Here is a 115,343-nt window from a genome sequence, read left to right on the forward strand (position 1 = left end):
ACCGAGGAATTCGCCCAGCACGGGATCGCCGGCGCACGTGTCGATCGAATCGTGTCGGCCGCACGGACGAACAAGGCTCAGCTCTACTCCTACTTCGGCGACAAGGGGCAACTCTTCGACGCGATCTTCCTCGACTCGCTCGACAGCATCACCAATACTGTGCCCATCGATGCCGAAGATCTTGCCGATTGGGCCGTGCGACTCTACGACGAGTACCTCCGCCGCCCTGACCTCATCCGCCTGGCAACATGGACACGGCTGGAGCGTCGGCCCACGGGCCACCTCACCGAAGTCCACGATGATTACGATGACCACAAGCTGTCGGCCATCACCGCTGCTCAGAAGGCCGGGCAGGTCCGGGATGGCGATCCGTTCGACATCATGGCAATGGTCATCGCGATGTCCATGGCGTGGTCACCGGTGAGCAACGTCTACGCCGCCGACAGCAGTGAACCCGCGGAGGTGCACTCCTCCCGTCGGAGGCTGCTGCGCGAGTGCGTTACCCAGGCCGTGCAACCCCACTGACGCATGGTCAGACGTGGGCGGCAGTCCCCGTCGGTGCCGACTGCGCCAGCATGCGCGTCCGATACCTGTGCGGAGATTCTCCGACGCTGCGCTTGAACGCGGAGCTGAATGAGCTCCCCGAAGAGTACCCGAGCTTGAGGGCGAGCAATCGCATTCGCGAGTCGGCCGAGCGCAGTTCGCGCTTGGCCAAGAGCATCCGCCACCGCACGAGGTATGTCAGCGGCGGCATGCCGGCGACCTCGCGGAAGCGAACGGCGAACGCAGTGCGCGACATCGCCGAGGCTCGGGCGAGGTCATTGAGCCCCCAGGCCACCTCGGGTCGTTCGTGGATGAGGTCGAGAGCAGGCTTGAGCCGTTCGTCGCCCAGCAGCCTCAGCCACCCCGACGGGACGACGGCCTGATCGGAAAACGCCCGCAATACGTCAAGGATGAGCAGTTGGCTGTACTCACGCACAGCGAAGTCCGCGCCGGGTCTCGCCGAGGTGATTTCGTCGAAGAGGCGATCGACGGTGCTCCGTACGCGGACCGAGGACGACGACGAAGCACGAATGTGGGCCACCTTAGGCAGTGCATCGAGCAGAAGTTCGTGTCCCGCGGCATCGAGGTCGATGCGGCCGCCGATGAAGATATCCGAGTTCTCAGGATCAGAGGCGTCGAGGCGAGTGGTCTCGCCGTTTGCGGGCTGCTGCACATCCGTCAACACCCCTTCGCCGACGCCCCCCTGCAGGGACAGCCATGACCGAGCATTGAGAATCGCCACCTCGCCCTCGACCAATGTGATCGGATCCTCGATGCCGTCGGTCATCAGCCTGGCTTGGCCGCGGACGATCGCGCAGAATTTCAGCTCCTCGTCGACGGGCGACTCGGCCGACCACCGTCCGCTGACGACAGCACCGCCGGAGACGACACCGCGCACCGAGATGAGGTCAAGCACTTCTGAGAGATGATCGAGGGTCATGCTTGAACTATAGAGCATGGTTTAAGGACTCTGCATTATTCTTCGTACGGACTGAAGGCGGCAGAGTAGAAGACATGAATAAAGAGACCACTGACACATCACCGACCCAATCCACTCCAGTTGCCCTCATCAGCGGTGCGAACAGAGGAATCGGCCTCCAGGTCGCCAAGGACCTGGCCGCCGCTGGCTTCACCGTCCTCCTCGGGTCCCGTAATGAGGCGAGCGGGCGCGAGGCCGCTGCTGAGATCGGCGCCGGCACCATCGCCCTGCAGCTCAATGTCACCGACGATGCTTCCATCGCTGCGGCCGCAGCTGCCATCCAGGAGAAGTTCGGCCGCCTCGATCTGCTGGTCAACAATGCTGGAGTGTCGTTCCTCGGAGATCGCAGCACACCGCTGCCTGAGAGAGCCCGCTCCGGACTTCTGACCAATGCGCCGCTTGAGACAGTGCGGGACATGTACGAGATCAATGTCTTCGGAGTCATCGCGCTGACACAAGCTCTTCTTCCACTGCTGCGCGCCACACCTGGGGCGCGTGTGGTCAACGTCGGAAGCGGCGGTGGCTCGCTGGCGGCGAATGCCGATCCGGAGAACCCGCATCGGCGGATGTTCGGCCTCTACTCCGTAACCAAGGCCGCCCTACACGCGGTATCCCTGGCCTTCGCCACAGCACTCGAACCCGAGGGAATTCCGGTCAACACCGTCGATCCGGGAATGACGTCGACGGCACTCAATGATTTCCAGGGAACGAAGACCGTCGAACAGGGTGCGGCCCATATCGTCACCGTGGCGCTGCATGGGCCCGAGGGCCCGACGGGAACCTTCACCAGCGACGAAGGAACAGTGCCGTGGTGAATGGCAGCCGAACGCCTGCCATCACTCCTGATACAGGGCTGAAGCAGAGCCCGAGTGACTGGTGAGAACTGTCATCATATGTGACCGTGCACGCTCGATGCCCTGCAAAGCGGTATCGCGGATGACGTCGGGATCACGGCCTTCGATGGCGTCGACCAAGCGGCCGTGATTGACCGCTTTGTAGGGTCGCCCCAGCTCCTTGCGCAGGTTGAGACAGCGTTCGATCTCCTCATGGATCGAGCGCACGGTTTTCGCAAGCACAGGAACACCGGACAGTTCGGCGATCCGGACGTGGAGCTGCCCGTTGCGCTCGTTGAGGACGTGCTTCTCGACGGAAGGATCGGTGCTCAGATCGCTCAACTCCGCCAGATGTTCGAGTTCTGCCGACGAGGCACGCTCTGCAGCAAGAACGGCCGCTTCCGGTTCGACCATCTTGCGCAGGGCGTAGAGATCCTGAATCTCGCTGAAATCGATCGGCTTGACGAACGTGCCCCGTCGAGGCATGACCACGACTAGACCCTCGCGACGCAGGCTGTTGATCGCTTCCCGAACCGGGGTGCGACTCATCTCGTATTCTTCGGCGATCGCCGAATCCGAGATCATGGTGCCAGGACGCAGTGTCGTTTTCACGATGTCTCTCTTCAACTGCGCGTAGGCCTGGTCGGCCATTGAAGTCTTTGTCACCGCCGAACAACCTTTCAGATCACTGTGCTGAGCCAAGCCTCAGTCGAAGAACGAGTTGACTTCCGATCGGTGCCACTCTAGCATCCTTGTTATATATCAGTCGGATACTTTACGGATACACGGTACTGATATTGCGCCTGAGAGGGCCTCACACAATGAAGTGCACATCGCCTCACCTGAAAGGCATCGAATGACAACCACCACGGAAGACCACGCGGTTGCCAACCCAGACAATCGCTTCTATCGCGTTCTGACTTCGATCGAGCGGGCAGGAAACAAGCTTCCACATCCGTTCTGGCTGTTCGTCATTCTCTGCCTGGTGCTCGGAACGACGAGTGCGATCCTGGCAGGACTCGGAGTGTCGGTGACTCTGCCCGCTGACGGAGCGACAGTCGCGGTCAACAACCTCTTCTCAATCGATGGAGCACTCTTCGCCATCGAGAACGCCCTGACGAACTACGCGACGTTCCCGCCCTTGGCCATGATCGTCGTCGTGTTGCTCGGCGTCAGCGTTGCAGAGCGCAGCGGCTTGCTGACTGCTCTGCTGCGGGTGACAGTGGGCAGGCTTCCGAAAGCTTGGCTGACCTTCTCGATCGCCTTCGCCTCGATGATTGCGCACGTCATGTCGGATTCTGCGTACCTCGTGATGATCCCATTGGGTGCCCTGGCCTTCCGTGCTGCCGGACGGAGTCCGTTGCTCGGTCTCATGGTCGCCTATGCGGCAACAGCCGTCGGATTCAATGCGAGTCCGCTCGTCACACCCTCAGACGCCATTCGCGCTTCACTGTCGATGGCGGCGTCCCACATCGTCGACAAGGACTATGTCGTCACGCCGTTCGCCACCTACTTCTTCACGGCCGCGTCGTCAGTGGTGCTGTCGATCACCATCGCGGTGGTCGTCGACAAAGTGCTCAGTCGCCGTCCTGAATTCTCACCCGAACGTCTCTCAACTGACTTCCGGGTCTCGGACAGACTGTTCAATACAGAGTCCACGAACCATCAGTCCGTCGAGCTGAGTACCGAGGAACGTCGCGGCCTCATCGTGTCCGCTGTCGTCTTCGTCGTCGCAGCGGCCGGGATCGCGCTGATGCTCATGCCGGGCTCACCGTTTCGCGGAGAAGGCGGGAGCATCATTCAGTCGCCCGTACTCAAGAACATCGCCATCTTCATTTCGCTGGTCTTCGCCCTGCTCGGCATCGTGTACGGGCGAATCACACGATCGATCCCCAACCTCGGCGATGTTCCTCCGGCAATGGCCGAAGGCATCCGAACCTTAGCACCGGTACTCGTGCTGTTCTTCGTCGTCTCTCAATTCCTTGCGTATTTCGAGTGGACGAACATCGGGTCGGTCATCAGCGTCAACGGTGCCGCGCTGTTCAAACAGCTCAACGCTCCGCATCTGGTTCTGCTGCTCATCATCGTTCTCGCCATCTGCGTGCTCAACATGCTGATCACCAGCGGCTCCGCAATGTGGTCGATCCTCGCTCCCGTCGTAGTTCCGCTCGTCATGTACATCGGAATGCGGCCGGAATCGGCAATGGTCGCGTTCATGATCGGCGATTCGGTCACCAACTGCCTGACACCGCTCAACGGCTACTTCGTCCTCGCTCTCGGCTATGTCCAGCACTTCCGCAAGGGCGCCGGAGTCGGGACCATGCTCTCCTTCACCCTGCCCCTGGCGTTGGCAGTGCTCATCGTCTGGTCCACCTTCTTCGTCATCTGGTATCTCATCGGAATCCCACTGGGGCCAGGAGTGCCGGTTCGATGACGGATGCGTTCAATCGCGACAACTGAGACTCACGAAAGGAAACACATATGGGAACAATCACCGTCATCGGTGCGGGCAACGTTGGGCAGACGGTCGCCGGGCATATGGCATTGCTGGGACATTCTGTGCGAATGTTCTCGCGCTGGGACAAAGAGTTTCAGCCGATCAGGGATCGAGGAGGAATCGAACTCTTCGGCGAAATCAACGGGATCGGCCTACCGGACCTGCTCACCACTGACATAGGCATAGCCACGGAGAGCGCAGATGTGGTTGTGGTCGCGGCACCCGCGTTCGCACACCCGAGTCTCTCCGAGTCGCTCGCTTCCACCCTGGAACCCGATCAACTCGTCGTCTTCCAGCCCACAGTTCTGGGCAGCGGCGTGGAGCTGTCCCGTCACTTCGCGCTGCTCGACCGGCAACCATGCCTCATTGCGGAGAGCGCGACCAGCCTATACACGTGCCGACTCAAGGAGCCCGCTAAGGTCTACGTCGGCGCGGTGAAGGACTCGATCGGCATTTCGAGCATTCCCAACAGCAGGACACAGCAGGTCATCAGTCGCCTCGTCCCCTTCTTCGGCGAGCACTACAGCCCGGCAGCCGACAGCTTGGCGGTCGGTCTGAGCAATTCGAATCCGATCTATCACGTTCCACCGGCAGTCCTGAACTTCAAGACTGTCGAAGACGCCGACCGTCTGCCACAGCATGAGCTCGTGACCCCGAGGATCGCCGAAGCCATCGATGCTCTCGATCAGGAACGACTTTCGCTGTCGACAGTGCTGCAGACCCAGACAACGGGATTCTGGCAGTTCCTGGACGATGCCTATGGAGTCAGCGAAGGCTCGTTCGTCGACAGAGTCGTACAGGGATACGGTCGACAGGCGTTTCCAGAGCCGGACTCCCTGACACATCGGTACTTCACGGAAGATATTCCCTTCGGCCTGGTCATCTGGAGTTCTATTGCCCGACAGATCGGTGTGCCCATGCCGCTGACCGATGGCTTCATCTCCATCAGCAGTGTGCTGTGCGGGGTCGATTTCTCTGCAACCGGCCGCACTGCAGCGTCCCTCGGCCTCGCAGACGCCGAGGTGGACGACATACTCGATGTCTTCCGTAATGGAGTGCGCTGACCCTTTCGGGCCAAAAACGTGGACGGGGCTGGGCTGACGCAGAGTCGCCTGGCCCTGCACACGTTTGTCAGTTGACAGCGGCACTGCAAGCCAGAACGGCACCGGCAGGGTCAGCAATGACGACATTCCGGTGGCTCTCTGTGTCGAAGGGCTCCAGTACGACCGTGCCGCCCAGCGACTCAACGAGCGCCGCGGTGGTGTCTGCATCACTGATGGCGATGTTGACGGCCCAATGCGGCGGAGCGTCTCCAGCGTCGGAGAGCAGACCGATGGTGTGCCCGTCGAGACTCCACCGTGAGAACGGTGCTCCCGCCACCTCGTGGAGCTCCCACCCGAGGAGCGCGCCGTAGAAGTCCTGCGATGACCGGCTGTCAGAAGTGTGCAGCGAGGCCATCGACCAGGTATTGGTTTCGTCGGCAACCTCGACCCCCTCGGTGCTCTGGCCATCATTGATGCAGAAGGGGATTCCACTTGGATCGGCGAGGATCGCGACTCGTCCGCCCGAACGTTGCTCCAGAGACGGCAGGAGACAGCTGCCGCCCGCAGCTTCAGCCTCGGCGATCGATCTGTCGATGTCATCGACGCGGACGTGGAGCAGCCACCCGGCAGGAACTGCCTCTGGTGCCTGAACGATACCGGCGACTCTCTGCCCGTCTAGCCGCGCCACGTGGACATTGTCATCCTCGCCGAGGCCCTCGACAGTCCATCCGAAAAGCTGACTGTAGAACTCGACCGCCTCCGACACATCGGGTTGGAGTGTTTCGATCCAGAACGGAGTTCCGATTCCGTGGGTGCTGTCGTGGGGCATCATTGCTTCCCGATCTCCAATTTTTCCTGTCCCTGCGCGGAAGGCGTGAGGACGACCTCCTGGACAGCCTCGAGCTTCTCGATCTCCACTTCGGTCCTGCGCAGACGGTCTGCCAACTGACTCTCCCGATCGTCACCGGTGAGGTCGACGGCGGCGACGAGGTAGACGCTCCCTGGGCCGACGTATTCGATGTGGAGGTAGCTGACGCTGTCGATGGAGGGGACTTCGAGCATTGCTGTCAGGAAGTCATCGAGGATCTCCGGGGTGACGGTCTCACCCACGAGGAAACGACGATTGCGGTCGATGAGGACGATCGCGACGATGCCGAGGAGGATGCCGACGAGGATTGATCCGATGGCATCGAATGCGGCGATTCCAGTGAGCTGGTGGGTGAGCATGGCGGCGAACGCGATGACGATGCCGATGAGGGCCGAGGCATCCTCGGCGAAGACGGCGCGCAGAGTCGGGTTCGGACCGTTCATCACGTATTCGACCGTATTTCGATCCAGTTTGTCGGCGCGAGCTCGGCCCTGTCGGAGTGACTGAATGAATGAGGTGCCTTCGAAGAGGAAGGAGACCCCGAGCACGATGTATCCGACGAGGTAGCTGCTCTCAGCCTCTTCGGCGAAGAGCGATGAGATGCCATGCCAGATTGAGACGGCCGAGCCGACCGAGAAGAGTCCGAACGCGGCGAACATGGACCACACGTAGGCTTCCCGCCCAGGGCCGGTCGGGTGCTTGGCATCGGCCGGTTTCTTCCCTCGCCGTTCGGCGATGAGAAGGAAGATCTGGTTGCCGGTATCGGCCCAGGAGTGGGCCGACTCGGCCACAAGGGAAGCCGATCCGGTGAGAACCGCAGCAACCGTCTTGGCGATGGCAACGGCAAGGTTCGCGCAGAAGGCAATGATGACGGTGAGCATGCTGCCGCCGTTGTCCTTCTTCTCGTTCGAGTCGTCGCTCATCGTCGATGTCCAAACGGGGTGGTGGCCATGGCTGGTCCTTCTTCCTCGACTGCGTGGCGGGTCATCAGAATCCAGCTTACGGCCGACGATCGCTCCCGCTGTTAGTCCGATCCCTCGCCGAGGCGGTCGACGAGTCGCGCAATGATCCGGGCCTTGGCCTGATCGCTGCGGGCGGTGAGGATCGGAAGCATCACCGTAAACCGCTGTGAGCGGGTGAACTGCTCGAATGCTGCCTGGGCCGCCGGCACCCGGGCGAGGGCGTCTCGGAGGTCATCGGGGACTGTCATCTCTGACTGTCGTGGGTACGCGCTCTCCCAGCGTCCGTCCGCCTTGGCAGCTGCCACCTCGGCGGCGCCGCGCTCGCGCAGCCTGCCCTCGGCGACGAGTCCCTCGACGATGTCGACATTGCGCTTCGACCAATTCGACCGCGGCCGGCGGGGAGTGAACCGTTGGATGAATGTCGTCTCGTCGAAGCTGCGTCGCTGTCCGTCGATCCATCCGCTGCACAACGCTTCTGCCAAGGCATCCTGGTAGTTCAGTGATGTCGGAGTGGTGACGTTCTTCTTGGCAAGCAGCACCCATGCGCCGTTCGAGGAGTCCTCGTTGGCCAGAAGCCAGGCGTTCCACGCGTCGAGGTCCGTGAGAACGAGCGGCGATTGCTGCGAGTAGTCGTTCATGGTCATTGCCTTTCCTCGGCTTCTGCGGCGCCTTGTCGGGCCGCGAGAAGTCTCTGCTCTTGGACACTCGCCTCTGCGAGGAGCTCACCTGGTCCGATGAGGCGAAACGGTGCATCGAACCGGAGGACCCAGGCCAGCAGTCCGGCCCATGACCATGAGCCGACGGTGATACGACACGTCTGCTCACTCAGCTCCTGAAGTTGCCCGTCACCGATCCAGGGGAGGATCTCGCGTGCGGGCAGATCGACGTCGACGACTCCGGTGCAGGGCCATGCGTTGTCCCCGGACGATCCCTTGAATCGTGCCTCGAGCATCGCCAGAAGACCCGCGTCCGGAGGCTGGCGAGGAGAAAATCGTGGACCGGTCGGCGTACGCGGCGACATCCGATCGGCGCGGAATATGCGCCAGTCGTCGACGTCGAGGTCCCATGCGATGAGGTACCAGTGTCGACGCCGCGCAACGATCTCGTAGGGCTCGACCTTCCGGGACGCAGCCGACGAGGGCTCGCTGTTGTCTCCGTAGTCGAAGCGAAGAATCATCCTGTCCCTGACGGCGGCGCTGATCGTCTCGAGGACTTCGGGGACGACCCGCTCACTGCCGGCGACGGTCGAGAACCTCATGGCATCGATTCTGTTCCGCAGCCGGGAGGGCAACAGCTGCCGAATCGTCGCCAGGGCTCGGTCGGAGGCTTCGACGTTGTCGACTCCGGCCAACGGCGCGTTCTGAAGTGCCACGGTGATGGCCACAGCCTGTTCGTCGTCGAACTTCAGGGGCGGCAGTTCTGAGCCTGCTTCGAGCCGGTATCCGCCGTCGGGGCCCTTGAGTGCGTCGATCCGATACCCGAGTTCCCGCAGCCGGTCGACATCGCGGCGCACGGTCCGCGTCGTCACGCCGAGGCGGTCGGCGAGGACATGCCCCGCCCAGTCACGTCGGACTTGGAGCAGGGACAGCAACGCCAGCATTCGCGAGGAGGATCCCGTCATAGCGTCCATTGTTTCTCAGATAGAGGACCGCAGCTGTCCTGTTCTGCTGTGAAAGTGGGTTCCGGCGGCAGCCCCGTCGCCGATGGAGCGCTGCCGAGGGCAGGCAACCGAAGAAGAGGACCGATCATGACCATCACAACCACCACCCACCTCAATTTCCCCGGCACGGCACGAGCCGCACTCGACTTCTACCAGTCGGTGTTCGGCGGCGACGCCGATGCCACGACCTATGGCCAGCTGGGAATGCCCGAGACCGCACCGGATGCGCAGAAGGTCGTCTTCGGGCGGCTCACCTCACCCGAGGGCTTCGACGTCATGGCCTATGACGTCCCCGGAAGCACTCCCGCCGAGGCGGTGTCGATCTCGGGTACCCGTCGTGAACAAGGGATGACGATCACCGACCAGCCGTTCTTCCTCTCCGTCCGGGGTGAGAATCTCGCCGAGGTGGCCAGATATTGGGAGGGGCTGAGCGAGGGAGCCTCCGTCATCGAACCGCTCGCCGCCTCCGAGTGGAGCCCCGGGTTCGGCATGCTCACCGACCGTTTCGGCATCACCTGGGTTCTCGACGTGCAGGCAACGGCCGAGGGCTGAGATCCTCCAGCGAGGACGCGGTCTCTGTCACCCGGCGAAGTAGTACTCCGAGTGCGCCGCGCACCGCGGGTTGAACGGTGCCGCGCACTCGGGGCACGAGTCGGTGTTCCGGTAGGTCTCGATCCTCAGCTGGGTCCAGCACATTCCGCAGAGGATGGCGGGCTGGTCCCACTTGTCTCGTGGCCACTGCTCAGCAGGATGATCGGCGCATTCGGAGTGGCAGAGATGGCACGGATAGTACCGGCCGCAGCAGGCGAAACGAATGGCGATGACATCGAGCTCGGTCGCATAGTGCTCGCATCGGGTGTGATCGTCGACCGTCTTGCCGAACACCTGAGGGCACTGAGCCATCGCACACCTGCCTTTCGCCGTTGGGGTTCCTGCGTCGTCCAGACTAGCCGGTTGGCCAGGCTAGTCACAGACGAGAATCCTCCGGTCGTGAAAGTATGGTGGGGACCCCGAGCCGAAGAGGATCTATGCCGCAGCCTGACGATTTCGTCCACCCGTTCGCCCAGGTGGCCCTGGCCAACATCACCCGTGACTACCCTTACGCTGCCCATCACGTCGCGCGTTCGGCCGATGACATCGTCGAGCCGCGGGAGAAGAATCCGGCGTTCGCGAACTCCTTCGACTGGCATTCCAGCGTCCACATGCACTTCCTGCTCGTGTCACTGCTGAGCACCGAGACCGCCCGGACCGCGGCCTGGCGCGACGAGGCTCTCGATATCCTGACTGCTCATCTCAGCTCTGAGAAGCTGAGCGCCGAGGCGGCTTTTCTGCGCGAGAATCCCACGTGGGAACGTCCCTATGGGTGGGCATGGGCCGTCGAGCTCGTCCGAGCACTGCTTGCCAGTTCCGAACCGCGGTTGCGGGATCTGGCCCCCGGCGCCGAGGTGCTTGCCGACACCGTCTTCGATCTGACCGTGGCATGGCTGCCGAAGATGGCAGCGCCCGTTCGGCACGGACTGCACTCGAATACGGCGTTCGGTCTGCGCCGAATCCTCCTCGGCGCCCGCAACCTGGGGCGACACGATGTTGTCGATGCCATCACCTCCTCGGCCAGGCGCTGCTTTTCCGACGATCATGCGTGGAACTTCCGTCAGGAGCGCAGCGGCCAGGACTTCCTCTCCCCCGGCCTGTGCGAAGCGGACCTCATGGCAGAGGTCCTGACCGAGGAGGAGCTCGCCGTCTGGTTGCCGGACTTCTTGTCGGAACTGAGGCCGGAATCACCCGCGCTCAAACCTGTCGAGGTCCTCGATCCCACGGACGGATATCAGAGCCATCTCTTTGGCCTGGGGCTGTCAGTCGCCGCCTCGCTGATGCGTCTGGCACCCACGTTGCTCTCATCCGCCGAGTACTCGGGCAATCACGAAGTTGCTGACCATGCGAGGGGATTCCTCACAACGGTCGACCACCTCATGGCCCCCGGTCTCGAAGCTGCCGTCTCCGACGAATATATGGCGTCCCACTGGGTCGCGACGTTTGCGTGGGAGGCACTGGAGCTGCGGGTGAAATGACGAACCCTGAATTCTCTTACCCGCCGATCGACCTTCCAATCCGTGAAGCGATCTGGGCCCAGCCCAGCCCCGTCCCCCAGCAACAGGTAGCGGCCGTGGGAGCATGGTGCTTCCCGGGTGAAGCGTCGGATGATGGCGAAGATCGCTCGATGCTGACGATAGACGCGGACGAGTTCGTCGAGCTGGCAGACGGGTCGCGACTCTCTCTTCGTTGGGACCGAGGGGTCACCATCTCGTGGCATAACGAAGATTCGCTGACTGAGTCCGGTGCCCTTCATAACATCAACATGGCGCTTCTGCCGGATGAGGGCGAAGTCGAAGATGACGGAGAAGAGCGGTCCTGGCACGAATACTCACGCTTGCTCGCGGCCATGGGGCTGACCGCCTCCCCCGGCGCGCTGAAAGCGCTCCCCTTGCTCACCGAGTTCTCGCCCGCTTTGCACGAGCTCCTCTCGAACTAGCGAAGTCGGCTCATCCCGAGGTCTACCTCAACAGGGCAACTCAACTCACTGTGCCGGCGGCACCATCGGAGCCTCCGGCACCACGGGGATCTCCGAGGTCATCTCGTCACGGGGCACCGCCTCGGCGCTATCTGCCGAGTTCTCCACACCATGGTCGGCAGGCAGGCCGGTGAGGCGTTCGGGTTTGAGGATCTCCTCGAGCTGAGTCCTATCGAGGAGCCCCTGGGCCACGACGAGGTCGGAGATCGGCTCGTTCGTCGCCAGCGCCTGCTTGGCCAGCTGCGCGGCAGGGGCATAACCGATGACCGGGGCCAGAGCGGTGATAACGGTGACGGAACGGGCCACGGTGTCCTCGAGGGCCGCCTCGTTGGCAGTGATGCCGTTGACACAGTTGACGCGGAAGGTCTGGCAGGCACGCTCGAGCCAGGTGATCGATTGGAACAGGGAATGGGCGATGACCGGCTCGAACGCGTTGAGCTGGAGCTGGCCGGCCTCGACGGCCATGGACACGGTGACGTCGGCACCGGCAACGGAGTAGGCGACCTGGGAGACGGCTTCGGGGATGACGGGGTTGACCTTGCCGGGCATGATCGATGAGCCGGCCTGACGGGCAGGCAGATTGATCTCACCGAAGCCGGCCTGCGGTCCCGACGACAGCAGACGCAGGTCGTTGGCGATCTTCGACATCTTCAGCGCACTGCGCTTGAGCGCCCCGGAGAAGGTGATGAAGACACCGGTGTCGGAGGTGGATTCGACGAGGTCGCCGGCGGTGACGAGCTCGAGCCCGGTGATGGTGCGCAGGTGCTTGATCACCGCTTCCTTGTACCCGATCGGGGCGTTGATCGCCGTTCCGATCGCCGTGGCGCCCATGTTGACCTCACCGAGGAGTGCCACCGCGTCTTCGAGCCGCTGGACGTCCTCATGCAGAGTGGTGGCGAAGGCGGTGAATTCCTGACCCAGGGTCATCGGCACCGCGTCCTGGAGCTGGGTGCGACCGACCTTGATGATGTGGGAGAACTCGCGCCCCTTCGCGGCGAAGGCATCGGCTAGAAGCGTGAGTTCGCCGAGGAGGTTCTGCAGTGAGAAGGCCAGCGCGATCTTGATCGCCGTCGGGTAGGTGTCGTTCGTCGACTGGCTGTGATTCGTGTGGTCATTGGGGTTGATGAACGAGTAGTCGCCCTTCGCGTGACCGCCGATCTCGAGTGCGCGGTTCGTGATCACCTCGTTGGCGTTCATGTTCGTCGAGGTGCCCGCACCGCCCTGGATCACACCGACGGTGAACTCGTCGTGGAGCCGTCCGCCCTTGATCTCCTCGCAGGCGGCGTCGATGAGGTTGGCGCGCTGTTCGTCGAGGGCACCGATCTCCAGGTTCGCCCGGGCCGCCGCCTGCTTCACACAGGCGAAGGCGCGGACGAAATCGGGATAGACGGAGACCGGTCGGCGGGCGATCGGGAAGTTCTCCATCGCTCGCGCCGTGTGCACACCCCAATACGCCGCGGCGGGGATCTCGAGGCTGCCGATCGAATCGGTTTCGGTGCGGGTGGGTACGGAAACGCTGTCGGTCACCGGTGGTGCCTTCTTTCCTTGTGAGGACGTCAGAATATTCGCCGAGGTTGTCCCTCGGTCATTACGATACTGCGGCCTCGAGGAGGGCGTTATGATCTGGTTCATAGTCGCGGTATTTGCGCTGGATCTCGATCTGGTCGGCGAGGTATTTCGCGTCGTGCCAGACTCCCCAGATGAAGCTCGAGCCGCGACGTGACAGCCATGGGAGACCGAGGAAGTACATGCCGGGAACAGGTGTGACGCCGCGCTGCTGGACTGGGTAGCCGCGCTCGTCGAGGACTCCGCTGACCTGCAGCCAGGAGTAGTCGACTCCGAATCCGGTCGCCCAGATCACGGTCTGCACGTCCGCCTCGGCGAGGTCGAGTTCGAGGATCGGGTCAGTGACCGACTCAGGGTCAGGTCCGAGGATGTGCGCTTCGGGCTCCTGGGGAAGATCGAGACCGTTGCGTTCGATGTACTCATCGGCCTCACGCAGCAGAGACAGGTAGTTGTCGTCGCCGCGGGCGATGTTCTTCCCGAGGTCGGAACCGATCTGCAGCTTGCCGTCGGTGAAGGAGTTCGCGCGTCCCAGCAAAGTGATTCCCGAGGCCGCGAGGTTGCGGAAGTCCACGGTGTGTCCCCCTTCGGCACCGCTGACGGCGATGGTGACGTGGTCGGCGCCCACGGGTGGGGCCGCGAGGTCCCATTTGCCCAGGGCACCGAGCCACCAGCAGAAGTCGCGGTTGCGGTAGGCACGTGGCGGGCGATCGTGCGGTCCCACGGCAAGGTAGACCTTCTTGCCGGACTTCTGGATCTCAGCGGCGATCTGCACGCCCGAGGAACCTGCACCGACGACGAGTACGGCGCCCTCGTCGAGCTGCGCAGGATTCTTGTACGAGTTCGAATGGATCTGGGTGATCCCGGAGCTCTCGGGAATGATCTTCGGGATGATCGGGGTCTGGAATGGTCCGGTCGCGGCGACGACGTAGTCGGCCTCGATGGTGCCCTGATCGGTTTCGACGAGGTAGCCGCGGGCCTTTTCGCGTTCAGTCACAGCAGTCACGGTGACTCCGGTGCGCACGGGAAGATTGTTGTTCTCGACGAGGGTCCGGAAGTAGTCGGCGACCTGGTCCTTGGTCGCGAATCCGTCGGGGTCGACGTCGGCGAATTCCTGTGTCGGGAACCGGTCATGCCAGGCGGGACCGTTGGCGACGAGGGAGTCCCAACGCCTCGACTGCCATGCCTCGGCGATCCGGTTCTTCTCCAGAACGATGTGGGGCACTCCCCTGGACTGCAGGTGCTCGCTCATCGCGATTCCGGCTTGGCCCGCGCCGATGATGACGACTTCGGTGGTCTCAGCTTCTTTGCCCGGCATGGGACACTCCTGTTCTCGAAAACCGCATCTGACCTGCAGATACGGCACTTGCGTCTTTGCTCGTGGGGCGATCATGTTCCTCGCCCTCTCGTGGTCCAGCAAACCGCAGGTGAGAGTGTCAATGCCAATAGTTGTTGACGGTCAATTGCATCTACTGAATAGATGTAGCCGTCTAATGTCAATCATTTCCGGGTATCTCGAAGCTCGGCAGAACGAGCACAGCCCAGCAGAATCTCCCGGGCAACCGGAGCGTGACTGTCAGGAAGAAATCTCACTCGGGGCCGCCTCGGCGAGGATCTCGCGCATCATCGTCGTCACTGCCTTCGCCTTCGCGGTTCCGGCCGCCTGTGCCAGGGCGGAGACGACGAGGTGAAGGCTGGGTGCGGGATCGGAGATCTCGAGAATCGAAGTCTTCGCTCCGGTGTAGGTCTGCTCGATGTCGGGGCGCTGGTTGAGGATCGAGAACCCCAGCCCCATCGCGACCATCGAACGTACGGTCTCGTAGTTCGAGGACTTGTACTTGACCTTGGGCGTGATGCCGGCGTTGCGCAGCATGGTGAGGAAGTATTCGCGACTGTCGGGCAGGTCGAGGAGAACGAGGGGGTCCTCGGCGAGCGCGGACAGCTTGACCTTCTTCTTCCCGGCCAAGCGGTGGTTCGTATCGACGATGACGTGCGGTCGCACTTCACCGACACGATGGGCCTGAATGCCTTCGGCGTCGGTAAGGTCGTAGTTGATGGCGATCTCCGCCCTTCCGCTGCGAAGCGCGGTCATGCACTCCTCGTGGTCACCCTCGACGACCTCGATCGACAGCTCCGGGTGTCGGTCATTCAACCGTCCGATGAGCTGGGGAAGGATGAACGGGGCCAGGGTTTTGAAGCAGGCGAGGACGATCGTGCCACGGACTTCGTTCTGCCCAGCCTGGATCGATTCGACCGCATCGGTGATGAGTCCGAAGATCTGGCGGGTCTCGTGGAGCAATCCTTCGCCGGCAGGAGTGAGGACGAGCCCCTTCGAGTGCTGGCGGACGAAGAGCGGGGCGCCGAGCGCCTTCTCCAGCTGATTGATCGCAGTCGAAACAGCCGACTGCGCGATGTGGAGCTCTTGGCTTGCCGTCGTCATGTTCAACGTCTTCGCGCACTCCGCGAAGTACGAGAGCTGGGTGAGCGTGATCGAGAATCTGTGCACCATGGCGACCTCTTCGTCCTGGGAATCTAATTATCAGATGGAGCCTCTAGATAATAACTATTTCACAGATACCCCGATGTTTCCGAGAATGGAAACACACATGAACGGCTCAGCACACCGTTCGACATGTTCCGATCAGCTCGAAGAGGAGACCGAAGTGGCCGAACCCACGCACACACGTCTGAGAATGTTCAACACCAAAGAGACCTACCCCGAACAGAACCTCGACAATGATCTGTGCCAGGCCGTCGTCGCCGGCGGTGTCGTCTACCTCCGCGGTCAGATCGGCCAGGACCTTGAGACTCGCGAATCCGTGGGCATCGGTGACGTCACCGCGCAGGCGGAGAAGGCGATGTCCAATATCGCCATGCTCCTCGACGAGGCCGGCAGCAGGCTCGAGGACATCGTCAAGGTCACCATCTACATCATCGACCCCCGCTACCGAGAGGACGTCTACCGCACCGTGGGCAAATGGCTCAAGGGCGTCTACCCCGTCTCGACCGGCATCGTCGTTCAGGCCCTGGCTCGCCCGGAATGGCTCGTCGAGATCGACGCCACCGCCGTCATCAGCGAGCCCACCACCGCTGAGGTGGCACAATGACCTTCTCCCTCCTCCTCCACGATCCCGACACCGGTGAATTCGGCTCGGCGATCGCTTCCTCATCACCTGCTGTTGCCGCCCGCTGCCTCAACCTGGCCGATGGGATCGGCGGAGTGAACTCGCAGAACGTCACCGACCCCCGCCTCGGCGGCGCGATCCTCTCTGAGATGTCGGCCGGGAAATCGGCACAGGCCGCACTCGATGCCGTCGTCAACACCCTCGACCCGGCAGCGGCCGCCTACCGACAGCTGCTCGTCATCGATGCTTCCGGACGCACAGCCGTTCATTCAGGCGATGAGGCGCTCGGCATCTTCGGCTCTCGAACAGAGAAGAACGCCGTATCCGGAGGCAATATGCTCGCCTCACTCAGCGTCCTCGACGCCTTCGTCGAAGCATCCTTGAACGCTTCGGGGCGAATCGAAGAACGGCTCTTCGCCGGGTTCACCGCCGCGATGGCCGAAGGCGGAGAGGCCGGACCCGTGCACTCTGCTGGACTCTCCGTCGTCAGCGACGCTGGATGGCGGGTGACGGATCTGCGAGTCGACTGGGCCGATGAGGATCCCATCGCCGAGCTCGGCGAACTCCTCGACATCTGGATGCCGCAGCGCGAGGACTACATCACCCGCGGACTCGACCCCGTGGCCTCACCGTCCTACGGCGTCCCCGGAGACGAGCGATGAGCCAGTCCACGGACGTCGACGTGTCTACAACAGCCGGCTCGTCCTCATCAACGGGCGCCGCATCGGCGACGACCGCAGATCAGTCCGTCAAGGATCGGGTCGCCGCTCGCCTCGCCGAGGTGTCCCCCGCGCTCGTGGACCTGTCGAATTCACTCCACGACGATCCGGAGATCGGGTGGCAGGAGTTCCGGTCCTCCGCCTCGGTGGCTGGCGTTCTGGCAGATCATGACTTCACCGTCGAACAGCCCTATCTGGGGCTCGAGACCGCTTTTCGCGCGACGTTCGGATCGGGCGACTTCACCATCGGATTCCTCGCCGAATATGATGCACTGCCCGGCCTCGGCCATGCCTGCGGGCACAACCTCATCTCCGCAATGAGCGTCGGCGGGGCCATCGGCCTTGCCGCTGCGGCAGAGGACTTAGGACTCAGCGTCGAGGTCATCGGCACTCCCGCCGAGGAAGGTGGCGGCGGCAAGATCGAACTGCTCGAACGTGGAGCGTTTGCGAACCTCGACTTCGCGCTCATGGCCCACCCCGCTCCTGTCGACGTCGCTGAGGCAGAACCGTTCGCAGTCACCCACTGGCACGTCGAATACTCGGGTCGCGCGGCTCATGCGGCCGCCTATCCGGAGCGCGGAATCAACGCCAACGATGCCTTCCTCGTCGCCCAGGTCGCCCTGGGTCTGCTGCGTCAGCAGCTGCCGAAGACCGTGCGCGTCCACGGCGTGATGACCAACGGCGGTGAAGCACCCAACGCCATTCCGGCGAAGACCGAGGGCCGCTGGTATGTCCGTGCGGAGACCACCGAGGAACTCCTCGAGGTGGAGAAGCGAGTCATCGACTGCTTCGAGGCCGGAGCCCTGGCCACCGGTGCCACGCTGACGATCACTCCGGAGAGCAAACGGTATGCGGAGATGCGCACCGATGAGGACGCGCTCGAGGCCTACCGCGCCAATGCCATCACACTCGGCCGCAACTTCGACGTCGATCCGATTGCCGCCACGATGAACCGTGCCTCGACGGATATGGGCAACGTGTCCCAAATGGTCAATGCGATCCATCCCTACATCGGGGTCGGCGGAGAGGCCAGCAATCATCAGGCGGCCTTTGCTGAGTCGTGTGTCGGCCCGGAGGCCGAACGGACTCTGATCGACGGTGCCACGGCACTGGCCTGGACTGCCGCCGACGTCAGCGCCCGACGGACGGGTGCCTGACCAACCGATTCACCGGCTCGGTGAAACGACAACAGCCACCCGCATGTGCCGAGCTGTTGTCGGTTCACCGAGCCGAAGCCGCCGGCACACCGCCGGCGCCTGAGGTTCCAAAGGAGGAACTCGATATGAGCGGTGCACACCCTGCCGACGCGAATGACCTGGCCTATAAGAAGGGCCTGCAGAAGAGCGTCGCCGCCGGATCCATCGGCGTGCTCGTCCACTGGTTCGACTGGGCCGTCTACGCCTATATGGCGACGACGATCGCAGCGATCTTCTTCCCCGAGGGCGACGAAACTGCGGGCCTGCTCGCAACCTTCGCCGTCTTCGCAGTCTCCTTCCTCGTCCGTCCGATCGGTGCGATCATCTTCGGCCGCCTCGGCGACAAGCTCGGACGCAAGGTCACCCTCTCGGTCGTCATCCTTGCCATGGCGGCCTCGACTCTCGTGCTCGGCATCCTGCCGACCTACGAGACGATCGGGATGCTCGCCCCGATCCTCCTCATCGTCACCCGCATCGTCCAGGGCCTGGCCGCTGGCGGCGAGTTCGGCAGTGCGGCGGCGTTCCTCGGCGAGTTCTCACCCCGGAAACGCCGCGGCTTCGGCTGCAGCTGGCTCGAATTCGGCTCCCTGCTCGGGTTCCTCCTCGCCTCTCTCGTCGTCTTCCTGCTCACCCAGGCACTCAGCCCCGAACAGGTGCTGGCCGGCGGTTGGAGAATCCCGTTCCTCATCACCGTTCCGTTGGGCCTCATCGGCCTCTACATTCGTCGCAAGATCGAGGACACCCCTGAGTTTGAGGCGCTGCAGAAGATGGAGACCGTCTCCGAGTCACCACTGCGTGAGGTCTTCAAGCGCAACCCCAAACAGTTCCTGCAGACGTGCGGCATGGAGATCTTCATGAACGTCACGTTCTATGTCGTCCTCGTCTACCTGCTCACCTATCAGGAGACCGAGCTGGGCTTCGATCCCGGCCGGGCGGCCCTTCTCTCGACGCTGGCCTCGGCTCTCGGGCTCATCATTGTTCCGCTGTCGGGCATCGCCTCCGACAAGTTCGGTCGCAAGCCTGTGCTCATGACCGCCGCGGTCTCCCTGACTGTTCTCGCGGTCCCACTGTTCATGCTCATGCAGGTGCAGTCCGACCTGGCCGCGTTCGTCTCGACCTTCGGGCTGGCGTTCATCCTCGCCATCATCCTCGGCACTCACGCCGTGACCGTCGTCGAGCTCTTTCCGACGCGGACCAGGCAGACCGGGCTCTCGATCGCCTATGCACTCACCGCTGCCCTATTCGCCGGCACCGCGCCCTACGCCCTGACCTGGCTGATCGGGAACACCGGCAGCATGCTCAGCCCCGGCTTCTTCCTCGCCGTCGTCGGCGTCATCGGCATCATCACCGTGGTCTCGATTCCCGAGACCAAAGGCATCGACCTCCTCAAGGACGACGACCTCGACGCCCCAACAACCACCGATTCTCTGACCACCTGAGCCATTTCGAACGACTGGAGACTCACTCATGACCGACACCATCTCGGCACCCAGCACTGCCGCCACGACCTGGCATGACAAGGCTGCGAAGCTGAGCATCGACGGGCGCCCGGTGATCAACGGCAAGCGCGTGGACGCGATCTCCGGCCAAACCCAGGCGAAGACTAACCCAGCGAACGGTGAGACGATCTCGCAGCTCCACCTCGGCGGGCCGGACGATGTCGATGCCGCGGTGAGTGCGGCACGCACCGCGTATGAGACCGGTGAGTGGTCACGAGCCTCGGCCACGCATCGCCGTGAGGTGCTGCTGCGTCTGGCAGATCTCATAGAAACACGAGCCGACGAATTCGCACTCCTCGACACCCTCGACATGGGCAAGCCGATCGGGGAATCCTCGACGATCGACGCCCCCGGTTCCGCCGCGCTCTACCGCTTCTACGGTGAGGCGATCGAGAAGACCGCCGACGAAATCCCGGTCACCCCAGTGGGGTCGACGGCGCTGGTGACCCGTGAGCCCCTCGGGGTCATCGGCATCATCGTGCCGTGGAACTACCCGCTGGAGATCGCGACGTGGAAGATCGCTCCGGCCCTGGCAGCGGGCAATGCGCTCGTGGTCAAACCACCGGTCGAGGCTTCGCACTCGATCCTGCTGTTGGCCGAACTCGCCGCCGAGGCGGGGGTTCCGGCGGGCATCCTCAACGTCGTTCCCGGTCGCGGATCGGTCGTCGGCAAGGCTCTGGGCATGCACATGGACGTCGACATGCTCGGCTTCACCGGCTCCACCGAGGTGGCCATGCAGCTCCAGCAGTACGCCGGAACCTCGAACATGAAACGTCTGGCCCTGGAGGCCGGCGGGAAGAGTTCGAACATCATCTTCGCCGACTGCGATGACCTCGAGGCGGCTGCCAGCAAGTCGGCGTTCGGTGCCTTCTACAACCAGGGTGAGGTGTGCTCGGCGAACTCACGCATCTTCGTCGAACGGCCCGTGTACGAGAAGTTCCTCGGACTCTTCACGGCCGCGGCCGATAGCTTCCAGCCCGGCGATCCGCTGGATCCGGACACGGCGATCGGTTCGCTGGTGTCTGAGAAGCACGCCGATCAGGTGTGGGAGTGCGTCGAGGAGGCTCGCGCGGACGGCACCATCGTCAAGGGCGGCAACCGCCCGGAGATCAACGGCTCCAAGGCGTTCATCGATCCCACGATCGTCACCGATCTGCCGGCCGATCACCGTCTCCACCAGCATGAGATCTTCGGACCCGTCGCTCTCGTCACGCCCTTCGACACCGAGGATGAGGCAATTGAGAAGGCCAACGGAACACCCTATGGTCTTGCGGCATCGATGTGGACCGGCAGCATGGCCCGAGCCCATCGAGTTTCGTCCCGCCTGGTCGCCGGCACGGTCTCGGTGAACACCGTTGATGCACTCGGCTTCACGACACCCTTCGGCGGGTTCAAGCAGTCCGGCTTCGGCCGTGATCTCTCGGTCCACGCCCTGGAGAACTACTCGGACTTCAAGACGACTTGGCTGCAGTGGGGGTGAACCCTCTTACGCTCTCCCGCGTCCGGCTTCAGTTGGGCGCGGGAGAGCGCAACAGGCAGTTGTCCCACGAATAGCACCAACAGACACCACAAAGAAGTGAGCTGATAATGAGCGCGAAGTTTCCGGAGCTGAGATCGGTGGAATTCGTTCCGCACAACGAACGGCACGGCCATCCTGCCAGTCAATTCCCCCTATGGTTCAGCGTCAACATGATGGTGTTGACCACTCTGACAGGAGGAATCGGAGTTCTTTCTGGACTCAATATGTTCTGGAGTGTCGTAGCGATCATCTGCGGCAACTTCCTCGGCGCATTCTTCGTGGCTGGCCATTCTGTTCAGGGCCCCGTGCTTGGGATCCCGCAGATGATTCAAAGCCGAGCACAATTCGGAGTCTTCGGCGCAGCGATTCCTTTGGTCGCGGTGCTCGTCATGTACGTCGGCTATTTCGCCAGCAACTCTGTCATTGCCGGAGACGCCATTGATGCTGGCACCCCCATTGGGAAGAATTGGGGCATTGTCATATCGGGCCTCGTCATTTTGGTGATCACCTTCTACGGGCACGACCTCATTCACAAAATCGAACGATGGTTCGCCATCATTCTGGGGGCTGGCTTCCTCGCCGTCACCGTGGTTGTGATTCAGCACGGTCTTCCCGTGGGCTCTTGGAATGTCGGCGATTTCAACGGAACCGCATTCCTCCTGCTCATCGCCGCCACAGCAACATGGCAACTGACGTTTGCCCCATACGTGGCCGACTATTCGCGATACCTGCCCATCAACACCAGCGGCAGACAGACCTTCATTTTCACCTATCTCGGCCTCGTAGTCAGCACCACATGGCTGATGACACTCGGCGCAATGCTGACGACAATCTTTTCCGAGTATGGTTCCCAGCCCAGTCAGACCATTGCCTGGCTCTTTCCCACCGCATTGGCTCCTGCTGTCTACATCTTCATCGTGCTCGGTGTCATCGCCACCAACGTGTTCAACCTATATGGCGCGTTTATGTCACTGACGACAATCGTGGATACGTTCAGACGAGTGAAGACAACTCTGTCTGCGCGAGCGGCGCTCTTCCTCATCGTCTTCGTCGCAGCCACGTTGGTGGCGGTGATGGCCAGCAATGACTTCATGACCTTCTTCGAGAATCTCTTGCTTGTCCTCGGGTACATGCTCTTCCCGTGGACCACCATCAATCTTGTCGACTTCTTCTTCGTCCGTAAGGGCCGATACGTCGTCGGCGATATTTTCGATCCCGATGGGCGTTACGGACGGTTCAACTCGCGTGCTCTTATCGCCTACGCAGCAACAATCCTCGTAGAGATCCCTTTCATGAGCACCGCGTTCTTTACCGGGTTCCTCTTTGAAGCAGTCGGCGGAATCGACTATGCCTGGATCATCGCACTCACACTTCCAGGAATCATCTACTTCGTTCTGATGAAGAAGACACGCCAAGTCAGCGACGAACTCGAGTCAGACACCCATCTGATGACTACCCACTGACCTGAACCAACAAACAAGGAGAACACTATGACCAAGTTCGAAAATAAGACCTTCATCGTCACCGGTGGTGGCTCTGGCCTAGGGAAAGCAACGTGCCACCGCTTGGCAGCCGATGGAGCACAGATCGGTGTACTGGACCTGAAGCGCGAAGCGGCCGAAGCGGTTGCCAATGAGATCAACCAGGGACGATCGACGACGATCGCAATCGCGCTTGAAACCGATGTCACCAACGCAGAAGCCGTAGAGAGCGCTGTTGCCGATACAGTCAAGGAGTTCGGAGCACTTCACGGAGTCGTCAACTGCGCAGGCATTGCCCTCGGCGAGGGAGGCGTAGTGGCCTGCACCGAAAAGGCGTGGGACACAATGATGGCAGTCAACGTCAAGAGCATCTTTTTGACGGGAAAGTATGCAATCCCCGAAATCGCGCGTGCGGGCGGAGGATCAGTCGTGAATATCGCTTCGGTCTTCGGGTTCGTTGTCAACAAAGACGAATGCGCATATGCCGCCTCCAAAGGAGCCGTCATCAATCTCACCCGCCAGATGGCATTGCAGCATGCTGAAGACAAGGTTCGAGTCAATGCGATTTGTCCTGCCGACGCTGACACTCCGCTTATCGAGGGACTCATCGGTAAGTCCGGCGCAGAGCTCGAAGCCGAGAAGGCAGAACTTGCCGCTCCTATTCCGATGGGCCACCTCACTAAGCCCGACGACGTCGCCGCCGGCATCGTGTTCCTTCTGTCCTCTGACTCGGCGTTCATCACAGGCGTTTCTCTGCCAGTCGATGGCGGTTTCCTGATCCAGTAGTTTCGCCCGCAACCACAAGGATTTGTCCTTGACGCTCGGCGTCAGCTCTTCAGTGGGCTGGCGCCGAGTTTGTTATTAGTAGCTGGATAGACCTCAAGGGCCGTAATTCTCTGAGTAAGCCTGTTCGCAAACGTCATTCGAATTGATGCTGCCAGTCCAGCCATCGCTCCCCCGACGCGCGTCCCTCATTGTGCCCTACGTTATTCACGACTACCCACGTGCGGCCCTCAATAAGGCGGCATATCGAGTCTGATCCACGCGAATAGTCTCAGAGACAATCAGCCCAGAAGTCGTGGGCCGCTGAACATACTCGCCCGCAACTGGCAGAACCGTAATGTTTCTCAGCCCACTCGCATATGCTTCCGACAGCGATTCCGTGACCGCGCTTTCTGGACGACTCGACCCGCTGTGTTCGCGCAGTGGCCACGACCAGTGATCGAATGCAGCCAGGTCGATGCCTTCGTCGCTCGGCGTCATGTTTCCCCATTGCGGCATGGGAACATGCGAACGCGGCTGTTCTGCTCCGTACTGTGAATACCACTTAATGCGTGCATCCCACAGCTGAGACCACTCTTGGCTCAGCTCCGACGCACTCACGCCCTCAGGAAGAACAGTCTCGCCGACATCAGGGGCTTGGGAAGGGTCCGGAACATCTGGCCTCACAGCCAGAGCCCAAGCATGCCGAAGGAACAGAAGCTTCAACAGTCCGCTCGGCTTCGAATCGACCGCGATATTCTGTGGAGTCGTCAGTGCATCCGAGGATTCAGTCATCATGGCCCTCCCAACTCGGTATTCGTGTCGGCGGTGGTGGCTATTCCACACTATTGAAACAAACATCGTTGCCGATAGTCACCCAACCGACACCCGCCATGACCTCCGCAATTACACCGGCCCCTGAGAGCCGCCCTTCTCGTCGGCAGCCTGGAAACCCAGACTGATCTGCGGCGGATCCGGCCGCTTATCAATCGCTGCTGAGGTTTTGAGCCTTTAAGGCTTCGATATCGGGTTCGCCCATGCCAATGACGACCGACCGAGACCTTGTGAGCCACCCGGAATTCTCATTGTCATTGTGGGCTTTCGACGATGTCATCTTGATGATTTCAGGCTCGGACGTGGCTGCGGGCCACAGCTGGAGAAGGAGGTGATCCTTTGCTCCGTGATCTTGCTCGATCAGCTCGTCCGTGTCCGAATCATCTCGTCCGCACAGATGGATGCGGATTCGATAGAACTCCCCTTTCTCCAGAGCAGGAGCTCCCGAACCACAGTCGGAGAGTTCACTACTTTCGCTGAATATTCCAACCAACGTCACCGGATCGCCCTCAGCAGCTAACGCACTCAGTTCGACGACATCTTCCCAGTCCTCGGCAGAGCTCTCTGGCGCGTGGTCGAGATGTTCAATCGTGACCTCAACGGGTCCGTACATTGCACCCGTATGCACAGTCATTCCACCCGCACTATCGACCGAGACCGTCCCACCCAGGACGGCATCTGCCAGAGATGGTGCTGTCATAGGTGTGAGGCAGAGCCTCCAGTTTTCGGTCTGTACTACTTGTCTGTGCATGTGTTCCGACCTTTCAAAATTTCGCGCAGTGAGGGAATCGACCGCGAGCATTCGTCACAGGGGGCAGTCTCATCCTTCACCCAACCGGCACCCCGCCATAACCCCGGCGTTGGCGGCGATCATCCGATAGATGTCCTCACCATCAAGCGGCGTCCCGCCCATGAGGTGCAGCCCGTACGCATCCTCCATCGCCACCAGGTTGCTCGCCGCCGTCTCGACTGGCAGCGCCATCGTGAACTCACCCGCCTTAGCACCTTCGCTGAGCACATCGACGTAGAGTGAGACCTCGAGGCGGTAGAGCTCGGCCATCAGCTGCGCATGAAACGTATCCCGGTAGGCGTGGGTGTGCAGCTCGTTGAGCACCTGGAAGTCGATATCGTCTCGCGACTGGGGAATTCCGCTGCGGATGATGCGCCGGAGCCTGACTCGTGGCCCCTCACCCTCAGCCTCCTGTTGTCTGCGGTTCCAATAGAAGCGCGACACGGCATCCTCATGCACCTCGCGCACCAGATCGCCGAGGTCCGGATAGTAGTATGCAACCGACCCGGCACCCAGCTCGGAATACGCCGCAACATCGATCGCGCGTAGGCCGTTGAGGCCGCGCTCGACGATAGCCTGCTTGGCCGAGTGGACCAGCTGTTGCCTACGCGCCTTCTGATTCTTCGGTCTCGCCATACCCTCATCATCTCCTGAAGTGATCTAGATCAACACTGATCGCTATGGCAAAAGCGCCACTTTCCTCTGTTCATCACTTCCCGTCCATGCCATTCTTTTGGGTGTAGCCCAAAGAATCAAATAGACGCCCACTCACAAGGAGGTGGATGGTGTCTTCACATGAACAGACCACCGCATACGCGAACGAACAGAAGCAGCATCTGAAGAAGACGCTCGGCCGTTTCGACATCGTGCTCATCGTCATGTCGGCTGTGCTCAGCATCGAAGTCCTCGCCGAGACGGCTGGCTTCGGCGCCGAGACCTTCACCTGGACCCTCGTCCTCGCCATCTTCTTCCTCGTGCCCTACGCCCTGGTGTTCGCCGAGACCGGCAGCTCATTCGTCGGTGAGGGCGGCGCCTACCTGTGGGTCCGCCAAGCCTTCGGTCGGCCTGCCGGTGCGATCGCGTCGATCCTCAGCTGGGTCACTCAGCCCGTCTGGGTCGGCGGTTCGATGGCATTTTTGGCCACGGGAACCTGGAACCAGTTCATCAGCCCACTCGAGTCAGGGTCCGTCGGCGACTGGATCTTCAAGATCGTCTTCATCTGGATCACCGTCCTCGCCGCGATTCTTTCGTTGGCCAAGGCCAAGTGGCTGCCCACTCTCGGCGGCGCGCTCAAGGTCATCTTCATCGCCTTCTTCCTGCTCACCACGATCATCTATGCCTTCCAGAATGGCGTGCAGCCACTGAACCTCTCAGACTTCAGCCCCAGCCTCGGCGGCTTCCTCGGGCTCGTTCCGCTATTACTCTTCTCCTACCTCGGCTTTGAGGCTTCGAACAGCGCATCGGACGAGATGAAGGACCCGAAGAGGGACATCCCAGCCGCGATCGCACGCTCGGGCTTCATCTCGGCTCTCTGCTATCTCCTGCCAGTCCTCGCCATGCTGCTTGTGCTGCCGACGACGACCATCACCGGCATCGGTGGCCTCCTCGACGCGGTGCAGACCGTGTTCAGCGTCTACGGCCCAGCCGCCGAACCGATGGTCGTCATCGCTGCCTTGCTCTTCGTCATCATCCTCGCTTCACAGGGCGCTGCTTGGATGATCATGAGCGATCGCATGCAGGCACTGACTGCTGCCGACGGTGCTTTCTTCGGAGGGTTCTTCGGAAAGATCTCACGCGGCCTGGGCACTCCGGTCAACGTCAATCTGCTCTCGGGCACTGTGGCTACGGTCTTCCTCATCGCGGCCATGCAGCTCAGCGGTGACGCCGGTGCGCTCTTCGGAGTCGTCCTCTCGATCTCCATCTCGACGTTCCTGCTCAGCTACCTGCTCATCATCCCGGCAGCCATCAAACTGCGGTGGATGCACCCCGACATCGAACGCCCGTTCCGCGTGCCCGTGAGCAATGTCGGCTTCACCATCCTCGGCGGCCTCGCCTTCCTCTGGGTGCTGCTCGGATCCTGGGTCGCCATCTTCCCCGGCACTCTCGATCGGCTCTTCGGCCTCAACTACAACTTCCTCGACGAATGGGGCGTGGACCAAGGACCGTTCACCGCGCTCACCCTCGGCACTCTCATCGTCCTCGCCGCCCTCGCGATCGTCGGCTATGTCCGCGGCGCGAAGATCCGCGCCTACCGCCCCGCCCTTGACCCTGAGACGCTGCAAGCCAGTCTCGACAACAACCTCGACAAGCCACTCACAACCCCGGAAGGTGTCTGAACGAAATGACCACGACCACCTCGACAACATCAACCACCTCGACAACATCAACCGCGTCGACCACTTCACACCCCCTCGACCGCCTGACCGGCGAGGAAATCGAACTCAACCGCGCCATCATCGTCGACGCGGGGCACGTGAGCGAGCAGACACTGTTCGCTCTGGTCAGCCTCGTCGAACCCGATAAGCGTGACGTGATCGCCGGAACGACGGGCCTCGATCGTCGCGTGCGCTCCCTCCTCATCGAACGCGGCAGCGGCGAACAGACCGAAGTCCTCGTGTCCCTGACCGGGCGCAAGGTTCTCCTCGCCAGGGTCCTCGACGTCGCGAACGAGGGCCAGGCGCCGATCACGATGACTGAGTACGAGTCGGCCGAGCAGCTGATCCGCAACGACGCCACCTTCCGCGCCGCAGTCGAAGCTCGCGGCATCACCGACATCGAGACCGTGCGCATCTGCGCCCTGTCTGCTGGTCGCTTCGACATTCCCGGCGAGGAGGGCCGTCGCCTCGTACGCGGGTCGTCATTCATCCAGTCGGATCCGCAGGACAATGCCTGGGCACACCCGCTCGAGGGACTCGTCGCCTACCTCGATTTGAATACCGGTGAGGTCATCGAGGTCGTCGACACCGACATCGTCCCGGTGCCCAAGGAACGCTTCGACTACCACCTCGACTCGTGGCTGCCCGAACCTCGCACGACGCAGAAGCCGATCGAGATCTCACAGCCCGAAGGCGTGAGCTTCTCACTCGACGGCGACGTACTCAGCTGGGAGAAGTGGCAGGTTCGCCTCGGCTTCGATCCGGTCGAGGGTCTCGTCCTCCACCAGATCGGCTTCCACGACCACGGGCAGCAGCGACCCATCGTTTATCGCGCCTCTGTTGCCGAGATGGTCGTTCCCTATGGCGATCCGAGCCCCGTGCGCTTTTGGCAGAACTACTTCGATGCCGGCGAGTACTCGATGGGCAAGAGCGCGAACTCGCTCGAGCTCGGATGCGACTGCCTCGGCGAGATCCAGTACTCCGACGCTGTGCTCGCCGACGAACAGGGCCACGCACACACCATCAAGAACGCCATCTGCATCCACGAAGAGGACGCAGGCATCCTGTTCAAGCACACCGATGAGTTCACCGGAGCCGCCGACGTGCGCCGCAACCGCCGCATCGTCATCTCCTTCTTCATCACCGTCGGCAACTACGACTACGGCTTCTACTGGTACCTCTACCTCGACGGCACGATCGAGCTCGAGTGCAAGGCAACCGGTATCGTCTACACCGCAGCCTACGGAGATGAGACTCAGCGTCAGCGCTGGTCCTCCCCGCTCGGAGACGAAGGCCTCGGCATGCCGTTCCACCAGCACATGTTCTGTGCGCGCCTCGACATGCAGGTCGACGGCATTGAGAACGCGGTGAATGAACAGGAAGTCGTGCGCGTTCCCTTCGGTGACGACAACCCGTATGGCAATGCGTTCACCCGCAAGCAGACACGCTTGACCCAGGAAGGCGGACGGCTTGCCAACGGTGAGACCGGACGCGTCTGGCACGTGATCAACCCGGAGAAACAGAACCGCCACGGCTTCCCGGTCGGCTACCAACTTCACATGCCCGACGAGCCGACGATGATGGCAGCTGAGGGTTCGTCAATCTCGAAGCGTGCAGGATTCGGGTCGAAGCACGTGTGGCTGACAAAGTTCGATGAGAACGAGCGCTTCCCGTCGGGAACCTACCCGAATCAGAACCCGGGACAGGGCACCATCACCCAGTGGGTTGAGCAGCAGCGTCCGGTCGACGGTGATGACATCGTTCTCTGGTGCTCGTTCGCAATGACTCACTTCCCGCGCCCCGAGGACTGGCCGATCATGCCCGTTGACCGTCTTGGGTTCTCGATGAAGCCCTACGGCTTCTTCGACCAGAACCCTGCACTCGATGTGCCCCGCCCGAAGGCCGGACACTGTAGCTCCGAGGGCGGCAGCTCCTGCGAGTGCGGCTGACATTCAAGTAGAGGGCGGTGTTCGAGACTGAATGCCCGAACACCGCCCTTTTCGGTAATCTCGCAAATACCTGGTCGCCTAGAGGCAACAAACACGGACGACCGATGCCCAGGGAGGGCGAACACCACATGAGCCCCATCGCATCCGTTCTCATGGTCGTCGCTGCAGTTCCCTGTGTCGTCGGCGCCGTCAGTGCGAGGAATCGGCTGGCGATTACGGCGTCATCGGTGATGCTGCTTGCCATGGTGGATATGGTGTTCGTCAGTGCTCTGCCACCCGTCCTCTGGTCGGGTCTGCTGCTCCTCGTCGGACTGTGCGTAGCGATGAGGCTCGGGTCGAGGGTCAAGGAGAAATCGACATCGCGAGCAATGACTGCCTTGCCGGAGAAAGTTCTTGTCGGCGCCAATGTCGCTCACTCCCCCGCTCATAATTCCATGGACAGCACCGCCGAGTCATCGTCACTGGAACGCCCGACCGAATGGCACAAGGTCCGCCCGTTCCCTCGTCTGGGGCGAACGTCCGCCATCCTGTCCGGGACCGCCTATCCGATCATGGCCTGGCAGGTTCTCAACCACGGGGCACATGCCGTTGCTTCGGGCGCTGGTGCGCACTCCGCTCATCAGCACCACGGGAGCACTTTCGACGGCTCATTCGTCAGCGGTGTCATCACGTTGAGCGTGATCCTCGTAGCGCTGCTACTCGCTCTCTGCACGGTGCAAGCGCTCGCACACAAACGACCGGGGCTGATGCTCGAAAGCCTCGGAATGGCCACGATGCTCACGGTCATGCAGTTCATGCACTGACTCAAACACAACCTCGCCGAGGTGGTCCGACGATATGTCTCGTCGAACCACCTCGGCGTTCCTCGTTGTATTACTGGGTCACATCGGTTCGACGGTCCCAGAACTTTTCGTGAGCCGCAGCTGCTTCATCTTCGAGCAGTGGGCCGAGAACTTCGATGTTTTGTTGACCGCGTGCGATGACTTCTCGGCAGGGGAGGTCAAAGGTGGGGTTCTCGGGATCGTCGCCGGTCAATTCCAGCAGTCTGCTCTCGGACAGGGCGTAGACGATGCGCCCGATCCCCGTCCAGTAGATGGCGCCGGTGCACATGACGCAGGGTTCGGCGCTCGTGTAGAGAGTCGCCGTTGGCAGCTCCTCGGCCGGAACCTTTCGTGCGGCTTCTGCGGCCACACTCAGCTCAGCATGCTGAGTGGGATCACCCTCGGGCGGCATCGAGTTGTTGCCTGCGGACGCAATGACCGAACCGTCAGCGGAGACAACCATGGAGGCGAACGGATGTCGTCCCCGGTTTCTCGCATCCGTTGCGAGGTCGATGGTCTGGCGAAGAAGCGCCAGGTCTGTGTTCGTAGGTTCGGTGGCGCCCACGGCTTCCACATCAGCTTGTCGCGACGCTGCAGAATCCGACGCTGATCTGGCGGCCCGCTTCTTCGCCTTCAGGTAGCTGAAATACTCCTCCACGGTAAAGACTAGGGCGAGGAGGGAGAGAAGGACGAAAGGCGCTACCGGCGTATCGTCTGAGCCGAGATTCACCAGGAAGAAGAACAGCGCTGCGGCTCCCATAACGCCGATGTTCCAGGCAACCCGCTTGAAGTGTTTCGCTTTGAGGGCCTGCAGAGTCTCCGATTCAACCGTCCCCTCGTTCATCTTCGAAGCCTCCATGCAGTCAGAACAAACCAGCTTGCGACTCGGTGATCGTGAGGATCACGCTACTGCGTACTGTCAGGCGGTGCGATCGACGGATGTGACACTAAAAACGGCTATGCAACGGAGACGGCATCACTCCTTATGGCCCGGAGGCTAAAAACCGCGGTCGCCGTCGAGTACATGGCCTAACATTAAGTCGCAGCGTTTGATTCGAATGCACCGCTTCAAGCCACCTAAAGTCGACGGCGAACTGGCTCAGCTCATTCAGAAGGCATCTACTCCGACCCGCCAGGCTTTGACAATCACGTTCGCAGCGTCACTCGGATGCTCATGTTCCCAGAAACGCAAAACTGTCCACCCTGCATCCGCGAGCATCCGGTCAGTCTCCTTGTCCCTGTCCCGATTCCTCTGAATCTTTTGTCGCCAGTAGTCAGCGTTCGTCTTCGGAGGAATGAAGTGCTCGGGGCATCCATGCCAGAAGCAACCGTCTATAAAAACCGCTACATGCACACGGGTCAGAACGATGTCAGCTCGACGCCGGACGCCTTTCAGCGGTGCAGTGTCGACGCGAAAGCGCAGCCCACGCCGGTGCAGGGCAGAACGAATTCGGAGCTCCGGCTTTGTATCCCGCCGCCTATTCGCCTTCATCGTCCGACGAGCATGGTCGGAGGAAGCCCACGACTCGACCATCGCCAACTCCCACTTCTCCAGACATGCAATTACCGGCAAGAGCTAAAGTCCTACATGCACACCATATTCCGACAGCTACTACGGCAGCTTGCTCCGCCCACATCGCGTCAGTCGCATCTAGCGGAGACCATAAGCTCATCATCACGCATTTCAAGAGTACGTTGATCAGGTCGGCGCCGCCTTCGTCATAGTGCACTTCATCTAGACTTGATCCAGCTCCCGTGCTCACCCTTAAGGTCAACGACGCCGCCTAGCAACTAACATGATCGGCTCGACACACCCCGAAGCCCACCCGGTCGAAATCACACAACGTCGGCTGGCCCGACCCACCATCATGACTCACTTTCGCGCGCCAGGAGCGTTGCTAACCTCAGCGCGCTAACGACCCGAACCTCAAAATCTGACGCGGCTTATCGTGGCGGACAGAGACTCACCGATACTCAGATCGCCAAAACAAACAAGTTCAAAATCCGGGCGTGACCTGGCTCATCAGGCACTACATCAGAGATATGCTGGTTCAGTTGGCACCATCGAAAGCGAACGGAATGATACAGTGACTGACTCCGCACTCGACCAAGACACCTTCAGAATTGCCCTCGGCGCTTACGAAGGGATAAAAGAGGCTTCATCGAGCAAAGAGAACCAGGACTCCGCTCACCGCGAAGCACTATCAATGGTCGAAAAAATGTTCAAGGGATTCATAGAAGCCTATGAAGAATATGAAGAGGATAGCCGCAATGCTACGGAGCGGATCAAAATCGGGCATTTGATTCGTACTGACGGTGGCCTCGCAAGCTGGTATTCCACCCCCAAGCAAACCATCGGCGAATGGCCAAGCTACCGGAACCGTCTCAAAGAAACTGGCCTGCCTCCTGAAGCGATTAAGGCCATCGACGACTCCACAAATCGCATTCTCACTCATTGCGCGAATCCGAAAGCCACAGGAGACAGGCGAAAAGGGCTCGTAATCGGATACGTGCAGTCAGGCAAGACTGCCAACTACACTGGACTGATCGCGAAAGCAGTTGACGCTGGATACCGCATCGTGGTCGTGTTGGCCGGCCTTTACACAAACCTCCGTGTGCAGACTCAGATTCGCCTCCAGCAGGACCTCGGAACCGCTGAGGTCCGCGAGAACCGTGGTCTCGCTTGGATACCGCTAACAAGCGGCTCAGCAGATATCGCCGGCGAGGTCTCCCCCGGCTTTGTTTCAAACCCGGGCAACGTCGCTGTCATGGTGGTCAAAAAGCACGAAAGGAGGCTTGCAAATGTGGCTAAGTTTCTACAGGACATACCTGATGAGACTTTGCGCAGCAGGGGAGTGCTCGTCATCGACGACGAGTCAGACCAGGCCACACCGAATACGCAGGCTGCCAAGGACCTCGTTTCGACGATAAACAAGCGGGTGAAGAGCATCTGGGAGGCAGTCCCCACTGGTTCGTATGTTGCCTATACTGCAACTCCGTTTGCTAATGTCTTTATTGATCCTGCCGACGCCGGAGATCTCTACCCCGATGATTTTGCGATGGTTCTGCCAAAACCAGGCGGTTATATGGGCTCGGATGACTTCTTCGACGTACATCAGACTGCCGACGAAGCCGACGACGAGGCAATACACCAACTTGCTCACGAGGTAGACGATGCAGAAGCGAGCGTCTTGGCCCCCAAAGGCCGCGACCTCTCCTCGTTCGCGCCAACTACAACAGACTCTCTGGAAAAGGCCATTAGGTGGTTCATACTTGCTACCGCTGTTCGGGAGATTCGTACCGGTGCGCGTAAGCACTCTTCAATGCTGGTGCATACATCGCAACGAATTCATGTCCATTCCAGAACCAAAGATGTCATAGCAGACTTCATAAAGGATGTTGCCCTGTCTGTCTTTGAACAGGAAGCAAGATTTCGTTCCGTCTTTGAAGATGAGATCGACAGAGCGGCAACGCTCAGGCACGGCGAGATCCGCCCAGATTGGGCCACTGTTTGGGAGAAAACACAAGAGGTACTCGCGAGAGTGACCGTAAAGATTGACAATGGTGCATCTGACGATCGTCTTGTGTATAGCGAATCCGAGATAGAGACTGTCATTGCTGTCGGTGGCGGTACCCTGTCGCGGGGTCTAACGCTGGAGGGCTTAGTCGTTTCGTACTTCCTCAGATCGAGCAATGCCTATGACACCCTGCTTCAAATGGGTCGATGGTTTGGGTTCCGGCCAAAATATCGTGACCTGGTACGTGTCTGGATGGGACCAGGACTTCTGGACGACTACGCCCACCTCGCCCGGGTCGAGAATGAGCTTCGTGACGAGGTTGCTCTTATGGCCCAAGAGAACAAGACGCCACGAGACTTTGCGGTAAAGGTCCGCAGTCATCCTGGACGCCTAGAGATCACAAGCCCGGGCAAGATGGGATCAGCTGTGCTGGTCCGGGCAGGGCTAGGCGGCACCCGACGTCAGACTATCTACCTCGACCGGTCGTCTAGGGGAATCTCCACCGCCCAAGAGGCCGCACGCAGTCTCGTCAAAGATGCATTGGCGAAAAACTCATCTAAATTGCTACGCCAAAGCAAAGGTAAGAGCAGTCATTCGAGCGTCCTCCTAAAGGGCCTCGCGAATTCCGATATTGTGGATTTTCTAAGATCCTATTGGGTTTCACCGGCTGAGCGTTGGTTGCAGCCAGACGCGATGGAGGACTGGTTGCTGCGCCATGGACACAACACTTCGTGGAATCTTGTCCTAGTGTCAGGACCAGGTGGCGGGACAGATGGATTCAGTTACGCCGACGATGTCACCGTTGGCCTATCAAGCCGTCCTCCGATGGCGTCAAAATATTGGACTCCGGATCGCCTTGGATCAGATTTGCCTGTCGGATCCGACGTAGTGAACATACGCGCACTTATGTCTGGAGACGACTATATTCTTGATCTAAAAATCCTCGCAGACGAAGGACTGCTTTCGGACGATCAGAGCGCAGAAATTGCCCAGATACCTAGAGACGACTTCAATCTAATGAAGTCTGCACGGTCACGGATCAGCCCTGACGAAGGCGTTGTCCTCCTGTACACAATCGATCGCGATTCGCTCCCAAAGAAGGATTCAAAGACGCGAACCAGCATGGATGCAGACGGGAATTTGATTGGACTCGGAGTAGTCTTCCCCAATGCCGAGGCCGAGGATCCAGGAGAATACTGGGCGGTCCCGATCGAAGAGCCAACAACCGATGAAGAACTCGAAGAGCTCTCACATCAAGATAGTGAAGATGACTATGTTGCAACGGAGACGCCATGACTAGTGGCTATGAACGCGTAGAGCAAGCGATTTTACGCTTGCGAGCGGCACCGGTTGCCGAGTTTGACGACGAAGCAGTGCGAGTTCTGATTGGGCCTGCGGGACGCACCGATGATGCGCTCCTAGTACGAGACCACCTCGGACAAATCCATCTCATGACCAGGCTTCCGAAAAATCGAGAGCAGTTCAAAGTGCCTTTGGGACGGACCCTTCGAGCGACGTGGATCGAGGTTAAAGGCAAAAATGAAGATACGCGGCACCTCGATGTCGTGTGCACGGACGCCCGCCTCCTGCGAACTTTCCTCTCCATGATTGGTGAGATGCTGAACAGAGCAGCCGAATCAGGAAAAAGTTGCCTCGACGAGTTGGCTGAAGTTCTTGAATCCTGGCGCGAGGCCTTATCACGTGAGAGCCGGGAAATAGATCGCAAGCGAGCAATTGGCCTGTTCGGAGAGCTCACCATCCTCGAGGCCCTCGCCCGGAAGGACCCATCACGAGCGCTTTCACTTTGGACGGGGCCCAGTGGGAATCGCCACGATTTCTCCAGGAGCAATGCGCTTGAAGTCAAGACTCTCACACAGCCTGGAATACCCGCAGTGACAATCCACGGTGCACGTCAGCTCGATCCTCCGATCGGTGCAAAACTACATCTAGTCGCATTCAGAGTGCTCGAGAATGCAAACGGATCATCTATTGCAGAGTTGAATGACCGACTTATTCAGCTGGGTATTCCTCGCCAGAAACTGGTGGTCACGCTCAACGACGAAGCGCGTCTATTGGAGGACGTGGAGCGGCAGTTCCTAATCGAGGAAACGTATCTATATGAAGTGACAGATGATTTTCCAGGCATCCGGGCCTCTCGGTTGGACGAGAACGCGCTTCGTGGAGTGGACAATATTTCGTACGTCCTTCACCTCGACTCATGCCCCGGCCAACGCGACACGACTATGTTGGACGCAATTCTCGAGGAGCTCTGATTCGTCAGCATGGTAGGTGCATTACATTGGTTCCCGAAACGATTTTCCCCCGGCGACATGGATGCGTCTGGCGGTGACCAGCTCTTAGGAAAGACCGAGCTTTCCCGTCTCGACGTATTGATACGGGAAACTGCCCAAAATAGCTGGGACGCACGCCTTCCGACCTCGAGGCCGTTGTTCGGCGTCTCCCTTCGCAGAACGGACCTGGAGTACAGGCACGACCTAGCTTCCCTACTCTCTGAGGGAAGATCGACCCAGCTGTGGAGTCGGTTGAATCAACCAAATTTTCGCGTTCTCGAAGTGTCTGATCGAGGAACTCACGGGCTAGATGGACCATCCGATTTGTCGCCGGCTCCTGGAAATAGCTCTGCCAGATTCCAAGACCTTATTCTCAAATTCGGCGTCTCCCACAATGACGGCCAAACCGGTGGCACCTACGGATTCGGAAAAACTGCTGCCTTTGCCTATAGCGGCGTCGGCACCATCATCTATTGGACTCGATGCCGCAATCACTCAGGCAATCTGGAAGACAGATTCATCGTTTCCAGTTTCGGCCAGTCGTACCAGCAGAACGGGGTCCAATACACGGGCCGCCACTGGTGGGGGACTAAAGATGGCAGCCAAGATTCAGTTCTCCCTCTAGTCGGAGTCGCTGCCGCTCAACTTGGCGATCGGTTTTTCAAACGAGGATTTGCGAATGGCGAGACGGGGACTTCTCTCCTGATCCTGGATCCACTAGTCACCGATGACAATGTCACCGCGGAAGACGAATCAGTGGAGATGGATCGATTCGAGAGCAGTCCTGCAGATGTGGAGTCTGAGTTCGGACGACGTGCCCGCCGCGCCATTCGCTCAAACCTGTGGCCCAAACTAATACCCGAGCTCGGAACGACACACTGCCCCATGGAGCTTCACCTCGAGGTGAATGACAACGAAATTGCTCTCGGAAGTCAGGACACTGGGGCGCTCGGTTACTGGGGGGCAGGGTTAACAGCAATTCGCCAACACCGCTCCGGTGAAACCGCAGCGGTCCACTCACCAGCGGGCCTGCCAGTAAAGGTAATTGACGTGGCCAGGTATAAGAAGGTGATTGGCCACCTTGCATTGGTCAAAAGAGTGACCGCACTTGAGCAACCTGTCAAGAATGACGACCTTGATCCGTCACAGCCGGGGTCTGAGTTATCGAGAATTGCGCTAATGCGAGGAAAGGCCGAGCTTGTAGTGACCACCGTTGATTGGGTGGATCGCTTGCCTCTGGCCGGATTAGATTGGTTAGCAGTATATAAATCTGCCGATGAGTTTGACGATGCTTACGCACAAGCAGAGCCTCCAGCGCATGACAACTGGGTCTCAGATGGGTCGAGCAACGAGTCCGCCAGAATCGTCAAGCATACTAAGAACCGAGTAAAGCGATTTGTTACTGAGGAGTTCTATCCGGAGCGAGATGGTGCCGACGCTGCGCCCCAGGAACTCACAATCACTGCTGGCATGCTCGCTCGCCGACTTGGCGCAATGCTTCCGAGCGAGATCCAATCGCCGGATCAGGTTGGATCGAGAGAGACCATCAAACGACAGGACTTGAGCACCGGAAATCCCAAGAAATGGTCAGTCGAGGCCGAGCCTCCACGACTGTTGGGCACAGATACCGACGGGCATCAACGCCAAGAAGTTGCGTTCAAAGTATCTGGCCAGTCAGGACTTGGTAGAGTAAAGCTCGCTGTAAGCCTAATTGGTGAAGATGGCCTCCACGAGCCGGTATCCGAAGAAGTACTCGACATCGTCTGGATTGGAAATACTCGCTACAGAGGTCAAACTACTTTATTACGCGCAGGTACTCGCGCAGCTGTGCAATTCAGCGGTGCACCTCGAAGGGCAATGCGGGTAGAGCTTACTGTGGGAGGTATCGATGGCGATTCTTGAGTCACGACCATACCTCACCCCTGAACGCACGGCGGTAAAGGTAGATATTCAAATTGTCGAACCAGCAACAGGAAAAGACTCCTTATCGACTGTGTGGGAACCCGGGCAACAAATCAAGCTTAGGTTTCGAGCAACCTTATCCGAGTCGTTTTGGACCCAGACCCAGATTGAGCCTGACGAACCGGTGCAACTCGTGGGCGTAGCATCATGTCTTCCAGCGAGGGCTACCTGGCGCCAGACGGCGCACTTCGAAAAGGTTGACGGCGAGTGGCGCGCTGAATCAATGCTCGATATAGACGGCTCTGTTATCGCGGTCGAAGTCAAGGTCGACGCATGGGTTGTTGGATCAGGAAGAATAGTAAGCGACAACCCTTTCGCGGCAAACCACACTGGAGCAAAGCTCTGGCAGTTGGTAGCCCCGCTGGTTCTAAAGCTGGAGAATAATCAAGCGGCGTTTCCAACGACTGCAATCTCGTTTGACCGCACCGGACGACTGCAAACACCTTGGATAGTCGAGCTCAACCCCAGTGCGGAGCCCGACTGGAGGATCGACTCGGCAGTAAGACTGTATGTGAACACCGACCTGCCCTCTGCCTCAGCGTTGCTCGACGGTAGTGCACCTGACGACTACTACTCATTGATCCAGTGCGATATCCAATTCGCAATATTGCACCACCTAGCCTCTTGGGCTGATTCAGTACCAGTTTCGCAAATCGCCACTATGGCAGAGGCGGATCACACCACCATGGCAGCGTTCGGCTCACAAATATCCAAGAGCTTAGGACTGCCTCTGGTAGAAGCTTTGAGAATTGTAGTTGAAGAGCCAGTCAAATTGACGTATCGGTCGAGAGAGGCTTTTCGCTTTGGACATAAGGTGACTTCACAAAGATGATACGAATCTATCCGCAGCTCAGCCGCGAGGACGCGTTCGCAGAACTTTTCGACCTCGAGAATATGCTCAAAGCAGGGCAACCATTGATGCCATTCGCGAACGGGACGATCCACCCGAAGTCAATCTTCCGTGGATCCGGAGGAACGCCAGCAGATCTCCACCACCTCCGTGCACTGCACGACGGGCTAGAGACGAAGATCAGTCAAATCGGCGGCTCCGGCCGTGCTTGGGACCGCGCTTTCGACGTTGTGACCGGAAGCTTCCTTATGGACTGGTTTGCTGAAGACAGGAACCAGGCCTCGAACCCTGAGGTCTGGCCCTACCTCACGATTCTGGTATTGCCCGACCTCGCAGTACAACGGTTTGGTCTCAAGCCGGACGGCACCCTACCGAAAGAACGTTATCTGTCAGGGCGCCGAAACGTGTTCTATAGAACATACTTGAGAGCGTCGTCGTTGGGACCACTCCTCGAGGACCCCGATCTTCCACTGTTCGAAGATGATCTGGTCGGGCTCATGGATAGAACTTTGTCCGCCGATCGTCGAATTGCAACGCTTGTAGGTGAGAAAATTCAGTCGATACCACGCGGAGATTCACGCCGCCAGGCAGTGCGCAACGGCTTGAAAGTTCTTCAATACGAGCTTCGAGTCACTGACCTATCGTCCCTGAACGAATCTGATGCCAGACATGCTGTCAACCGTGCATTTTCTGCCGATCGTTGATGAACCTGGTCAACCGGGCCGCAAATACAAACGTCGCAACTGAGACGAAGGGCACCAGTGATCAGTAACACCGTGTTTCATCGATACAATTCATAATCGAACTCATATACTAAACAGGTGAAAAACGCGTTGGACAAGCCATCAGATGCAACGGCCATGGTTGACGATAAGCGGACTTTTCGTCTAGGTGAGCTATTTTCTGGGCCGGGCGGCATAGGTTTGGCGGCCAAGCTGACTGCCAGACCCGACTTTGATATCGATCATCAGTGGGCGACGGACTACGATGCTGACACCTGCCGAACCTACTCCCAGAATGTCTGTGGCAGCCCAGCTGCCGGTTCTGTCATAAATCACGACATCCGGACACTGGATTACTCCCGACTTGAAGACATTGGAGCTATAGACGGTCTTGCCTTCGGCTTTCCGTGCAATGACTTCAGCCAGGTAGGCGAACGAAAAGGCTTCGATGGCAAATTTGGTCCTCTTTATAGATACGGAATCAGAGCCCTTAAGAGGTTCAAACCCGACTGGTTTCTAGCCGAAAACGTCGGAGGAATCCGAGCAAACGGTGGATCAGCACTTAAGCAGATTTTCGCCGAGATGATCGAAGCCGGATACCGAATCTACCCTCATTACTACCGATTCGAACAATACGGGGTTCCTCAAGCCCGGCACCGAATGATTGTCGTCGGCATCAAGAAAGAACTTGGTGTTGAGTTTAGAGTCCCTAGCCCCGAACCTTTCATATACGAGGACGTCAGTGTGCGAACAGCTCTTGCAGACATTCCTCTTTGGGCAAAGAACCAAGAACCAACAATCCATTCCCAACGGGTCATAGACAGGCTGGAATACATTCCTGCCGGCGGCAATGCGTGGCATTCCAACATTCCAGAACCGTTGAAAATCAAGACCAAAACTACGCTCTCGTCGATTTACCGACGTCTGGATCCCGACAAGCCGTCCTATACAGTCACAGGATCCGGTGGAGGGGGAACCCACATCTATCACTGGTCTCAGTCGCGTGCGCTCACCAACCGAGAACGAGCTCGACTTCAGACATTTCCTGATGATTTCGAGTTTTTTGGTTCCAAAGATTCCGTGCGAAAACAAATCGGAATGGCTGTGCCAGTAGACGGCGCAAAAGTAATCTTCAAGGCTCTACTTGACAGCTTTGCTCACGACGAATACCCCTATCTCGCTCCTTCGCTTTCCGGCCTTATCCCCGACCGCGAAGAGATCGAACACTTACTTAATCAAGACCATCTCTCACTCAGATGAGTGAAGACTGAGACTATGTCTTTGCAAATTCTTGGATGGTTCAGCCGAGCACTCCACCGTATTTTAACTAGACGACTTCATTAACACGGATCCCCAGCACATCCGCCAACACACTCGCCGTATCCCCACCCAACTGCGGTGCAGGAACAGCATCAGCCACTGGCGACCCGCCAAACGACAACGGCACCCGAGGAGCTATCACGCGCCCCACACCCGGTTGGTCGATCTCACCGAACAGCGGGTTCTCCAATGAGCACCACGGATCGTTGTTGACGAGTTCTTCAAACGTTTGGAACTCCCCCTGCAGGACACCTGCACCGCTCAACGCATCAGCAGCTTCAGCGGCAGTGTGCACAGCGAACCATGGGCGCACGACAGCGTCGATGGCCTCGCGAGCCTCGAAGCGCCCACCTTCCGTGTTCAGATCAACATCGAGCAGCGGCCCGATCATCTCGAGCTTCTCGCTCAGCCCCGTCGCCTTCCCCAGCCCGCGCCAGTGCTTGTTCGAGATGACGGCAACCATGATCTCGCGACCATCCGACGTCGCAAACGACTGCCCATAGGCACCATAGAGTCCATTGCCCAGCGGCCCACGCGTCTTCCCTGTCGACTGCACCTCGGCGATGTAGCCGAGGTTGCCGACGGTCGCGAGCATGACATCCGAGAGCGCCAAGGTGATCTCCTGGCCCTTGCCTGAGGAACGCCGTTCCAATTCGGCGGCGATGATCCCATTGGAAATGTAGAGTCCCGCAGCGACATCCCAGGCCGGCAGAGCATTATTGACGGGACGCTCGTCATCGCCGGTGATGATGGGGAACCCGCTGGCCGCATTGATCGTGTAGTCCACGGCCGGCTTCCCATCATGGGAGCCGTTGAGCCGCAACATGACCAGATCTTCACGGTGCTGAACGAGGTTCTCATAGCTCAACCATCCACGCGCGGGCAGGTTCGTGACCAGTGTGCCCGCCTCGGCGATGAGGTCGGTCGCGATCTTCTGCCCCTCTTCAGATTTGAGATCGAGGGTGACCGAGCGTTTGCCCTTGTTCAGGCTGGCCCAGTAGATGCTCGTGCCGTCATCACTGATCGGCCACCGGTTGGCGTCGATGTTGCCGCCGATCGGGTCGATGCGGATGACGTCGGCACCCAGCTGCGCCAGGGTCATCGCCCCCAAAGGTGCTGCGACGAAGGCGGAGATCTCAATGACCTTGAGTCCGGCCAGTGGTGCGGGTCGTGTCTCAGACATGGGTGCTCCTCAGCTTTCCGTGGTCGTCACTGTTGCCGCGATCGCGGTCTTGCCATCAGGTCCGATGGCTTCGAGTTCATGGGTGTTCGCTCCGGTGCTGCGACCGACGAGGTGGATCTGCTCGTTCGCGAACAGGGGTGACTTCGCGCGGAAGTCGTACGTCGCGACCGTGGCCTCTGGGTGGTTCTTCATGAATGCGTCGAGCAGGAGCGTGGCGGTCAGCGGGCCGTGGGTGACGAGTCCCGGGTAGCCTTCGACGCCCGTCACATACGGGTGGTCGTAGTGGATGCGGTGGGAGTTGAACGTCAACGCCGAGTAGCGGAAGAGGGTGACCTCGTTTGGTCGCACCGAGCGCACCCAGCCCCATCCCTCCGGTGCAGGTGAATCGGCCCGAGCTGGTGCCGCCGTGGATCCCTCCGGCGCCGAGGTGGCTTCCCGGTAGACGATCGTGTGTCGATCCGTTGTCGCGAGGTTTCCATCGGCGGAGACCTCGTGGCGCAGCACAACGAAGCAGAGGGAACCGCTGCCGCCAGTCTTCTCCGTGATCGATTCGATAGTCGTCGTCCGCGACAGCTTCTGCCCGGCGAGGATCGGTGAATGGAACTGCAGCTTGCTGCCGGCCCACATGCGCCGAGGCAGTCCGACCGGTGGCATGAATCCGCCGAGCTTCACGTGACCATCTGTTCCCAGCTCGCTCATCGGAACGTCGTCTTCGGCGAAGTGCAACCAGTGTCCCACTGGGAAGAGCTTCAGCGGGTCGTTGCCCTGCTGCGGCTCCTGTTCGAGCAGGGTGGCCAAGCGGGCAGCACTGACGCCCGAAGCAATGTCTTCTTCGGTGCTGGATCGGCCGACCCAGTCCTGCAGATTGATCTCAGTCATGTCAACGTCCTAACAGTTCATCGGAGATGATGCGCATCTGGATCTCAGACGAGCCCTCGAAGATCTTCGTCAACCGGGCATCACGCCAGTGACGTTCGACCGCAAAGTCCTTCGTGTACCCGGCACCACCATGGATCTGCACGGCCTCCGAGGTGACCTTCTCCGCCATCTCCGCAGCGAGGTACTTGACCATCGCAGCTTCCTTGTCACAGCGTGCACCAGAATCGATCTGCGTGCACACGTGATACATGAGTGCCCGGGACGCCTCGATCTGGGCGGCCATGTCAGCGACCTTGAATCGCAGATGCTGGAAATCAGCCAAGGGGTGGCCGAACTGGACCCGCTGCTTCAAATACGCAATCGAGTCCTCAAGTGCCGCCTGCGCCAAACCAATCGAGCGGGCCGCCGTATGCGCACGACCGACTTCAAGACCTGAGACGGCCTGGTAGAAGCCACGATCTTCTTCCCCCAGCAGAGCCTCTGCCGGCAGGTGGAAGTCATCGAAGGCCAGATCCCAGGTCTTCCATCCGAAGTACCCGATCTTCTTCACCGCAGTCCCCGACATACCCTCAGGGAAGGAACCGCGTTCCTTTTCCACAAGGAACGCCGAGATTCCACGGTGGCGCTTGGCCTCATCGGTCGAGGTGCGCGCGAAGAGAATGATGTAATCGGCCTGGTCGGCGAACGTGCACCACATCTTCGTGCCGTTGATGACCCAGCCACCGTCCTCGGCACGAGTGGCCTTGCACCGAATATTGGCGACATCCGATCCGGCTTCAGCCTCGGACAGCGCGAAGGCACCCAAATACTCACCGGTGGCGACCTTCGGCAGCAGGCGTGCTTCCTGTTCGGGTGAGAAGCCACCGCCCATCCCGTTGCCGCGGGCCAACAGCCCACCGACGGACATCCAGGCTCTGGAGAGTTCTTCGGCGACGAGGCAGTACTCGAATACACCCAACCCCAGGCCACCGTATTCTTCGGGGATGAGGATGCCGAAGAACCCCATATCGGCCATCTGCTTGATGAACCAATCGGGGAACTGCCCCTCGATCGGGTCGAGCTCATTGGCCAGCGGGAGGACGACGTCGTGGGCGAACTCGCGGGCGAGCGCCTGGATCTCGAGGCGTTCCTCGGTCATGAAGTGCGGGGTGTTCGGCCTGGGCCTGGGTTTGTGCGTCATGGTGAGTCTCCCTCTCAGGCCTTGTTCCGGCCGATGAGCTGCTTTGCGATGACGTTCAACTGAATCTCATTCGTGCCCTCGCCGACGATCATCAGCGGTGCATCACGGTAGTAGCGTTCGACGTCGTATTCGGTGGAGTATCCGTAACCGCCATGGACACGGATAGCGTCGAGGGCCACCTCGGCGGCCATCTCTGAGGCATAGTACTTGGCCATTCCGGCTTCCATATCCACACGCTCACCCGAATCGTAGGTCCGTGCCGCGTGGAGGACGAGCTGCCGGGCGGCCTCGAGCTTCGTGGCCATCTTCGCCAGCTGATTGCCCACGGCCTGGTGACGCCAAATCGGCTTGCCCATGGACTCGCGCTCCTGCGAGTACTTCACCGCGTCGTTCAGCGCAGCCTGGGCCACGCCGAGCGAACGGGAGGCGACCTGGATGCGGCCGATCTCCAGGCCCTTCATCATCTGCTTGAAGCCCACACCTTCGACCGAGCCGAGCAGCTGGGACTGCGGCTGGCGCAGGTTCTCGAACACGAGTTCGCAGGTTTCGACACCCTTGTAGCCCAGCTTCGAGAGGTTCTTCGACACAGTGAAACCCTCGCCTTTCTCGACAAGGATGATCGAAATGCCCTTATGCCTGGGCTCGGCACTCGGGTCGGTCTTGCACAGCAGTGCGATGAGATCGGACTTGCGGGCATTGGTGATCCAGGTCTTCGACCCGTTGATGACGTAGTCCTCACCGTCCTTGGCCGCCGAGGTGCGCATAGCCTGCAGGTCAGAGCCACCACCGGGCTCGGTCAGGGCCATGGTCGCACGCAGCTCACCGGTGGCCATGCGCGGCAGGTACTTGTCCTTCTGCTCGCTTGTGCCGTATTCGGCGATGAGCTTGGCCACGACAGTGTGCCCGCCCATGGCACCGGCTAAGGACATCCACCCGCGGGCCAGTTCCTGCGTGATGAGCGCATACGCCTCGGTCGAGACTTTTCCGTCGCCCCAGGGCTCGTCGATCGCGAGTCCGTAGATGCCCATGTCCTTCATGGTCTGGATCCACTTCTCCGGATATTCGTCGGCATGCTCGACCCGGTTGACGTGGGGTTTGACGTCGTGGTCGATGAACTCGGCGACCGTGTCGATCATCATCTGCTCTTCGCTGCTGACTGCCATCTCGAATTCCTTTTCCTCTGCTGCTGAAGTTGTGATTATCTGCCTCGCCGAGGTGGCCCGACGTGGACGTGCTCGTGGTGGTCCGTGGACGGTTCAGTCCAGCTGGGCGCCGTCCTTGGCCGTTCTGGTTCGTCCGAGACTGATTGTGGTGTCGGGTCTGGTGGTGTCGAAGAAGTCGTGGCCCTTGTCATCGGTGATGATGAAGGCGGGGAAGTCCTCGACCTTGATCCGCCATACCGCTTCCATGCCGAGATCTTCCATGTCGAGGACCTCGACGGAGGTGATGCAGTCCTGGGCCAGACGGGCCGCGGGGCCGCCGATGGAGCCTAAGTAGAAGCCACCGAACTCCGCGCAGGAGTCCTTGACCTGTTTGGAGCGGTTGCCCTTGGCAAGCATGATCATCGATCCCCCGGCTTCCTGGAACTGCCGGACGTAGGTGTCCATCCGTGAAGCGGTGGTCGGTCCGAACGATCCCGAGGGCATTCCTTCGGGCGTCTTCGCCGGTCCCGCGTAGTAGATCGGGTGGTCTTTGAAGTAGTCGGGCAGTTCGCCGCCCTCGTTGAGGCGCTGTCGCAGGTTGGCGTGAACGATGTCGCGGGCGACGATCACGGTGCCGGTCAGCGAGAGTCGGTCGCCGACTGCGAGCCCACTCAGCTGGGACTGGAGCTGCGGCATGGGCCGGTCGAGGTCCACCTCGGTGACGTTGCCGGATTCGATCTCCTCGACCCGGCCCATCGAGGGCAGGAATCGTGCGGGATCGTGTTCGAGCTCTTCGATGAAGACGCCGTCTGAGTTGATGCGGGCGATGATCTGCCGATCGGCTGAGCAGCTGACGGCGATTGCGATCGGCAGGGATCCGTTGTGGCGTGGGAGTCGGACGACGCGCACGTCGTGGCAGAAGTACTTGCCGCCGAACTGGGCGCCGAATCCCAGCGTCTGGGTCAGTTTGAAGACAGTGTCTTCGAAGTCCGTGTCGCGGAACCCATGGCCCAGCCTCGAGTCACCGGTGGTGGGCAGGTCGTCGAGGTAATGGGCGCTGGCGAGCTTCGCGGTCTTGAGCGTGAACTCCGCAGAGGGTCCGCCGATGACGACTGCCAGGTGGTAGGGCGGGCAGGCAGCGGTGCCCAGGGTGGAGATCTTCTCGGCGAGGAATTCGAGCATCGAGTCCTCGTTGAGCACGGCCTTCGTCTCCTGGTAGAGGAAGGACTTGTTCGCACTTCCCCCGCCCTTGGCCATGAACAGCAGTTCGTAGTCATCGGCCGGGCTCAACCCCACTTCGATCTGCGCGGGCAGGTTGGTGCCCGTGTTCTTCTCCTCGAAGAGGCTGGCCGGGGCGAGCTGGGAGTAGCGGAGGTTGAGCTCCTCATAGGCCCGGTGGATGCCGGCCGAGAGATGTTTGGCGTCGTCACCGTCGGTGAGCACATTGGGCCCACGTTTGGCGGAGACGATCGCTGTGCCGGTGTCCTGGCACATCGGCAGGACCTCCCCGGCAGACACCGAGGCGTTCTTCAGCAGGTCGAGGGCCACGAAGACGTCGTTGGCGCTGGCCTCTGGGTCATCGATGATCGCGCGCAGGCTGGCCAGGTGGTCGGTGCGCAGGTAGTGCGAGACCTCTTTGAAGGCCACCTCGGCGAGGTCGGTGAGCGTCGATGGCGCAACCTGCAGGAAGGACCTGGACTGGTCGGCCACCTCGGCGCTGATCTGCTTCACACCGTCGATGTCGAGGCGGCGCATGGCCGGCCCCTCACCGTCTGTGGGAAGCAGCGGCGTATACGCAAAGGCCGGTGTTGTGTCAGGTTGTTCGGCCATGGTGATCAGATGGCTCCTTCGCGATGGAGTTCGGCGACCTTCTCCGGGCTGATTCCGAGATCGCCGAGGATGGACTCCGTATGGTCGCCCACGTCGGGTATCGGGTCCATCCGAGGTTCGACTCCGGACATTTCGACCGGGGGCACGAGCATGGAGATCGGTCCGACCGGGGAGCCGACGTCCTGCCAGCGGTCACGTTCGACCAACTGCGGGTGATCGGCGATCTCGGTCATATCGCGTTGCCTCGAGTGTGCGACCTTGGCGGTTTCGAGGAGCTCATCGCACTGCGCACCGGTGAAGTCGGCGAAGACTTCTTCGATGATGGTCTGGAGTTCGTCCCTGTGGGCGTATCGGTGGGCGGCCCGGTCGAAGCGTTCGTCGGTGACCATGTCATCGCGGCCCAGGACCTGGGTGGCGAAGCTCTTCCATTCGCGTTCGTTCTGGATTGCGAGCATGATCTGGGTTCCGTCGCCGCAGGTGAAGGCACCATAGGGGGCGATGGCCGCATGGGAGGTCCCTGCCCGGGTGGGGCGGGTGCCGCTGCCGTGGGTGAAGTAGAGGGGGTAGCCCATCCATTCGACGAGGGAGTCGAAGAGGCTGATTTGGAGGGTGGCGCCTTCGCCTGTCTTCTCACGGTTGAACAGGGCGGTGAGGATGCCGGAATAGGTGTACATGCCGGCGGAGATGTCCGCCGTTGAGATCCCCGTCTTCGCGGGGTGATCCTCGGTCCCTGTCACGGAGACCAGTCCTGCTTCGGCCTGCACAAGTGCATCGTATGCCTTGGCGTTCTTGTACGGCCCGTCTGGTCCGTATCCGGAGATCGAGGCGTAGATGAGTCGGTCATTGGTCCCGCGCAGGTCATCGGCGCCGAAGCCCAAGCGTTCGGCGGCTCCGGGGGCGAAGTTCTGGATGAACACGTCGGCCTCGGCGACGAGGCTCTTGAGAATCGCTTTGCCCTGCGGGTGCTTGAGGTCGAGGCTCAGGCTCTCCTTGTTGCGGTTGAGCCATACGAAGTGGCTTGCCATGCCGTTGACGGTGGTGTCGTAGCCGCGGGCGAAGTCTCCGGTTCCGGGGCGCTCGATCTTGATCACGCGCGCACCCAGATCGGCGAGCTGCCTGGAGGCGAACGGTGCCGCCACGGCCTGCTCGCAGCTGATGACGGTGATACCGGACAACGGAAGTTCGGCGTGCACGGGGCCTCCACAACGAGATTTCATAAGCTTTCCACGACAGAATACATCATTCTCTGGATCATGCATTATTCACGCTGAAACCTTGCAGCGGGATACACTTCACGAAGCGAAGGCAATTGGCGAGGCACGACGAGCGGCGACGGAAGGCTGTGGAGTGGAGCAGGAATCAGCATCGACGAAGCGGGACAAGATCGTCCTGGGCCTGCGTCGGAAGATCCTCGGCCGCGAGCTCGAACGCGGTGAACGACTGCGTCAGGACGAGGTCGCCGAATGGTTCAAGGCCTCGATCACTCCTGTCCGCGAAGCCTTGCGCATCCTCGAATCCGAAGGCCTCGTATCCTCCGAGGCCCATCGCGGCGTGCGCGTGGCCGGCGTCGACGTCGACCGCCTCAAATCTCTCTTCGTCACACGCAAACTGACCGAGACCTTCGCCATCGCCCGCGCCACGACCCGGATCTCCCGTCACGAGCTGCGCCAGGCCGAGAAGCTCCTCGAGGCACTGGACTCCGCCAGCGAAGAGGGCGATGCCATGGGCCGCAACACCCGCAACGAGGAGTTCCACTTCTTCTTCTACGATCGGTGCGGACTCCCGGCCCTGCGCGATGACATCGCCACCCGGTGGCGGGCCTTTCCCTGGGATCTCACCCTCGACAGTTCGGACCGACTCAATCAGGTCCACAGTGAGCACCAGGCCATCGTCGATGCTGTGAAACGCATCGATCCGGACGCTGCGGCGAAGCACCTCGGCGATCACATCACCAATGGATTCCTGCGCCTGGCCGAGTCCACGGCCGGTGAGCCGATCTCCGACCCCTTCGATTTCGACGCGGACTGAGCAGCCCCACTCCCCCGTTCTCTGTATCCATCGCCCTTGGATTCCCACATCTCAAGAAATAATGCATTCTTTGGTAGATAATATTGGAAATCGACTGATTCTCGTCTAAGCTCAAATCGTTTGACTCCTTGTGTGACTCAGCGCACCGCCAAGGCACGTTGCCGTGCATTGTGCAGCAGACTGCGATGTCTGCACTGGTCACCTCGGAGACTGACATGACACTGGTCTCGATTACTGGAGCTGACGATGACGTCGATACGACGACCCAGGTGGAAACCGCTGGTTGCCTGCCTGTCGATCTGCCTGCTGGCCCTGAGCGGGTGCAATCCCGCGCGCAGCGGCAAGCAGGAGAAGTTCGAACTGCGCTTCGCCCATGTGACTTCGACGAGCACGCCGAAGGGACTCGCCGCCGACTTCTTCGCCAAGCAGATCGAAGAGAAGTCCGATGGCCGCATCCAGGTCGAGGTGTTCCCGAACTCGGAACTCTACGGCGACAAGGACGAGATGCAGGCGCTGCAGTCCAACGCCGTGCAGATGCTCGCCCCGGCGAGCGCGAAGTTCACGACGATCGCGCCGAGCCTGCAGGTTCTCGACTTGCCGTTCATTTTCGATCACCCGGATGAGATCCCGGAGATCGTCAGTCCCGACACCGAGATCGGCAAGGCCATCTACGCTAACCCCGACCTCGAGGCCAATGGACTGAAGGTTCTGGGCCTGTGGGATTCGGGAATGAAGCAGATCCATTCGAACAATGCGACGCTGTCCCCGGATGACATGAAGGGCAAGAAGTATCGCATCCAACCTTCGGACGTGCTGCGCACTCAGTTCGAGACCTGGGGCGGAATCCCGTCGCCCCTGGCCTTCGCCGAGGTCTACAACGGACTTCAGCAGGGACTCATCGACGGTGGTGAGAACACATACTCGAACATCGAGTCGCAGAAGATGCACACCGTCCAGAAGTACGTCACCGAACTCAATCACGGTTACATCGGCTACATCCTCACCGTGAACAAGCGCTGGTATGACGAACTGCCCGATGACCTGCAGGCCGTCGTCGACGAATCTGCCGATGAAGCCTCCGAGTTCAACCGCAAGGAAGCACAGAAGGTCAACGCGGAATCCAAGCGGCTCATCGAGGAGTCCGGGGGCACGAAGATCGTGGTGCCTACGAAGGAAGAACGTCAGTCGTTCAAGGACATGGTCGTGCCATCCGAGTACGAGAAGTACAGCGATGTCATCGGACCTGAGGTCGTCGACGAGCTCCTGCAGCGCGACAAGGAACGTGAGTGACGATGAAGACCTTCGACAAGTATCTGAGCCGGGTCGAGAACTTCCTGGCCGGCGCCAGTCTCATCGGCGCCACAGCACTCGCGGTCTTCGCAGTGCTCCTGCGCAATATCACCGGAGACGTGCTCTTCTGGTCCGAAGAGGCCATCATCTATCTCATCATCTGCTCGACCTTCTTCGGTGCGGTCGTGACCCTGCGCCACAACGAGCACGTGGCCGTGGACATCATGCCGACGCTGCTCAAGGGCAAGAAGAAGAAGTTCTTCGTCGTCCTCGGCGGCCTGATGACTCTCATCTATGCGGGCTTCATCGCCTACCTGTCCTGGGCACTGATCAGCGAACCCTTCTCGCGCACGACGATCACCCCGGCGCTCAAGCTGCCGCTGTGGGTCGTCGAACTCTCACTGGCGATCGGCATGACGCTGTTCTTCATCCGCGCCGCCGAAATGCTCATCCGAGCGATCAAGGCCCCGGCCGAAGAGCTCGACAAGGACGTGTTCGCTGAGGAAGCCGCGGCAGTCGGCATCGACGTGAACGACATCGCCATCGATGACGACGATACGAAGGAAGGGGATCGCTGATGCTCGAAGCAACGTTCGTCCTCATTGCTGTCCTCATCCTGCTGCTCATCACCTCGGCGCCCATCGCGGTGGCCTTGGGCCTGACCAGCCTCGTCTACTTCTACTACTTCACGCTCATTCCGATGACCCAGGTCTCGGAACGGCTCTTCAACGCGCTGAACTCGTTCCCGCTGATGGCGATCCCGTTCTTCATCCTCGCGGCCAACATCATGTCCCGCGGTGGAATCTCGCGGCGCCTGACCGACTTCGGTGCCGCGATGGTCGGGCACCTGCGCGGGGGCATGGCGATCACCACGGTGCTTGCCTGTATGTTCTTCGCAGCGGTCTCCGGTTCATCACCTGCCACGGTCGTGGCCGTCGGGGCGCTGATGATCCCGGCCATGATCAAGAACGGATACCCGAAGGAGTTCTCCACCGGACTCGTGGCCACCTCGGGGTCCTTGGGCATCCTCATTCCACCGTCGATCCCGCTCATCGTCTTCGGCATCGCCACCGAGCAGAACATCGGTGACCTGTTCCTCGCCGGCATTCTGCCGGGAATCCTCGCCGGAGTCATGCTGCTGGGCATGGCCGTGTTCGTGGCCTGGAAGAACGGTTACGGCAACGCCGGGGAAGGCTTCCGGATGTCGAATGTGGACAAGCTCAAGGCATTCCGTGACGCGATCCTGGCCCTGGCGCTGCCGTTCCTGGTTCTGGGCGGAATCTACTCAGGCTGGTTCACCCCCACCGAGGCGGCGGCCGTCGCGGTCGCCTACTCCCTGGTGGTGTCCCTGGTCATCTACCGCGAGATCAAGATCTCGCAGCTGTGGGAAGTCACGCTGTCTTCGGTGAAGACCTCGGCCATGGTCATGTTCATCATCGCCAACGGCATCCTCTTCACCTTCGTCCTCGCCAGTGAGCGGATCCCAGGGTCGATCTCGGAGACGATCACAGCTTGGGACCTGCAGCCCTGGCAGTTCCTCATCCTCGTCAACATCCTGCTGCTGTTCGTGGGCTGTGTGATGGAGACGTCGTCGGCGATCCTCATCCTCGCCCCGATCCTGCTGCCGATCGCCATGGAGCTGGGCATCGACCCGATCCACTTCGGCATCATCGTCGTGATGAACCTGGAGATCGGCATGATCACGCCGCCGCTGGGACTCAACCTGTTCGTGGCTTCCGGCATGTCGGGTATGAGCGTAATGAAGGTCGCCAAGGCAGCCATCCCGAGTGCATTGGTGCTGCTGGCTGCTCTGGCGCTGGTGACGTTCGTTCCGTTCTTCGCCACGGCATTCGTGGGGTCGTAGGGCCCGAGGACGTAGGGCCCGAGGACGTAGGGCCCGAGGACGATCGATCACTTGTGGTGCAGGTGGCCAGTTTGCAAACTGGCCACCTGCACCACAAGTGTTCAGTGGTCATAGAAGCGTGGCGAGAGTCGTCACCTCGTCGCAGCACCCACCCACAGCGCGCTGCCAGCTTTCATCTGGATAATCGTAGTCAGCCGCCTACATGCAGACTTCCGGAAGGAACATGGACGACTATCGAAGTCCCGGCTGGGACATCATTGGCAGTATCAGACCTCAGCAACACCCCGCGCGGGCAGGTGAACTCCGTTGACCTGGCTTCTCTCGCTTCTCATCGGCCTGCTCGTCGTCCTGCTCATCACAGTGGCCACCGGCTACTTCGTGGCCCAGGAATTCGCCTATATGGCCGTCGACCGTTCTCGCCTGGCTGCCCGGTCGGCCGCCGGTGACAAAGCCGCCGAGCGCGCTCAATCGATCACTCGCCGCACCTCGTTTATGCTCTCCGGTGCTCAGCTGGGTATCACTGTCACCGGACTGCTGGTCGGCTATGTCGCCGAACCCCTCATCGGCACTGCCGTCGGTGAGGCCCTCGGCGGGACCGCGATCCCCACCGGCACCGGAGTCGTCATCGGCACTGTGCTCGCCCTGGCCGTGGCGACGATCATCCAGATGGTCTTCGGTGAACTGTTTCCGAAGAACCTCGCGATCGCCCGGCCTGAGCCCCTGGCTATCTGGCTTGCGCGATCGACTGCGATCTATCTCGCCGTATTCGGTTGGCTCATCACGATCTTCGACAAGGCTTCGAACGCCCTGCTCAAGGTCCTCGGGATCGAACCTGTCCACGATGTCGACCACTCCGCGACCCGTCGCGATCTCAAACATATCGTCGCGGACTCACGACAGAGTGGGGATCTCGTCGACGAAGATTCCCTTATCCTCGACCGCATCCTCGACTTCCCACAACAGAGCGTCGACCACGCCACCGTGCCCCGCTCACGGGTCGACGTCATCCGCGAGGACACGCCGCTTCATCAGGTGCGAACCCTCATGCAGACCGGTCATTCCCGGTACCCGGTACTCAACGACGCCGAGGAAGTGGTGGGCACGATCGATCTCCTCGACGTCCTCTCCGCCGCTGACGGAGACGATCTGCGTCCCTTGCTCAAATCGCCGGTCTTCGTTCCCGAGTCCCTGCCCCTGCCCGACGCCGTGCGCACCTTGACTGAGAACCGGGCCCAGATGGGCTGCGTCGTCGATGAGTACGGAGGGTTCTCCGGCATCGTCACGGTCGAGGACCTCGGCGAGGAACTCGTCGGTGACATCGTCGACGAACACGATGAGGCGATCGAGGAGATCGTCGCAGATGATGACGGCACCTGGACGGCTCCGGGGGCGATGCCCCTCGACGAGCTCTCCCGCGCGCTCGAACGCGACCTGCCCGCCACCTCGGCGCAGACGCTTTCAGGCCTTGTCATCGAAGAGGCCAAGGGCTTCCCCGAGGTCGGTGACCGGATCGAGATCACCTTGCCGGTCGACCCAGCCGAGCTCGCCGGCACACGAGCGCCGAGTCCGGTCAGGCTCACCGTCGACGTCCTCGAGGTGTCCTCCCATGTACCCTCCCAGCTGCGGATCGGAATCGAGGTTCAGCGATGAGCAACCCCTGGGGCATCGTCACCCTCACTGTCCTCTTCATCGGCCTCAGCGCGTTCTTCGTCGCCGTGGAATTCGCCCTCATCGCCGCCAAACGCCACCGGCTGGAAGATGCAGCGGCCGACAGCCGCTCGGCCAGAGCGGCGCTGCGCAGCTCCACCGAGCTCTCCGTCCTCCTCGCCGGTTCCCAGCTGGGCATCACGGCGTGCACACTGGCACTGGGTGCGATCACGAAGCCCGCGGTTCATCATTGGATCACGCCGGTCGCCGAGGCTCTGGGTCTGCCGCTGTGGATCGCCGACCTCACCGGATTCATCCTCGCCCTCATCATCGTCACGTTCCTCCATCTCGTCGTCGGTGAGATGGCCCCGAAGTCGTGGGCTGTGGCCCACCCGGAGCGCTCCGCGATCCTACTCGCGCTGCCAATGCGGGCGTTCATGTTCCTCACCCGGCCCCTGCTCCACGTGCTCAACAACGCGGCCAACGCCTGCCTGCGACTCGTCGGCGTCGAACCCGTCGACGAGGTCGATCAGGGCCACACCTCTGATGACCTGCGCGAGCTGCTGCGCCATTCGGCGCAGGCGGGGACTATCGAACGGGAGTCCTCGGATGCACTGCTCGGTGCTCTCGAGCTGACTCAGCTCAGCCTCGGCGAACTGGTGGCGAAGCGCGGGAATCCGACTGCTGTCGGACCGGATGCGACAGTGGCTCAGGTACGAGACGCCGCACAGCGCGATCGCCACCGACGCATCCTCGTGCACACCGTGTCTGAGCAGCCACCGACTCACGTGGTCCATGTCCGCGATGTCCTCGGTCTCGCCGGAGGAGACACCATCACCGAGGTGACCCGCCCGGTCGAAGTCCTGCCAGCAACCATGACCGTCGGCCGCGCCTTCGGAGCAATGAAGGATGCAGGAACACAGCTGGCACTGGTCGAGCGATCTGATGGCAGCCATGCGGTGGTCACGGTCACCGACGTGCTCAGCTATCTGCTCTCGGCAGACGATTCCGGCAGACGTGGTGCCGGATCCTAGGGTTCACCACCTCGGCGATCTTCGAGCCTGGATCGCTCGTCCGCGTCGGCCTTATGGTCAATATGCGACACTGGCCCGTATGGTCCCCGGCACCGTGAACGAACTCTCCGCGCATGACCGTATGATTCTCGATCTGGAGAAGACAAAGCACACGTCAGCTGCTCGCGATGCGCTGTGTCGGCATATCGAGTTGCCACTCGATAAGTACACCGTCGTGCTGGAGGGGCTTGTCGATACGGATGCGGCCTATAGCTACGCCCCAGACGTCGTGAATCGAGTCAGGCATCTGAGGGCGGAGAGGTTTGCTTTCGAACGACGGCACGGGCGGTGGAAGAACCGCGCATTTCAGTGAGTGCGAGGAACTTAGAAGCTAGTAGGCTGATCTGAATCGAGTCTGAGCAGAGTTCCTGCGGGTTCGCGGTCAGGACTGTGAGCGGAATGTTCCGCTCGGATTGGTTGAAGCTTGAGAGAGCTCGCACTCGCCACCACGTACACAATCGAGGTCTGTGATCAGTAAGAATGAGTGAACCCGCTCGTCGTTCGGTCCTGCTCACCGGCTTGAGCTACCCGCTCCTGGTTGCGGGAATCATCCTTCTCTTGACCGGGGTGACCGTAGCTGGCGCCGCTCTGTTGGCATCAGGAGTCTTTCTGATTGGTGTGAACGAGATTTGCCTTTACATCGCCAGAAGCAACGTGGTGCCACAAGACTCCCACTCGCAGCCCATTGCATCACCACTAGAGTCTTTCCCCACTCCGGGAGTGACTTCTCGATCAACGTGATCTACTCGGACGAGTGAGGCGTTGGTCCGCCTAAGACGCGGTAGGTCGTCTGGACCATCCCGCCGCCGAGGACTGTGGTGCGCACGTGCTCGAGATCCACATCTCCGCCAAGTGGCCCGAACAGTGACGGCCCATCGCCGATGAGCACAGGTACCTGGGAGAGCGTGAGCTCGTCGACCAGCTTCGCGGCAAGGAACCACCGAACAGTCGCCCCTCCGTCGACGTAGACGCGCTTGCATCCATCCCTTTGCAGTGCGTCAATGGCCGCCTCGGGCGATCGGTGCACGGTGATGCGAGCGTCGGCGTCTGCGGCAAGGGTCGTACTGATCACATGGATCGGGCGACCGAGGTAGGGCCAGTCTTGGATAGATGCGATGACCTCGTAGGTCTTCCGGCCCATCACCACCGCGTCGACTGACTCGACGAAGGGCGTGAATCCCGCATCCCCGGCTGCTTCGCCGCGGCTGGTCAGCCACTCCAGGTCCCCATCCGGCCGCGCAATGCGGCCATCGACACTCAGCCCAAGAAAGACGACGGCACGGAGTGACTGCTGCGACGCGGACATAGGGTCAAGTATCCCAGAGGCAAGCGAGGACAATCAAGGAAAAGCCGGCGGTACTCAGGCACCGCTATCTGAGGCTCGCGCTGAGTTTCTCCCGTACCCCTTGACTTAGAGTGCACTCACAGTCGTAGGTTTGTTTCCATGACCCAGCACACGGCAGACACCTCACGCCCTGCAGATCTGAGGCAGGCTCTGTCGGTCGATCCCGAGAAGGTTCTCTCGATCTCCGAGGTCAGCGAACTCCTCGGCATCACGGCGCACACCGCCCGCTACTACGAGCGGGCCGGCCTGCTTGAAGTGGCCCGATCCCATTCCGGGCACAGGGTCTACGATTCGGCGACCGTCGAACGCCTGGACTTCCTCGTGCGCATGCGCACCTCCGGCATGGGCATCAGCCAGCTCAAGCGCTATGTTGAACTGGTCCGAGCCGGGGAGGCAACGACACCGCAGCGTCTGCAGATCATGGTCGACCAACGAGAACACATTCTCACCCAGATCCACGAACTGGAGCTGGCCCTGACCACCACGGACTACAAGATCGCCAAATACGCAGGCACAGCCAGCGACGACTCAACAACGGCCACTATCCCATCACGTACAACCGCCTCAGTAGGAGATCCATCATGACCACCACTCACCTCGGCGACCTCACCGTCTCCCCCATCGGCTTCGGCTGCATGGCTTTGTCCCACGTCTACGGCGGCACCACCGATGACGCAGCACGCGACACACTGAGTGCGGCCGTCGACGCTGGCATCACGTTCCTCGACACCTCCGACGTCTACGGCAAACCCCGCGAGGGCGCTTCCGGACCGGCCGGAACGAACGAAGAGATGCTCGCACCGTTCTTGGCCAAGCGCCGCGACGAGGTCCAGTTGGCCACGAAGTTCGGAATCACCGCTCCCAGGGACGGGACGGATACCGCGGCTAAGCGCACCGACGGACGCCCGGAATATGCTCGCTCAGCCTGCGATGCATCGTTGGCCCGCCTCGGCGTGGAGACGATCGACCTCTACTACCACCATCGACCAGATCCCGATGTGCCGATCGAGGACACCGTCGGCGCCATGGCCGAGCTGGTCGAGGCGGGCAAAATCCGCCACATCGGCCTCTCGGAGGTCACCTCCGAGGAGCTGCGGCGAGCGCACGCGGTCCACCCGATCGCCGCTCTCCAGTCCGAGTGGAGCCTATGGTCTCGCGACGTCGAGGACCGTGTCGTTCCTGCCTGTGCCGAGCTCGGGGTCGGCTTCGTGCCCTACAGCCCCCTGGGCCGCGGCTTCCTCACCGGCACGCTGACCAAGGAGCAGGTCGCCGGCGACTTCCGCGGCGGTACTTCCCGCATGGGCGAGGCGTGGGATGCCAATCAGAAGATCGTCGAGATCGTCGCCGAGGTGGCTCGACGTCACGACGCCACCAACGCTCAGGTCGCACTGGCCTGGCTCCTCCACCGCGCCGCCCAGATGGGAGTCTCCGCCGTTCCGATTCCCGGCTCGCGCAAACCCGAGCGTGCGCTGGAGAACCTTGGGGCCGTGGATCTGCGTCTCGACACCGATGACATGACTCAGCTCGATTCCATCCGGTCATTGGTCGAGGGCAGCCGTAACATCGTCAACAATCCGACGTGGATCAGCTCCGGGAGGGAGTAGTGCCAGCCTTCAGCCCACAGGCCCGGGAAGTTCGAGGACGTGGGAGTTGCGCAGCCGCCACCTGAGCACGCTGATGCCCAACCGGGTTCTGTTGTACCCGGTGAGCGGGTCGTAGCCGAGGCAGCGAGCGAGCTGCTCGACTCTGCCCTGCACGGTGCTGTGATGGAGACCGAGGTCTCTGGCCGCCTGCCTGATCGTCGGTGCCTCGAGGACAACACGCACCGTCGACTCCGCCCAGGGTGCTTCCATGATCTCGTCGATGCGGGCGGCATCGGGGTCGACAGCGTCGGGCGATTCGGCGAGCAGTTCGACGAGGCCGCCGAAGTTCTCCGCGCGCACGAGGCCCTCCTCGGGAGGACGGCTGAGACGCAGTGCCACCACGGCGGCGCGCAGCGAACGGGGCAGGTCGCCGATCAAGCCGACGGGGCCAAGGCCAGCCGGTGTCACGGCGATGTTCTCAGCTTGGTCGGCGACGATGAGGACCTGCAGGGCGCCGTACTCGCTGGCGACGACATCGGTGGGACCGGCGGGACGTCTGTCGAAGACGGCAAACAACGGAGCGACGAGCACCCGGTACCCGTGTCCGGTCACGAGTCCGAGCCGAACCGCCGCGGCAACCCGCTCCTCGGTGGGCGCGGTGGTGTCCAATGCGAGCGCCACGTCCCGCGGAGTCTCCAGCTGCTGTCGTTCGAATCCGAACCTCACCCCGATGGCCAGGCCGAACCGTTCGAGGATGAGGTCGTCGTTCGGCAGGGTTTGCCCCTCTCTCTCGAGCCAGACCTCGGAGGCATCCGGCAGGACCAGTGCGCTCACCTCGGCGGGGCGGGCACCCGCGCCCGGGCTCCCTGACGGATCGATGCGCAGCTGTCTGCTCCTGTCGCCGTTGCGAAACCCTGCCGGGCAGCCGGCAAGGGCCGCGGCGGCCGCGGCGAGGGCACGGGAATTGACCTCGCCGACCATGAGTTCGTCGAAGCAGGCGATGACGCGCAGGCCAAGACTCGCCTGGGGGTCCAGGTTGGCTATGCGACCCAACAGTTCCTGCACGTCATCGCCTCCTTGCGGGTGTTCGTCTCATCGCGGAGTCGATTCGCACCGCGATGCGAATCAGCCCTTCAGAGCATCGTAGACCGCTGTCTCCATCTCGAGGTAGCCCCCGACCGATGCCGGGTCCGCGAAGGGGAAGATCTGCGTCGCCCAGTAGCCGCCGATGTTGTTCTCCCGATCGATCCAGTAGAAGAGGTTGGCAAGTCCCGCCCAGGCTACGGCTCCTGCCGGACGCCCGGTCGGCGCGTCCTCCTCGTTGATCATGAACGTGTACCCCCACGACTTCGGCATGCCGGGGAAGAACTCCGCATCGTTGGACAGACTCGGGATGACACCGGGCAGCATCTTCACCTTGAGATCGCCGAGGTGGTTCTTGGTGGCCAGGTCCACCGTTTCGGGGCGTAGAACGACGGTGCCATCGTCTGCCTGACCGTCATTGAGCCACATCCTGATGAACGTGAGGTAGTCGTCGACGGTCGAGAAGAGGCCGTGACCTCCCATCTCCACCTCCGGCTCGGGCAGCATGAAGTCGGTGGCGGCCAGTTGACCGTCGGTGCGCTGGTGCATCGTCGCCTGCCGCTGCCGCATCGACGCCGATGTCCGGAAGCTGCTGTCCTTCATCCCCAGCGGGTCGAGGACCCGAGTCTGCATCGCCTGACCCAGGGTGGTTCCGGTGATGCCTTCGATGACCTGACCGACCCAGTCCATGTTCGATCCGTACTCCCATTGGGTGCCTGGGTCGAAGAGCAGCGGCGTCTGCAGGGCCTGCTTGGTGCTGCTGACGATGCTCGGCTGGCCCTGCTCACGGGCAAGGCGCTCATACTTCTCGTTGAAGAAGTCGTAGCCGAATCCCGCCGTGTGCAGCAGCAGCTGCTTGGTCGTCGGTTCGCTTGCCGGAGCCCGCAGAATCGGGGAGCCATCGACGTCGAAGCCCTCGATGACCTGCACATCGGCCAGGCCGGGGGCATATTCGCGGGCCGGTGCGTCGAGGTCGAGGTCGCCCGACTCCACCAGCTGCAGAGCCACCGTGCCGGTCAGCGCCTTAGTCGTGGAGAAGATCATGAACACCGAATCGGTGGTCATCGGCTGCGGATCGTTAAGCGAGCGGACTCCTGCGGAGGTGAGACTGATCGTCTCCTTGTCGGTGGTGACTCCGGCGACGACGCCGGGGACCCCGCCGCTCTCGACCTTCTCTGAGGCCACACGAGCAACGGCATCATTGACAGCTCGGTTCTGGGACATGGTTGTGCCTTTCGGTCAGTCGGCCAGGACCTTCTCGATCCAGGCCATTCGGGTACTGATCATTCCTTGCGCAAGGTGTGTATGGGCGGCGAAGATGTCGAAGGCGTGGAAGCCTCCGGGCCAGACGTGCAGCTCCGCCTCACTGCCGTCGTTCCACAGCGCCGAGGCGTAGGCAACGGCTTCGTCGCGGAAGATCTCTGCCGAACCGACGTCAATGTAGGCCGGCGGCAGGTCGGAGAGATCGTGGGCGCGTGATGGCGCGATGTAGGGCAAGACGGCTTCTGTGCGATAGTCATCGCCGAGCATCGCCTGCCAGCCGGTCTCGTTGCTCACCCGGTCCCAGACACCGATGCCGTCGAATTGGTTGGTCGAGGCGGTGATCCCGCGATCATCGAGCATCGGGTAGATGAGCAGCTGACCGCGCAGCTTCGGACCCCCGCGGTCGCGGGCGGCGAGCGCCATCCCTGCGGCCAGTCCCCCACCGGCACTGGCGCCGGCGACGATGAGTCGGTCGAGGTCGACCCCGAGACGCTCGGCATTCTCAGCCGTCCACTCCAGGCTGGCGTACATGTCCTCACGGGCGTAGGGATCCTGGAATTCGGGGGCGAGGCGGTATTCGGGACTGATGAGGATGGCCCCGATGCGCTCGACCCAGTCGAGGTTGAGTCCGAGTGCGCTGAAGCGGTCACCGAACATCAGTCCACCGGAATGGGCGTAGACGATCGTGGGGCGGCGCCCCGTGTCACCCGCGCGCCTGAAGACCGACACGGTGATCGCCTCGCCATGGTGTCCGATCACCTGATGTTCTGAATGTTCGACACTGCGCCCCTTGAGAGTCTCCGCGAGAGGCTCGGACGCATAGGAGATGCGCATGAAATCGATGAGAGACGGGGTGATGGTCGGCGGGAAGACCCCACCGACGACGGACAGACTCGCGGCAAGTTCCGCGTCGAATCGTGACCGTCGTCGTGTCATGTCTCTAAGTATGCAGACTCCGACTCGGTGCCGCTACCGCCACGACAACGCGATTACCGATCCTTCACCCGCCAATTGTCGGGTTGGGTTTCCCAGCCTCGCCTCAGCCCAGTAGCCCCATCACCGACTCCTTGACCTGGAGGACGGCGAGGAAGCCGAACAGCAGGAAGCAGATCGTCAGCAGCACATTCGACACCTCCTTGTTCCGCAGCGCCGCCGGCACCGATGAACGGTTGAGGATGACCAACAACGCGGCGGCGAGCACGGGCAGGATGAATGCGCTGATCGCGGCGTAGACGAGGACGAGGGTCACCGGTTTGCCCAGCCCCATGATCACCAGTGTCGCGATGCTGAGGTAGACGATAGCCCCGCGGAACTCGATGGACTTCGCCGACATGTCGAACTCGGACTCGTCCTGATGCGGGTACCGTCGCAGCACGCGAATGCAGTCGGCGGTGACATAGGCGATGCCGGAGAACCCGCCGAGCACGCTCGTGTAGACGACGGCGAGGAAGCTGATGAGGAAGACGATCCGCCCCGGTTCGCCGATGCGTGAGACCAGACTGTCGGCAATGGCGAACAGCGAGTCGTTATCAGAGATCGTGAAGCCCTGGCCATAGAGGATGAACGCTCCCACCGCGCTCATCCCCACGGCGAAGACGAAGACGAGACTGTAGCTGATGAGCAGATCGATGCGCACCACTGGTTTCCAGTCCGCACTGCGCCAGGACTTCTCCCGGATCCAGTAGGAGTAGGCAAGGATTCCGGTGGCTCCGCCGACCCCGCCGATGAGTGACATGACGGTGATGATCGACCCGTTCGGGAACGTCGGGGCCACAGTCTCCACAGCCACCGCCTGAGCTTCCTGCCCCTGGAACACTGAGATCGCCAGCGCAACGATTCCGAAGAACATGATGATGCCGAAGCCGATCATCGCCTTCTCCACCAACCCATAGCGTCCGATGCCGACGAGGATCGCGGCCGAAAGCAGCACGACGACCGCGGTCGGCCAGAACGGCAGCACCGGGAAGAGCGCCTGCAGAATGTTCGTCGTCACCGCGATGACGCCCGCACCGAAGAAGAGACCGACGAGCAGCTCGGCAACGAGGAACAGGGAAGGGAACAGCCGCCCGCCGAATGAGGTCAGGTGCGACTGCAACGATCGGTCGTCGCTCATCTGCAGTCGGGAGACCGCCTCGGAGAGAACGAACTTGAGGATGATGCCGACGGTGAAGACCCAGATGAGTGCGAGCCCGTATTCGGCACCCGAGTTCATCGTCGTGATCATGTCCGAGGCACCGACGCTGGCCAGGGCAAGGACGATGCCGGGGCCGATGAGCCGCAGCCGTCCGGTCAATGTTGCCGGCGCCGAGGTGGCGCCCTTGGTCTGCGGTGTCGTGTCGGCGGACATAGGCGGGGTGAGGCTCCTTCACGTGTGTTCGTCGACGACGGCACTGGCGTCGTTCGTCCGGGCGTCGTCTGCTCAGGTGAGTATGGCCGATCCTGCCTCATGTCGGGATACAAGTCTCAGGAAACGAAACTCCCACAGTCGATACGAAAGTTATCGAACCGTGGCTGAATATGGTCAGACCACCGCAGGTACTACATCTATGATCTAGATATGACTCCGGGTCGGAGCTTCCGAGCTTGAAGGAAAATCTCTTGACGTACTACCAGCCATACCCTGTCCAGCTGCAACCCCAACCGAAGAACGGATTTGGCGTCACTGCGCTGGTCCTCGGCATCATCGCGCTCCTCATGGGATTCATACCATTCGTCTCTTTGTTCACTTCAATACCTTTGGGCCTCCTGGGTGTAATTTTCGGTATCATCGGTCTAGTTCGTGTTTCAAAACGAGTCGCGACCAACAAGGTCATGACCATCTTCGGCCTCGTCGCATCGGCCCTCGCCATTCTTCTTGCTCTGACGTCGAGCATCGCGACCGGCGCCTTCATCGGCTCACTGGGTTCGGAGGACTCCACAACCACTTCCGCCCCCGTCGCCGATGGAGATAGCGCAAGAGCTCAGCAAGAGGAGTCGGAATTCGACGCGTTCCCCGGTCAAACTGAAGACGACGTAGTGGGCAAAGCAGGCGAAGAGCTGGCCATACGAGGAGTGAAGATCACCGCCTCCGAGGTCACGCCCAAGAACGATACGTTCGGCAATCTCGTGTGTTCGAAAGTCGTTCTCAAAAACGACGGAGACTCTGAAGTCAGCTACAACGTCTTCGACTGGAAATTGCAGTATCCGTCGGGAGACATCAAAGACCAAAGCATCTCGGGTGGTGACTCGCTGAACAGCGGTGAGATCGCGCCAGGCGGAACCGCCGAGGGGGATGTCTGCTTCGAAGATAACGGCGAAGACGGCCAGTACATCCTCATCAGCGAGGGGCTTTTCAGCTTCAGTAGTGAACGCGGTGCCTGGATCACTGAGCGATAGCCCAGCTACTTGCCTGAAGGCGATTCTGTCTTTCTGAACCGAGCCCCTTCTGTAGGCTCAGAATGTCGATTCGGCCAATGACCTCCTGACCTCAGGGTCCAATTCGACCTAGCGGCCCGAGGTCGTTGTGAACCACAATTGCTCCACGGCTCTCCCGGTTGGCGCGGGCCTGGCAGCGGAGATCGCCGTCAGACGTCTGCCCCGCTCGGAGTACAGTAGTCCAGCGTGAGTACTGTCGCTGTCCCACCAGGCCCGACGCGGCCTCCGGTGCCCGTCTCCTTAGCCGCGTTCGTCAGCAGCTTCGACCGTTTCGCGATCAGTCCCCTGATCGTTCTCGTCGCGGCCGATCTGGGAGCGACTCTGACTCAGGCACTGACGATCGCCAGCTCCTATTTCCTGGCCTATGGCATCAGCCAACCCGTCTGGGGAGTGCTCTCCGATCGCATCGGGCGCATCCCACTGATGAAAGCGACTCTGATTGCCGCGGCGGCGGCAGGAGTGGTCGCGACCTTCGCGCCGACCCTGACGATCCTCGTCATCGCTCGCGCCTTATCGGGTGCGTTCTACGGAGCAATCGTTCCCACGTCCATGACCTATGTCGGGGACACCGTCGCCGACGCTCATCGCCAGCCGGCGCTGACCGATCTCATGGCCGCGATCGCCCTCGGAACTGCCAGTGCCACAGCGCTGGCCGGGGTCCTCGCGCACTTCGCCGATTGGCGAATCGTCTTCGCCATTCCCGCGGTTCTGGCCGTGAGCTGTGTCTTCGGTCTTCGGCGACTGCGCGAACCCGCCCGCGAGGAGCAGAGCGGAGTCATCTCAACCCTCCAGGCGGCGGTGACCAACCGCTGGGTCCTCATCGTCATCAGTCTGGCGTTCATGGAAGGCGCTGTGGTCCTCGGCGTTCTGACCCTGCTCGCACCAGCACTGCAATCTCAGGGAGTCGGCGCGGCAGTCGCAGGTCTTGCCACTGCGGCCTATGGAGTCGGCGTCATCCTCACCAGCCGCATGGTCAAGGTACTCAGCCGCAGGCTGAGCATGCCCCGGCTCATGGTCATCGGCGGCGCGGCGACCGTGATCGGATTCGCCGTCCTCACCGTTCACCTGTCCACGCTGACAGTCATCATCGCCGCACTCCTGCTCGGAGCAACCTGGTCCTTCCAGCATTCCTCGCTGCAGACCTGGGCCACGGCCGTCCTCCCGCGGGCGCGCGGAACCGTCGTCGCGCTCTTCGCAGGAGGCCTGTTCGCCGGCAGTGCACTGGGCACATCGGTCGGAGGCACTCTCGGCGACAACGACCAGTGGACGCTGCTGTTCGCGATGACCGGCCTCGTGGCACTCGGGCTCACGTTCACCATCGTCATCAGCCGCCGCACCTTCGCCGGACCGCGGAACGGCTGAGCGGTCGAAGAGACTACCGACCGAAGTAGTCCTTGCACGCCCTGCGAACTCGCTCGATCGCTTCATCGTCGATGTCCAGGTGCGTGACCCACCGCGGCTTTCCGTGTCCGGCACCGGTGATGATGCCGCGTTCGGCGAGGAAGGCTGCGAAGGCGGGCATGTCGACGCCGTCGGGGGAGAGGAAGACCATGTTGGTCCGCGCCTCACCGGCACCGAGTTCGGGAAAGTCCTTGAACATTTCGGAGAGACGATCTGCCCGATCGTGATCCTCACGCAGACGGTTCACGTTGTTCTCGAGCGCATAGATCCCGGCTGCAGCGAGCACCCCGGTCTGGCGCATTCCGCCGCCGAGCAGCTTGCGGATGCGCTTGGCTCGATGAACAAGGTCTCTGGGACCGGCGAAGACAGCACCGACGGGTGCGCCGAGGCCCTTCGACAGACACAGAGTGGCCGAGTCGAAGTCACCCGCGACGGATGAAGGTCCGCTGTCCGCGGCCACGGCCGCGTTCATCATTCGCGCCCCGTCGAGGTGGGTCGACAATCCGTGGCTGCGCGCCAGCTCGGTCGCATCCTTCACGTAGTCCTCGGGCAGAAGGCGACCGTTGAAGGTGTTCTCCACCGTCAGCAGCCGGGTGATCGGATTGTGGAAGTCATCGGGCTTGATCGCCGAGGTGATTGCATCCAATTCGATGATGCCGTCGGGTTCGTTGGGCAATGGCTGCGGTTGGATCGATCCCAGGACCGCTGCTCCCCCACCTTCGTCGCGGTAGGCGTGCGCGGTCTGGCCGACGATGTACTCATCGCCGCGTCCGCAGTGGGCCATGATCCCGGCGAGGTTGGCCTGCGTGGCCGATGGGAAGAACAGTCCCGCTTCCTTGCCGAGGATTTCGGCGGTCATGGCCTCGAGCCGGTTGGTCGTCGGATCTTCGTCGTAGACCGCATCGCCCACCTCGGCGTCGGCCATGGCCTTGCGCATTCCGGCGCTGGGTTTGGTCACGGTGTCTGAGCGGAAATCGACCCGCGGACCATCTGTTGCGTTCATGCGCTCAGACCTCCGCCTTCCGGGGGTGGGCGACCGGGTGGTTGCTGGCGATCGAGATGCGGTTGAACGAGTTGATAAGGATCACGGTCCATTCGACCGCGGAAATCTGCTCTGCGGAGAGAAACTCACCAGCCTCGGTGGCGATCGCATCACGATCGGCGGCTTTGTCGATGATGGTCAGTGTCTCAGCCAGAAGCAGTGCGGCCTTCTCCTGATCGTCGAAGATCTCTGCCTCACGCCACGTCGGAAGCACGTCGAGTTTGATCTCGTCGACGCCGGCCTTCCTGGCGGCCGGGGCGTGGATGCTCAAGCACGTGCGGCATCCGTTGATCTGGGAGACCCGCATGTTGACCAGTTCGAGGAGTCCATCGCTCAGGCCCGCGGCTCGCGCGGCCTTCCGCGAGGCGGCCGCGGCCTGGACCATGGATTTGTAGACCTCGGGGTGGGCCTTGTCGATGTAGGGACGATTGACGTTGACTCCTGCCACCGTTCAAGCCTCCCGTTTGACGAGGTCGATGTCTGCTCCGGTGGCCTTGCGGAAACGACCGCCTTCGGCCACGTAGTCGTCGCCGGTCTCATTGAGCTTCTTGACGAACAGGGGGCAGACCGGCACGACCGTCACGCCCTTCTCTCGGCTGTCAGCCAGCGCCTGGGCGAGGAGGACCTTGGAGAGTCCACGTCCGCCGAAGGCTTCGTCGACGACCGTGTGGTAGAAGATCCGCTCGGACTCGGCCTCCGGTCCGGGCAGGAAGTAGGCGTGCCCGGCGACTTTCTCGTCCTCGACGGTGATGACGTAGGACTGGCCCTGTTCGTCGAGGTCCACGCGCACGGGTGCGCCGGTCGAATCCTTGAGTGCTTCGCTCATTGTTCTGTCTCCTTCTTCGCTGTGGTTTCGGGCCCGCCCTGGACCTGCGGCGGCGGATTTCTACGCGCTTTGATGGTCACGTCGGGCAGCCTCGGCGCGGGAAGCCTTCCGAGACCCTCGGCATTGGCTCCGGGCCCGCCTTTGCCGACGTATCCCTCGACTTCGCCGAACCGGTCCCCCTCGTCCTGCCATTCCTGCCGGAACCGGCTGATCTCCTCGTGGGTGCGGCCCACGAAGTTCCACCACATGACGATCTGTTCGGGGAAGGGTTCCCCGCCGAGGAGGACGATCCTGGCCGTAGACTCTCCGCGGTTGCTGATCCGCATTTCTGTGATTCCGACCCCGGTGTAGCCGATTGCATTGACCGGCAGCGGAACGTTCTCGACGGCGATGTCACCGGAGTCGACGAGGACGCCGTGTTCGAAAGTCTCATCGATGGGCAGGTCGATGCTCGCGCCGGGGTCCAGGCGGATCTCCGCGCCGAGGAGTGGCGAATGGGTGCTCACCGGTGAGGACGAACCCCACAGCTCACCGAGGAAGACGAGGAATTCGCCTCCGTCGAAACGAGTGGCCTCGGGCGCGAAGTGCTCGAATTCGCGTGCTTTCTGATGGCGGGAGCTCTCGGGCAGGGCCAGCCACAGCTGCACACCGTGGAGGGTCGAGGTGGACGCCGTCGAGACCTCGGAGTGGCAGATGCCGCGGCCGGCAGTCATGAGGTTGACCTCCCCGGGCAGCACGAGCCCGGTGTGCCCACCGGAGTCGATGTGCTCGATGGCACCGTCGAAGAGCCAGCTCACGGTCTGCAGACCCGTATGCGGGTGAGGGGCGACGTCCATGCCCGAAAGCCCCACGTCGTCGGGACCGTAGTGGTCGACGAAACACCACGGGCCGATGAGCGACCGTTGCCGCTGCGGCAGAGTCCGGCGCACGGTCATCGCCCGGGGCCCGCCGAGGGGGACGTCCCTGGCCGTGATGACCTCGACCGGGGCTCGGCCCTGCACATCGCATTGCGGTCCGGGCAGGCCGCCTGCCCGGCAGACCACTTGGTCCGGTTGAGCTTCGACGTTGCTCATTGCGGTCTCCTTCTCACTGCCGAACCACCTCGGCGGTCACTGCCTGATGTGTCGTCATTGCTCGATGGGCTCTGTCGGTTGCGGATGGATCCTGTCGATCAGTCGGAGAAGCTCGCCGAGGTTGTCCTCCGTGAGTGCGGAAAAGGCGGCCCGGACGACATCGGCATTGGTGCGTGCGGAATCGCGTTTCAGTCTCAGCCCTTCGGGTGTCAGCGCTACGCACACACCGCGCTGATCGGCGGAATCGGCTGACTGGCAGACCAGTCCGCGCGTCTCCAGGCGGCGCAGCAGGCGTGAGAGTGCGCTGCGGCTGAGCACGATCTCATCCAGCAGCTCACGGTGACGGATCGTGGTCGTCGAGGGAATGTTGACGAGGACGTCGAACTCGGTGGCGGTGAGGCCGTGATCGGCTCGGAACCGGGTCTCCAAGGCATCGACGAGGTCCGCTTGCGTCTCCAGCATGCGTCGCCAGACCCCGATGGCGCCAGGCAGCTCCATGGATCGTCCCCTGGTCATCTCGGCACCCCATCATGAATCGCGGTCGAACCGACGGTTCGGCTCGGCGCATCTGCACAATTTGTTGCATCAACAACAATTCCACAGTCGGATGCCGAAGTCCAGGGTCACTCCGGACGCAGCAATGGACGGCGAGGGCCGGGTGTGACCGGGTCAGACGTTCTGCTTCACATACTCCAGGTCAGCCTCGGTGGCCCAGCGGAAACGGCCGCCGATGGCGAGGAAGTCGTTGCCGTGCTCTTTGAGGCGTTCGGCGAACAGCGGACAGACAGGCACCACCGTCTTCATGCTGTCGCTGCTCTCCTTGAGCGTGTGGGAGACGAGGATCTTCGCCAGGCCACGACCGGAGAATTCCTCGCCGACTTCCGTGTGATACATGATCCTCTCGGTCCCCGCTCCGGCTTCGGCACCTGGCCCGGGACCGACGAGGTAATGGGCTCGTCCGGCCACCTCACCTGAGTCGTCTCTGACCACGAACGCCGAGTTCTGCTCATCGTGTTCCACTCTGACCCTGGCTCCGGTGGAATCCTGCACTGTTTCAGACATGTTCCAGCCTCCTCGATCGGCATCACTTCCATTGTGCATGCGTGAGGCGGCCCTGCCCATCCCCCTGCGGGAATCGCTTCGGGCTCGCCTACGCGTCGTCGATCGGAATGCGCTTCCGCCACGGCCACCAGACGCTTCGCCCGATGTCGTGGACGAGTGCCGGGACCACGAGCGAACGCACGAGGATCGCGTCGAGCAGGACTCCGAAGGTGACGATGAAGGCGAGCTGGAACAGGAACATGACCGGGATGACCGCGAGTGCCGCGAAGGTCGCGGCGAGGACAATCCCCGCCGAAGTGATGACCCCGCCGGTCGCGACGAGCCCGGAGAGCACGCCCTTGCGGGTGCCGAATCGCAGCGATTCCTCACGGACCCTGGACATGAGGAAGATGTTGTAATCGATGCCCAGCGCCACGAGGAAGACGAACGCGTACAGCGGCACCGAAGGGTCGGCTCCGGAGAATCCGATGATGTGGTTGAACACCAAGGCGGAGACGCCGAGTGCGGTGCCGAAGGACAGAACCGTCAGCGCCACCAGCAGCAGCGGAGCGAGGAGGGACCTCAGCAGCAGGATGAGGATGACGGTGATGACGAGGAGGATGAGCGGGATCGCCAGGGTCCGGTCCGCCTCGGCGGTGGTGTTCGTGTCGAGGTCGACGGCTGTCTCCCCGCCCACGAGGGCCTGGGCGTCGACATCATGGACGGCGTCGCGGATCGAGGTGACGGTGTCCTCGGCCGCGAGTGAGTCGGCCGCATCGGACAGGGTGACCTCGAGCAGGACCTGCCCGTCGACCTCGGTGGGTGCCGGTGGGGACGACTGCGGCGCCTCGGCCGCGTCCGGTCCTCCCCCGCCCTGGGGTGACTGGAGAGTGCCTTCGTCGTCGATGGCGATGGTCCCGCTCGGGACGTCATTGGCGACGACGGTCATCGATTCGACCCCGCCGAGGCTGCCGACGGCCTGCGCTGCCTCCTTGAGCTGGCCGTCGGCCACGACGATCTGAGTCGGCGAACCGGAACCGCCGGGGAAATGTTCGGCGAGGACGTCCTGGCCATCGCGGGCCTGGGATTCGCCGAGGACGAAGTCACTCTGCGCCACTCCGGAGGCCTTGAACTGCGGGAAGGCCAGCAGCGGCAGTGCGAGGAGGATGACGAGACCGATCCAGATTGCCCGCGGACGCCGGGCGACCACCTCGGCGATGCGGTTCCACACGCCCTTCTTCGGTGCAGCGGTCCTCTCCGTGCGGACCTTCGGGAGGAAGGGCCAGAAGACAGCGCGGCCGATGACGATGAGGGCGGCAGGCAGGAATGTCAGTGCCGCACACATCGCCACGAGGATGCCGATCGCCGCCACGGGGCCAAGAGCTCGGGTCGAGGCCAAGTCGGTCAGCAGGAGGACGAGGAGACCGGCGATGACAGTGCCACCCGATGCTGCGATCGGCTCAAGGACGCCTTTGAGCGCTTTGAGTCCGGCCCGGACGCGGTCGCGTTCGGTCAGCAGCGCATCGCGGAAACGGGCGACGACGAGGAGGGAGTAGTCGGTGGTCGCACCGACGACGAGGATGAAGAGAATGCCCTGGACCTGGCCGTTGATGAGCAGGATCCCGGCATCGGCGAGGTGCCAGATGACGAAGATCGAGGCCGACAGCGCCGCCACCGAGGTGAAGAGCACGATGACCGGAAGCAGCGGTGAACGGTAGACGATGATGAGGATGACGAAGACCGCGATCAGCGCGACGAGCAGAAGGATGCCGTCGATGCCGGCGAACGCCTCAGAGAGATCGGCGGAGAATCCAGCCGGACCCGTGACCTGCACATTCGCCGAGGTGGTGGCGTCGTTGGCCTCGTCGTCGACGGTTGCCGCTTCAGCTGCGATAGGGAATGTCTCGGCGATGATCGAGCGGATCTGCTCGACGTCGTCGGCCGTGGTGTCCGTGGAGACCGGGAGGATGAGCTCAAGGGCATCACCGTCCTCGGAGGGGATGATCGGTGAGGCATCGGCTGCGAGCAGCTCCTTGTCCTCGAGCGTCGCGGTCAGGTCCGCGAGATCGCGACGGTCGCTGTCGCTGACCCCGTCCTTGTTCTCGAGCACGACGATGGCCGGAACATAGTCCAGGTCGCTGAACTGATCGATGAGCGCCTGGGCCTTCGTCGACTCAGCCGATTCGGGCAGGAACGATGAGCGATCGTTCGTGGCCACCTCGGAGATCTTTCCGAAATAGGGACCGCCGACGCCCGCGATGGCCACCCATGCGACGAGGAGGACGGCGAAGAGAGCGATGAGTGAGCGGCGGGCGGGGATTGGTCGGGTGTGGGTTTTGCCTGCACTTGGGGTTGTGTCGGCTGGGGACTGGATCGAGCCTGGGGTCGGCTCCGGAGGGGTGCTGGTAAGCAGGTGGCGGGGCATAGTCTCAGACTACGCCAGTAGACGCTTCACCTCGACGTTCACAGCCCGTGGGCCTGCACGAAGTTCTTGAGGATCTGACGGATCCAATTGTTCTCAATGAGACCGTCCACCTCCGTCTTCCAGATCGCGGAAATCGTGAACCGCGGCATCTTGATGGGCACTTCCGTCACGTGCACATCGAGCATCTTTCCCAGCCACATTGCGACAGGTTCCGGAATCGTGGCAATCACCGGCAGGTCCCGCAGAATGGGGACAAGACCAAGGAAGTGGCTGGTAGTGCACAAGGTATTGCGTTTCTTCCCCATAACGGAGAGGACGTCATCGACCCAGCCGCGCTGTGAGTCATAAGAGACCCGAACATGCCGGGTCTCGATGAACTCTCGCTCAGTCAGAGGCTTGGAGAGCCGAAGTAGGTTCTGGTTGTAGATGCAGCGATAGTCACCCGAAAACAGCGGCTCTGCCTGCACCTCGGTCGAGAGCTGAGCCGGAGTTGTCGTAAGTACGATATCAATGATGGGGGCATCCAAGGTCGAACGCCACAGCTGACTATTCGTCTGGTGGATAGCAAAGTTCACTCCCCAGTTATGATCCAATTTCTGCCGGGCGATCCACGGCCCGAAGAGGACTTCGATGTCGTCAGACATCGCCAGATGAAAGGTTCGCGAACTCTGCCATGGCTCGAACTCCGCCTCCTCGAGGATCACACTGGCAATGTTGCTCAGGCTCGGCCCGAGGCTCACTGACAGCGAAAGGGCCTTCGCCGTCGGAGACATTCCACCGCGGTTTCGTTCAAACAGCGGATCGTCGAAGAGCTTTCGCAATCGCCCCAGGGCTGCACTGACCGCGCTCTGAGAGAGGTTGAGTTTGTACCCCGCTCGGGTGACGCTGCCCTCTTGCATGAGGGCTTGGAACACGACGAGCAGGTTGAGATCGACCTGACTTAAAGCAATTCTGTTAATACTATCGATCATAAACATTTGTTTGACTGTTTTCCACTACCGGTCGAGAGTGAGGTCAACAGCCGAAACCAGATTCGGCATCACGTAATCGACGGAGCTTACACATGGACATCACCTCAGCAGAGAAGCGCAACGAGGCGCCTCTCACCACGCTCAGCAAACTCGACAGAACCCGCCGCATGGTGGCCGTCGGCATCGGCAACTTCATGGAATGGTTCGATTTCGCCATCTACGGATATTTCGCTGCCATCATCGGTGCGCAATTCTTCCCCTCAGGCGACGCGACGGCCGAAATGCTGTCATCGCTGGCCGTCTTTGCGGTGGGCTTCATCTCCCGACCGTTCGGTGCACTCATCCTCGGTCCCATCGGGGACAAATTCGGGCGAAAGACCGTGCTCATGATCACCGTGCTCGGCATGGGCACGATCACGGCACTCATCGGCGTGATCCCCTCCTACGCGACGATCGGCATCGCTGCACCGATCATCATCGTCATCCTGCGACTGGCACAAGGCGCCTTCGCCGGCAGCGAATGGACCAGCGCGGCCGCCTACATCGGAGAGAGTGCGCCCACACACCAACGAGCCATCTATGCCAGCGTAGTCACAGGCACGGCCGGCCTAGCATTCCTCGTCGGAACCGTCACCGCTGCGGTCCTCACGGCCACACTGGACGAATCTGCACTGAACACCTGGGGTTGGCGACTGCCCTTCGTCGCCTCCCTGATCATGGCTGTCGTTGCCATCTACATCCGACGCAAACTCGTCGACACCCCGGTCTTCGAGGAAGTCGAGCGCAAGCGCGCAGCGAACACTCTCGAGGAGACCCCCACCTCGGCGAAAGCAAAGGCCTTCGTCATGACTCTGGCGTTCGCTGGCATCTTCGGCGTCAGCCTGTACTACCTGATCACCTATATGAACAATTTCCTGTCCACCGCAGTGGGGATGAATCGCCTCGACGCATTGATCGTCTGCGGAATCGTTATGGCCATCTACGTTGCATTCAACCCACTGGCTGGGGTGCTCACAGACAGGTTCGGACGACGTCCGGTGCTCTTCACCGGGCTCATCGGTCTCATCGTCTGGAGCATTCCAGCATTCCTGCTCATGGGCACAGGCAGCATGTGGCTCTCCGGGATCGCGCTTACGGTCTTCGCCTTCTTCGTCGCCTGCACCGCGGTCGTCAACAACGTACTTCTCGTCGAAGTCTTCCCGGCTTCCATCCGCTCCACAGGATCAGCAATCGGATACAACGTCGCCTATGCTGCCCTCGCGGGCCCCGGCCCACTCATCGCAGCCGCACTCGTCGCCGGAACAGGCCTTCTCATTTCTCCCGCCTTCTATGTCATCATCATCGCCGTCATCGCACTGGCGATCCTCTTCCCAATGCTCAAAGAGACCAAAGGGATCGACATCTCCCACGGCTGAGCCGAGAAAGGACACACCCTATGTACACAGCAGCAGTCATCCAAGCCGCTTCCGTCCCATTCGACTCCGAGGCATCGACCGACAAGGCCGTTCGGCTGATGGCCGAGGCCGCCGCTCAGGGCGCCGCCCTCGCCGTGTTTCCTGAAGCGTTCATCGGCGGGTACCCGAAGGGCAGCACCTTCGGAGCCCCCGTCGGCATGCGCACCGAGGGCGGCCGGGACGAATTCCAGCGCTACTCACACGGAGCGATCGAACTCGCCGGCCCACAGATCGCACGTCTCGTCGAGGCTTCCCGGGACAACGGGATCTTCGCTGTAGTCGGCATCATCGAGCGCCTCGGTAACACCCTCTATTGCACGGCACTCATGCTCGATCCGGAGACTGGGGTCGCCGGCGCCCACCGCAAACTCATGCCCACCGGCTCAGAGCGCGTCATCTGGGGATTCGGCGACGGTTCGACCCTCGACACGATGGACACGCCTCTGGGACGCGTCGGCTCGGTGATCTGCTGGGAGAACTACATGCCACTGCTTCGTCAGGCCATGTATGCCAAGGGCGTCGAGGTCTACTGCGCGCCTACGGCAGATGACCGACCCACATGGGCCGCGACGATGACGCACATTGCGCTCGAGGGACGCACCCATGTCCTGTCGGCCTGCCAGTACATCACCAAGGACGCCTATCCCGACGACCATCCCTTCGATGAGGAACTTCCACACGGCGACACCGTCATGCGCGGCGGCAGCATGATCATCGCCCCCACCGGTGAGGTGCTGGCCGGACCAGTCTTCGGCGAGGAGACGATTCTCTACGCCGAAATCGACGCCGATCTCAAGACCCGCTCCCACCTCGATTTCGACTCCGTCGGGCACTACTCACGGCCCGATATCTTCGAGCTGACAGTCCACACTGACCCCCAAGCTTCGGTCGTCTTCGACTGATCTCTCAGCCCATCAACGACAGCAGAAACGACGACAACAGAGCGGAAAACATGTCCACAACACTGTTCATCGGCCTCGGGCGCATGGGAGCGCCCATGGCAACTCTTCACGCCCAGGCATTGGCGACAGCAGTCTTCGATCTTTCGTCCGAAGCCGTCGCTTCGGTCAGCGAGGCGGGAGGAGCCACACCGGTTACCGACCTGAAGTCGATTCCCGGCGATGTCGACACCGTCATCCTCATGCTCCCCAGCAGTCGGCAGGTCGAAGAGACGCTCAGCGGTGAGGAGGGCCTGCTGCACCGCCTCGGTGAGGGCGCCCTGATCATCGACATGAGCTCGAGCGAACCCACGAGCACTCGGAGCCTCGCCCAGCGGGCGCAGGAACATGGGATCGACTATGTCGACGCCCCGGTGTCCGGGGGCGTGCCAAAGGCGAAGACCGGTGAGCTGTCGATCCTCGTCGGAGGTAGCGCCGAGGCGGTCGAGCGGGCCATGCCGCACCTCGAGGTGATGGGTTCAACCATCATTCATGTGGGTGACGAGGGCGCCGGCGACGCAGCCAAAGCAATCAACAACCTCGTCAGTGCCAGCAATATCGCCGTTGCCTGCGAGGCTCTCACAGTTGCGCAGAACTTCGGCATCGATCCCGCGAAGATGGCCGAGGTGCTCAACTCGGCGACTGGTCGCAGCCAAGCCTCCGAGCTCAAGATCACGAAGTACATCCTCCCTCACGATTTCACAAGTGGCTTCGCCTATGACCTCATGCTCAAGGACATGACAATCGCCAGGGGCCTGGCTGAGTCACTCGAAACTCCCGTCACCGCCACCGCCTTCGACAAGCTCAGTACCGGTCGCGCGCAACTCGGCGATGCCCCGGATCACACCGAGATCAGTCGTCTCTACGGCCTTGGACAGTGACGACCACTCACCACACCACCACCCGCACCACCAAAAAAACCAACAGGAACGAGGAGACAGCAATGACACACTCAGCTGAGGACGCACAGGCCTACATCGACGATATGGCCACCAAGCGCGGCTATGTCCTGGACTACCACAAGATCATGGCCAAACAGGACTTCCCCGTCTTGCAAGCTGCGAACCATCTCGTCTCGACGGCGTACCTCGACCAGCGCACCCTCGATCGCCGGACCAAAGAGCTCATCTTCATCGTCTCGCTCACGGTCATGCGAGCGTCGAAAGGGCACATCCAGTCCCACATTCGAGTAGCACTCGACATCGGCGTCTCCGCCACTGAGATTCTCGAAGCCATCGAAATCGCCCTGCCCGAAGCGGGCATCGTCGCATTCCAGACCGGCTTCGAAGCGTGGCGGGAAGTGGTCGACGCCGACGGCATCGAACCCACAGTGAAGGCTCATGCAGGCGGATCGGGAGAATAATTCCTCCTCACCTTCGAACGGACATGTGAATATGAACATCACCACCACCTCGGCGCCGGACACGATCGACGATCCTTGGCAGGTAGTCATCGTGCGACACGGCACACGTGAGACAGTGCGATCGGATGCGTTCCTCAACTACTCCTTCTACGACGAGCCCGACGGACCGCATCGCGTTGACTACTATTTCTGGGTGCTTCGCCGAGGTGGTGAAGTGGTGATCGTCGACACTGGCTATTCTGCACACGAAGGCCAGGTGCGCGACCGGACCATCCTCATCGATCCCCTGCGTGCGCTTCATGCTCTAGGGATCGATCCGGCCAACGGTCCCACAGTCATCGTCACGCATGGCCACTACGATCACATCGGAAATATCGGAGCATTTCCACATTCCGAGGTGCTCATCGCTCGCAAGGAGTGGGAATTCTGGACGGGCGCACTCGCCCAGAAGACACAGTTCGCTCATTTCGGTGACCGCACGGCGATTGGTCAGATGGAACAAGCACAAGCCGAGGGGCGGTTGAATCTATTCGAGGAGCATTGTTCGCCTGCTCCCGGGATCGATGTGTCTGTCGTTGGCGGCCATACCCCGGGCCAATCGATCGTGAGTGTCATGACGAGTGAAGGACCCGTCGTCCTTGCCAGTGACGCCGTGCACTTTCACGAAGAGCTTGAACGAGACATGCTCTTCCAGTCCATGACAGACCTTCCCGATTCCTACCGAGCACTCGAGAAGCTGCGAGGGCAGTCGAATCAGCTGCTCGTCAGTGGACATGATGCGGCTGAACTAGACCGGCATACCCCAATGCGCGGCGCACTTTCGGGTCTGGCAGCAACGATCGGAGTGCAGTGAAACCTCGGCTCGAGCGATTGCAGAGGTCCCAAGAGCTACGGGGAATGGCGACAAGCTCAACCGTTTCGTTCACTTTGGTTGCAGACACCTGGCGCAGTAGTCTGCAATTCAACGAGGGCAGGTTGCAATTAGCAGGCGGCATCCCTCAGTTCACTCTCTCCGCGAGCGACAAGACCTGGGACGAGGTGCTGAAGCCGAATCCAGCACCCGGGATGCAGAGCATCGTCCATCTGACACGGACCGGGTCAATCACGCTCACCGGCGCCGCTGTCGAATTCGACCGGCACATTCATCTGGTTCGTGCAGTAGTCGAGGCGCTCCGGGGTCGCACGGCCGAGGCTTTTGCTCCGCGACGACAACTTCGTGCCCGAGGCGAATACCACCGTGTCGAATCCACCGTCGGAACTGCCGACATCCATGTGGAACGATGCGGAACAGGACGGCCGATAGTCGCTCTAGCCACCGCAGGCTCATCCAGCACGCAATGGCACGGTCTCATGACGGAATCAGACATCACGGACCATTTCGAACTCATCACAGTCGATCTGCCTTGGCATGGCAGCTCATCCCCCACATTCGGATCGGCGACCGGGGACTGGAACCTCACTCCCGAGTCGTACTCACGGTTCATCGTCGATGCGACTCGATCGATCGGGCTGCGAGCCCCGATCCTCCTCGGCGCCTCGATGGCCGGGGCTGCAGTGATTCACGCTGTTGCCACCTACCCTGAGGACTTCTCCGGCGCCGTTGCCGCTCAGGCGGGCCCGCGTGTCAGGAATCGAGCAACGCCGCAATTGCGAGCAACCGATATCGACCAGTCGCTCTTTGTGCCGGAATGGACATACGGGCTGATGAATCCGGAGTCGCCTGCAGAATTCAGAAAGCGCGTGTGGTGGGGCTATTCATCCGGCGGGCACGGGCTCTACGCCGCCGACATCAATTCCTATCAACAGTGGGATATTGACTCGGTGGCGGATCTGCTTGGACATGACAGCCCACACATCGCACTTCTCAGTGGCCGTTACGACACCACGGTCACGCCAGAAGCCTCTCAAGCTCTGGCGAAGTCGATTCTCAACTCCTCATTCTGCGAAATGCCGGAGCTCGGCCATTTTCCCCATGCTGAGAACCCGGCACGCTTCGCTGATTACCTCGAATCCGCGGTGGAGAGGGTCCTGGCTCACCGGCCCTGACGGTGAGCGTTCAGTCCCCTGCACCCAGCCGCCGACACTCCAGCGCGATGACGACATCGGCCATGACTCTCGGGTCCCCGAGTCGAGATCCGAGAATGCTTTCGATCTGAGTCAATCGGTACCGGACGGTGTTCTCGTGGACCTGCAGCCGACGAGCCGCCTCGGCGACGTTTGCACCGGAGTCGATGTATGTGGTCAGGGTCATCCAGGAATCAGGATTCCGAGAGATCTTGTCGAGGTAGCGCTGGACGATGAGCTGATCGAAGCGCGAGCTCATCCGCGCCGCCGCCCAGACCACCGGGCGCATGGAGTCGACATAGACGAACTCCCCAGGACCTGTGGCCTCGAGCGCCACATCTGCCGACCTCAACATCTCAGGGACTTGGCTGAGCGCAGTGAACGGCTCGGAGACCCCAGCTCCGATGATTTCCGCGGCGAAGTAGTCCTCGACAGCGAAATCCTCGACACATAATGCGGTATGTTCGACCGCGGAGGTGGTGTAGCCGGTGTCACTGGCGACGATCCCCTGCGTCAAGGTCGGAGATTGCTGAGCAGCGCTCGATGTTCCTGTGTCTGCCCTTGCCCGCACGATGCGCACGGGCTGATAAGGGACGAATCCGAACTTCTCCAGTAACCTCCACCGTGCGGGTTCATTGCCGGGTGACACCCCCGCCTCAAGGTCGCGCATCAGTCGCGCGGATTCCTCTCGGCGCGTGCTGATCGAGAATGATTCGAAGCCTTCGAACGCCTGCAGGATCTTCGTCATTGTGTCGAAGACGAGTGCCACATCGGCTGCAGTGCCACTGCCGGGACGGCCCGACTCACGGGTAGCCCCAACACCCTCGAATTCCTCGTGAACAGCAATGACGATGACATGGTCGCGCTGCCTGATCCGTACCGCACGCGCACGCACAATCCACCGGCCGATCTGAGTCTGCGCAGCATAGGCCAGATCCGCGGAGAGAACCCAATCCGAAATGAGGTGGGTGGGAGCCGACCCGACCGACCGGATGACTTCGCCGAGTTCATTGACGACCAGGCCCGAACCCCTGCAGATTCTCGCCGCTCGCCGGAGCACCGACTCCAGAGGGTCCGCGGTGCCAAGTGATGCCAACAGTTCACCGAAGACCCACTCCCGTGATCTCGCCATCGCTTCTCCTGACCTCTCGGCGCCTACGGTCAGCTCACCAGGCCCGTTGCGCCGCTTTTGTGTTTTCTACAATAACAGCGGATCTATCCTTCGATTCCTCTATTGACCCGGTGTCTGCGACCAGCCCATGATGTTATCCAGATCACAATCAAAGGAGATCCCGTGGCCGACCTGCGAGTCGCCGTCGACGTTGGCGGCACCTTCACCGATATCTGCATATTCGACGAATCTTCCCAGTCCATGCGGGTGACGAAAGTCCCGTCCACCCCGGACAATCCCATGCAAGCTGTTCTCAACGGAGTCAGAAGAGCCAACATCAACCTCGGCGAGGTCGAGCTCTTCTCTCATGGCACCACCGTTGCCACGAACGCTCTCATCACTCGTAAATTCCCCAAAGCTGCGATGGTGACGACCGCGGGCTTTCGCGATGTCATTGAAATCCGCGACGGCACGAAAGATGACCTGTGGAATGCCTATTCCGATGTGTCCGGCCCCTACATCCGGCGTCGGGACCGCTTCGAAGTCACTGAGCGCATCGACTATGCGGGCAATGTCGTCACCACTCTCGACGAGGACGAGGCTCGCCGGCTCGGTCGCCTGCTGAAGAAGCGCGGTGTCGACACCGTGGCGATCTGCTTCATCAATTCCTATGCCAACGCCACACACGAGGCCCGCATGCGTGAGATTCTCACGGAGGAGCTTCCCGGAGCGAACATCTCCACCTCGGCGGAGATCCTGCCGGAGATCTTCGAACACAACCGCTTCAACACCACCGTCGCCAACGCCGTCCTCGGTCCCCTGGTATCCGGATATGTCGAAGAGCTCGACAGCAACCTCACCAAGGACGGCTATTCCGGGGAGCTTCTCCTCCTCCACTCCGGTGGTGGATCGATGACCTCCGCGATGGTCAAGCGCTTCCCAGTCCGGCTGGCCGCCTCCGGCATCGCCGCCGGAGCCATCGCTGCCCAGCACGTGGCTGAACAGTGCGGCTTTGCAAATGCAGTGGGGCTCGACATGGGCGGAACCTCGACCGACATCTCACTCGTCGCCGATGGCGAGCTGCGAGTGACCAACGACTGGGAGGTCGAGTACGGACACCCGATCGTCTTCCCCAGCATCGAGGTCCTCACGATCGGCGCGGGTGGTGGTTCGCTGGCCCACATCGACATCGCTGGATCATTGCGCAACGGGCCGCAATCTGCCGGAGCGGATCCCGGACCGGCCTGCTATCGCCGGGGTGGTGCCGAACCGACGAACACCGACGCAAATTTGTGGATGGGACGCCTGGGCACCGACTTGGCCGATGGCGAAATGACCCTGGACAGAGCTTGCGCCAAAGATGCGATCGAGGCGAAGGTCGCCAGCCCCCTCGGCCTCGACGTCGACGCTGCGGCAGATTCGATCATCAAGGTGGCCAACGCCAATATGGCCGACGCAGTGCGTCTCGTCTCCATCAGGCGCGGACTTGATCCTCGCGACTTCGCCCTCATTGCCTTCGGAGGGGCCGGGGCTCTGCACGGCGTGGACGTGGCGAAGGAGCTGAACATTCCCACGGTCGTTGTGCCCCCGAACCCAGGTGTCACCTCAGCGCTGGGATGCCTCTTGGTCGACATTCAACACGACCTCTCCCAGATGTTCACCGGAGCCGCCGATTCGGCAGATTCCGAGGCGCTCGAACAGCATTTCAAAGAACTCGAACTCGAAGGCCAAGAACGGCTGCGGCACGAAAAGGTCGCCGAATCCGATAGGGTCTTCGAACGCGGAATCTCCATGCGCTACCAGGGGCAATGGCGGTCACTGCAGGTCAAGATGGGCAATGGCCCCAACGCCCTGCGCGAGGCTGTGCAGCTCTTCCATGAAGAGCACGAGAAGCAGTATGCGTTCCGGCAGGACGAGACTCCCGTCGAGATCTACCAGCTCCATCTCAAGGCGTTGGGCAAGACCCCCAAGCCGAGCTTCCGCCCATCGCCCATCGGCACGGGTGATCCAGGTGAGCCGCTCGAGGTTCGTGAGGTGTACTTCGAGGGGAAGTGGCACTCCACCCCTGTTTATCAGCGCGAGAACCTGCCTTCCGGAGCCGCGTTCATCGGGCCGGCGATCCTCAACCAGATCGATTCGACGACAGTCATCCCACCGGATTCCTCCGCAGTGATCGACGAATGGCTCAACATTCGCATCACTGTGGACACCGGCACCAGCGAACCTGCCCAAGCCGCGGCCGCGAACGATTCTTTGCAGCCCGTGAAGTGAGGAGAGAACAATGACCACGATCGCTTCAGCGAAAACAGAAACGTCCACCCTCGACCCAGTCACTTTCGAAGTGCTCAAGAACGCCTTCGCCACCAGCGTCGACCTGATGAGTGAACAGATTCTGCGCACCTGCTACTCCTTCGTCATCTACTCGCGCGACTTCTCATCGGCCCTGTGCGACAAATATGGCAACACAGTGATGCAAGGAAGCGCGGACATCGCAGTCCACGTCGGCACCCTTCACTTCCAGTGCAAAGCAGTGATGGAGGAGTTCGGCGACGACATCAACCCGGGCGATGTCTTCCTCATCAATGACCCCTATCGAGGCGGCACTCACTTCAACGATGTCAGCTTCATCCGTCCCATCTTCGCGGAGGACGAGATCATCGGGTACGCCCAGAACAAAGGTCACTGGGCCGACATCGGAGGATCCGTCCCCGGCTCCTTCGATGTCTCTGCCAGTGAACACTTCGGGGAGGGAATGCGAATTACTCCCCTTCGGGTGTGGCACAAGGGGCGGTTCCTCCATGATGTGGCGCAGCTGCTCGTATCGAACACTCGGGCTCCTGATCAGGCACTCGGCGATCTCAACGCCCAGGCCGAGGCCACTGCGGTGTGCGAACGCGAAGTGCTCCGCCTTGTGGACAAGTACTCGAAGGACACGGTTCTCGATGCGATGCAGGAAACGCAGGACTACGTCTGCCGGACTGTGCTCGCCAGCCTAGGCGACCTTCCACGCGGAGAATGGGAGACGGTCGACTACCTCGATGGCGACCCTGCCAAGGGCGAGGGGCTCATACCGATTCGCGTCAAGCTCACCCTTGATGGCGAAGGCATCCACTACGACCTGACCGGAGCCGCCGAAGCGGTCTCAATCTTCCTCAATTCCGGATACGGAACCACCTATTCGGCAATCTACGCTGGAACGAAGACTTTCTTCCCCGACGTCCCACTCAATTCCGGGTTCTATGAGGCCGTCACGGCAGAAATCGGCGAGGAGGGCACTGTCGTCAACGCTGGTTGGCCGCACGCGGTGACCGGATTCTGTTCGGGCCCCTACGAGAAGGTGATGAACGCTATCTTCGAACTTTGGTCCCACATCATGCCTGAACGGGCCATGGCCTGCGCCTTCAACCTCGAATATCTACTGGTGGGAGGCCATGACAGCCGTACGAAGTCGAATCCGTACTTCATGTGGTACGACTGGATGGCCGGCGGCTGGGGCGGACGGTCGACGAAGGACGGATCTTCGGCAACCTCACCGGTCTTCGGCACAGGGCTCGCAGTTCAGCCGGTGGAAGGGCAGGAACGGCTCACACCTGTCATCACCACCCAGCACTCGATCAACATGGACTCAGGTGGACCTGGAAGGTTCCGCGGCGGCTGCGGCGTCAACAAGGGCGGGATCCTCACCGATGCTGCCGGTGCTGTGATGAGTTACTGCTGCGACCGCGGTCGCTCCACGACTTGGGGCATTAACGGCGGGCTCCCATCGATCCCGCACGGCGTGTGGCTCAATCCCTCTTCGGACGATTCGAAATACCTGGGCGCAACCTTCTCGAACGTCTCTATCAGCCCTGGCGACACGTTCGAGAGGCCGAGCGCCGGTGGCGGCGGGTTCGGGGATCCGCTCGAACGCCCCAGTGCCGAGGTGCTCGAGGACGTCATCGACGGCTACGTCTCCATCGACCGAGCTGGCAAGGACTACGGCGTCGTCATCACCGAGATCGATGCTGAACTCGATGAATACGAGGTCGACGAGGCCGCGACGACGAAGATGCGTGCGCAGATCCGTTCCGAACGCGCGTCTTGGCTCGATGCCGACCCTGCCGAGGTGGCCCACTGTTATCGCAACGGAGACATCACCGTTCACGACGTCGTCCGGAAACACGGGGTCGTTCTCGATTGGGGCACCGGGGAACTGCTGGAGAAGTCGACCGGCCAGTTCCGTGACAGTATGCGGAAACGTTCGGCGGCACATTGGAAGTGAGGCACTCCGGGTCGAACTCACTGGGGCTGTACATCGGAGGCGCCTGAACCTCAGACAAGCATCCCGCGACACTGGGACCTGTCGCGGGATGCGCTCTGGCGTACCGTGGTCGGTTGTGGGACGGCCCTTCCGCCAACAACCCGTGAAGGAATCCCGCTAAGAGTCATCCTCATGTGCAAAGAGCTCACGCCTATTGCGCAGACCCAACTTCTGAAACGCATTGGATACGTGAGACTTCACCGTAGTGACGCTGATATAGAGTTCGCGAGCTATCTCGGCATTGCTGAATCGCTGCAACACGAATCCAACAACTTCCGATTCACGTTTGGTGAGCAATGAAGAATTGATCCGGTCATCGAGGTCACGCGCTGTGGTATCAGAATCCAGTCCAGTGATCCACACCTTTTTGCCTACCGCTGTCGACCTGATGGTCTCCAGCAGGCTTGCTTGGGATTGATTCTTCGTAAGAAAGCTGTCGGCACCGGATAGAAATGCGAGAGTCGCGTCGCTCGGAGACGTGAACGAGGTGTACATCAGCACCTTCGTCGCCCGTGGCATCGCCTTGATCTCACGGCAGATCTCGAGCCCCTTGTTCTCTCCTTCGAAGCGAAGAGGAATAATCACGAGATCAACCGCTAGCGTCGACAACTGATCGAAGACTTCTTCGGTCCGGGCGGCCTGTCCGGCAACACTCATATCTTCTTGTGCCGAAACAACGGTAGTCAGACCAAGGCTGACGATGGGGTGGTCTTCGACAATCAGCACCGCAATGCTCGTCATTCCTGGCTGTCCGTTCTACTCACCCGAATTCCATTGGGCACCACTCCGACGGAATGGTGATGCGTGCAGTGTGAAGTGGATTGACCAGTTGGCTGATTTCGGCGTTGGAGACAATGCTGGTCAAACGATAGGCATCCTCCCATCCCAGGTCATGCCATAGCCGCATGAGGTCAACCGCTTCTTCGAAACCCGCCCGAACGGCTTCGTGTATGTCCTCTGCACTGGAGAGCACACTCATTCCTGCAGAATGGATCACCACAGGCAGATGTCCTTCGTGGTCGACTTTACGGATGCTCAGTTGGATCTCCCCCGAGATCTCGATGCCAGTTCCGCCGAGTTCTCCATCACCTTGTGCTGCATGCAGATCACCGGCAGACACAAGGCCCCCGTCATGCTGCGCCTGAAGCAGAAGCCCGCTGCCGGGCCTCAACGTACGAGTATCGAGATTGCCACCGTGGACTCCAGGCAACTCGGTATTGATCTCTCCGACCCGAGGCGCAACTCCGAGGACGCCGACCATTGGTGCAATTTCCACCGCCAGTGTGTCCGTGATCCACGCCCGCCCATCATCAACAGGCACGATCCGTGAGCTGGCCTGTTCGATCTTGTCGCCCAGAATGCCCAACCCCGGGGACAGAGCCATGACGCCCCATCGACCGACACTCACACGTTCGATTTCGATCAAGATCCAGTCGCCGGCCTGAACTCCCTCAACCGCGACAGGACCTGTCGCGCGATTGAACTTGGCCATGTCGACATCCGGCCGCAGAACCCGCTCCGAATCGATCTGTCCTGCGTAGCAGTCAAATGTCTCCAGGACAAAGGATTGGCCAGTCGCAACCGTTGCCACCACATTGTTGATGCCCGATAACGCCGACGATGATTCTGTGTTTGGAATCCTCAGCATCAGGCCCACCCATCGGGAATCAGACCGACCGCATTCAACAGTGAGTAGATGAATGCCAAACCGAAGACGATGATGAGCAGCGCCTGTATCAGCGGATGTGCGATCCACCCGGCTGTCCATGCGGGCTCCTGGTCACCGAATCTGCGTGCACGATGCAACATGAGCACGGGAACTACGGACATGATGGCTCCGGCGAACCCTCCCGCATAACCAAGCGCCGCAACGAATCCGGTGAGATGGAATACACCGACCAGAAACGGTGGAATCGCGACAAGAGCCAATGCGGCGATGCGGTACCCGTTGGCGTTCTCCGCCGGCCATTTGAAGCGGTCGAAGATGTTCGTCATCAAGGTCAGAGCGATTGCCCAGAATGACGTCATCATCGCCAACAGAGCGAAGACGTTTGAGAGCACATAGGCAACCTGCCCCAGACTCTGGCCCCACCCGATTGTGACCACTTCGGTGATGCTGTCTGGTCCCAGCATTCCCAGTGCCGCCAATGGGACGATCGCCAGAAGGAATCCTGTGATCCCCATGCCGACGATGACTGCTCGTGGAAGACCCTGCGGATTCGTCTCAGCCAAGCCACGCGCCAATTCCGGAACAGTGTACTGAGCGATGAACGAGAACACCGCCAGGTTCACGATCGGAATGATGAAGAAGGGGTGCACATATGTCAGATGCTCGAGGTGGATCCCCGGCCCGATGAACGTCCAGGCACACAAGAAGAGGATCAGCGCTATCATCGCGATCGACAGCCCCTGCTCAGATCGCCCCGTCGCCTTGAGCCCGAACCATACGACAACGAGACCCGGGATGAAGAACAGGAAGCTGCCGACGGTTACCGGTATCCCCAGAAGGTCGGCGAGAACATTGCCGCTGCCCGAGGTATAGGCGATGAGCGCACCCAAACCGTTGATCACGACACCGGCGAAGATCAGCCAGGATCCGGCCTGCCCAAGATACTTCTCTGCCAGCCCTGACAGTTGCAGCGGTTCTTTCGTGCGCAGGGCGATCTCTGCCACGTAGAGCATCGAGGCCGTGGTCAAGAAGCCTGCCACCAGGAGGGCCACAAGAAGGGCGAAGAACCCGCCGTTCTTCGCCCCGTACGGAAGACTGAGAATTCCCGCACCGATATTCGCGCCGACGATGATTGAGACACCCTGCCAAAAGGTGATCGTTTCGCTCTTGCGAATATTCACATTCTGTCTGGGTTGGTCAAACGTCTCACTCATTACCAAGCTCCTCCGGCGGTCCGATTCAGGGCGAGAGATCACGCCGAGGTGACGGTGCTCTCCGCAGCTTTCTGCTCATCAGGGTCAAGCATCGTTGCTTTATCAGTTCTCCACTCTATGTGTTCGACGCCACGTCCTTCTTCCTACCTGAGGGAGGAGATTGAGTTCACGAGCAACTGGGGTGAAGAACCCGCCACCTCCAACTTTTCGTACCCCCTGGTCGAATCCGGACAAATCCTATAGGATCCATGAAATAGGAATCAGTTCGAAGGGGAACTCGTGACCCGATTATTCAATGACCCGAATGACTTCGTCTCCGACATGTCGCGTGGTTTTGCGCTCGCCTCGTCCCGCTGGGTGCGAGCCGTCAACGGCGGAGTCGTGCGTTCCACCGCAGCAAGTGAGCCGACGGTCTCGCTCGTCATCGGAGGCGGCAGCGGCCACTTCCCTGCCTTCTCTGGACTCGTCGGCCCGGGACTGGCCCACGGCACCGCCATGGGCAACGTCTTCGCCTCACCGTCGACGAAGCAGATCATGTCCGTGGCCCGCGCCTGCGACCAAGGGCGGGGCGTCCTCTTCAGCTACGGCAACTACGCCGGAGACGTCCTCAACTTCGACCAGGCCCAGGAACAGCTGCGGGCAGAAGGCATCGATGCGCGCACGGTCGTCGTCACCGACGACATCTTCAGCGCCCCCAGCGGAGAGATCGAGAAACGTCGCGGCATCGCCGGTGACCTCGTCGTCTTCAAGGTCGCCGGAGCCGCCGCCGAGGCGGGCCTCGATATCGCCGACGTCGAACGATTGGCGTCCTCGGCGAACGATCGCACCCGATCGATCGGAGTCGCGTTCTCCGGCTGCACCCTTCCCGGGGCCGATGAGCCTCTGTTCACAGTGCCAGACGGGCAGATGGCCATCGGGTTGGGTATCCATGGAGAACCAGGGATCGACGAGGTCCCCCTCCCCAGCGCAATCCAGCTGGCCGAGCTTCTCGTCTCACGACTCCTCGCCGAGGCACCCGATCGGTCGAAACGAGTGGTTCCCATCCTCAACGGCCTGGGAACGGTCAAATATGAAGAGCTCTACCTTCTCTACGGGCTCATCGACCCCTTGCTGCGCACCGCCGGCTACGAGCTTGTCGATCCGGAGGTCGGAGAATTCTGCACGAGCTTCGACATGGCTGGCCTCTCACTGACTCTCCTGTGGCTTGACGATGAACTCGAACCGCTGTGGGCTGCCTCCTGCTCATCGGCCGCGTTCACCCGCGGGGAGCTCGGGACCGCGCATCTGCCGACAGGCCTCGCCGGACAGGAGCTCCCACAGGAACAGGTGAACACCGCAGCACCGGCTCCCGCTTCGGAGGCTTCACAGCAGCTGGGCAGAGAAGCCTCCGCCGCCTTCACTCGAATCGCCGCCGTCCTCGATGACGCTGCCGGAGAACTCGGTCGCCTGGACAGCGTTGCCGGAGACGGCGACCACGGAATCGGAATGCAGCGCGGATCGAAGGCGGCAGCACGCGCCGCAGCTGACGCAACGGCCGCCGGCCACGGTGCCGAGGCGGTGCTGGCCTCGGCCGGTGAAGCCTGGGCCGACGTCGGCGGAGGCACCTCCGGAGCGATTTGGGGACGGATCATCGGCACACTTGCGGCAGGGTTCGCTGGCGACTCCCGCCCAACTCCCACTTCGATGGCTGCTGCCATCGATGCCGCAGTCGATGAGGTTCGCATGTTCGGCGGAGTCGAGGTCGGCGAGAAGACACTTCTCGATGCACTCGTCCCCTTCGCCACCGAGTTCTCCCGTACCGTCAGCTCCTCGGGCGACGACTCCTCGCCGCTGGTTCTCGCCCGGGCGACCACGTGTGCCGCGCACGCAGCGACTCAAGCGGCCCAATCCACTGCAGACCTCGTCGCGATGCGCGGCCGGGCCCGCTCCCACGGTGATCGCAGTGTGGGCACGCCGGATCCCGGCGCGATCTCCCTGGCGATGATCGCCTCGGCGATCGCTGAACAGTTCACCTCCAACACACCCCTATCTACACCCACCGAGCGAAAGGCAGCGCGATCATGACACTGCGAGTGGTCGTCGGATCCGACGATGCGGGATTCGACTACAAAGAGATCATCAAGTCTGACCTCGGAGATGACGCACGCATCACCTCGGTCGTCGACGTCGGAGTCGACTCCGAGTCGCACACCTTCTATCCCTCCATCGCGACCACCGCGGCTGAGATGGTCGCCCGAGGTGACGCCGATCGCGCGATACTCATCTGCGGCACCGGGCTCGGTGTCGCGATCGCGGCGAACAAGGTCAAGGGCATCCGAGCCGCCACCGCACACGACTCGTTCAGCGTCGAACGCTCGGTCCTGTCCAACGACGCCCAGATCCTCTGCATGGGCCAACGCGTCATCGGCCTCGAACTCGCCCGTCGTCTGGCCCGGGAATGGATCGGCTACACCTTCGATCCGGCGAGCGCCTCAAATGACAAAGTGGCACAGATCAGCGCCTACGAGTCCCGCTGATCCATGCCTGAGACCTACTCGCTCGCACGCTCTTCGCCACCGTCACCCGCTCTCCCGGACCGGCTCATCGGTATCAGCCTGAAGATGTACATGTCACACGCGCAGACAGTGGACTGGGCCCACAGGGTCACCGAACTCACGCACGCCCACCCGGCAGTAACCTCGGGGGCGGCAGGACTGGCCCTCCTCCCCCAGTTTCCGTCGATCCCCGCTTGTCTCGACGTACCCGGGCCGCTGCAGATCGGAGCCCAGAACCTGTCCGCCGAGGATGCCGGTGCATGGACCGGGGAAGTCTCCGGAGCGGTACTTGCCGAACTCGGCTGCCGCTATGTCGAAGTGGGTCATGCCGAACGTCGTCGCCACTTCCATGAGACCGATGACATCGTCCGCGCGAAGATCGCCGCCGCACTGCGCCACCGCTTGGTCCCGGTCCTGTGCGTCGGGGAGGAGACTGCCGGTACACCGGAATCTGCCGCCGCCGAGGTGACCGCCCAGATCCGCTCGGCCCTGCCCACAACGGCTGGTGACCTGCCACCCCAGAGCGGCGTCGTCATCGCCTATGAGCCGATCTGGGCGATCGGTGCGCAGCAGCCAGCCGCCCCGGATTACATCATCGCCGTCTGCGAAGCGGTGCGTGCCCGCACTCGCACCCACTTTCCCAATCTCGACTTCCGCCTCATCTACGGCGGAAGCGCGGGACCCGGCCTCCTCACCCGCCTCGACCCCAGCGTCGACGGACTCTTCCTCGGCCGCTTCGCCCATGACCCCGATTCAGTGCCGAGGATCCTCGATGAACTCGCCGATGTCATTATGCTGAAATCATGAATGCACAGCCTCCGACCCCCCGCGCAGACATCGAACGTCGCGGACTCCGCGACCTCGTCTACGAACACATCCTCGAAATCCTTCTCACCGGAGAGATCTCCCCAGGCGAAAGAGTGTCCATCGACGGATTGGCCAGACAGCTCAATGTCTCTCCCACCCCCGTGCGTGAAGCACTCGTCGACCTCGAACGCACCGGCCTCGTCGTCCGCGAGGCCCTGCGCGGCTACCGCGTCTCACCTCCTCTGGAACGCGGACAGCTGCAAGAACTCTTCATCGCCCGAGAAACGGTGGAAACCGCGGCGACACGACTGGCCACACCGGCCGATGACGAACTGCTCAGAGCACTGGCAGCCGCCCACTCCGAGCATGAGAAGGCCGGTGACCGGGTGCGGGAGACAGCGGAGCAGGGCAACGAGGCGACAGACAGTCCCGAAGAGGCGCGCCGGATCCAGGTGAGCGCAGCTCAGGAGTACTTCGCCCGCGACCGGGACTTCCACGACAGCATCCTCGAGCACTGCGGCAACCGCTACCTCGTCAAGATGTCGCAGGACCTGGGGGCACAGGTCCACCGCCTGCGACAGGCCCTGCCCCACGGCATCACCGACGTCGACGAAGCTCTGGCCGAACATCACGCCATCATCGAGGCCTTCGCCTCACCGGACCCGACTGCACCCGAGGCGGCCATGCGCCACCACATCAGGATGGTCGCTCACCGCGCACTCGTCGAAGACCCTCAAACTCCCACCCAAGAGAACCACGAGGACCCATGAGCCCCACCCATCACACCATCGCCTGCTGCATGCACGGCTTCTCCCCCACCGATTCCGACGGCCGGCCGCTCCAGGAGGCTGCCCCGCAGACGTGGGCCGGAATCTTCTCGACACTGACCGGCCTCGGCTTCACGGCCATCGAGATCGCCGACAGCCATATCCGTCCCGCCGATCTCTCAACTGAACGCCGCGTCCTCCTCAAAGATCTTGCCGCCTCGGCGGGGGTCGAGCTCACCTCCATCCATGTCCAACGCCAGTCGATCATCGACCCCGACCATGGGGAGGCCAACCTCGACTACGCGCACCGAACGATCGATGCGGCCGCAGAACTCGGCTGCCAGGTCTTCTCCACCGGACTCCATCAGCCCTTCTCACAGGCCCAACGCGAGGCCCTGTGGTTCTGGACGGCGAAAGGCTGGACCGACCCCATCGACCCAGAGGTCCGCGCCCTGGCCGTCCGACGACTGCGGGAATTGGGCCGGCACGCCGCCGAGGTGGGCCTGCCCATGTCCTTGGAGATGTACGAGGACACGTATCTGGGCACCGCCGACTCCGCTGTCCGTCTCATTGAGGAGATCGGACTCGACAACGTCGGCCTCAATCCCGACATCGGCAATCTCATCCGCCTGCACCGCCCCATCGATGACTGGCGGGAGATGCACGAACTCACACTGCCCTACGCGAACTACTGGCACATGAAGAACTACCAGCGCGACGAGGCCGCTGACGGCTCCTGGTTCACGTCCCATCCGACGACGATGCGCGACGGACTCATCAACTACCGCGCAATGGTCACCCGCGCCGTGGAGCTCGGCTTCAACGGCCCCTTCCTCATGGAGCAGTACGGGGGCGACAGCCTCGGCGTCTGCGCGGAGAACAGAACCTACCTCGCAGGGCTCCTCTCCACCGCCCCAGCAACGAAAGGCACGACCGGCTCATGACACCGTCTTCTCATAGCTCCCAGTCATCGATCTCCCTGGGACCGGCTTTCCCTGCCGAACGCACCGCGGTCCTCACCGGCGTCGGCAGCAGAAACGGAATTGGCCGCCATACCGCGCACCGCTTGGCACGGACCGGCTGGAACCTCGGACTCATTGCCCGCCGCACCGACGAAGCGCAGGAACTTGCCGCAGAGATCACCGAAGAATATGGAGTGGCCGCCCTCGGCATGGGCGTGGACGTGACTCGATCAGCAGAGATCGCAGAGGCGGCGGCCGCCTTCGAAGCGGGCCTGCCCCAGATCGTTGCGCTGGCGAACTTCGCCGGAGTCTCCTCCTCGACGACCTACTTCGAGATCACCGACGAGGAGTGGGCTCGGGTGATGACGAACAACCTCACCTCGACCCATCTCGTCACTCAGGCCTTCGGACGCATCATGGCGAACAACGGCTTGGGCCGCATCATCGGCCTGTCCTCGGTCACGGCGCAGAAGGGCGGTGGAACATTCTCCAAGACCGCCTACGCCGCGGCCAAAGCCGGGATCGTCGGCCTCATGCGCGGTGTCGCCCTGGAACTCGGCCCCTACGGGGTCACCGCGAACTCGGTGTCCCCTGGCCCCGTCGACACCGACATCATGGGCGGCCCGCTCGATGACGAACGCCGCGAGGCGATGGGTGCCGCGACCGCTCTGGGACGAATCTCTGTGCCCGAAGATGTCTCTGCGACCGTCGAATTCCTCATCAGCGAGGGCGCCGGACACATCACGGGCCAGACCCTGAGCATCAATGGCGGGCTCTACTTCCACTGATTTCCCACGCTCACATCAAACCGATCCAATGGAGGATCCATGACCGTCAGCACAGATCACATCACGTTCGTCGGCATCGGGGCCATCGGCCTGCCCATGGCCCTGCGACTGCAGCAGGCAGGATTCCATGTCACGGGCGTCGACCCGTTCCCGGGGCCCCGGAAACGTGCCGCTGCGGAGGGACTGCCGACCGAGGAGCGACCGCTGTCTGCAGACTCAGCAGGCACGGTCATCGTCATGGTGGCTGACGGCAATCAGCTCAAGCAGGCACTCGATGGGGACGAGCAGACCGGGTCTCCCGGATTGCTCTCACTCATGTCGCCGGAAGCGGTGCTCATCATCATGAGCACCGTGGGCCCCGACGCGGTGCGAGCTGCAGCAGAACGCGCCGAAGAGCGTGGCATCGGCGTCCTCGACGTTCCCGTCACCGGGGGCATTGCCGGTGTTCTGGCGGGGACCCTGCGGATGCTCACCTCCGGCCCACGCGAGGTGCTCGAGTCGCGACGGACAGTCCTCGAATCCCTCGGAACGATCATCGACTGCGGCGAGAGAATCGGAGACGGGCAGTCGTTCAAAACGGTGAATCAGCTGCTGTGCTCAGTCCACGTCGTGGCCGCCGCCGAGGCACTGTCATTGGCCGAACGGCTCGGACTTGACCAGGCAAAGGTCCTCGAGGCTATGACTGCCGGTGCCGCGAACTCGTGGATGCTCGGTGATCGCGGTCCCCGCATGCTCCAAGGTGTTGACGTCAAGGTGGCCAGCGCCGTCGGCATCCTCGTCAAGGACACTGCCATCGTCGCCGAGGTGGCCGAAGATCTCGACATCGATCTCGCCCTGCTTCCTGTGGCAGCCCGGAAATTCGGCGAGGCAGTAGAACTGGGCCACCTCCGCCGCGACGACTCGCAGGTGATGCGGACCTACGAGGTGTGAGCGGCACGCCGCGAGAGCAGCGCGCCCACACCACACCGTTCAAACCTTCCCTGCTGACGTCTCGACATGCGTTCAGATGGGCGCGACAGTCGGCTTCCACGAGTCCGGCTCGATCGGCCGAGTCGCCGGCCGACGATCGGATGGTCGTTTCACAGGGTCTTCTTGAGATTGGGGCATCTTTCTGCGCGTAGCAATGAAGGCCTCGTGAAGATTATCGATTGAGGCAGGTTGGCCAAAGCGGTCGAGTTCCGCGAGCACTGCATTCAGTATGTTCTCTTGGCTCGCCAGCTTCCTGTCGCTGGTCACGGCAGCTTTCGAAAAGAGATCCTCTGCAAACCGTTGCTGTGCCCACCGGGCCAGCACTGCCGTAATATATGCACCCTGCCAAGCCGATGCCCGCAGGGACGACAAAGGCTTCTTCTCACATGAGAAGAAGCCTTCGTTGCGACCGTTGCAGTCGCAGGGATCCGTGATCGGATCAGGCGAGGCCGAGTGCCCCGAGGATGGCGTTAAGGATATCTGGGAGATTGAGGTTGATCATGATTTTCCTTTCGTCAAGACGCTTCACTTTTGTGAAGGCACCTTGATTTAATCAGTGATGTTTCCCCAGGTCAAAAGTCATGCGCCTCCAATCGGCTACCTACCGGATAGTAGTGTTTCCGATGCGGTCTCGGACCTGCCCGGAATCGACTCATCGCCCGCGCCATTCATAGGGAGTCTTATCGATGAACGCGTGCACGGCACTGTGGAAGTCCTGCGAACCATAGATACGCTCGACGATGTCCTCATCGTCGACGGAACCGCCAGCATCCGAGAGCCTGCGCACGACTTCCTTGACCGACCACATCGTCAGCGGTGCGTGCCCTTTGAGCGTATTCGCCCACTCTGCGGTCGCCTCGGCGATGTCCTCGGTCACGAGTCCGACGAAGCCTGCGGTCAGGGCCTCATCGGATTCGATGAACCGGGCACGCAGCAGCATGTCGACCACACGGGCACGGCCGAGCAGCTCGATGAGCAAGCTCAGGGTGTCCCCGGACAGACAGTTGCCGAGGGTCCGCGCGATCGGCACCCCGAAGCGTGCCCGCGGTGAGGCGATGCGCACGTCGGCACAGGCGGCGATGCCGAGCCCTCCGCCGACACAGTAGCCGTCGATCGCCGCGATGACCGGGACGTTCACGGCTCGCAGTCGAGCGAGCACCTCGGAGATGCGCTTTTCGTATGCGACACCTGCGGGGCCGTCGAACTCGGCGAACTGAGCGATGTCCGTTCCGGCGACGAAGGCCTTCCCGCCCGCTCCGCGCAGGACCATGACGCGGATGGAGTCATCTCCATCGGCCGTTTCACACGCCTCGGCGAGGCCCATGTACATGTCCCAGGTCATCGCGTTGCGCGCCTCGGGCCGGTTGAAGGTGACGGTGAGGACGCCGTCCTCGCGCTCGACGATCAGGTTGTCTGTCTTCGCCTCTGTGCCTGCTGCTTCGGTCATGGTCGCGCCTTTCCCTGTTCGCATCTCATTGTGACTTCAGTTCCACCAGCTCGGCTTCTGAGAACCCGAGTTCATCGAGAATCGAGTTGTCGGCACCGAGAGAGGGGCCGGCAGGTCCTCGCCTGGCCGGTGTTCGCGACAATCGCATCGGAGAGCCGATCTGCCGAACGGTGCCGGCCACCGGGTGCTCAGAGTCCCAGAAGAAGTCGCGGCTGGCCAGGTGCTCATCCGTGAACACCTGCGAATAGTCGCTGATCGGTGCGCAGGGCACCCCCGCCTCATTGAGGACTTCGACGACCTCATCGGTCGTCATCGTCTTCGTCTTCTCTTCGATGAGATCGATGAGCGCGTCTCTGTGAGTGAGCCTGTCATAGGACTCTTGGAAGCGTTCGTCGTCGAGCAGTTCCGCCAGGCCGAGGCCCTGACAGAACCTCACCCAGTTGCGAGGAGTGTTCGCACCGATGGTCACATACCCATCGGCTGAGTGGACCGCCTGATAGGGGGCTTGGTTCTGGTGTGCGGAACCGTTCGGCCGGCCCACCTTTCCATCGACGAAGTACCCCGCCGCTTCCCACACTGCGTAGGAGACTCCGCTCTCGAAGAGCGAGACGTCGATGTACTGGCCCTCCCCTGATCGGTTGCGTTCATAGAGCGCCGAGGTGAGAGCAAGCGCCACATACATCGCCGAGGTGAGATCGCAGATAGGCACTCCCACCTTGGCCGGTGGCGAGTCGGGCTGGCCGGTGATGCTCATCAGCCCGCTGCGGGCCTGGGCCATGATGTCGAGCCCGGCCAATTTCGCCAGCGGGCCGTCCTGGCCCCACCCCGATGCCGAGGCGTAGATGATCCCGGGGTTGCGCTCACGGACGTTCTCGTAGGCGACACCGAGGCGCTGCATGACTCCGGGCCGCATGTTCTCCACCACGACGTCGGCCGTCTCCGCCAGTCGCATGAAGGCTTCCTGCCCGACCTCGCTCTTGAGATCGAGGGTGATGGATTCCTTGTTCCGGTTGATGAGCATGTATGGGGCGCTCTCTCCGTTGATGAAGGGCCCTGTGCTGCGCGTCTGATCACCGCCCGTGGGGTTTTCGATCTTGATCACCCGTGCACCGAGGTCGGCCAGCTGCATCGTGGCGAATGGTCCGGCCATGAACACTCCGAGTTCAAGAACGGTCACCCCGGAGAGGGGCCCTTCGCCACCACCACTCGAGCCGGATTCGGTTTCATCCATGAGATCCTCCTCTGTCATTCATCGATCCTGTAGGAATCACGTGCCCAACCTTGGACAAAGCATTGATTTGCTGGTGTGATCCGCGTTACAGTCTTCACACTACTGTATACAAAAGAGGATCTATCCGGAAGTGGTCACTCTCATCGCATCTCAACCCAGTTTGGCGACATTGGCCAGGCAAGCACTCGAAGGGACGATCCTGGCAGGCAACTACATGCCGGGAGAACGACTCGTGGAGGAGCGCCTGTGCGAGGAACTGGGCATCTCACGCCCTCCGCTGCGTGAGGCACTCAAAGAACTCGCTCACACCGGTCTCGTCGAGCACGTGCCGCGCAAAGGCGTGAGGATCATGTCGATCTCCCAACACGATGTCTTCGAGATCGCCACCCTGCGTCGCGAACTCGAACGAATGGCCATGAGTCTGACGCTGCCCGAGCTCGCTCCGGACAGAGTCGAACGCTGCCGCGAGACGCTGCGCAGGATGGAAGCGATCGCCGAATCCGGCACTGAAGGCGACATGGTCGCGGCCGGGTTCGAATTCCATTATGCAGTCGTCGGCCTGGCCGGTCACGCGAGGATCGAATCGACGTACCGGGCGATGGCGATGCAGCTGCAGATGTGCATGGCGCTGAACAACCAGGCCAGGCGCGAGATCGAGGATCTCGACGGCAACGTCGCCAGGCATGCGCGCATGCTCGACGTCATCCTTCGTCGCGACCCCGATGAGATCGAACGCGAATTCGACGACCACGGAAACCTGTCGTTCCTCGTCGACACCGTTGACCAGCTCGACGGGGCCACTCCGGAATCCGATCGTTGGCTCGAGGAGGTACGCGCTTCGCTGTCTGCGACCAATTGAGCTGTCGACGCTGACACCAGCCGACTGCAACATCAGCAACGCACTATCGGGCACCACAGATAATTCTGTCAAGGGAGATGGAAATGCATTCGAAGAAACTGCTCACCACCGCGGCCGTGACCGGCACTCTCGCATTGGGCCTCAGCGCCTGCGGCCAAGCCTCGGGAGATACCGACGGCGGAGAATTCGAGCCGAAGGGCAATGTCACGATGATCGTGCCCTTCGCCGCTGGCGGCGGAAGCGATATCGCCGGCCGTGCCACTGCCTCGGGGCTGGAGGGGGCCACCGATAAGACCATCACGGTTCAGAACATCGATGGCGGCTCGGGAGCCGTCGGCTATTCGGAGTTCCTCGGGCGCAGCGGCGATCCGAACTATCTCCTCGCCACGGAGACGGCGATGCTCGCTCTGCCGGCAACACAGGATGTGGAGTTCACCCACGAGAGCTTCACTCCGATCATGAAGCTCGGAGATGACTACACTCTCGTCGTCACCAAGGCGGACTCTCCCCTGAAGACCTGTTCCGATCTCACGGATAAGGGTAAGAAGGAGCGGACTGTCGTCGCCATCTCCGGGGCCACTGGTCTCGACAACATCACGTTCACCCTGATGGAGAAGGCCACCAAGGCGAAATTCGATCGCGTGCCCTTCGAGTCCGGCGCCGAGGCGATCACCGCGGCTCTCGGCGGCCAGGTCGAGGCGATCTCAGTCAACCCGGGCGAAGTCTCGGGACAGTTGGAGTCGGGGGACCTCAAACCTCTGTGCGCCGCGGCCGATAAGCGCTACGAATATCCGGAGCTCAAGGATATTCCAACGGCAAAGGAACAGGGCATCGACGTCGCCTTCGCACAGTTCCGTGGTGTCATCGCTCCCGGAGACATTCCCGAGGAGGCGAAGGAGTACTGGATCAAGAAGGCGAAGGAGTTTGAGAAGTCGGACGCATATAAGACCTACATCGAAGACAACATGATGCAGCCCAACGCCGCCTACGGCGATGACTTCGCCACCTATCTCGGCGAGAACGACAAAGAGCTTCGGGAAGCGATCGGGAAATGATCATGACGCCAGACATCCCCCGAATCGTTCTCGTTCCCGGAGATCTCTCCGGCGTCGGCCCCGAGCTCATGGCTCGGCTCCTCGCTGATCCCGCCAATCGCACTCGGGCGCGACTGCTCGTCACAGCGACGGCGGAGGAACTGGACTCCTTCGCCGCAACGGCGGCGGTGACGATCGCCGATCGCGATGGCATCGAATATCTCGGCACCGACTACCGCGGGCCTGCCATTCCCGTCGGTGAAGTCAGCATCGCCGCAGGTAAGCGCGCTCTGGCGGATCTGGCCACAGCGCTCGACCTGTGCGCAGACGGTGGGGCCGATGCTGTGATGTTCCTCCCTCTGAACAAGGGGGCCATGGGGCAGGCAGGCATGACCGAGGAGGACGAGCTGCGCTGGTTCGCCAAGCGGCTCGACTTCGACGGCTTCACCTCGGAGCTCAATTTCATCGAATCGCTCGTCACGGCACGTGTCACCTCGCATGTTCCGGTCTCGGAGATCGCCGAGGGCATCAGCGCCGGAAAGGTTCTCGAGACCATCGAGCTGCTCAACCGTGTTGTGGCGCAGACGCGTACGTCGACACCTCGCCTGGCCGTCTGCGCGCTCAACCCGCATGCAGGTGAAGGCGGGAAATTCGGCAGAGAGGAGATCGACGACATCGCCCCGGCCATCGAATTGGCCCGCTCGCGTGGAATCGATGTCGAGGGGCCCTTCCCCTGTGACACTCTCTTCGCCCGCGCGGTCGGCGGGGACTACGACGGGGTGGTGACGATGTATCACGATCAGGGTCAGATCGCGATGAAGCTGCTCGGGTTCGATCAGGGAGTCACTGTCCACGGTGGGATTCCGATTCCCATCGCTACCCCTGCACACGGCACCGCTCACAACATCGTCGGCACAGGCAAGGCCGACCTCGGGCCCAGCACCCATGCCTTCGACCTGGCGGTGCGGATGGCTGAGAGCCGTCGGGCCACCGCAGATACCGACAACGCAGTCGCGGGTGCGGGTGCGGGAACGGCGGGTGCGGGAACGGCGGCTGCGGGAGCAGCGGCTGGAGTGCAGGTGAGTCCACGATGAGCACGGCAACCGACACACAGAAGATTCCGCCTCGGAACAAGCCGGATCTCGCCGATGTCGTCGGGACTTCGATCCTCGGAGTCATCGGAGGAACGGCCGCGATCATGGGATTCGGCTACGGTCTCACCGTGGAAGGCGGGCAGGTCGGGCCGGGAATGCTCCCCTTCCTCACCGGAGTATTCATCTTCCTCGCCTCGGCGGCTGAGATCTTCCGGCTCTTCTTCGCCCGCGTGGGCACCTCCGGAGGTCGCATCATGTCTGCGGTTGAAGACATCGAAGCCAGGGCGGCGGAGTCGATCGACTCCATAGCCGAGTCTCATTCCGATGACGATTCGAACGGTGACCTCGACACCTTCGGGCGGACTGAGAAGCAGCGTAACCGCACACCCTTCTACATCTTCATCACGTTCGGAGTCGCGCTCGCGCTCATTCCCGTCATCGGTCTCATCATCTCTTTGGCCGCCGCGATCCTCTTTCTGCTCCTCGTCGTGGAGAAGCAGAAATGGTGGACATCTGCGGCCACAACGATCGGCGCAGCCGTTTTCGTCTACATCGTCTTCGGGCTCATCCTGTCGGTTCCCATGCCGACAGGGATGCTCGGACTGATCTGAGGACTCTCCATGATCGACAATCTCATGCTCGGGCTGGAAACCGCAGTCAGCCCCGAAAACCTTCTCTGGTGCTTCGTCGGCGTCCTCCTGGGAACCGTCATCGGGTTGCTGCCGGGCCTCGGCTCCACCACGGGTGTGGCCATTCTTCTGCCCGTGACCCTGGCCTTCGAACCGGTCACAGCCCTCATCATGTTGGCTGGAATCTACTACGGATCCCAGTACGGGTCCTCGATCAGTTCGATCCTCATCTCCACCCCCGGAGACGCATCGAGCGTCGTGCTCACCCTCGACGGCTATCAGATGGCACGCAAAGGTCGAGCGGGAGCAGCCTTGGCGATCTCCGCCCTGGCGTCCTTCTTCGCTGCGATCATCTCGCTCATCGGCCTCATGGCCTTGGCCCAGCCAATCGCACATTTCGCGCTCAACTTCGGTCCTGCGGAGAATCTCGCGATCATATTGTTGGGTATGGCCACGATCGTGTCCTTTGCCGGTGAGAACATTCTGCGCGGCATCACAATGGCCGCGGCAGGCCTCCTCGTGTCGATGGTCGGTGTTGCATCCGGCTTCTCCACAGCACGGTTCACCTTCGGCAGCGTGAACCTGCTCTCCGGACTCGATTTCGTTGCCGTGATGATCGGAATCTTCGCCGTCGGTGAGGTTCTCCACCAGATCCGCCGAGGCGGTGAGAAGCCCATCCGTGCACGTTTCAAAGATCTGCTGGTGACGAAGGAGGAGCTGACCCGCTCCGCCCCTGCGGCCACCCGCGGCACCCTCTTGGGCTTTGCCGTCGGTGTCCTCCCCGGCGCCGGAGCCACTCTGGCCACATTCCTCGCCTACGGCGTGGAGAAGCAGGTGAGTAAGTTCAAGCACCTCATCGGGAAGGGCGCTCCGGAGGCTGTGGCCTCCCCGGAGGCCGCGAACAACGCTGCCGCCAATGCGAGCTTCATCCCCACACTTGCACTCGGCATTCCCGGAAGCGGAACGACTGCAGTGCTGCTGGGTGCCTTCGTCATCTTCGGACTCCAGCCCGGTCCTCTGCTCTTTCAACAGGAACCTGACCTGGTGTGGGGTCTGCTGGTGAGCTTCTTCTTCGGCAACCTCATCCTGCTGGTGCTCAACCTGCCTCTGGCTCCGGTCTTCGCTCAGATCCTCAGGATCCCGTACGTCTTCCTCTACCCCATCGTGCTCATGATGAGCTTCGTCGGTGCCTTCGCGCTGGGAAACAACACGTTCACACTGTGGATCGTGTTCTTCTCCGGGCTGCTCGGCTACTTCATGAAGCGTTTCGACTTCCCGGCGGCACCATTCGTGCTCGGCCTGGTGCTGGGCCCGCTGTTGGAGAAGTACCTGGTCCAGACCTCGGCGATGGGCGACGGGAACCTCTTCATCATGTTCCAGCGTCCGTTTTCGCTCATCCTCACGGTCGCGGCCCTCATCGCTCTCGCCTACCCATTGGTGAGTGCGGTGATCCGTAACCTCAGAACACGCAAGGCTGATGCTGCGGCGAAGGAAAACGTCACCCAGTAATTGACTCTCTACCCACCGTGACCAGTGGAATCGTCAGCCGAGTTGACGATTCCACTGGTCACAGGTTCGCTCAAGCTCGGTGGCACAGACGCCTGGCCCGAAGCGCCAGCACCCCGTCAACAATGAGGAACCCAAGCAGGCTGATCCCCACCATCGGCAGGAATACCCCGATCGCCACGGCTGCGAGCACGGCCGCGGTCACCGACCACCACGGTGCGTCAGCAAGCGCGCCGCGGACAGGTGTGATCCCGAACTTCTTGCTCGGATCATGCTTGGGTCGGCGCTGCCACCACATCACATAGCCCCACACGACCATGGACGCGATTGCGATTGCGAGGACGACGAGGACGATCTGGTTGGCCAGGCCGAACATCGTTCCCATGTGCAGGTCGATGCCCCACCGTGCCAGCTTCGAGGCGACCCCGTAGTCGGAGAAGTCGACACGGTCGGTGATCTCCATGGTCTTGGCATCGATCGCCACGGCATCGACCTCAGTGGGGAAGCTGCGTTGGATCTCTTGGACGACCCACGCCGAATCAGCATCGGCCGGCGGCAGAATCTCGACGAGTCCGGTGTTGACGTTGATGTCGCGCGCCATGGCCAGGGTCATGTCGAAATCGGCCGGGTCGATTCCGCCGGCATCGGTCGCACCAGTTTGTCCCATGTGAGCACCGTCCTCGTGGCCGGCATTGCTCTCGTGACCCGCGTGACCGGCATTGCCCTCGTGACCCGCGTGACCGTCGTGGCCGTCGTTGCCCGATTCCCTCGTTGCCGAGTCTCGACCGAGGTCGGTCGAGACCGCAGGCGTCGACCAATCCAGCGCCGCCCGCAGCTTCGTCACATTGTCTCCGCCCAGCTGGGACCAGGTGATGCCGGTGGCGGACAGGAACAGCATCCCGATCGCGGCCCACACTCCAACCGAGGCGTGCCAGGAGAAGGTGCGTCGCAGGCCCTTGTGTTTCCGCGTCGGCCGCAGCATCGCTGAAGCATTCCGCGTCTTACGGGCGCGCATCACCCACAGGCACAGTCCCGCGACCGCGATGATGCCCAGCCAGGACGCGGCGAGTTCACTGTAATACCGCCCGAAGTCGCCGAGGTGAAGGCTGCGGTGCAGCTGATCGACCCAGGTTCTCAACGGCAGGGATCCCGAGGTCCCGTACACGGTCAGGTCACCCTTCACCTCGGCGGTGGTGGGATCGATGAAGATCGCCCGGGATTCGCTCTCGTCCAGGTTCGGGTCCTCGAACATCACCCGGGTCGTTGCGCCGGGCTCCGGAGCTGGGCGCACCGCGCTGATGGTCTCGCCTCCTCCGGTGTAGGTCGTGGCCGCCGTGACCTGGTCGGCCAGCGGCAGGGCGGGGCCCGTCGCCTGAGTGGTCAGCTCATCTGCGTAGACGACCGTTTCGATCTGCGGGCTGATCGCATACAGGGCGCCGCTGAGTGCGGCGATGAGGATGAAGGGGCCGACGAAGGTTCCGGCATAGAAGTGGAGGCGGCGCAAGAGCTGGCCGAGCCAGCCCCGGCTGGGTGTTCGTGATTTGGTCCGCCCGGTTTCGGGCAGGGTTGTCAGAGAGGTGGTCATGGTGAAGCTTTCTGTGGGGTGCGCTCGGCCGCCCTGAAATTCGGTCAGGCGAGCGCGCGCCAGCGAATGTCCGCCGACGCTGAGGTCAGTGATGATGGGGTCAGAAAGCTTCCACGGGTGGCCCCCGGGTCAGGACAGGAGAGCGCAGAACGCCGAGGTGACGAGGCAGGATCGCGGCGACGCCGAGGTGGGGCTTCGGACCGCTCGGAACCGGTATCGGCCGCACCACGGTTGGCAGAAGCGCGTGGATGACGAGCCGGAGGAAACTGCCGATCTTCGCCGGCAGTGCTTCCGCCCAGTAGATCACGGCGATGGTGAGGACGGCCGCGATGAGGTGCGCCAGGAGCATCGCCGGTGAAGCATGCGCATGCACGCCACTGCTTGTGCTCGACGCTGTCATTGCACCGTACATTCCGGGCATCGCCCCGTGTCCTGCCCCGGAAATCATTGCGGCTGTGGCGGCCGGATCAGAATGGTGCAGCGCATGCTGTGCAACGGCGTTCGTCGGCGCGTGGTTCCCGGACATCGGCGTGAAGACGGAGAAGAGCAGGTGGAACAGTGACTGACTGGCCAGCACCGACATCGACAGACGCGGCAGTGACAGCCGCCGGCCGGTAAGGAGAACGCAGACCAGAGTCGACAGAGCCAGGGGCACCACGACGCCCATTGCCGCGGGCAGGGAACCGCCGCCGACCACGTGAGAAGTCAGTGCCACGAAGGTGGCGAACACTGCGGCGCCGGCCCCGCGCAGGGCACGTTGACCACGCGATGCGCCCGGATCTTGCGGCGCGCTCGAACTCCGCGCCTCGCACGACCCTCTCGGGCCGCGCGAGTTCAGTGCGCGTCGGCTCTGCGGCTGGGATCTCACAAGGAACATTCTCACATGGACGACCTCACCACCTCGGCGATATCGACGATTCGAGCCCTCCCAACCCGAGGCCCCCTACCGCGTCGAGACCTCCCCGTCTCGACGAGACCTACCTGAAGGCCGGCTCATTCTCCGCCAGCTTCGGAACCGCGACTCCCAACCGTCGGGCGTCGGCGAGGACATCGCGCGGGTAGACGGCTTGCGCCTCATAGTCGATATGGCCGGTGGACTGCGCCTGGTCCATGATGACGCTGAACATGTTGTCGCCAGTGAGCAGTTTCTGCATTGCGAAGCCGATAGCTCCTGCGGGAATATATGTCGCCGCTGCCGCGCCGAGTCTCGAGGTGCCGCCCTTTGCTCTGAGCACCGGGATCATCTCGCGCACGAGGCGCACGACTTCGCTGAGAGCGGGCCGGGATCGGACGAGGGCGTCGAAGCTTCCCATCCGCAACCAGCCGACCATGATTCCGGCGTCGAGGATGAAGTGGAACCACAGCCAGCTGCGGAAGTCTTTCACTTCGGAGATTGAGAACCCGGCCGTGGCGAAGAGATCCCGGACGGCTCGGTGTCTGCCGGTGCGGCTCGAACCATCGATGTCGCCGAGGAATATGCTCTTGACGAATCCGCCGTGCAGGGAGTTGCCGGAGTAGCCTCCTCCCCCGCCCGGGAATCCCCAGACGATCTGTTCGCGGGGCAGCCCGGCCACGGCGGCAGCAGGTTCGGCCCAGATGTTGTTGAAGATGAGGACGGTGGCTTCGCCGACTCGGCTGCTGAGGAAGTCGACCACGATGTCCAGCTGATCGTGGTTGACGCTGACGATGATGAGGTCGTAGTCGTGGTCCGGCTCGAGGTCTTCGCGCAGCGTGATGGGCCAGGCTCCTCGCACCGACGTCCCTTTCCGAGAAGTCCGACCGTCCCTGATGTCCAAGTCGACCGAGGACCCGAAGTCGGCGGTCCGTCCGGGGCGGACATAGAAGTCGACCTCGTTTCCTGCCTTCTCCAGGGCCCATCCGTACAGTGTCGAAATGACTCCGCGGCCGAACATCAGAACCTTCATATCTGCGTCTCTCCTCTGCACCGTTCGGCGCTTCTCAACTCTCCACAATATGTGGAAGATGGTTTCCACTTACATATAGACTAAGCAGTGAATCCATCGAAGCATTCCGATTTTCCGGAAGTGAGAGAAGAAATGGCCGAGACGACTCAGATCGATGCGCAGCACTCGCCAAACGATGCCGGCGGTGCAGACTTCGACCGTCCGAAACTGCGTGCGGATGCCGCGGACAACAGAGCGCGCATCCTCGCGGCGGCGCGCGATCTCTTCACCGAGCGTGGCATCGATGTGCCCATGACCGCGATCGCCCGACGGGCAGGGGTCGGTGCGGCCACTCTGTTCCGTCGGTTCCCCGATCGCCGATCACTCATCGCCGAGGTTTTCGCCACTCAGCTCACGCATTGCGAATCGGTCCTCGAAGAAGCCGCTGCAGATCCGGACCCCTGGCATGGCTTCTGCACGTTCATCGAAGACCTCGGCCGGATGCAGATCGAGGACCGCGGGTTCACCGAGGCGTTCCTCTCAGCCTTCGCCGAGGACGCGGGGATCGATGAGAAGCGCCTACGCGCGGAAGCCGCCTTCGCAGACCTGGTCGAACGTGCGCAGAAGGCAGGCGGGCTCCGACACGATTTCAGCCCCAGCGACCTCATGCTGATCTTCCTGGCCAACGGCGGCATCAGCGAGGCTCCGCCCGAACATGCTCACGACCTCTCGCGACGGCTCATCGCCTACCTGCTGCAGAGTTTCGAGGCGAATGGTCAGCAGGCCGGACGATCACTTCCCGGACCAAGCCGCATCGGGCTCGGCGAAGTCTTCGCCGCGTCCCAGTGAGCGTTCAACCTCGGTCACCGTTCAGCCCAGGTGACTGCTCACATCTCTTCGTGGGTCAGCGGGTCGCGGTCTTTCATCCGACCGCGCTCGAGTGCGGAGATGGCAGCCACCTCGGCGGATGTGAGGGTAAAGTCGAAGATATCGGCGTTGAGCCTCTGCCGATCGGGGTTGGCCGATTTCGGGATCGGCAGGCTGCCGACCTCGAGGTGCCAGCGCAGAACCACCTGAGCCGGCTCGACACCATGGGCTGCCGCTGCCTCGGCGATGGGAGCCTCGTCGAACAGGCCTTGGTCGCGGTACAGCGGTGACCAGGATTCTGTTTGGACGCCGATCGACTGGTGGAAGTTGATGAGCTCGGTCTGCGGGAAGTAGGGGTGGAGTTCGATCTGGTTGACCGCCGGGCTCACCCCGGTCTCCGCGATGAGCTGTTCGAGCATGGGCTCGGTGAAGTTCGAGACTCCGATCGAGGTCACCAGGCCGCGTTCGCGCAGTTCGATGAGGCCGCGCCAGGTCTCGACGTATTTGCCTACGCTGGGGTTGGGCCAGTGGATGAGATGAAGGTCGAGGCGCTCGAGTTCGAGCCTGGCCAGAGATTCCTCGGTGCTGGCGATCGTCTCATCGAAGCCGTGGTGACGACCAGGGACCTTGCTCGTGATGAAGAGTTCGTCCCGACCGACTGTGGAATCGATGACGGCGCGACCGACTTCGCGCTCATTCTCGTAGTTGACCGCGGTGTCGAGGAGTCGGTACCCGTTGTCGATGCCGGCGATGATCGCGCCGATCCCCTCGGCGTCGCGCATGGCGTATGTGCCGAGGCCGATCTGGGGGATGGCCACCCCGTCGTTGAGTTCAAGGGTCGGAATCGCTGAGCTGTGCTCTGAAGTGGACATGCCCCAACCCTATGACCGCCGAGGTGGTTCGGGCCAGGGGGTGATCAGACGACGAGTCCGTTCGGAGCCTTCCCGTCGAGGACGTCGATGACGGCCTGAGCTGCCGCGACCCCGGCGCGTTCCCTGGATTCCAGCGTCTGCCCGGCGAGGTGAGAGGTGATGACGACGTTGCTCATTGTTCGCAGCGGGTTGTCCTCGACAATGGGTTCGCGTTGCAGAACGTCGAGTCCCGCGCCGGCGATCTCGCCGTCATTGAGTGCTTGGACGAGGGCAGCTTCGTCGACGAGGGAGCCGCGGGCCGTGTTGACGAGGATCGCGGAGTTCTTCATCGCAGCGAAGCTCGCCGCATCGATGATCGGATCGCCCTTGCCGGCTCGGCTGTGAAGAGTCAGGTAGTCCGCGGAGCTGACCGTCGTGTCGAAATCGGCGAATTCGATGCCCGATGACTGTTCAGAATCTGGGTGGGCGGTGGAGACGAGGACACGCATCCCCAGCGCAACACCGAGTGCAGCGATCGCCCGCCCGCTGGGACCGTAGCCGATGACGCCGAGCGTCTTGCCCCGCAGCTCGGTTCCCGCCGCGCGCGGCCATCCGCCGTCGGCCACGCCAGGCAGCACGGTGTTGAGCCGGCGGGCGCAGGCAAGCATGAGGGCGAGCGCCATCTCGGCAACGGCGTGGTGGTTGACCCCGGGTGTGTTGCACACACGAATGCCGAGCTCCACGGCTGCATCGGTGTCCACGTTGTCGTAGCCCACTCCGGCGCGGGCGAGGACTTTCAGCGCTGGTGCGGATGCGAGCATTTCGCAGGTGATCGGTTCGCTCGCAGCAATTGCACCGACCGCTGACTGGAACAGGGCCAGCTTCTCGTCATCCGTGCGATGCCCACCCGCCGGCGAATAGACCGGTTCGAGACCGCGCTCCCGCAGCATCGCGTCGACGGTGTCGCCTGGGTAAAGATAGTCGGTGGTGATGACGATGCGATTGCTCATGTGTTCGAGGATATCTACGTCTGCGAGGGCGGCGCCTCCGAAGCCAACTGGCGGACCAGACCTGCCGGAGCGGTATTCCGATAGGAATCGGTGAGCAGCTCACGGACGTCATCGTCGTCGAGGGTCTCAAGCTCGAGACCGATCCACCCCGTGGGACCCAGATACATGGGAACGAAGGCGTCCGGTCGCTCCATCAGCACCTCGGCGTCCATCGGATCAGGCAGGATGAGCAACGCCTGCGGATGCTGTTCCATGCCACCCGTGACGAGCTTCCGTGTGCCTCCGAAATGAGCGAAGATCTTCTTCGTGAAGAACGCGGGTCGCCCATGCGAGACCTTCTCCTGCACCTCGGGAAGGCTCAAAGCGATCTCCCGCAGGCGCGCCAGCTGAGGGTCGTCGTCATCGAACATCTGTGGATGCGCCATGGGCCCACCCTATTCATGGATACGGCGACTGGCTAGAACAGAATTCCTTGCCGCGCATGACCACGATTGTGGGTCCAATACCCTCCACGCATTGTTACATGCCTATAAAACCTTGGACAGCACTACGAACCCCTCCATAGGCTGAAAGCCACCCATTTCACCGAGCACACGGAGGTGCGCGGGAAATGACGAATCAGGGGGCATTGTGAAGAAGGACTGCTCACCGGCCATGCCTGATTTGAGCGTTCCCCCTCCGCTTTCACACCAGGCTCAGATACGCACCGCAGCGGCATTCTGCACTACGAAGACATTCCGAAAGAGGAAACGATGACAGTGAACAGCGAAAACCACACCACAGCTCCGCCCACGCGGCGAAGGTTCTTAGGCGGCCTCCGAGAGTTCGGTCCCGGAATCATCGCCGTCCTCGCCATGATGGGAGCTGGTGACCTCGTCACAGCCTCAGTGTCGGGCTCGAATTACGGCTACAGCCTGATGTGGCTGCTGGTCGCTTCTCTTCTCATCAGGTTTGTCATCGTCAACATCATGGGCAGATATCAGGTTCTCAACATCAAGAACCAGACGATCGTCGAAGGCTATAACGATGTGTCGAGGTTCTATCCATGGGCGATCGGCATTGCAGCTCTCATCAGCGGCCACCTTCTCAATGGCTACATGATCAAGGGCGCAGGTGAGGCGGTCGCCAAAATCGTCACTGTCGGCAACCCGTTCCTCTGGTCGTGCATTCTGGTCGTGGTCAGCATCTTCGTCATCGGCCGCAACGTCTACAACACCATCGAAAAGGGCATGAAGCTCCTGCTGGCAATGATGACGGTGGTCTTCCTCGGGCTCGCAATCTACTCGGTCCCCGATATCGGCGAGCTCATCCAGGGAACCATCGGCTTCGGAATCCCGGCCAACACCGGCGCGTTCGGCGTCTTCGCCGTGGCTTTGTCCCTCATCGGTGCAGTAGCGGGTTCGATGGCGAACTTCCTCTACCCCTATTACGTCCGGGACAAAGGATGGAAGGGCATTGCCTTCAAGAAGCTGCAGCGCAATGACATCCTTTTCGGCATCTCCGCCGCCATCGTCATCAGCCTTTCCATCTGGGTAGTGGGCGCCGAGATCCTCAGGCCCCAGGGAATCCAGGTCTCAAGCCTGGACGACATCTCTCAAGCCCTGACCACTCATCTCGGCGCCTTCGGCGGGGTCATCTTCTACTTGGGTGCTTTCGGCATCCTCTACAGCAGCGTCATCGGCTTCGCCAATGGCTTCCCGAAGGTGATCATCGACTGCCTGCACATCATCCTCCCCTCAAGGCGCGAACAGTACGGCACCAAGTTCGAAGATGATCCGCTGTTCAAATGGTTCAGCCTCTTCATCCTCATCTCCCCCATCCTGTGGTCCGTGCCTGGGATGCCGGGATTTGTGGAAATGGCTGTGTTCGTCACCGGGCTGCAGGCCATCATCGTCCCGCTCGTGGCCATCGGGCTGCTGATCCTGGCGAACAAGGCGAGCCATTTCGGCAAGCACAAGGCCAATCTGTTCGAGAACATCATCCTGGTGGCGACGACACTCCTCACCATCTGGGTGACCATTCAGGTGTTCATCGGCTGGTTCGCCGGTTGACGTTGAGACAGGACGACTTCGCGCCCCCAGTCTCCCCTACTTCACCACTCCGAGCACTTCGTTGAGTGCCTCGGTCGCCGAGGGGTGGGTGTAGATCGTGTCGCGCAGCTCGGTGGCGGTGACGTCGTGGCGCATCGCCAGGGCCACGGTGTTGATGACCTCCTGTGAGTGCACGTGCACGAGTGCGGCACCGAGGATGAGGTCCGTCTTCGCGTCGACGACGAATTTGACGATGCCGCGGGGGTCGCCCTCGATCTTCGCTCGGGGTGCTGCTGCGATATCGGCCATCGCCTTCGCTCCGACCTTGATCTCATAGCCCTGTTCGCGCGCGTCTTTCTCACTCAGTCCGACACGGGCCACGGGTGGGGTGAGGAACATCGTGTACGGCACGGATCCGCGGTCCTTCGTCGACCGGTTGCCCTCACCGAGCAGCTGGTCTGCCAGGATGCGGTTGTCATCGAGGGAGATGTAGGTGAACATCGGCCCGCCGTTGACATCGCCGAACGCGTACACGCCCTCGGCTGAGGCACGCAGGTGCTGGTCAACGGTGATGAAACCGCGTTCGTTCGTCTCGATACCGGCCTTGTTGAGGCCCAGGTCCGTGGTGGCGGGCTTACGACCGACGGCCAGGAGCACAGCCTCGGCGTCGATGGTCGTCGTCTCTCCATCGATCTCGTAGCTGACGGTCGCGGCGTCGGCACCGTCGCTGACTGCGGTCACCGAGGCATTGTTGATGATGGTGATCCCATCATCGGCCAGTGCCGCGGCGACTACCTCGGCAACGTCGTCATCCTCGCTGGCCAGCGGACGCTCTCCTCGGTCAAGAACGGTGACTTGGGAGCCGAAGTGAGTGAACATCGAGCCGAATTCGAGACCGATGTAGCCGCCGCCGACGATGACGAGGCGTTTGGGGAACGGGGTGACGTGCTGCAGCGACTCGGAATCGTGGATGCGCCCGCCCAGCTTGGCACCGTCGATCGGCGGGATGTTCGCAACCGAACCGGTGTTGACGACAACGGTGTCGGCAGTGATCGTCATGGTGTCGGTGCCGCCGGTGACGAGGACTTCGCGTTCGCCTGTGAACTCGGCGCGGCCGGAGACCAGGAGGACCGAGTCAAGATCGTCGAGCATGGAGAGGTTCTTCTTCCGCATCGCCCCGGTCAGGGTATCGCGACGCTTCACGGCCGTGGCGAAGTACTCGGCGACGTCATCGGAGTCGCGCTTGTTCTCTGCATCGTGGACGAGGATCTTCGTCGGGATGCACGCGATGTTGATACAGGACCCACCGATCATGGCATCGGAGCGTTCAACGACGGCGACCCGTTTGTCGGCCCGTGCCATCGTGCCGGCCAGAGTCTTTCCACCCTTGCCCCATCCGATGACGAGAAGGTCAACGTGTTCCTTGTGATCGACTTCGCGATTGTCCTCGGCCATGATCAGGTCCTTCCGGCAGACGGGTCAGTCCTGTCAGCCTACTCCGGGGCCCGGTGAGGGCCCCGCACTCCCCCAGAGGGGTCGGCTTCAGGAATCGCCGAGGTGGGTCGACGTCAGGGCCATCGAGCTGGGGTTGCCCCGGGTGGAGTTCATCGTGAAGCTGGCCTTCCATGGAAGATAGCGGTCGTCCGAGGACTCGATCAGATCGCCGGCGCTCGTGAACGCGCGCCGACGAACCCGCAGCAGCGGCGTGCCGACCGGAACCTCGAGCAGAGCGGCATCGTCCTCATTGGCTCCGATCGCATCGATGGTCCGTGAGGTTCGGCTGATGTCGACGCCCTGGTCGACGAGCTCCTGGTAGATCGAACCTGAGTCGGTATCGAAGGCAAGCACGTGACGCCCGACCTCGAGGGGATAGTTCAAACGCTCGACCATGGTGGGCACATCATCCATGAGGCGGAGTCGGAACACGGAGACGACCGGATCGCCGTCGGGGATGCGCAGGCTCGCCGCCAAGGACTTCTCGGCGGGCCTGCGAGTGACCCACTGGGTGCGCTGACCGGGGACGATGTCGGCGTTGTGACACCACTGGGAGAACGAGATGATGTCGTCGAAGGACTGGGTGGGCACATTGTCGAGGACGACCGTCCGGCGCCCTCTCCCGGAGGAGATCAGCCCTTCGGTCCGCAGGGTCGACATCGCCTGTCGAACCGGTCCGCGGGAGCTGGTGAACTTCCGGGTGAGCTCTGCTTCGGAGGGAAGTTCGTCCCCGGGCTGAAAATAGCCCTCACGAATCGCCGTTCGCAGGTAATGTGCGATCTCGTCGTGCTGCTGTCGCGTGCGCTGCTGAGTCATGTGTGCTGGTCTCGTCGGGGTCGGGGATGGGGACACGTGCTTCCAACTGTGCTGCTGTTCGAGCGGGGCTCTCCTCTACTTCCTATTCCTGCCGAATGAACCGAGAGTGCTCCTCGGGATCTTGGACATCACGTTCAGATGAACAATCATCAAACTTGTACATACATGTAGTCATCGTACGGCAGAAAGCGACCAAGATGGGGGAATGTCGAAATCAGATCTCATCATCGTAGGCTCCGGAATCCTGGGCCTGGCCACCGCATTCCGCGCACACCAGCAGGGCCGCAGGGTCCATGTCATCGACCGTTCCGCTCGCCCTGTGGGCTCATCCATCCAGAACTTCGGACACGCGTGCTTCACCGGACAGGCAGACGCAGCCCAGGACCTGGCCATGAAGTCTCGTGCCGGCTGGCGAGAGGTCGCCGCCGCGACCGGAATCTGGGCCGCAGAGACCGGCTCCTTCATCCCCGCCATGGCCGAACCCGAGCTTCGCGTCCTCCAGGAGTTCGCCGATCACCGGGGTCCGGATCAGGCAACGATACTCAGCGCCGAGGAGATTGCAGCAGCTGTCGGGAACCCGAGTCTGGGCGCGATCGGCGGGGCCCACCTGCCCCTGGACATGCGCGTCGACCCGCGCGAGGCTGCCCCGGCAATTGCCGACTGGCTGGCCGGTGACGGTGTCGATTTCACCTGGAACACCACCGTCACCGAGGTGGCCGGCGGCACCGTGTCCACCAACCGGGGCGATGTCCACGGGGAGCAGGTCGTCGTCTGCCCCGGCTACCAGCTCACCTCCCTGTTCCCCAGGATCGCCGAGGCGCATGGGGTGCGCATCTGCACGCTCGTCATGTCCCTGATCGAGCGACCGCCGCAGACCCCTGCCGGATTCGCCATGCTCACGGGCACCTCGCTGGCCCGCTACGACGGTTTCGCTGCCATGCCCGGGGCATCGGTTCTGCGCGAGGATCTCGCCCAGCGGGAACCCGAGCTCGTCGATGTCATTGCCAACCTCATGGTCACCGATATCCCCGACGGACTGCTCATCGGCGACTCCCACGCCTATGCCCTCAGCCCTGAGCCCTTCATCGACGAACACGTCGGCGACCTGCTGCTCGAGCGCGCCACCAGCATGCTCGGCATCGCTGAACCCGTCGTTCACCAACGGTGGCTTGGCCAGTATGCGGACAGCGCCGAGACTAACCTGATCCTCGAACACCCCGATGAGCAGACGACGGTCGCTGTGGTCACCTCGGGCATCGGGATGACCCTGTCCTTTGGGATCGCGGACTGCATCCTCGGCGGGGAAGCAGCCGCGATGAGAACGGGGCCTGCGCCGCATTCATCTCTCCTCACCCCAACCGCCGGTGAAGTTGTCATGTCCGATCGGTGAACAGGCACGAATTGTATAGACATGTTGTTTCGAGGTGTCGAAGAATGGCACCAAGCGATCACCCCGACCACTCGAAAGGCAGGCCACCCATGGCCCTGTTCCCACGCTTCCGATCCCGCACCGTCCGCTCTCTCACGGCCGCAGCACTCGCTCTCCCGCTGCTCGCCGCCTGCGGCTCCTCCGGCGACGACGGCGACACCATCACATTCGCAGCAGTCCCAGCCGAATCCTCATCCACGCTGGAGTCGACCTTCGAAAACGTCACCGCTCTGCTCGAGGAGGAGACCGGCAAGAAGGTCGAGTTCCAGAATGCCTCCGACTACGCAGCCGTGATCGAAGGGATGCGCGCAGGCCAGATCGATGCCGCCTCATTCGGCCCGTTCGCCTATGTCATCGCCAAGGACTCCGGCATCGACATGGAACCGGCAGCCGCTCCGACCCACGATGCAGACAAGGCCCCGGCATACACGTCTCTGGCCTACGTCAAGAAGGGCTCGGACATCAAGAGCCTGAAGGACCTCAAGGGCAAGAACGTCTGCTTCGTCGACAAGGCCTCCACCTCCGGCTATCTCGTCCCGATGAAGGGGATCATGGACGAAGGCCTCGACATGGAGCAGGACATGAAGCAGATTCTGACCGGCGGTCATGACGCCTCGCTGCTGTCCCTGGACTCCGGAGAATGCGATGCGGCCTTCGCCCACGACACCATGCTGGGCACCCTCGAAGAGTCCGAGCAGGTGAAGGCGGGCAGCCTGGAACCGGTGTGGGAGTCCGATCCCATCACCGAGGACCCGATCGCAGTCAACAACGAATCCCTCGATCCTGAACTGGCCAAGCAGATCACGACCGTCCTGCGCGAGAAGGCAAATATCCCGGCCATGGTTGATGCCGGCGTCTGCTCCTCCGAGGACGACTGCGTCCTGCCCGAAGAGATCGAATACGGCTACAAGCCAGTCGACGACTCCGACTTCGACTCCATCCGCGACATCTGCGACGCCACCCAGGCAGACGCCTGCAAGAACGTCGGCTAGGAGAGACACCCGTGAGCAATCATCGAAATGCCAGCAGCGCGAAGACCGCTGAACTTCAGCGAGAGATCGACGATATCTACGCCGTCCAACTCGACCACGTGACCAAGGACTTCGGCGGCGGAGTCCTCGGACTCGACGACGTCAACATCGGATTCCGTGCCGGCAGGGTCACAGTCCTGCTCGGGCTGTCCGGATCAGGGAAGTCGACGCTCCTGCGTCACATCAACGGCCTGCACACCCCCACCACGGGAACGGTGCGCGTCCTGGGCCACCACCTGAATTCGACAGGAAAACGCGGACTGCGGGAGCTGCGCCGGAACATCGGCGTGATCTTCCAGTCCTTTAACCTCGTCGGTCCGATGTCCGTGTTGGAGAACGTCTGCGCCGGACAGCTCGGCTCGCTCAAGGGACCGCGCATCTCGCTGCTGATGTACCCGAAGTCCGTGCGCCGAGAGGCCATCGAGAAGCTCGACCGTGTCGGTCTTGCCGATCGTGCCTTCCAGCGCGCGGACACTCTCTCCGGAGGTCAGCAGCAGCGCGTGGCCATCGCCCGCGCACTCATGCAGCACCCCACAGTTCTGTTGGCCGACGAACCGGTGGCCTCACTGGATCCGGTCTCAGCCCTCGACGTGATCAACCTGCTGCGCCAGATCGCCGAGGAGGACAAGCTCACCGTCATCGCCTCACTCCACCAGGTCCAGCTGGCCATCGAGTTCGCCGATCGGATCATCGGTCTGCGTACCGGGCAGGCTGTCCTCGATCGCGCGACGCAGGGTCTGAGTGCCGAAGAGG

107 protein-coding genes (2 of these 107 running past the window's edge) are annotated in these 115,343 nt (G+C 61.6%); 59 read left to right on the forward strand and 48 right to left on the reverse strand.

Annotated elements, in window-relative coordinates:
* Positions 1-525, forward strand: partial view of a TetR/AcrR family transcriptional regulator gene (locus HU144_RS02055; protein WP_235349918.1) — the 3' portion only. It extends 63 nt beyond the left edge of the window; 525 of the gene's 588 nt are visible here — the last part of the coding sequence; the start codon falls outside the window, past its left edge; its stop codon occupies positions 523-525.
* A gap of 7 nt (positions 526-532) precedes the next feature.
* On the opposite strand, the gene HU144_RS02060 is transcribed toward HU144_RS02055, so the two are convergent.
* Positions 533-1,483 carry an AraC family transcriptional regulator gene (locus tag HU144_RS02060; RefSeq protein WP_235349919.1) on the reverse strand — a complete coding sequence of 317 codons (951 nt, stop codon included), beginning with the start codon at positions 1,481-1,483 and terminating at the stop codon, positions 533-535.
* A gap of 74 nt (positions 1,484-1,557) precedes the next feature.
* Here HU144_RS02060 and HU144_RS02065 point away from each other — a divergent pair, with 74 nt between their 5' ends.
* Positions 1,558-2,337 carry an SDR family NAD(P)-dependent oxidoreductase gene (locus HU144_RS02065; RefSeq protein WP_235349920.1) on the forward strand — a complete coding sequence of 260 codons (780 nt, stop codon included), beginning with the start codon at positions 1,558-1,560 and terminating at the stop codon, positions 2,335-2,337.
* Between the two features lie 21 nt (positions 2,338-2,358).
* On the opposite strand, the gene HU144_RS02070 is transcribed toward HU144_RS02065, so the two are convergent.
* A complete protein-coding gene (locus HU144_RS02070) occupies positions 2,359-3,021 on the reverse strand; it encodes a GntR family transcriptional regulator (protein WP_235349921.1) in 663 nt (220 codons plus the stop codon).
* 190 nt (positions 3,022-3,211) lie between these two features.
* Between HU144_RS02070 and HU144_RS02075 the strand changes: the two genes are divergently transcribed.
* Both HU144_RS02075 and HU144_RS02080 read left to right on the forward strand, forming a co-directional pair.
* The gene (locus tag HU144_RS02075; protein WP_235349922.1) at positions 3,212-4,789 is read left to right on the forward strand and encodes an AbgT family transporter; all 1,578 of its coding nucleotides are present in this window, start codon (positions 3,212-3,214) and stop codon (positions 4,787-4,789) included.
* Between the two features lie 47 nt (positions 4,790-4,836).
* Entirely contained in the window at positions 4,837-5,916 is a 1,080-nt protein-coding gene (locus HU144_RS02080) for an NAD/NADP octopine/nopaline dehydrogenase family protein (RefSeq protein WP_235349923.1), read from the forward strand.
* Between the two features lie 67 nt (positions 5,917-5,983).
* Here the strand turns inward: HU144_RS02080 and HU144_RS02085 are convergent, their stop codons facing one another.
* From HU144_RS02085 to HU144_RS02100, 4 genes are all read right to left on the reverse strand, one after another.
* Positions 5,984-6,727 carry a VOC family protein gene (locus tag HU144_RS02085; RefSeq protein WP_235349924.1) on the reverse strand — a complete coding sequence of 248 codons (744 nt, stop codon included), beginning with the start codon at positions 6,725-6,727 and terminating at the stop codon, positions 5,984-5,986.
* Positions 6,724-7,686, reverse strand: coding sequence for a cation diffusion facilitator family transporter (locus HU144_RS02090; protein ID WP_235349925.1), 963 nt, complete (start codon positions 7,684-7,686; stop codon positions 6,724-6,726). The genes HU144_RS02085 and HU144_RS02090 overlap by 4 nt, the downstream gene beginning before the upstream one ends.
* 101 nt (positions 7,687-7,787) lie before the next feature.
* Complete coding sequence (locus HU144_RS02095; protein ID WP_235349926.1) at positions 7,788-8,369, reverse strand: YdeI/OmpD-associated family protein; 582 nt, start codon at positions 8,367-8,369, stop codon at positions 7,788-7,790.
* Complete coding sequence (locus tag HU144_RS02100) at positions 8,366-9,346, reverse strand: helix-turn-helix transcriptional regulator (protein WP_235349927.1); 981 nt, start codon at positions 9,344-9,346, stop codon at positions 8,366-8,368. The genes HU144_RS02095 and HU144_RS02100 overlap by 4 nt, the downstream gene beginning before the upstream one ends.
* Before the next feature lie 126 nt (positions 9,347-9,472).
* Between HU144_RS02100 and HU144_RS02105 the strand changes: the two genes are divergently transcribed.
* Positions 9,473-9,937 (forward strand): VOC family protein, encoded by a 465-nt coding sequence (locus HU144_RS02105; protein ID WP_235349928.1) that lies wholly within the window; start codon positions 9,473-9,475, stop codon positions 9,935-9,937.
* A gap of 27 nt (positions 9,938-9,964) precedes the next feature.
* Here the strand turns inward: HU144_RS02105 and HU144_RS02110 are convergent, their stop codons facing one another.
* Positions 9,965-10,288 (reverse strand): CHY zinc finger protein, encoded by a 324-nt coding sequence (locus HU144_RS02110; RefSeq protein ID WP_235349929.1) that lies wholly within the window; start codon positions 10,286-10,288, stop codon positions 9,965-9,967.
* 125 nt (positions 10,289-10,413) lie between these two features.
* On the opposite strand from HU144_RS02110, the gene HU144_RS02115 reads away from it, so the two are divergent.
* Together HU144_RS02115 and HU144_RS02120 are read left to right on the forward strand one after the other, a co-directional pair.
* Positions 10,414-11,454, forward strand: coding sequence for a DUF2891 family protein (locus HU144_RS02115; RefSeq protein WP_235349930.1), 1,041 nt, complete (start codon positions 10,414-10,416; stop codon positions 11,452-11,454).
* Positions 11,451-11,915 carry a hypothetical protein gene (locus tag HU144_RS02120; protein ID WP_235349931.1) on the forward strand — a complete coding sequence of 155 codons (465 nt, stop codon included), beginning with the start codon at positions 11,451-11,453 and terminating at the stop codon, positions 11,913-11,915. The genes HU144_RS02115 and HU144_RS02120 overlap by 4 nt, the downstream gene beginning before the upstream one ends.
* Positions 11,916-11,960: 45 nt before the next feature.
* Here HU144_RS02120 and HU144_RS02125 read toward each other — a convergent pair whose 3' ends face one another.
* The 3 genes from HU144_RS02125 to HU144_RS02135 all read right to left on the reverse strand — a co-directional run bounded on the left by HU144_RS02125 (position 11,961) and on the right by HU144_RS02135 (position 16,026).
* On the reverse strand, positions 11,961-13,481 hold the full coding sequence (locus HU144_RS02125; RefSeq protein WP_235349932.1) for an aspartate ammonia-lyase: 1,521 nt from the start codon (positions 13,479-13,481) through the stop codon (positions 11,961-11,963).
* Positions 13,482-13,542: 61 nt separating this feature from the next.
* Positions 13,543-14,835, reverse strand: coding sequence for a flavin-containing monooxygenase (locus HU144_RS02130; RefSeq protein WP_235349933.1), 1,293 nt, complete (start codon positions 14,833-14,835; stop codon positions 13,543-13,545).
* 258 nt (positions 14,836-15,093) lie between these two features.
* Entirely contained in the window at positions 15,094-16,026 is a 933-nt protein-coding gene (locus HU144_RS02135; protein ID WP_235349934.1) for a LysR substrate-binding domain-containing protein, read from the reverse strand.
* A 184-nt stretch (positions 16,027-16,210) separates the two neighbouring features.
* Between HU144_RS02135 and HU144_RS02140 the strand changes: the two genes are divergently transcribed.
* The 7 genes from HU144_RS02140 to HU144_RS02170 all read left to right on the forward strand — a co-directional run bounded on the left by HU144_RS02140 (position 16,211) and on the right by HU144_RS02170 (position 23,842).
* Complete coding sequence (locus HU144_RS02140; RefSeq protein ID WP_235352635.1) at positions 16,211-16,624, forward strand: RidA family protein; 414 nt, start codon at positions 16,211-16,213, stop codon at positions 16,622-16,624.
* A complete protein-coding gene (locus HU144_RS02145) occupies positions 16,621-17,304 on the forward strand; it encodes a DUF1028 domain-containing protein (protein WP_235349935.1) in 684 nt (227 codons plus the stop codon). Before HU144_RS02140 ends, HU144_RS02145 begins: the two co-directional genes overlap by 4 nt.
* The gene (locus HU144_RS02150) at positions 17,301-18,518 is read left to right on the forward strand and encodes a M20 family metallopeptidase (RefSeq protein ID WP_235349936.1); all 1,218 of its coding nucleotides are present in this window, start codon (positions 17,301-17,303) and stop codon (positions 18,516-18,518) included. The genes HU144_RS02145 and HU144_RS02150 overlap by 4 nt, the downstream gene beginning before the upstream one ends.
* Positions 18,519-18,643: 125 nt before the next feature.
* The gene (locus tag HU144_RS02155) at positions 18,644-19,996 is read left to right on the forward strand and encodes an MFS transporter (RefSeq protein WP_235349937.1); all 1,353 of its coding nucleotides are present in this window, start codon (positions 18,644-18,646) and stop codon (positions 19,994-19,996) included.
* Positions 19,997-20,024: 28 nt separating this feature from the next.
* Positions 20,025-21,536, forward strand: a complete 1,512-nt coding sequence (locus HU144_RS02160; protein ID WP_235349938.1) for an aldehyde dehydrogenase family protein — start codon at positions 20,025-20,027, stop codon at positions 21,534-21,536.
* A gap of 107 nt (positions 21,537-21,643) precedes the next feature.
* A complete protein-coding gene (locus HU144_RS02165) occupies positions 21,644-23,038 on the forward strand; it encodes a purine-cytosine permease family protein (protein ID WP_235349939.1) in 1,395 nt (464 codons plus the stop codon).
* Positions 23,039-23,065: 27 nt separating this feature from the next.
* Complete coding sequence (locus HU144_RS02170) at positions 23,066-23,842, forward strand: SDR family NAD(P)-dependent oxidoreductase (protein WP_235349940.1); 777 nt, start codon at positions 23,066-23,068, stop codon at positions 23,840-23,842.
* 961 nt (positions 23,843-24,803) lie between these two features.
* Here the strand turns inward: HU144_RS02170 and HU144_RS02175 are convergent.
* A complete protein-coding gene (locus HU144_RS02175) occupies positions 24,804-25,286 on the reverse strand; it encodes a hypothetical protein (protein WP_235349941.1) in 483 nt (160 codons plus the stop codon).
* 186 nt (positions 25,287-25,472) lie between these two features.
* Positions 25,473-26,078: a TetR/AcrR family transcriptional regulator gene (locus tag HU144_RS02180; RefSeq protein ID WP_235349942.1), complete on the reverse strand. Its 606-nt coding sequence runs from the start codon at positions 26,076-26,078 to the stop codon at positions 25,473-25,475.
* A 146-nt stretch (positions 26,079-26,224) separates the two neighbouring features.
* Between HU144_RS02180 and HU144_RS02185 the strand changes: the two genes are divergently transcribed.
* From HU144_RS02185 to HU144_RS02195, 3 genes are all read left to right on the forward strand, one after another.
* The gene (locus tag HU144_RS02185) at positions 26,225-27,778 is read left to right on the forward strand and encodes an APC family permease (RefSeq protein WP_235349943.1); all 1,554 of its coding nucleotides are present in this window, start codon (positions 26,225-26,227) and stop codon (positions 27,776-27,778) included.
* 5 nt (positions 27,779-27,783) lie between these two features.
* On the forward strand, positions 27,784-29,766 hold the full coding sequence (locus HU144_RS02190) for a primary-amine oxidase (RefSeq protein ID WP_235349944.1): 1,983 nt from the start codon (positions 27,784-27,786) through the stop codon (positions 29,764-29,766).
* 128 nt (positions 29,767-29,894) lie between these two features.
* Complete coding sequence (locus HU144_RS02195; RefSeq protein WP_235349945.1) at positions 29,895-30,569, forward strand: hypothetical protein; 675 nt, start codon at positions 29,895-29,897, stop codon at positions 30,567-30,569.
* 70 nt (positions 30,570-30,639) lie between these two features.
* On the opposite strand, the gene HU144_RS02200 is transcribed toward HU144_RS02195, so the two are convergent.
* Positions 30,640-31,446 carry a nucleoside deaminase gene (locus tag HU144_RS02200; RefSeq protein ID WP_235349946.1) on the reverse strand — a complete coding sequence of 269 codons (807 nt, stop codon included), beginning with the start codon at positions 31,444-31,446 and terminating at the stop codon, positions 30,640-30,642.
* A gap of 249 nt (positions 31,447-31,695) precedes the next feature.
* Positions 31,696-32,121, reverse strand: a complete 426-nt coding sequence (locus HU144_RS02205; RefSeq protein WP_235352636.1) for a very short patch repair endonuclease — start codon at positions 32,119-32,121, stop codon at positions 31,696-31,698.
* Positions 32,122-32,674: 553 nt separating this feature from the next.
* On the opposite strand from HU144_RS02205, the gene HU144_RS19335 reads away from it, so the two are divergent.
* The 6 genes from HU144_RS19335 to HU144_RS02235 all read left to right on the forward strand — a co-directional run bounded on the left by HU144_RS19335 (position 32,675) and on the right by HU144_RS02235 (position 41,190).
* Positions 32,675-35,401, forward strand: a complete 2,727-nt coding sequence (locus HU144_RS19335) for a Z1 domain-containing protein (RefSeq protein ID WP_235349947.1) — start codon at positions 32,675-32,677, stop codon at positions 35,399-35,401.
* Positions 35,398-36,378: a PD-(D/E)XK motif protein gene (locus HU144_RS02215; protein WP_235349948.1), complete on the forward strand. Its 981-nt coding sequence runs from the start codon at positions 35,398-35,400 to the stop codon at positions 36,376-36,378. The genes HU144_RS19335 and HU144_RS02215 overlap by 4 nt, the downstream gene beginning before the upstream one ends.
* A 270-nt stretch (positions 36,379-36,648) precedes the next feature.
* Complete coding sequence (locus tag HU144_RS02220) at positions 36,649-38,298, forward strand: hypothetical protein (protein ID WP_235349949.1); 1,650 nt, start codon at positions 36,649-36,651, stop codon at positions 38,296-38,298.
* Positions 38,285-39,190: a hypothetical protein gene (locus HU144_RS02225; protein WP_235349950.1), complete on the forward strand. Its 906-nt coding sequence runs from the start codon at positions 38,285-38,287 to the stop codon at positions 39,188-39,190. The genes HU144_RS02220 and HU144_RS02225 overlap by 14 nt, the downstream gene beginning before the upstream one ends.
* A complete protein-coding gene (locus HU144_RS02230) occupies positions 39,187-39,912 on the forward strand; it encodes a hypothetical protein (protein ID WP_235349951.1) in 726 nt (241 codons plus the stop codon). The genes HU144_RS02225 and HU144_RS02230 overlap by 4 nt, the downstream gene beginning before the upstream one ends.
* Before the next feature lie 117 nt (positions 39,913-40,029).
* Positions 40,030-41,190, forward strand: a complete 1,161-nt coding sequence (locus HU144_RS02235; protein ID WP_235349952.1) for a DNA cytosine methyltransferase — start codon at positions 40,030-40,032, stop codon at positions 41,188-41,190.
* A 67-nt stretch (positions 41,191-41,257) separates the two neighbouring features.
* Here HU144_RS02235 and HU144_RS02240 read toward each other — a convergent pair whose 3' ends face one another.
* The 6 genes from HU144_RS02240 to HU144_RS02265 all read right to left on the reverse strand — a co-directional run bounded on the left by HU144_RS02240 (position 41,258) and on the right by HU144_RS02265 (position 48,657).
* Entirely contained in the window at positions 41,258-42,433 is a 1,176-nt protein-coding gene (locus HU144_RS02240) for a CoA transferase (RefSeq protein WP_235349953.1), read from the reverse strand.
* Between the two features lie 9 nt (positions 42,434-42,442).
* The gene (locus tag HU144_RS02245; RefSeq protein WP_235349954.1) at positions 42,443-43,312 is read right to left on the reverse strand and encodes an FAS1-like dehydratase domain-containing protein; all 870 of its coding nucleotides are present in this window, start codon (positions 43,310-43,312) and stop codon (positions 42,443-42,445) included.
* A gap of 1 nt (position 43,313) precedes the next feature.
* On the reverse strand, positions 43,314-44,492 hold the full coding sequence (locus HU144_RS02250) for an acyl-CoA dehydrogenase family protein (protein ID WP_096160020.1): 1,179 nt from the start codon (positions 44,490-44,492) through the stop codon (positions 43,314-43,316).
* A 14-nt stretch (positions 44,493-44,506) separates the two neighbouring features.
* Positions 44,507-45,655 carry an acyl-CoA dehydrogenase family protein gene (locus tag HU144_RS02255; RefSeq protein ID WP_096160021.1) on the reverse strand — a complete coding sequence of 383 codons (1,149 nt, stop codon included), beginning with the start codon at positions 45,653-45,655 and terminating at the stop codon, positions 44,507-44,509.
* A gap of 93 nt (positions 45,656-45,748) precedes the next feature.
* Positions 45,749-47,464 carry a FumA C-terminus/TtdB family hydratase beta subunit gene (locus HU144_RS02260; protein ID WP_442862639.1) on the reverse strand — a complete coding sequence of 572 codons (1,716 nt, stop codon included), beginning with the start codon at positions 47,462-47,464 and terminating at the stop codon, positions 45,749-45,751.
* 5 nt (positions 47,465-47,469) lie between these two features.
* Positions 47,470-48,657, reverse strand: coding sequence for a CaiB/BaiF CoA transferase family protein (locus tag HU144_RS02265; RefSeq protein WP_235349955.1), 1,188 nt, complete (start codon positions 48,655-48,657; stop codon positions 47,470-47,472).
* Positions 48,658-48,811: 154 nt separating this feature from the next.
* Here HU144_RS02265 and HU144_RS02270 point away from each other — a divergent pair, with 154 nt between their 5' ends.
* From HU144_RS02270 to HU144_RS02300, 7 genes are all read left to right on the forward strand, one after another.
* Entirely contained in the window at positions 48,812-49,492 is a 681-nt protein-coding gene (locus HU144_RS02270) for a GntR family transcriptional regulator (protein ID WP_164743140.1), read from the forward strand.
* A gap of 246 nt (positions 49,493-49,738) precedes the next feature.
* Positions 49,739-50,782: a TRAP transporter substrate-binding protein gene (locus HU144_RS02275; protein ID WP_096160024.1), complete on the forward strand. Its 1,044-nt coding sequence runs from the start codon at positions 49,739-49,741 to the stop codon at positions 50,780-50,782.
* Positions 50,783-50,784: 2 nt separating this feature from the next.
* A complete protein-coding gene (locus tag HU144_RS02280) occupies positions 50,785-51,360 on the forward strand; it encodes a TRAP transporter small permease (protein ID WP_235352639.1) in 576 nt (191 codons plus the stop codon).
* Entirely contained in the window at positions 51,360-52,646 is a 1,287-nt protein-coding gene (locus tag HU144_RS02285; protein WP_235349956.1) for a TRAP transporter large permease, read from the forward strand. The genes HU144_RS02280 and HU144_RS02285 overlap by 1 nt, the downstream gene beginning before the upstream one ends.
* 306 nt (positions 52,647-52,952) lie before the next feature.
* Entirely contained in the window at positions 52,953-54,296 is a 1,344-nt protein-coding gene (locus HU144_RS02290; protein WP_235349957.1) for a hemolysin family protein, read from the forward strand.
* Positions 54,293-55,327, forward strand: coding sequence for a CNNM domain-containing protein (locus HU144_RS02295; RefSeq protein ID WP_235349958.1), 1,035 nt, complete (start codon positions 54,293-54,295; stop codon positions 55,325-55,327). Before HU144_RS02290 ends, HU144_RS02295 begins: the two co-directional genes overlap by 4 nt.
* Positions 55,328-55,406: 79 nt before the next feature.
* Positions 55,407-55,679, forward strand: coding sequence for a DUF3263 domain-containing protein (locus tag HU144_RS02300; RefSeq protein WP_235349959.1), 273 nt, complete (start codon positions 55,407-55,409; stop codon positions 55,677-55,679).
* Between the two features lie 429 nt (positions 55,680-56,108).
* Here the strand turns inward: HU144_RS02300 and HU144_RS02305 are convergent, their stop codons facing one another.
* Positions 56,109-56,672, reverse strand: a complete 564-nt coding sequence (locus HU144_RS02305) for a dihydrofolate reductase family protein (RefSeq protein ID WP_235349960.1) — start codon at positions 56,670-56,672, stop codon at positions 56,109-56,111.
* A gap of 138 nt (positions 56,673-56,810) precedes the next feature.
* On the opposite strand from HU144_RS02305, the gene HU144_RS02310 reads away from it, so the two are divergent.
* Both HU144_RS02310 and HU144_RS02315 read left to right on the forward strand, forming a co-directional pair.
* On the forward strand, positions 56,811-57,296 hold the full coding sequence (locus HU144_RS02310) for a MerR family transcriptional regulator (protein WP_235349961.1): 486 nt from the start codon (positions 56,811-56,813) through the stop codon (positions 57,294-57,296).
* Entirely contained in the window at positions 57,293-58,315 is a 1,023-nt protein-coding gene (locus HU144_RS02315; protein ID WP_235349962.1) for an aldo/keto reductase, read from the forward strand. Before HU144_RS02310 ends, HU144_RS02315 begins: the two co-directional genes overlap by 4 nt.
* A gap of 9 nt (positions 58,316-58,324) precedes the next feature.
* On the opposite strand, the gene HU144_RS02320 is transcribed toward HU144_RS02315, so the two are convergent.
* The 4 genes from HU144_RS02320 to HU144_RS02335 form a co-directional block, all read right to left on the reverse strand.
* On the reverse strand, positions 58,325-59,359 hold the full coding sequence (locus HU144_RS02320) for a helix-turn-helix domain-containing protein (protein WP_235349963.1): 1,035 nt from the start codon (positions 59,357-59,359) through the stop codon (positions 58,325-58,327).
* Between the two features lie 60 nt (positions 59,360-59,419).
* Complete coding sequence (locus tag HU144_RS02325; protein WP_009882178.1) at positions 59,420-60,601, reverse strand: serine hydrolase domain-containing protein; 1,182 nt, start codon at positions 60,599-60,601, stop codon at positions 59,420-59,422.
* 15 nt (positions 60,602-60,616) lie between these two features.
* A complete protein-coding gene (locus tag HU144_RS02330; RefSeq protein ID WP_009882177.1) occupies positions 60,617-61,576 on the reverse strand; it encodes an alpha/beta hydrolase fold domain-containing protein in 960 nt (319 codons plus the stop codon).
* A gap of 103 nt (positions 61,577-61,679) precedes the next feature.
* Positions 61,680-62,987: an Nramp family divalent metal transporter gene (locus HU144_RS02335; RefSeq protein WP_235349964.1), complete on the reverse strand. Its 1,308-nt coding sequence runs from the start codon at positions 62,985-62,987 to the stop codon at positions 61,680-61,682.
* Positions 62,988-63,238: 251 nt separating this feature from the next.
* On the opposite strand from HU144_RS02335, the gene HU144_RS02340 reads away from it, so the two are divergent.
* A complete protein-coding gene (locus HU144_RS02340) occupies positions 63,239-64,015 on the forward strand; it encodes a DUF4190 domain-containing protein (protein ID WP_235349965.1) in 777 nt (258 codons plus the stop codon).
* A gap of 225 nt (positions 64,016-64,240) precedes the next feature.
* Positions 64,241-65,416: an MFS transporter gene (locus HU144_RS02345; protein WP_235349966.1), complete on the forward strand. Its 1,176-nt coding sequence runs from the start codon at positions 64,241-64,243 to the stop codon at positions 65,414-65,416.
* Between the two features lie 13 nt (positions 65,417-65,429).
* Here the strand turns inward: HU144_RS02345 and ltaE are convergent, their stop codons facing one another.
* The 8 genes from ltaE to HU144_RS02385 all read right to left on the reverse strand — a co-directional run bounded on the left by ltaE (position 65,430) and on the right by HU144_RS02385 (position 72,839).
* Positions 65,430-66,458, reverse strand: coding sequence for a low-specificity L-threonine aldolase (gene ltaE, locus HU144_RS02350; protein ID WP_235349967.1), 1,029 nt, complete (start codon positions 66,456-66,458; stop codon positions 65,430-65,432).
* A gap of 4 nt (positions 66,459-66,462) precedes the next feature.
* Positions 66,463-66,945 carry a carboxymuconolactone decarboxylase family protein gene (locus HU144_RS02355; protein ID WP_235346372.1) on the reverse strand — a complete coding sequence of 161 codons (483 nt, stop codon included), beginning with the start codon at positions 66,943-66,945 and terminating at the stop codon, positions 66,463-66,465.
* Positions 66,946-66,948: 3 nt separating this feature from the next.
* Positions 66,949-67,323, reverse strand: coding sequence for a GNAT family N-acetyltransferase (locus HU144_RS02360; RefSeq protein ID WP_235349968.1), 375 nt, complete (start codon positions 67,321-67,323; stop codon positions 66,949-66,951).
* Positions 67,320-68,396 (reverse strand): pirin family protein, encoded by a 1,077-nt coding sequence (locus HU144_RS02365; protein WP_235349969.1) that lies wholly within the window; start codon positions 68,394-68,396, stop codon positions 67,320-67,322. Before HU144_RS02365 ends, HU144_RS02360 begins: the two co-directional genes overlap by 4 nt.
* A gap of 54 nt (positions 68,397-68,450) precedes the next feature.
* Entirely contained in the window at positions 68,451-68,894 is a 444-nt protein-coding gene (locus HU144_RS02370) for a MarR family winged helix-turn-helix transcriptional regulator (RefSeq protein ID WP_235349970.1), read from the reverse strand.
* Between the two features lie 171 nt (positions 68,895-69,065).
* Positions 69,066-69,458, reverse strand: coding sequence for a GNAT family N-acetyltransferase (locus HU144_RS02375; RefSeq protein WP_235349971.1), 393 nt, complete (start codon positions 69,456-69,458; stop codon positions 69,066-69,068).
* 88 nt (positions 69,459-69,546) lie between these two features.
* Complete coding sequence (locus HU144_RS02380; protein ID WP_235349972.1) at positions 69,547-71,862, reverse strand: MMPL family transporter; 2,316 nt, start codon at positions 71,860-71,862, stop codon at positions 69,547-69,549.
* A gap of 38 nt (positions 71,863-71,900) precedes the next feature.
* Complete coding sequence (locus tag HU144_RS02385; protein ID WP_235349973.1) at positions 71,901-72,839, reverse strand: LysR family transcriptional regulator; 939 nt, start codon at positions 72,837-72,839, stop codon at positions 71,901-71,903.
* Positions 72,840-72,925: 86 nt separating this feature from the next.
* Here HU144_RS02385 and HU144_RS02390 point away from each other — a divergent pair, with 86 nt between their 5' ends.
* The 5 genes from HU144_RS02390 to HU144_RS02410 all read left to right on the forward strand — a co-directional run bounded on the left by HU144_RS02390 (position 72,926) and on the right by HU144_RS02410 (position 77,441).
* The gene (locus HU144_RS02390) at positions 72,926-74,248 is read left to right on the forward strand and encodes an MFS transporter (protein WP_235349974.1); all 1,323 of its coding nucleotides are present in this window, start codon (positions 72,926-72,928) and stop codon (positions 74,246-74,248) included.
* Between the two features lie 20 nt (positions 74,249-74,268).
* Positions 74,269-75,189: a carbon-nitrogen hydrolase family protein gene (locus HU144_RS02395; RefSeq protein WP_235349975.1), complete on the forward strand. Its 921-nt coding sequence runs from the start codon at positions 74,269-74,271 to the stop codon at positions 75,187-75,189.
* Positions 75,190-75,239: 50 nt separating this feature from the next.
* Complete coding sequence (locus HU144_RS02400) at positions 75,240-76,106, forward strand: NAD(P)-dependent oxidoreductase (RefSeq protein WP_235349976.1); 867 nt, start codon at positions 75,240-75,242, stop codon at positions 76,104-76,106.
* Positions 76,107-76,168: 62 nt separating this feature from the next.
* Positions 76,169-76,588 carry a carboxymuconolactone decarboxylase family protein gene (locus HU144_RS02405; protein WP_235349977.1) on the forward strand — a complete coding sequence of 140 codons (420 nt, stop codon included), beginning with the start codon at positions 76,169-76,171 and terminating at the stop codon, positions 76,586-76,588.
* 31 nt (positions 76,589-76,619) lie between these two features.
* Positions 76,620-77,441 (forward strand): N-acyl homoserine lactonase family protein, encoded by an 822-nt coding sequence (locus HU144_RS02410; protein WP_235349978.1) that lies wholly within the window; start codon positions 76,620-76,622, stop codon positions 77,439-77,441.
* 245 nt (positions 77,442-77,686) lie between these two features.
* On the opposite strand, the gene HU144_RS02415 is transcribed toward HU144_RS02410, so the two are convergent.
* Positions 77,687-77,860, reverse strand: coding sequence for a hypothetical protein (locus tag HU144_RS02415; RefSeq protein ID WP_235349979.1), 174 nt, complete (start codon positions 77,858-77,860; stop codon positions 77,687-77,689).
* Here HU144_RS02415 and HU144_RS02420 point away from each other — a divergent pair, their 5' ends adjacent.
* Positions 77,861-78,634, forward strand: coding sequence for an alpha/beta fold hydrolase (locus HU144_RS02420; RefSeq protein WP_328284314.1), 774 nt, complete (start codon positions 77,861-77,863; stop codon positions 78,632-78,634). It begins immediately after the preceding gene.
* A 10-nt stretch (positions 78,635-78,644) separates the two neighbouring features.
* On the opposite strand, the gene HU144_RS02425 is transcribed toward HU144_RS02420, so the two are convergent.
* Complete coding sequence (locus HU144_RS02425) at positions 78,645-79,784, reverse strand: PucR family transcriptional regulator (protein ID WP_235349981.1); 1,140 nt, start codon at positions 79,782-79,784, stop codon at positions 78,645-78,647.
* Positions 79,785-79,946: 162 nt separating this feature from the next.
* On the opposite strand from HU144_RS02425, the gene HU144_RS02430 reads away from it, so the two are divergent.
* Positions 79,947-82,034 carry a hydantoinase/oxoprolinase family protein gene (locus HU144_RS02430; RefSeq protein WP_235349982.1) on the forward strand — a complete coding sequence of 696 codons (2,088 nt, stop codon included), beginning with the start codon at positions 79,947-79,949 and terminating at the stop codon, positions 82,032-82,034.
* Positions 82,035-82,044: 10 nt separating this feature from the next.
* Entirely contained in the window at positions 82,045-84,024 is a 1,980-nt protein-coding gene (locus HU144_RS02435) for a hydantoinase B/oxoprolinase family protein (RefSeq protein WP_235349983.1), read from the forward strand.
* 156 nt (positions 84,025-84,180) lie between these two features.
* Here the strand turns inward: HU144_RS02435 and HU144_RS02440 are convergent, their stop codons facing one another.
* From HU144_RS02440 to HU144_RS02450, 3 genes are read right to left on the reverse strand one after another with little or no spacing between them, the layout of a single operon-like run.
* Complete coding sequence (locus HU144_RS02440; RefSeq protein ID WP_235346378.1) at positions 84,181-84,804, reverse strand: response regulator transcription factor; 624 nt, start codon at positions 84,802-84,804, stop codon at positions 84,181-84,183.
* Positions 84,805-84,823: 19 nt separating this feature from the next.
* Positions 84,824-85,711 (reverse strand): acetamidase/formamidase family protein, encoded by an 888-nt coding sequence (locus HU144_RS02445; protein ID WP_235352640.1) that lies wholly within the window; start codon positions 85,709-85,711, stop codon positions 84,824-84,826.
* Positions 85,711-86,946: an aromatic amino acid transport family protein gene (locus HU144_RS02450; protein WP_143924085.1), complete on the reverse strand. Its 1,236-nt coding sequence runs from the start codon at positions 86,944-86,946 to the stop codon at positions 85,711-85,713. Before HU144_RS02450 ends, HU144_RS02445 begins: the two co-directional genes overlap by 1 nt.
* 279 nt (positions 86,947-87,225) lie before the next feature.
* Here HU144_RS02450 and HU144_RS02455 point away from each other — a divergent pair, with 279 nt between their 5' ends.
* Genes HU144_RS02455 through HU144_RS02485 form a run of 7 tightly spaced genes read left to right on the forward strand, consistent with a single transcriptional unit; the run spans position 87,226 to position 93,734 of the window.
* Complete coding sequence (locus HU144_RS02455) at positions 87,226-89,010, forward strand: dihydroxyacetone kinase family protein (RefSeq protein WP_235349984.1); 1,785 nt, start codon at positions 87,226-87,228, stop codon at positions 89,008-89,010.
* Positions 89,007-89,462, forward strand: coding sequence for a ribose-5-phosphate isomerase (locus HU144_RS02460; protein ID WP_143924083.1), 456 nt, complete (start codon positions 89,007-89,009; stop codon positions 89,460-89,462). Before HU144_RS02455 ends, HU144_RS02460 begins: the two co-directional genes overlap by 4 nt.
* Positions 89,463-89,465: 3 nt before the next feature.
* Positions 89,466-90,287 carry a triose-phosphate isomerase family protein gene (locus HU144_RS02465; RefSeq protein WP_268825786.1) on the forward strand — a complete coding sequence of 274 codons (822 nt, stop codon included), beginning with the start codon at positions 89,466-89,468 and terminating at the stop codon, positions 90,285-90,287.
* Entirely contained in the window at positions 90,284-91,057 is a 774-nt protein-coding gene (locus HU144_RS02470) for a GntR family transcriptional regulator (RefSeq protein WP_235349986.1), read from the forward strand. The genes HU144_RS02465 and HU144_RS02470 overlap by 4 nt, the downstream gene beginning before the upstream one ends.
* Positions 91,054-91,998, forward strand: coding sequence for a sugar phosphate isomerase/epimerase family protein (locus tag HU144_RS02475; RefSeq protein WP_235349987.1), 945 nt, complete (start codon positions 91,054-91,056; stop codon positions 91,996-91,998). Before HU144_RS02470 ends, HU144_RS02475 begins: the two co-directional genes overlap by 4 nt.
* Complete coding sequence (locus tag HU144_RS02480; protein ID WP_235349988.1) at positions 91,995-92,804, forward strand: SDR family NAD(P)-dependent oxidoreductase; 810 nt, start codon at positions 91,995-91,997, stop codon at positions 92,802-92,804. Before HU144_RS02475 ends, HU144_RS02480 begins: the two co-directional genes overlap by 4 nt.
* Before the next feature lie 39 nt (positions 92,805-92,843).
* Positions 92,844-93,734, forward strand: coding sequence for an NAD(P)-dependent oxidoreductase (locus tag HU144_RS02485; RefSeq protein ID WP_235349989.1), 891 nt, complete (start codon positions 92,844-92,846; stop codon positions 93,732-93,734).
* Positions 93,735-94,425: 691 nt separating this feature from the next.
* Here HU144_RS02485 and HU144_RS02490 read toward each other — a convergent pair.
* Together HU144_RS02490 and HU144_RS02495 are read right to left on the reverse strand one after the other, a co-directional pair.
* Complete coding sequence (locus tag HU144_RS02490; protein ID WP_235349990.1) at positions 94,426-95,220, reverse strand: enoyl-CoA hydratase/isomerase family protein; 795 nt, start codon at positions 95,218-95,220, stop codon at positions 94,426-94,428.
* A 25-nt stretch (positions 95,221-95,245) separates the two neighbouring features.
* Positions 95,246-96,451, reverse strand: a complete 1,206-nt coding sequence (locus HU144_RS02495; RefSeq protein WP_235349991.1) for a CaiB/BaiF CoA transferase family protein — start codon at positions 96,449-96,451, stop codon at positions 95,246-95,248.
* 130 nt (positions 96,452-96,581) lie between these two features.
* Between HU144_RS02495 and HU144_RS19080 the strand changes: the two genes are divergently transcribed.
* The 5 genes from HU144_RS19080 to HU144_RS02525 all read left to right on the forward strand — a co-directional run bounded on the left by HU144_RS19080 (position 96,582) and on the right by HU144_RS02525 (position 101,576).
* Positions 96,582-97,310, forward strand: a complete 729-nt coding sequence (locus HU144_RS19080; protein WP_328284266.1) for a GntR family transcriptional regulator — start codon at positions 96,582-96,584, stop codon at positions 97,308-97,310.
* 83 nt (positions 97,311-97,393) lie between these two features.
* Entirely contained in the window at positions 97,394-98,365 is a 972-nt protein-coding gene (locus HU144_RS02510) for a tripartite tricarboxylate transporter substrate binding protein (protein WP_235349992.1), read from the forward strand.
* Between the two features lie 2 nt (positions 98,366-98,367).
* Positions 98,368-99,438 (forward strand): 4-hydroxythreonine-4-phosphate dehydrogenase PdxA, encoded by a 1,071-nt coding sequence (locus tag HU144_RS02515; protein WP_235349993.1) that lies wholly within the window; start codon positions 98,368-98,370, stop codon positions 99,436-99,438.
* On the forward strand, positions 99,435-100,049 hold the full coding sequence (locus HU144_RS02520) for a tripartite tricarboxylate transporter TctB family protein (RefSeq protein ID WP_235349994.1): 615 nt from the start codon (positions 99,435-99,437) through the stop codon (positions 100,047-100,049). Before HU144_RS02515 ends, HU144_RS02520 begins: the two co-directional genes overlap by 4 nt.
* Positions 100,050-100,058: 9 nt before the next feature.
* Positions 100,059-101,576, forward strand: coding sequence for a tripartite tricarboxylate transporter permease (locus HU144_RS02525; protein WP_235349995.1), 1,518 nt, complete (start codon positions 100,059-100,061; stop codon positions 101,574-101,576).
* 70 nt (positions 101,577-101,646) lie between these two features.
* On the opposite strand, the gene HU144_RS02530 is transcribed toward HU144_RS02525, so the two are convergent.
* The 3 genes from HU144_RS02530 to HU144_RS02540 all read right to left on the reverse strand — a co-directional run bounded on the left by HU144_RS02530 (position 101,647) and on the right by HU144_RS02540 (position 105,083).
* Positions 101,647-103,158: a PepSY-associated TM helix domain-containing protein gene (locus HU144_RS02530; RefSeq protein WP_235349996.1), complete on the reverse strand. Its 1,512-nt coding sequence runs from the start codon at positions 103,156-103,158 to the stop codon at positions 101,647-101,649.
* Between the two features lie 100 nt (positions 103,159-103,258).
* On the reverse strand, positions 103,259-103,873 hold the full coding sequence (locus HU144_RS02535) for a hypothetical protein (protein ID WP_235349997.1): 615 nt from the start codon (positions 103,871-103,873) through the stop codon (positions 103,259-103,261).
* Positions 103,874-104,135: 262 nt separating this feature from the next.
* A complete protein-coding gene (locus HU144_RS02540; RefSeq protein ID WP_235349998.1) occupies positions 104,136-105,083 on the reverse strand; it encodes a ketopantoate reductase family protein in 948 nt (315 codons plus the stop codon).
* Positions 105,084-105,215: 132 nt separating this feature from the next.
* Between HU144_RS02540 and HU144_RS02545 the strand changes: the two genes are divergently transcribed.
* Positions 105,216-105,911: a TetR/AcrR family transcriptional regulator gene (locus tag HU144_RS02545; protein WP_235349999.1), complete on the forward strand. Its 696-nt coding sequence runs from the start codon at positions 105,216-105,218 to the stop codon at positions 105,909-105,911.
* A gap of 38 nt (positions 105,912-105,949) precedes the next feature.
* Here HU144_RS02545 and HU144_RS02550 read toward each other — a convergent pair whose 3' ends face one another.
* The 3 genes from HU144_RS02550 to HU144_RS02560 are packed head-to-tail and all read right to left on the reverse strand — an operon-like array spanning position 105,950 to position 108,215.
* Positions 105,950-106,801 (reverse strand): aldo/keto reductase, encoded by an 852-nt coding sequence (locus HU144_RS02550; RefSeq protein ID WP_235350000.1) that lies wholly within the window; start codon positions 106,799-106,801, stop codon positions 105,950-105,952.
* 44 nt (positions 106,802-106,845) lie between these two features.
* The gene (locus tag HU144_RS02555) at positions 106,846-107,790 is read right to left on the reverse strand and encodes a phosphoglycerate dehydrogenase (protein WP_235350001.1); all 945 of its coding nucleotides are present in this window, start codon (positions 107,788-107,790) and stop codon (positions 106,846-106,848) included.
* A 14-nt stretch (positions 107,791-107,804) separates the two neighbouring features.
* A complete protein-coding gene (locus tag HU144_RS02560; protein WP_235350002.1) occupies positions 107,805-108,215 on the reverse strand; it encodes an MmcQ/YjbR family DNA-binding protein in 411 nt (136 codons plus the stop codon).
* Positions 108,216-108,542: 327 nt separating this feature from the next.
* Here HU144_RS02560 and HU144_RS02565 point away from each other — a divergent pair, with 327 nt between their 5' ends.
* Positions 108,543-109,841: an Nramp family divalent metal transporter gene (locus HU144_RS02565; protein ID WP_235350003.1), complete on the forward strand. Its 1,299-nt coding sequence runs from the start codon at positions 108,543-108,545 to the stop codon at positions 109,839-109,841.
* Between the two features lie 36 nt (positions 109,842-109,877).
* Here the strand turns inward: HU144_RS02565 and HU144_RS02570 are convergent, their stop codons facing one another.
* Together HU144_RS02570 and HU144_RS02575 are read right to left on the reverse strand one after the other, a co-directional pair.
* Positions 109,878-111,275 carry an FAD-dependent oxidoreductase gene (locus tag HU144_RS02570; protein WP_235350004.1) on the reverse strand — a complete coding sequence of 466 codons (1,398 nt, stop codon included), beginning with the start codon at positions 111,273-111,275 and terminating at the stop codon, positions 109,878-109,880.
* Between the two features lie 87 nt (positions 111,276-111,362).
* On the reverse strand, positions 111,363-112,130 hold the full coding sequence (locus HU144_RS02575) for a GntR family transcriptional regulator (RefSeq protein WP_235350005.1): 768 nt from the start codon (positions 112,128-112,130) through the stop codon (positions 111,363-111,365).
* Positions 112,131-112,335: 205 nt separating this feature from the next.
* On the opposite strand from HU144_RS02575, the gene HU144_RS02580 reads away from it, so the two are divergent.
* The 3 genes in view from HU144_RS02580 to phnC are tightly spaced (at most 44 nt apart) and all read left to right on the forward strand, a layout consistent with a single transcriptional unit that may run on beyond the window.
* Positions 112,336-113,520 carry a TIGR03364 family FAD-dependent oxidoreductase gene (locus HU144_RS02580; protein ID WP_235350006.1) on the forward strand — a complete coding sequence of 395 codons (1,185 nt, stop codon included), beginning with the start codon at positions 112,336-112,338 and terminating at the stop codon, positions 113,518-113,520.
* Between the two features lie 44 nt (positions 113,521-113,564).
* Positions 113,565-114,551, forward strand: a complete 987-nt coding sequence (locus tag HU144_RS02585) for a phosphate/phosphite/phosphonate ABC transporter substrate-binding protein (RefSeq protein ID WP_235350007.1) — start codon at positions 113,565-113,567, stop codon at positions 114,549-114,551.
* A gap of 11 nt (positions 114,552-114,562) precedes the next feature.
* On the forward strand, positions 114,563-115,343 hold the 5' portion of the coding sequence (phnC, locus tag HU144_RS02590) for a phosphonate ABC transporter ATP-binding protein (RefSeq protein ID WP_235350008.1). The gene runs 89 nt beyond the window's last position; 781 of the gene's 870 nt are visible here — the first part of the coding sequence; its start codon is at positions 114,563-114,565; its stop codon lies off the right edge, out of view.

It is taken from the genome of Brevibacterium sp. UCMA 11752 (assembly GCF_021532235.1).
Lineage (GTDB): Bacteria > Actinomycetota > Actinomycetes > Actinomycetales > Brevibacteriaceae > Brevibacterium > Brevibacterium antiquum.

Excerpts from the sequence above, each read along its gene's own strand:
- HU144_RS02060 (WP_235349919.1), bottom strand. The coding sequence starts at position 1,483 with ATGACCCTCGATCATCTCTCAGAAGTGCTTGACCTCATCTCGGTGCGC.
- HU144_RS02065 (WP_235349920.1), top strand. The coding sequence starts at position 1,558 with ATGAATAAAGAGACCACTGACACATCACCGACCCAATCCACTCCAGTT.
- HU144_RS02075 (WP_235349922.1), top strand. The coding sequence starts at position 3,212 with ATGACAACCACCACGGAAGACCACGCGGTTGCCAACCCAGACAATCGC.
- HU144_RS02080 (WP_235349923.1), top strand. The coding sequence starts at position 4,837 with ATGGGAACAATCACCGTCATCGGTGCGGGCAACGTTGGGCAGACGGTC.
- HU144_RS02085 (WP_235349924.1), bottom strand. The coding sequence starts at position 6,727 with ATGATGCCCCACGACAGCACCCACGGAATCGGAACTCCGTTCTGGATC.
- HU144_RS02090 (WP_235349925.1), bottom strand. The coding sequence starts at position 7,686 with ATGAGCGACGACTCGAACGAGAAGAAGGACAACGGCGGCAGCATGCTC.
- HU144_RS02095 (WP_235349926.1), bottom strand. The coding sequence starts at position 8,369 with ATGACCATGAACGACTACTCGCAGCAATCGCCGCTCGTTCTCACGGAC.
- HU144_RS02100 (WP_235349927.1), bottom strand. The coding sequence starts at position 9,346 with ATGACGGGATCCTCCTCGCGAATGCTGGCGTTGCTGTCCCTGCTCCAA.
- HU144_RS02105 (WP_235349928.1), top strand. The coding sequence starts at position 9,473 with ATGACCATCACAACCACCACCCACCTCAATTTCCCCGGCACGGCACGA.
- HU144_RS02110 (WP_235349929.1), bottom strand. The coding sequence starts at position 10,288 with ATGGCTCAGTGCCCTCAGGTGTTCGGCAAGACGGTCGACGATCACACC.
- HU144_RS02115 (WP_235349930.1), top strand. The coding sequence starts at position 10,414 with ATGCCGCAGCCTGACGATTTCGTCCACCCGTTCGCCCAGGTGGCCCTG.
- HU144_RS02120 (WP_235349931.1), top strand. The coding sequence starts at position 11,451 with ATGACGAACCCTGAATTCTCTTACCCGCCGATCGACCTTCCAATCCGT.
- HU144_RS02130 (WP_235349933.1), bottom strand. The coding sequence starts at position 14,835 with ATGCCGGGCAAAGAAGCTGAGACCACCGAAGTCGTCATCATCGGCGCG.
- HU144_RS02135 (WP_235349934.1), bottom strand. The coding sequence starts at position 16,026 with ATGGTGCACAGATTCTCGATCACGCTCACCCAGCTCTCGTACTTCGCG.
- HU144_RS02140 (WP_235352635.1), top strand. The coding sequence starts at position 16,211 with ATGTTCAACACCAAAGAGACCTACCCCGAACAGAACCTCGACAATGAT.
- HU144_RS02145 (WP_235349935.1), top strand. The coding sequence starts at position 16,621 with ATGACCTTCTCCCTCCTCCTCCACGATCCCGACACCGGTGAATTCGGC.
- HU144_RS02150 (WP_235349936.1), top strand. The coding sequence starts at position 17,301 with ATGAGCCAGTCCACGGACGTCGACGTGTCTACAACAGCCGGCTCGTCC.
- HU144_RS02155 (WP_235349937.1), top strand. The coding sequence starts at position 18,644 with ATGAGCGGTGCACACCCTGCCGACGCGAATGACCTGGCCTATAAGAAG.
- HU144_RS02160 (WP_235349938.1), top strand. The coding sequence starts at position 20,025 with ATGACCGACACCATCTCGGCACCCAGCACTGCCGCCACGACCTGGCAT.
- HU144_RS02165 (WP_235349939.1), top strand. The coding sequence starts at position 21,644 with ATGAGCGCGAAGTTTCCGGAGCTGAGATCGGTGGAATTCGTTCCGCAC.
- HU144_RS02170 (WP_235349940.1), top strand. The coding sequence starts at position 23,066 with ATGACCAAGTTCGAAAATAAGACCTTCATCGTCACCGGTGGTGGCTCT.
- HU144_RS02175 (WP_235349941.1), bottom strand. The coding sequence starts at position 25,286 with ATGACTGTGCATACGGGTGCAATGTACGGACCCGTTGAGGTCACGATT.
- HU144_RS02180 (WP_235349942.1), bottom strand. The coding sequence starts at position 26,078 with ATGGCGAGACCGAAGAATCAGAAGGCGCGTAGGCAACAGCTGGTCCAC.
- HU144_RS02185 (WP_235349943.1), top strand. The coding sequence starts at position 26,225 with ATGGTGTCTTCACATGAACAGACCACCGCATACGCGAACGAACAGAAG.
- HU144_RS02190 (WP_235349944.1), top strand. The coding sequence starts at position 27,784 with ATGACCACGACCACCTCGACAACATCAACCACCTCGACAACATCAACC.
- HU144_RS02195 (WP_235349945.1), top strand. The coding sequence starts at position 29,895 with ATGAGCCCCATCGCATCCGTTCTCATGGTCGTCGCTGCAGTTCCCTGT.
- HU144_RS02200 (WP_235349946.1), bottom strand. The coding sequence starts at position 31,446 with ATGGAGGCTTCGAAGATGAACGAGGGGACGGTTGAATCGGAGACTCTG.
- HU144_RS02205 (WP_235352636.1), bottom strand. The coding sequence starts at position 32,121 with ATGGTCGAGTCGTGGGCTTCCTCCGACCATGCTCGTCGGACGATGAAG.
- HU144_RS02215 (WP_235349948.1), top strand. The coding sequence starts at position 35,398 with ATGACTAGTGGCTATGAACGCGTAGAGCAAGCGATTTTACGCTTGCGA.
- HU144_RS02225 (WP_235349950.1), top strand. The coding sequence starts at position 38,285 with ATGGCGATTCTTGAGTCACGACCATACCTCACCCCTGAACGCACGGCG.
- HU144_RS02230 (WP_235349951.1), top strand. The coding sequence starts at position 39,187 with ATGATACGAATCTATCCGCAGCTCAGCCGCGAGGACGCGTTCGCAGAA.
- HU144_RS02240 (WP_235349953.1), bottom strand. The coding sequence starts at position 42,433 with ATGTCTGAGACACGACCCGCACCACTGGCCGGACTCAAGGTCATTGAG.
- HU144_RS02245 (WP_235349954.1), bottom strand. The coding sequence starts at position 43,312 with ATGACTGAGATCAATCTGCAGGACTGGGTCGGCCGATCCAGCACCGAA.
- HU144_RS02250 (WP_096160020.1), bottom strand. The coding sequence starts at position 44,492 with ATGACGCACAAACCCAGGCCCAGGCCGAACACCCCGCACTTCATGACC.
- HU144_RS02255 (WP_096160021.1), bottom strand. The coding sequence starts at position 45,655 with ATGGCAGTCAGCAGCGAAGAGCAGATGATGATCGACACGGTCGCCGAG.
- HU144_RS02260 (WP_442862639.1), bottom strand. The coding sequence starts at position 47,464 with ATGGCCGAACAACCTGACACAACACCGGCCTTTGCGTATACGCCGCTG.
- HU144_RS02275 (WP_096160024.1), top strand. The coding sequence starts at position 49,739 with ATGACGTCGATACGACGACCCAGGTGGAAACCGCTGGTTGCCTGCCTG.
- HU144_RS02280 (WP_235352639.1), top strand. The coding sequence starts at position 50,785 with ATGAAGACCTTCGACAAGTATCTGAGCCGGGTCGAGAACTTCCTGGCC.
- HU144_RS02285 (WP_235349956.1), top strand. The coding sequence starts at position 51,360 with ATGCTCGAAGCAACGTTCGTCCTCATTGCTGTCCTCATCCTGCTGCTC.
- HU144_RS02295 (WP_235349958.1), top strand. The coding sequence starts at position 54,293 with ATGAGCAACCCCTGGGGCATCGTCACCCTCACTGTCCTCTTCATCGGC.
- HU144_RS02300 (WP_235349959.1), top strand. The coding sequence starts at position 55,407 with ATGGTCCCCGGCACCGTGAACGAACTCTCCGCGCATGACCGTATGATT.
- HU144_RS02305 (WP_235349960.1), bottom strand. The coding sequence starts at position 56,672 with ATGTCCGCGTCGCAGCAGTCACTCCGTGCCGTCGTCTTTCTTGGGCTG.
- HU144_RS02310 (WP_235349961.1), top strand. The coding sequence starts at position 56,811 with ATGACCCAGCACACGGCAGACACCTCACGCCCTGCAGATCTGAGGCAG.
- HU144_RS02315 (WP_235349962.1), top strand. The coding sequence starts at position 57,293 with ATGACCACCACTCACCTCGGCGACCTCACCGTCTCCCCCATCGGCTTC.
- HU144_RS02325 (WP_009882178.1), bottom strand. The coding sequence starts at position 60,601 with ATGTCCCAGAACCGAGCTGTCAATGATGCCGTTGCTCGTGTGGCCTCA.
- HU144_RS02330 (WP_009882177.1), bottom strand. The coding sequence starts at position 61,576 with ATGACACGACGACGGTCACGATTCGACGCGGAACTTGCCGCGAGTCTG.
- HU144_RS02335 (WP_235349964.1), bottom strand. The coding sequence starts at position 62,987 with ATGTCCGCCGACACGACACCGCAGACCAAGGGCGCCACCTCGGCGCCG.
- ltaE (WP_235349967.1), bottom strand. The coding sequence starts at position 66,458 with ATGAACGCAACAGATGGTCCGCGGGTCGATTTCCGCTCAGACACCGTG.
- HU144_RS02360 (WP_235349968.1), bottom strand. The coding sequence starts at position 67,323 with ATGAGCGAAGCACTCAAGGATTCGACCGGCGCACCCGTGCGCGTGGAC.
- HU144_RS02365 (WP_235349969.1), bottom strand. The coding sequence starts at position 68,396 with ATGAGCAACGTCGAAGCTCAACCGGACCAAGTGGTCTGCCGGGCAGGC.
- HU144_RS02370 (WP_235349970.1), bottom strand. The coding sequence starts at position 68,894 with ATGGAGCTGCCTGGCGCCATCGGGGTCTGGCGACGCATGCTGGAGACG.
- HU144_RS02375 (WP_235349971.1), bottom strand. The coding sequence starts at position 69,458 with ATGTCTGAAACAGTGCAGGATTCCACCGGAGCCAGGGTCAGAGTGGAA.
- HU144_RS02380 (WP_235349972.1), bottom strand. The coding sequence starts at position 71,862 with ATGCCCCGCCACCTGCTTACCAGCACCCCTCCGGAGCCGACCCCAGGC.
- HU144_RS02385 (WP_235349973.1), bottom strand. The coding sequence starts at position 72,839 with ATGTTTATGATCGATAGTATTAACAGAATTGCTTTAAGTCAGGTCGAT.
- HU144_RS02390 (WP_235349974.1), top strand. The coding sequence starts at position 72,926 with ATGGACATCACCTCAGCAGAGAAGCGCAACGAGGCGCCTCTCACCACG.
- HU144_RS02395 (WP_235349975.1), top strand. The coding sequence starts at position 74,269 with ATGTACACAGCAGCAGTCATCCAAGCCGCTTCCGTCCCATTCGACTCC.
- HU144_RS02400 (WP_235349976.1), top strand. The coding sequence starts at position 75,240 with ATGTCCACAACACTGTTCATCGGCCTCGGGCGCATGGGAGCGCCCATG.
- HU144_RS02405 (WP_235349977.1), top strand. The coding sequence starts at position 76,169 with ATGACACACTCAGCTGAGGACGCACAGGCCTACATCGACGATATGGCC.
- HU144_RS02410 (WP_235349978.1), top strand. The coding sequence starts at position 76,620 with ATGAACATCACCACCACCTCGGCGCCGGACACGATCGACGATCCTTGG.
- HU144_RS02415 (WP_235349979.1), bottom strand. The coding sequence starts at position 77,860 with ATGGATGTCGGCAGTTCCGACGGTGGATTCGACACGGTGGTATTCGCC.
- HU144_RS02425 (WP_235349981.1), bottom strand. The coding sequence starts at position 79,784 with ATGGCGAGATCACGGGAGTGGGTCTTCGGTGAACTGTTGGCATCACTT.
- HU144_RS02435 (WP_235349983.1), top strand. The coding sequence starts at position 82,045 with ATGACCACGATCGCTTCAGCGAAAACAGAAACGTCCACCCTCGACCCA.
- HU144_RS02440 (WP_235346378.1), bottom strand. The coding sequence starts at position 84,804 with ATGACGAGCATTGCGGTGCTGATTGTCGAAGACCACCCCATCGTCAGC.
- HU144_RS02445 (WP_235352640.1), bottom strand. The coding sequence starts at position 85,711 with ATGCTGAGGATTCCAAACACAGAATCATCGTCGGCGTTATCGGGCATC.
- HU144_RS02450 (WP_143924085.1), bottom strand. The coding sequence starts at position 86,946 with ATGAGTGAGACGTTTGACCAACCCAGACAGAATGTGAATATTCGCAAG.
- HU144_RS02460 (WP_143924083.1), top strand. The coding sequence starts at position 89,007 with ATGACACTGCGAGTGGTCGTCGGATCCGACGATGCGGGATTCGACTAC.
- HU144_RS02465 (WP_268825786.1), top strand. The coding sequence starts at position 89,466 with ATGCCTGAGACCTACTCGCTCGCACGCTCTTCGCCACCGTCACCCGCT.
- HU144_RS02470 (WP_235349986.1), top strand. The coding sequence starts at position 90,284 with ATGAATGCACAGCCTCCGACCCCCCGCGCAGACATCGAACGTCGCGGA.
- HU144_RS02475 (WP_235349987.1), top strand. The coding sequence starts at position 91,054 with ATGAGCCCCACCCATCACACCATCGCCTGCTGCATGCACGGCTTCTCC.
- HU144_RS02480 (WP_235349988.1), top strand. The coding sequence starts at position 91,995 with ATGACACCGTCTTCTCATAGCTCCCAGTCATCGATCTCCCTGGGACCG.
- HU144_RS02485 (WP_235349989.1), top strand. The coding sequence starts at position 92,844 with ATGACCGTCAGCACAGATCACATCACGTTCGTCGGCATCGGGGCCATC.
- HU144_RS02490 (WP_235349990.1), bottom strand. The coding sequence starts at position 95,220 with ATGACCGAAGCAGCAGGCACAGAGGCGAAGACAGACAACCTGATCGTC.
- HU144_RS02495 (WP_235349991.1), bottom strand. The coding sequence starts at position 96,451 with ATGGATGAAACCGAATCCGGCTCGAGTGGTGGTGGCGAAGGGCCCCTC.
- HU144_RS02510 (WP_235349992.1), top strand. The coding sequence starts at position 97,394 with ATGCATTCGAAGAAACTGCTCACCACCGCGGCCGTGACCGGCACTCTC.
- HU144_RS02515 (WP_235349993.1), top strand. The coding sequence starts at position 98,368 with ATGACGCCAGACATCCCCCGAATCGTTCTCGTTCCCGGAGATCTCTCC.
- HU144_RS02520 (WP_235349994.1), top strand. The coding sequence starts at position 99,435 with ATGAGCACGGCAACCGACACACAGAAGATTCCGCCTCGGAACAAGCCG.
- HU144_RS02525 (WP_235349995.1), top strand. The coding sequence starts at position 100,059 with ATGATCGACAATCTCATGCTCGGGCTGGAAACCGCAGTCAGCCCCGAA.
- HU144_RS02530 (WP_235349996.1), bottom strand. The coding sequence starts at position 103,158 with ATGACCACCTCTCTGACAACCCTGCCCGAAACCGGGCGGACCAAATCA.
- HU144_RS02540 (WP_235349998.1), bottom strand. The coding sequence starts at position 105,083 with ATGAAGGTTCTGATGTTCGGCCGCGGAGTCATTTCGACACTGTACGGA.
- HU144_RS02545 (WP_235349999.1), top strand. The coding sequence starts at position 105,216 with ATGGCCGAGACGACTCAGATCGATGCGCAGCACTCGCCAAACGATGCC.
- HU144_RS02550 (WP_235350000.1), bottom strand. The coding sequence starts at position 106,801 with ATGTCCACTTCAGAGCACAGCTCAGCGATTCCGACCCTTGAACTCAAC.
- HU144_RS02555 (WP_235350001.1), bottom strand. The coding sequence starts at position 107,790 with ATGAGCAATCGCATCGTCATCACCACCGACTATCTTTACCCAGGCGAC.
- HU144_RS02560 (WP_235350002.1), bottom strand. The coding sequence starts at position 108,215 with ATGGCGCATCCACAGATGTTCGATGACGACGACCCTCAGCTGGCGCGC.
- HU144_RS02565 (WP_235350003.1), top strand. The coding sequence starts at position 108,543 with ATGACAGTGAACAGCGAAAACCACACCACAGCTCCGCCCACGCGGCGA.
- HU144_RS02570 (WP_235350004.1), bottom strand. The coding sequence starts at position 111,275 with ATGGCCGAGGACAATCGCGAAGTCGATCACAAGGAACACGTTGACCTT.
- HU144_RS02575 (WP_235350005.1), bottom strand. The coding sequence starts at position 112,130 with ATGACTCAGCAGCGCACGCGACAGCAGCACGACGAGATCGCACATTAC.
- HU144_RS02580 (WP_235350006.1), top strand. The coding sequence starts at position 112,336 with ATGTCGAAATCAGATCTCATCATCGTAGGCTCCGGAATCCTGGGCCTG.
- HU144_RS02585 (WP_235350007.1), top strand. The coding sequence starts at position 113,565 with ATGGCACCAAGCGATCACCCCGACCACTCGAAAGGCAGGCCACCCATG.